We start from the raw sequence: 115,343 nt of genomic DNA on the forward strand, positions 1-115,343 counted from the left end.
AAACCGAAGGTCTGACTCGCAGCCATCGCGAGCCAGACCTTCACGCTTTGGTAGGCCCTCAGCCCAACAGCTCCCGTACCACCGGCACCAGCGCCCTGAACGCCTTCCCCCGGTGGCTGATCGCGTTCTTCTCGTCGGGGGTCAGCTCCGCGCATGTGCGGGTCTCGCCCTCCGGCTGGAGGATCGGGTCGTAGCCGAAGCCGCCCGTGCCGGTGGGCTCGTGGCGCAGGGTGCCCAGGAGGCGGCCCTCCACGACCCGCTCGGTGCCGTCGGGCAGGGCCAGGGCCGCCGCGCAGGCGAAGTGGGCCCCGCGGTGTTCGTCCGCGATGTCGCCGAGCTGGGCCAGGAGCAGGTTCAGGTTGGCCTTGTCGTCGCCGTGGGTGCCGGACCAGCGGGCGGAGAAGATGCCGGGGGCGCCGTTCAGTACGTCCACGCACAGGCCCGAGTCGTCGGCGACGGCGGGCAGGCCGGTCGCCCGGGCGAGCGCGTGGGCCTTGAGGAGCGCGTTCTCGGCGAAGGTGACGCCGGTCTCCTTGACGTCGGGGATCTCGGGGTACGCGTCGGCGCCGACCAGTTCGTGGGGCAGTCCGGCGTCCGCGAGGATCGCGCGGAGTTCGGTGATTTTGCCGGCGTTGCGGGTGGCGAGGATCAGGCGGGTCATGCCCCCAGTATCGCCGGGCGCGCCCGGCGTCACGGTGTGCAGACCTTGCCGACTTCCTTCGCCGCGTCCTTGACGGGGCTGATGTCCGGCGTGCTGTCGCCGTTCTTGATCGCCGAACGGACGTTGGAAACCGCCTTGTTGAGGTTGTCCACCGCCTTGGAGAGATCGGCGTTGTCCGTCTTGCTCTTCAGCGACGTCAGGTTCTTGTCGATGTCGTCGAGCGCCTGGTCCGCCTGCGCCGGGTTGTCGGTGGCGTTCGACACCGCGCGGCCCAGGTCGTCGACGCTGGAGGCGATCGCGTCGGCGGTCTGGACGCAGTCGAGCGCCTTGCTGACCGCGCTGCACCCGACGGCGGCGGGCAGGGCGAGCGTCGCGGTGACGGCGGCGAGTGCGAGGGCGCGGCGGCTGCGGCGCATGGGCGGGTCCTCCCGGGTGTACGGACGGGCGTACGGTTCGGCCCGTACGCCCGTGTCGGTAGGGACGCCGGGAGCGGCCCTCTTGGTTGCCTCTTTGCCTGCCGGTGCCTCGTTACTCGCCGAGCGTGCGGCCGAGTGCCTCCACCTGGAGGGCGGCGAGGTCCGCGCAGCCGCCGGTGGCGAGGTCGAGCAGGGCGTTGAGCTCCTTGCGGTCGAACGGCTCGGCCTCGGCCGTGCCCTGGACCTCGACGAAGCGGCCGTCGCCGGTGCAGACGACGTTCATGTCGGTCTCGGCGCGTACGTCCTCCTCGTAGCAGAGATCGAGGAGCGGGGTGCCGTCGACGATGCCGACGGAGACGGCGGCGACGGTGCCGGTGAGCGGCTGGCGGTTGGCCTTGACCAGCTTCTTGGTCTGGGCCCAGCTGACGGCGTCGGCGAGGGCGACGTACGCGCCGGTGATGGCGGCGGTACGGGTGCCGCCGTCGGCCTGGAGGACGTCGCAGTCGAGGACGATGGTGTTCTCGCCCAGCGCCTTGTAGTCGATGACGGCGCGGAGGCTGCGGCCGATGAGGCGGCTGATCTCGTGGGTGCGTCCGCCGATCTTGCCGCGGACGGACTCGCGGTCGCCGCGGGTGTTGGTGGAGCGCGGCAGCATCGAGTACTCCGCGGTCACCCAGCCCTCGCCGCTGCCCTTGCGCCAGCGGGGGACGCCTTCGGTGACGGAGGCGGTGCAGAAGACTTTGGTGTCGCCGAAGGAGATGAGGACGGAGCCCTCGGCGTGCTTGCTCCATCCGCGTTCGATGGTGACGGGGCGGAGCTGGTCGGGGGTGCGGCCGTCGATACGAGACATGCCCCGAGCGTAGCTCGTGGGCGTCTCGCTCCTGGGGGCATGCCCCCCGGCCCCCCTTCCGGGGCTCCGCCCCCTCGTTCGTCTGCGGACCGTGGGTGGCTGGTCGCGCAGTTCCCCGCGCCCCTTATCAAGGCCGTCGTTCGTCTGCGGACCGTGCCCGCTTCTCGCGCAGTTCCCCGCGCCCCTTGGGTAGTCGGCCGCAGCCGGGGAATCCAGCTCAGCCACAGGCCTTTAGGGGCGCGGGGAACTGCGCGACCAGCCCGCCAGGGTCCGCAGACGAAAAGGGCCCCTCCCTGGGCGGGAAGGGCCCTTTCAGAGCGACACGTCGCTCACATCATGTCTTCGATGTCCGCCGCGATCGGGTCCGCGTCCGTGCCGATGACAACCTGGATCGCCGTGCCCATCTTGACGACGCCGTGCGCGCCCGCGGCCTTCAGCGCGGCCTCGTCGACCTTGCTCGGGTCGATGACCTCGGTGCGGAGGCGGGTGATGCAGCCCTCGACCTCTTCGATGTTCTCGATACCGCCGAGCCCGGCGACGATCTTCTCAGCCTTGCTGGCCATGTCTGTCTCCCTGTTCTTTCCAAAGAACGCTGTGGCGGCACACCGCAGGTCCCGCCGACGGCAGTTCCATGGTTCCGCTTTGTCACCGTAACGCACGTTTGGCCCAGTTACGCGAGCGAGCGTCCGCGCGCTGGCCAAGGATGGCGATCACCGGTACCGCGCCCGTGCGGCCAGGCTCCGGACGATACCGCAACTGGTCTACACCAGTGTGCAACGCATCCCGGAACTGGCTTGTTCCGGCGGGACGTACGGGACGGAGGGTCGCCGATGAGCGCGGACAGCGCGGCAGTGGACCGGCCGAAATGGTGGGGCGGTGCGTTCCAGAACCTCCAGAAGATGGGCCGCAGCCTCCAGCTGCCGATCGCCGTGCTGCCCGCGGCCGGCATCCTCAACCGGCTCGGCCAGCCGGACGTCTTCGGCAAGGACGGTCTGGGCTGGACGGACGTCGCCAAGGTCATGGCCGGTGCGGGCGGCGCGCTGCTCGACGCCAACATCGGCCTGCCGCTGCTGTTCTGCATCGGCGTCGCCATCGGCATGGCCAAGAAGGCGGACGGCTCCACCGCGCTCGCCGCCGTGGCCGGATTCCTCGTCTACTACAACGTGCTGCACCAGTTCCCCAAGGACTGCGCCGCCGGAGCGAAGGTGATCTCGGCGGGGTGCCAGGCCAACGACGGAACGGTCGCGGCCTTCACGTACCAGAATCCCGGGGTCTTCGGCGGCATCGTCATGGGCCTGCTCGCCGCCTGGTTCTGGCAGCGCTACCACCGGGTCAAGCTGGTCGACTGGCTCGGCTTCTTCAACGGCCGCCGGCTCGTCCCGATCATCATGTCGTTCGTGGCCATCGCGTTCGCCGCGCTCTGCCTGTGGGTCTGGCCGCCGATCGGCGACGCGCTGGAGAGCTTCAGCGACTGGCTGGTGGGGCTGGACGCGTGGGGTGCGGGCATCTTCGGCGTCGCCAACCGCGCGCTGCTCGTCATCGGTCTGCACCAGTTCCTGAACGTGCCCATCTGGTTCCAGTTCGGCAGCTTCACCAAGCCGGACGGGACCGTGGTGCACGGTGACATCAGTATGTTCCTGGCGGGCGACAAGGACGCGGGCCAGTTCACCACCGGCTTCTTCCCGATCATGATGTTCGCGCTGCCCGCGGCCGCGCTGGCGATCACGCACTGCGCCAAGCCGCACCGCCGCAAGCAGGTGGGCGGTCTGATGCTGTCGGTCGGCCTGACGTCGTTCGTCACCGGCATCACCGAGCCGATCGAGTACTCGTTCCTCTTCATCGCCCCGCTGCTGTACGCGATCCACGCGGTCCTGACCGGTGTCTCGATGGCGGTGAGCTGGGCGCTGGGCGTCAAGGACGGCTTCAGCTTCTCGGCCGGACTGATCGACTACGTCATCAACTGGAACCTGGCGACGAAACCGTGGCTGATCATTCCGATCGGCCTCGTCTTCGCCGCCGTCTACTACGCGATCTTCCGTTTCGCGATCATCAAGTTCGACCTCCCCACTCCCGGCCGCGAGCCGGAGGAGCTGGAAGAGGAGATCGAGCGGGAGAACACGAAGTAATAACGGCGGGATAACCAAGCGGTTGTACGGCAGAGGCCTCGGACCCCAGGGTCCGGGGCCTTTGTCCGTCATGCCGGAATGCGTGGCTCAGCACACAGAAATTGCAGGTTCCTTATCTAACCCTCACCGTGCTACAACTGGTCTACACCACTCAATGGTGTAGACCACGCGGGCTTCACCGCGTTCCCCCCTTGAGACGCCGCCGTCCCCCCGTACTTTTCCATGTCCCCGGGCGGCGCCTTGCCAACTGGAGGAAGTTGATGAGTACGGCCACCGCTACGGCGGCGCCCGCGAAGAAGCGGGGCTCCGGTGTGTTCCAGGGCTTGCAGAAGATCGGCCGCAGCCTTCAGCTGCCGATCGCGGTGCTGCCGGCTGCGGGCATCATGGTCCGCCTGGGCCAGGACGACGTTTTCGGTAAAGACGGCCTCGGTTGGGACAAGGTGGCCGCCGTCTTCGGCAACGCGGGCGGTGCGATCACCGGTGCCCTGCCCCTGCTGTTCTGCATCGGCGTGGCCATCGGCTTCGCTAAGAAGGCGGACGGTTCGACCGCCCTGGCCGCCCTCGTGGGCTTCCTGGTCTACAGCAAGGTCCTGGAAGCGTTCCCCGTCACCGAAGCGGTGATCAAGGCGGGCAAGGACGATCCGGCGACGTTCAACAACCCGGGTGTCCTCGGCGGCATCATCATGGGTCTGCTGTCGGCCGTCCTCTGGCAGCGTTACCACCGCAAGAAGCTGGTCGACTGGCTCGGCTTCTTCAACGGCCGCCGCCTCGTCCCGATCATCATGGCCTTCGTCGGCGTCATCGTCGGCGTCTTCTTCGGTCTGGTCTGGGAGCCCATCGGTGACGGGATCGCCGACTTCGGCAAGTGGATGACGGGCCTCGGCGCCGGTGGCGCAGGCCTGTTCGGCGCCATCAACCGCGCGCTGATCCCGATCGGCATGCACCAGTTCGTGAACACCGTGGCCTGGTTCCAGCTCGGCGACTTCACCAACTCCGCGGGCGAGGTCGTGCACGGTGACTACGGCCGCTTCCTCGCCGGGGACCCGTCCGCCGGCATGTTCATGTCCGGCTTCTTCCCCATCATGATGTTCGGCCTCCCGGCCGCCGCGCTCGCCATGGCGCACACCGCCCGCCCCGAGCGCCGGAAGGCCGTCCTCGGCATGATGGTGTCGCTGGCGCTCACCTCCTTCGTGACCGGTGTGACCGAGCCGATCGAGTTCTCGTTCATGTTCATCGCACCGCTGCTCTACGTGATCCACGCGGTGCTGACCGCCGTGTCCCTCGCGGTCACCTGGGCCCTCGGCGTCCACGCGGGCTTCAACTTCTCGGCCGGTCTGATCGACTACGCCCTGTACTGGAAGCTCGATACGAAGCCCTGGCTGATCATCCCGATCGGCCTCGTCTTCGCCGCGATCTACTACTTCGTCTTCCGCTTCGCGATCGTCAAGTTCAACCTCACCACCCCGGGCCGTGAGCCCGAGGAGGAGATCGAGGACCTGACGAAGGCGTAAGCCGCACGGGTCATGGATTACGGAAAGGGCCCCCGCACCACTCGGTGCGGGGGCCCTTTCCCGTATGCGCGTACGGGCGCGATCAGACCTCGTACACCGCCCCCGGCACCGCCAGCTCCACCGGACCGGTGTAAGCCCCACGGGCGTCCGTCAGGTTGACGTCGCCGTCCGTCCACGGCGGGATGTGGGTCAGGACCAGGCGGCCGGCCCCGGCGCGGGCGGCGTGTTCGCCGGCCTCGCGGCCGTTGAGGTGGAGGGCCGGGATGTCCTCCTTGCCGTGTGTGAAGGACGCCTCGCACAGGAACAGGTCCGTGCCCTCGGCCAGCTCGTGCAGGGCCTCGCAGACGCCGGTGTCGCCCGAGTACGTGAGGGACGCGCCGCCGTGCTCGATGCGGATGCCGTACGCCTCGACGGGGTGGCAGACCCGCTCGGTGCGGACCGCGAACGGGCCGATGTCGAACGAGCCGGACTTCAGGGTGTGGAAGTCGAACACCTCGCTCATGGAGGAGCTGGACGGCGTGTCCGCGTACGCCGTGGTGAGGCGCTGCTCGGCGCCCTCCGGCGCGTACACCGGCATGGGGGCGCAGCGTCCGCCCTCGTGCCGGTAGTAGCGGGCCACGAAGTAGCCGCACATGTCGATGCAGTGGTCGGCGTGCAGATGGCTGAGGAAGATCGCGTCGAGGTCGTAGAGACCGATGTGGCGCTGCAGCTCGCCCAGGGCGCCGTTGCCCATGTCGAGGAGCAGCCGGAAGCCGTCGGCCTCGACGAGGTAGCTCGAACAGGCCGATTCCGCGGACGGGAACGACCCGGAGCAGCCGACGACGGTGAGCTTCATGGAGCGTGAACCTCCGGGAGCGGCAAGGGAACGGGGAGGGCGGCGGGAGGTCGTGCGGTGCGTCGAGCGTAAGGCGCCGCACTGCCGGTCGCTCCTCAGTGGCGGGCCGTTGTGGGGGAACTCACCTGCGCTGTCACCGGTTCGGGCGGAGTGCGGGCGGAGCGCGCGCGGGGGGCCGGCCGCCGGGTAACGTCTGCGGTATGGACACGTCCTGGTGGCTCGCGGTGATCGCCGTGGTGGTGGTCGCCCTGGGGGCCGCGGTGGTCGACGGGCGGGGGCGCGCCCGCCCGCGCCCGTCCCGTCCCGGGGGGCGCGTCCGGCCGCCGGGCCGGCCGGGGGTGCGGGGGCGCCGGCCGCTGCCGGGTGAGATCTGGTGGGCCGATGTGCCGTACGAGGACGGGCCGGGCTCGAAGGACCGGCCCTGTCTGGTGCTGTCGGTACGGGGGGACAGCGTGCGGGTCGCGAAGATCACCAGCAAGTTCCACGAGGAGCAGGCCGGGGTGATTCCGCTGCCGCCGGGGACGGTGGGGGACGCGCGGGGGCGGCCGAGCTTTCTGGAGACGGATGAGCTGCGGGATGTGGGGGTGTGGGAGTTCCGGCGGCGGGTGGGGGTGGTGGACCCGACGGTGTGGGACCAGGTGCGGTACCTGGCGGGTTGAGCCCGGGGTGAGCTGGGTTTCCCGGGGGCTGCGCCCCGGACCCCGCTTCGTTCGTCTGCGGACCGTAGATGGCTGGTCGCGCAGTTCCCCGCGCCCCTGGAATGCTCGGCTTCGCCATCGCCCGCACCCCCTAGGGGCGCGGGGAACTGCGCGACGAGCCACCCACCGGCCCGCAGACAAAGGCCGGGCCCAAAACCCCTACGCCCAGAGCTGCCCCCGCAGCGTCGCGATCGCTTCCTCCGTCGTCTCCGCCGTGTACACGCCCGTCGACAGGTACTTCCAGCCGCCGTCCGCCACCACGAACACGATGTCGGCGGGGGTGCCCGCCTTGACGGCCTTCCTGCCCACCCCGATCGCCGCGTGCAGCGCCGCCCCCGTGGAGACGCCCGCGAAGATGCCCTCCTCCTTGAGGAGTTCGCGGGTGCGGGTCACCGCGTCCGCCGAGCCGACCGAGAAGCGGCTGGTCAGGACCGACGCGTCGTACAGCTCGGGGACGAAGCCCTCGTCCAGGTTGCGCAGGCCGTACACCAGGTCGTCGTAGCGCGGCTCGGCCGCCACGATCTGGACGCCGGGCACGCGCTCGCGCAGATAGCGGCCCACGCCCATGAGCGTGCCCGTGGTGCCGAGGCCCGCCACGAAGTGGGTGATTGAGGGGAGGTCGGCGAGGATCTCCGGGCCGGTCGTGGCGTAGTGCGCGCCCGCGTTGTCCGGGTTGCCGTACTGGTACAGCATCACCCAGGACGGGTTCTGCGCGGCCAGCTCCTTCGCCACCCGTACCGCCGTGTTGGAGCCGCCCGCCGCCGGGGACGGCACGATCTCCGCGCCCCACATCTTCAGCAGGTCGCGGCGCTCCTGGGAGGTGTTCTCGGGCATCACGCAGACGATGCGGTAGCCCTTGAGCTTCGCCGCCATCGCCAGCGAGATGCCGGTGTTTCCGCTGGTCGGCTCCAGGATGGTGCAGCCGGGCGTCAACCGGCCCGCCTTCTCGGCCTGTTCGATCATGTGGAGCGCGGGGCGGTCCTTGACCGAGCCGGTCGGGTTGCGGTCCTCCAGCTTCGCCCAGATACGGACGTCGTCCGAGGGCGAGAGTCTGGGGAGCCGGACCAGCGGCGTGTTGCCGACGGCGGCCAGCGCGGAGTCGTAGCGCATGACGGCGATCAGCCTCAGACCATGCCGCCGGCCACGGCCGGCAGGATCGTCACGCTGTCGCCGTCGGACAGCTCGGTGGTGATGCCCGCCAGGAAGCGGACGTCCTCGTCGTTGAGGTAGACGTTCACGAAGCGGCGCAGCTCGCCGCCGGCGGCCTCGTCGACCAGGCGCTCGCGGATGCCGCTGTGCCGGGTCTCCAGGTCCTTGAAGAGCTCGTCGATGGTCGCGCCACTGCCCTCGACGGCCTTGGCGCCGCCGGTGTAGGTGCGGAGGATGGTCGGGATGCGGACCTCGATGGCCATGGCGTGGGCTCCAGTCGGAAGGAGAGAAGGAGGGAGAAAAGGCGTCGCGCGCGGCTTCGCGCGGGTACTGCGGAGGTACGGGAGGTACGGAACGTACCGGTCGTTCGCGTGCGGCCGCGGCTCAGACGGCGGTGGGGCGCTGACACATCGCGCTCGCCAGCCGGCACAGGTCGACGTGCAGGCGCGCCACGAGCAGCGGGCTGCTGGGCTTCTCTTCGCTCACGTCGTGGGGAACCATGCGGTCATCGTATCGATTCCCGGTCCGCTTCCCGGAGTGTGATCTCAGCTGGCGGACGCATTCCTCTCAGGATGCGGGCGAACCCGCCGAGTGGGCCGCGTACGGCTCAGTACGCCTCCACCACCTCGACCTCTTCCTCCTCGATCCCGCCGTCCACGATCCGGTACGAGCGGAACTGGAAGTCGCCGAGGCCATCGGTGTCCGCCGTCGAAACCAGGACGTAGTGGGCGCCGGGCTCGTTGGCGTACGTCACGTCGGTGCGGGACGGGTAGGCCTCGGTCGCCGTGTGCGAGTGGTAGACGATCACCGGCTCCTCGTCGCGGTCGTCCATCTCGCGGTAGAGCTTCAGCAGGTCCTGCGAGTCGAACTCGTAGAACGTGGGCGAGCGGGCCGCGTTCAGCATCGGGATGAACCGCTCGGGGCGGCCGGTGCCCGCCGGGCCGGCGACCACGCCGCACGCCTCGTCGGGGTGGTCGGCGCGGGCGTGCGCGACGATCTGGTCGTACAGGGCCTGGGTCAGGGTCAGCATGAGCGCAAGGATAAACAGACGGACCGTCCCGTACCGAGGAGTGGTACGGGACGGCCCGAATGACGAGACGCGGAGGCTCTTGGAGCGTTACGAGCGCTTCGCGAACGCCTTGTTGTCCGGGTTGCGCGCCTTGAGGACCAGGTACGAGACGCCCAGGATCAGGCCCCACAGCGGGGCGCAGTACAGGGAGACCCGCGAGTCCTTGTCGACGCCCATCATCACGATGACCATGAAGATGAACAGCAGCGCGAACCAGCTGGTGAACGGGGCGCCCGGGGCCCGGAAGGTGGACTGGGGCAGCTCGCCGCGGTCGGCCTTGGCGCGGTAGCGGATCTGGCAGACCAGGATCATGATCCAGGCCCACATGCCGGAGATGGTGGCGAAGGAGACGACGTAGTCGAAGGCCTTGCCCGGCGCCTTGTAGTTGATCCAGACGCCCACCAGCATCAGCGCGGCCGAGACCGAGGTGCCGATCAGCGGGGTGCCGCTCTTGGTCAGCTTGGTGAAGACCTTCGGGCCCTGGCCGTTGAGCGCGAGGTCGCGCAGCATCCGGCCGGTGGAGTACATGCCCGAGTTGCAGGAGGACAGGGCCGCCGTCAGGACGACGAAGTTGACGACCGCGGCGCCGACGCCCAGGCCCATCTTCTCGAAGGCCGCGACGAAGGGGCTGACGCCCGGCTGGAACTCGTGCCACGGGACGACCGAGAGGATCATGATCAGGGCGCCGATGTAGAAGACGGCGATGCGCCACGGCACGGTGTTGATGGCCTTGGGGAGCGTCTTCTCGGGGTCCTTGGACTCGCCCGCGGTGACACCGACCAGCTCGACGGCGAGGAAGGCGAACATCACGATCTGCAGGGTCATCAGCGTGCCGCCGATGCCCTTGGGGAAGAACCCGCGGTCGTTCCAGAGGTTGGCGACGGTGGCGGTGTCCGCGGCGTCCGAGAAGCCGACGGTGAGGATGCCGGCGCAGATCAGGATCATGCCGACGATGGCCGTCACCTTGACCATGGAGAACCAGAACTCCAGCTCGCCGAAGAGCTTCACCGAGATCAGGTTCACCGCGTACAGGATGAGCGTGAAGACCAGCGCGTACAGCCATTGCGGGACGTCGTTGTGCGTCCAGAAGGCCATGTACTGGGCGGCCGCGGTGACCTCGGTGATGCCGGTGACGACCCAGAAGAGCCAGTACGTCCAGCCGGTGACGAAGCCCCAGAACGGGCCGACGAACTCACGGGCGTACTCCGAGAAGGAGCCCGAGACCGGGCGGTACATGAGCAGCTCGCCCAGGGCCCGCATGATGAAGAAGATGACCAGGCCCGCGATGGCATAGGCCAGGATGAGGCTGGGGCCGGCCTTCGAGATGGCCTTGCCCGCGCCGAGGAAGAGCCCGGTGCCGATGGCTCCGCCGATCGCGATCATCTGGATCTGGCGGGCGCCGAGGCCCCGCTGGTAACCCTCGCCCTCGGCTGCGCCGTGGGCGGTCCCCACGGCCTCATTGCCGGAGCGGTCGTCCTGCTTGTCGACCTGCGCTGAGGTCATGGTGGTGCGCCTTTCTCCATGCTGACCCGCCCGCTTCGCCGAGCGAAGCCGCGGATCAGGTCCTGATCCCCCCGGATGTGGATGGAGTGCCACCGGCGATCAGCCGGTCCAAGCGCCCCCGGGAACATGGGTGGCGTCCCCGGGTGGTCGTGAAGATTTATCACGTCTTTACGGGTGATCCACTGGGGTGACTGTGGCGCACGCCACAAGGACAACCGGACAAAGCGCACAAGGGACCGCAAACTATGCCGATGCGGTAATCGGATCGTTATGCGGATTTGAGCGTCCGCTGAGCGAACAAGAGGAAAACAGTCGCCTCCGGCCACCATCCGGGCGAGCGATCAGGCCATCAGCGTCTCGACGAGCGTCTCCTGGAGCCCGCCGAGCCAGAGGTACGCCATGACCATCGGCTTGCGCGGGTCGTCGTCCGGCAGCCGGTACAGCTCGCCGCCGTCGTCCTCGTCGGTGACCTCCAGGCGGGTCCCGATGGTGAGGCGCAGGTCGTTGAGCGCACCGAGCCAGCGCCGGGAGTCGTCGGCGGTCAGCTTGAGGACCGCGCCGCCGTCGCCCCGCGGGGTGAGCGCGTCGAGGGCGCGCACCACGGCGAGCGCGTCGTCGCGCTTGCGGGCGCGCAGGTCGTTCTCGGTGAAGCGGCGGAACTCGGCGGCCGAGGCGCGCAGTTCATCGCTCTCGCCGCTGTCGTACGCGTCCGGGAAGAGCCGGGCCAGCGCCGGGTCGGCGGGCGGCTCGCTCGGCCCCTCGGCGAAGAGCGCGGCCAGCGGGTCCTCGCCCTCCATCGGCTCGTCACCGGGACCGATCAGTTCCAGGAGCTGTACGGACAGGGAGCGCAGGATGGCGATCTCGACCTCGTCGAGCGCGACGGCCGCGCCGCCGCCGGGCAGCGCCTCGAAGTACCCGGCCATCAGCCGCGGTCCTGGGTGAGGGTGGCCCACAGCCCGTAGCCGTGCATCGCCTGCACGTCGCGCTCCATCTCCTCGCGGCTGCCGCTGGAGACCACCGCCCGGCCCTTGTGGTGCACATCGAGCATCAGCTTGCGGGCCTTGTCCTTGGGGTAGCCGAAGTAGCTCTGGAAGACGTACTGGACGTAGCTCATCAGGTTGACCGGGTCGTTGTGGACGAGCGTCACCCACGGCACATCGGGTTCGGGGACGGCGAAGGTCTCTTCCGCCGACTCGGGGCGTTCGATCTCGACCGGGGCAACGCTCACGTCTCTGGACGACCTTCGTCTTCTCTGCCGGGGGTCCGGGGTTTGTCCCCCGGATAGCACAGCCTCACTTACCCCATGCTGCCACTCGGGGACCGCGGTCGCACAAACGGACCCCCGAAATCGTCACTCTGACGCGAAGAGGGGTAGCATCCGACCCATGGCTGCTACTCCCGGGGGACAACCCCCGGACCCCCGGCCGACCCGGTCGACAGCCGGAACGGAAAGGCGAGGTAACCGGTTGTGAACGCTGCGGACCTTGGGCTGCCGGTGGACGTGCCGTCGACCGCGCTCTTCACGGACCAGTACGAGCTGACCATGCTCCAGGCGGCACTGCGCGCCGGGACGGCCGACCGGCGGTCGGTCTTCGAGGTCTTCACCCGGAGACTGCCGGACGGCCGCCGCTACGGCGTGGTGGCCGGGACCGGCCGGGTCCTGGACGCCGTGGAGAACTTCCGCTTCGACGCGGGCGTCCTCGGCTTCCTGCGCGAGCGCGGCATCGTCGACGAGCCGACCCTTGAGTGGCTGGCCTCCTACCGCTTCTCGGGCGACATCTGGGGCTACCCCGAGGGCGAGGTCTACTTCCCGGGCTCGCCGATCCTGCGGGTCGAGGGCTCCTTCGCGGAGTGCGTGCTCCTGGAGACCGTGATCCTGTCGATCCTCAACCACGACTCGGCGATCGCCGCCGCCGCGTCCCGGATGTCCGCCGCCGCGGCCGGCCGCCCGCTGATCGAGATGGGCGCCCGGCGCACCCACGAACTGGCCGCGGTGGCCTCGGCCCGCGCCGCGTACGTGGGCGGCTTCACCACCACCTCGGACCTGGCCGCCGGGTTCCGGTACGGCATCCCCACCGTCGGCACCAGCGCGCACGCCTTCACCCTGCTCCACGACAGCGAGCGGGACGCCTTCCGGGCCCAGGTGGACTCGCTGGGCCGGGGCACCACCCTGCTGGTGGACACCTACGACGTGGCCGAGGCGGTCCGTACCGCCGTGGAGATCGCGGGCCCCGAGCTCGGCGCGGTCCGGATCGACTCCGGGGACCTGCTGCTCGTCGCCCACCGGGTGCGCCAGCAGCTCGACGAGCTGGGCGCGACGGACACGAAGATCGTGGTGACCTCGGACCTCGACGAGTACGCCATCGCCTCGCTGGCGGCCGCGCCCGTGGACGCGTACGGGGTCGGCACCCAGCTGGTCACCGGCAGCGGGCACCCCACCTGCTCGATGGTCTACAAGCTGGTCGCCCGCGCGCAGAGCGCGGACCCGAAGGCGCCGCTGGTGCCGGTGGCGAAGAAGTCGACGGGCGGCAAGACGTCGATCGGCGGCCGCAAGTGGGCCGCCCGGCGCACCGACGCCGACGGGATCGCCGAGGCCGAGGTCGTCGGCACCGGCCCGGTCCCGGCCCACCTGGCCGACCGGCAGCTGCTCGCCGAGCTGGTCAAGGGGGGTGTGGTGGTGGCCCGCGAGCCGCTGGACACCGCCCGGGAGCGGCACATCGCGGTGCGCGGCACGCTGCCGATGTCCGCGATCCAGCTCTCGCGGGGCGAGCCCGTGCTGCCCACGGAGTACGCGTGATGCCGCACGTCCGGGCCTTTGCACCCCAATTGCCCCCTGCCGCACCCGGGGCGGAATCTCTACGCTCGTAGAACAGCCCCCTGACCGAAGGACAGCCGACATGCACCGCGCGTTGATCGTCGTGGACGTTCAGAACGACTTCTGCGAGGGCGGCAGCCTCGCGGTCACGGGTGGCTCCGACGTCGCCGCTGCCATCACCGACCTGATCGGGCAGGCCGCCGGGTCCGTGTACCGCCATGTGGTGGCCACCCGCGACCACCACATCGACCCGGGCCCGCACTTCTCGCCACGTCCGGACTTCGTGAACTCCTGGCCGGTGCACTGCGTGGCCGGGACGGAGGGTGTGGGCTTCCACCCGAACTTCGCCCCGGCGGTCGCCTGCGGCGCCATAGACGCGGTGTTCGACAAGGGCGCCCACGCGGCCGCGTACAGCGGCTTCGAGGGGCGCGACGAGAACGGGGTGTGGCTGGCGAACTGGCTGCGCGACCGGGACGTCACCGAGGTCGACGTGGTCGGGATCGCCACCGACCACTGTGTGCGGGCGACGGCGCTGGACGCGGTGCGGGGTGGCTTCGCCACGCATGTGTTGTTGGACCTCACCGCCGGCGTCTCGGAGGAGACGACTGCTCGGGCCATCGAGGAGATGCGGGCCGCCGGCGCGGAGCTGTCCGGCAAGCCCGTCTGCTGACCGGGGACGCTTGTCAGTCGAGTGCGGTCCGGTGGGGGCTGGTAGCGCAGTTCCCCGCGCCCCTGAAGCCCCTACGGCCGCAGCAGCGCCCGTATCGGGTGCCAGAGCTCCTCGGCCTCCGGTTGTGGCGCTGTGCGCCACAGGAGGCCGTCCGGGTGGTGCAGGACCGCCGTGATCTCGTCCGGTGTGGGCGGCTCGGTGTTGCCGCGCAGATAGACCGCGCGCAGGCCCAGGTTCCGCAGCCGGGTCAGGGCGCGGGCCCGGTTGGCCGCATGGACCAGCACGCGCACCTTGCGGCCGTCCCCGGCGGGGCTGGGCAAGGTGAGCGCGACGACGACGCTGCCGTTCGGCAGCTTGCTGAAACCTCCGCCAGGCATGGCGTACCGCTCCCCCGTAAGACGTCGTGTCAATAAGGACTCGTAGGACGCACCTAAACACGATCGGCCGCCGCCCGCTAGAGGGCGACGGCCGATCATGGTTTGACCTGCGGTTTTTAGAACTACTTGGTCGACGGACCAACCTTCACGGTGATCGTCGAGCCGTCCTTGGGCTGCTGGACGATGGAGATCCGGGTGTTGGTGTCAGGAACCTGCACGCTTCCCGTGGGGTTCTCCTTGTACCAGTAGGTGCCCCGGTGGTCGTCGAACATCGGCACACCGGCCTGCGGGCGGATCGTGGTCGCCACGTCGGCCTTGTGCAGGGTGAGCGCGTTCGTCGGGTAGAAGCTGAAGGTCGCGTCGAACGGCGTGATCTTGTTGCGCATCAGCGTGCCGTCCGCCCACTTCAGCGGCTTGGCGTGGGAGTCGATCGGCAGGATCTGGCCCTGGCCCGGGTGGACCGAGACGTTGTTGTCCTTCTGGGACAGGTCCCACAGCCAGATGAGCAGACCCGGCGTGTACGCGTAGTGCTCGACCCAGCTCGGGCGGGACTTGGCGAAGCCGAAGTTGTACGGGCCGACCTTGAGGGTCTCGTCGTACGACACGAACTGGCGGTTCTCCGCGATGTAGTACTGCGGGTAGTCCTTGGTGAAGGACTCGCCGATGCGGGAGAAGTTCTTCGAGGTCCAGCCGTTGTCGTCGCCCTCGGCACCGTCGGTGAAGAGCGCGGCGCCGTCGGCGTTCACGGTGATCGCGTCGGCGGTGAAGCCCTTGCCGCCCGCGCCGCCGTCCGTCTGGTAGCGGAAGCGGACGTCGATCTTCTTGCCCGCGAAGGCGTCCAGGTTGTACGAGAGCTTCTTGTACGCGCCCGACACGTCGGTCAGGGCCGGCTTGTCGCTGGGGTCGCGGCTGATCGGCTTGCCGTCGGCGGTGCCGTCCAGCGCGGTCCAGGTGGCGCCGCCGTCCGTGGAGGCCTCGGCGTACAGGAAGTCGTAGTCCAGCTCGATGTCCCACCAGCCCGACAGGTCCAGGGAGGCCTTGGACTTGCCGGTCAGGTCGACCGGGCGGCTCAGGGTGTTGTTGAGGTTGTCACCCATGCCGGACCACCACTGCTTGGTGCCCTCGGCGGGCTTCACGACCGTGGTGGTGACGGGCTTCTTCGGCAGCTCGACGACGAGCGCCTGCTTGTCCTTGGTGTTGTACTCCGAGACGCCCAGCTTGGTGGTCGACTTCGTCGCGGCCTTGGCCGTGTCGTAGTTGAGCCAGCCCAGCTGGAGCTTGTCCCAGGCGGTCATGTCGCCCGGCATGTCGCCGATCGAGTCCTTGCCGGTGCCCAGCCAGGAGCCGGCTGACATCAGGGACCAGAAGCCGACCGAGTTCTCGGCCTGGTTCGTGGTGTCGTAGAGGTCCGGCAGACCGAGGTCGTGGCCGTACTCGTGGGCGAAGACGCCGAGGCCGCCGTTCTCCGGCTGCATCGTGTAGTCGCCGACCCAGATGCCGGTGTCGCCGATCTGCGTGCCGCCGGCCTTGTTGTTCGACGGGCCGGTCTTGCCCGCGTCCGTGCCGTAGGCGTACGAGCGGTGCGCCCACAGGGCGTTGGTGCCCTGCGCGCCGCCGCCGGCCGACTCGTCCTCGCCCGCGTGGACGATCTGGAAGTGGTCGATGTAGCCGTCGGGCTCGTTGAAGTTGCCGTCGTTGTCGAAGTCGTTGCGGTCCCACTGGTCGTACTGCGCCAGGGTCGCCTTGATCTGCTCGGTGGTCTGGCCCTTGGCCTTCTGGTCCGCGGCCCAGGCGTTGACGCCGTCGCGGACCAGGTCCATCACGTTGGAGCAGTTGGTGGCGCCGCAGTAGTTCGAGCCGTAGCGGGCCTCGTTGGCGGGGACGCGGACCCAGTCCGTGACCGTGCCGTCGACCGAGTAGCGGCCCGAGGAGGTCTTCTCGTAGTACGTCTTCAGGGAGTGCTTCTGGGTGCCGTCGGCGTTCTTGCCGGTCCCGAAGTACAGGTCCTGGAAGTGCTGCCGGCTGTAGTCCTTCTGCCAGGCGGTGGAGTTGTCCTTGGTGCGGTCCGGCTGCTTGATGGTGTTGTGCGCCGGGCCCGGCTCGCCCCCGTACTTCACGACCGCCGGCTTGGGGCCGGCCGGGCCGTCCGGGTCGAACATGGTCGTGTTGTCGACCTGGTCCCCGAAGTCCACCAGGACCGTGAAGATCTTGTCGGTCTTCTCGCGGCCGAGCTCGACGTACTTCTTGTCGTCGAGCTGGACGACCTTGGAGGCGCCGCGCTGCTGCACCTTCTTGTCGCCCGCGATGACCTTCTGCAGCGCCGTCTGGCGCTGGAGCTCCCGCTGCTTGGTGAACGGGCCCGGAATGTCGTCGATGTGCTTGGCCGAGCCGGCGCCCGGGTCCCGCCGCTCGACGGGGGCCGGGGCCTTGCTGTCGGCCTGGGCGGTGGCGAACGCGGAGCCTATCGCGCCGGTCGTGGCCATGGCCACGAGTATGGCGGCAGCTCTGACCGCTCGTCTGTTGCTGGTCACTTGATGATGTCCTCCCCCGCGGCCGCAGGCACGGACCGGGGGTGAGGGGTCTGGTCTCCGGTGCGCGGCACGCGTCTCAAGTGACGACATTGGACCGGAGTTGCCAAAGAAAAGACAGATCTTGACTTAGGTCAGTCAATTACATTATGCAGAGCGGTCGTTCCGGTATCCGAACGCTTCCGATGTGCTACCCAACCCGGACATCGGGTGCGCCTGTCTCGCCTGTCGGAATGCGGAATGACTCCGTGCGCCCCCTGTGCACCGGCACCGTGGGTTAGGTCACGCTTACCGGCGGTTCCGCAAGGGCAAGCACCGTCGTAGAGTCGCTTGACAGTGCGATCCGGTTGCCCGGTCGAGAGACCCGCCCCCATCCGATGCCTGCCCCCGAGGACGGATACCGCCATGCCGCGTCCGACTGCAGCACAGCTCGCCTACGGTTCGGCCACCGTCGTCTTCTCGACCGTGGCCATGATTCTGCTCTCCCAGACCGAGTCGGGCGTCGGGGTGGGAGTGATAGTGCTCGCCGCGCTCCTGCTCGGACTGCTGGTCGCCGTGACGGTCCCCATGCCGAAAGCGGCGCGCACGGTTCGTACGAACCGCGCCGCCGCCGTCGGGGAGAGCGCCGAGCCGGGAGTGCGCGTACCGGCCGATTCGGTACGGAGCTGACGCTCGGCACCGTCCGGCCCGGGGTCAGGGGGCGGTCGAGACCACCACCGTCTTCCCGGCCTTGTCGTGCAGGCCCTGTTTATAGGGCTTGTCCGTGAGGATCGTGATGATGAGGACGATCTGCCACAGACACGGACAGCACAGCAGGGCGGGCAGCCAGAGCACGGCCGTGCGGGCCAGGGCCGCGCTGGTGGTGGGCACGCTGCCGTCGTTGAGCATCGCGACCCGCAGGTTCAGCAGCTTCTTGCCGACCGTCTGACCGTCGCGCTTCAGCATGATCGTGTCGTACGCGAGGTACGCCACGATACCGATGAGGTTCCAGGCGAGACCGCTGCCGCTGTACGCACGGCTGATGACGTCGGAGGTGTCCTCGCCGCTCCTCGTCTCGTACACCCAGCGGTCCGAGGTCGCCCACTCCAGGAGGCCGAGCGGGATCGCGATCAGCAGGGCGTCGATGATCCGGGCGAGCAGCCGCCGCCCGAAGTCGGCGAGCGGCGGCATCCCGCTGAGCGGGTCGGGGCCGCCGTACTGGTTTCCCCCGCCGTACGGGTCGTACGGCGGCGGGGTGCTGCCATAGGGCGAACCAGGGGGCGGCGTGCCGTAGGGGCTTCCGGGGGGAGGGCCTCCGTACGGACCGCCGCCGGGGGGAGGGGTACCGCTGCCCGGAGGTGGGCCGCCTCCGGGGGGCGGGCCCTGGCTCCAGCCGGGGGGCTCGGAGGGCTCGGACGGCTTCTTGAGGAACGGGTCGTCCTCGGGCGGCTGGCCGGGCGGCGGTTCGTTGCTCATGTCCGCAGTGCACCGCGCGGGGTGGCACCCCGCAACGGCACGGGGACCGTTCGGGGTACCCCGCCGCGCGGAGGAGGCGTCAGGTGCCCGCGACGAAGGTCCGGGCCGCCTTGTCGTGCCAGCACTGGCGCCACGGCCGGTCGAACAGGCACCACACGACGTTGACCACGCCGACGGCGAGTACGCCCAGGACGCCGTAGACCAGCCAGCGGCGCAGGGCCGCGCCGAAGGCGGGCGGCTCGTGCGACTCGATGTCGCGCACCTGGACCCGCAGCAGCCGCTTGCCCAGCGTGCGGCCCCACTTGGCGGTGGGCAGCGCCTCGTAGACCACACCGAGGAGCAGGAACGCGCCGAGCACGAGGGCGAGGTAGCCGCCGGTGGTGCCGTCCAGGAGGTAGACCGTCACCGTCTCACCGGACAGCTTCGCGGCGTCGATCTTCTCCTGGATGTGGTCCGCGCCCTTGATCCAGAGCGGCAGGGCGAGACCGCCGACGGCCCCGCCGAGCACCAGGGTGTCCACGAGCCGGGCGGCCAGGCGCCGCCCGAGACCGGCGGGCCGGGCCGCCGCCTGCGCCCGGGCGGCCCGCAGGAACGGGTCCTCCACGGGCGGCTTCCACGGCACCACGGGCTCCCCGGGCCCCGGCCGCTCCTCGGGCCGCGCCAGCTGGTGCACCTGCTGCGCCCAGGACGCGGAGCCCCCGCCGGACCCGGTGGTGACGGGCGAGGAGGGCGCGGCGGCCTGCTGCGGCGCCTGCTGCTGTACGGGGGCGGGCTGCTGCGGTACGGAGTGCTGCTGCGGTACGGGCGCGGACTGCGGGGCGATCGGCGCCGAGGGCAGCGCGGCCCGGGCGGGCGCGGGCTGGACGGCGGCCGGACTTCCCTGCGGCTCGCCCCGGCGCGGGTCGGCCACGCGCGGGTCGCCCCCGACGCGCGGGTCCTCAGGCCGCTGCCGGCCCGGCAACGGCTGAGCGGGCAGCGACTGCACCGGCACCGGCGCCCCCGCCGGAGCCCGCCCGAACCCCTGGCCCGGCGGGACGGGGGCCGGGTCGGCGGGCAACGGCACAGCCGCCCCGGCCCGCTCGGACGCCGACCCGGCGGGCAGCGGCAGCGGCTGCGGCCGCCCGGCCTCGGGCTGGGCGGGAAGCGGCTGGGCGGGAAGCGGCTGGGGCGTCTGCCCCGGCGCCGGATCCCCCGGCTGCCCCCATGACACCCGCCGCGCCGCGTCGTCGCCGAAGCCCGACTGGTGGGAGGCGTCGGCCTGCCAGGCCGGGGCCGGGTCGGGGCGGCTGCCGTGGAGGGGGGCGGGGTCGGGCTCGTCGAGGAAGACGGGGCCCGTCTCCTCCACGGCGGGCGCGGGCGACGGCATCGGCGTCGGCGGGGCCGAGGCGAGGGCGGGCGCCGCCGGGGCCGCGCCGGCCGGCGGCGCGGGCATGGTTTCGCCCTCGGCCGGGGCGGGCCGGCTCGTACCGGGCACCCAGGCGGCGCCGTTCCAATACCGGACATATCCGGGGATGGACGGATCGGGGTAGAAGCCGGCGGCGGGGGTTCCGTCTCCGGTAGCCGGGGTGGGGGCGCTCATCACGGTCCCGTATCTGCTCGTGGGCCTCGTCAATACAGGGGTCCACATCTACCAGACGGGCGACCGCCCCCGGGCGGGTCCGTCGGTACCGACCACTATCCGGTCAACGTTCAGGCACCTCTCACCCGCCCGTGGACCGGGCCCGGAACCCCTCGTCCGGGCCGTTTCCCGGGCCGCCGGAAAAATTTTCCGGAAGTCGCGTCATAGCCGCGCGGTACCCCGCTCTCACCTGGTGCGGCCCGATCACGGGCCCGTACCAGGAGAGGAAAGGCACTGTCATGCACACCGTGGTGGAACGCGAGCTGGAGCTCAAACTCGTGCTGTCGCCGGAGCGCAGCATCCCGGTCCCGGCCCGGCTGACCTATCGCACGGACGACCCGTACGCCGTGCACATCACCTTCCACATCGGCTCCGATCACCCCGTCAACTGGACGTTCGCCCGTGAGCTGCTCGTCGAGGGGGTGTTCCGGCCGTGCGGCCACGGCGACGTCCGGATCTGGCCCACCAAGGTGGACGGGCGCAGCGTGATCCTGATGGCGCTCAGCTCGCCGGACGGCGACGCACTCCTGGAGGCGCCGTCCGCCCAGGTGTCGGCGTGGCTGGAGCGGACGCTGCGGGTGGTCCCCCCGGGTTCTGAGACCGAGCAGCTCGGCATCGACGACGGCCTCGCCGAGCTGCTCGCGCCCACGACCGGCCGCACGCCCGGCCGCACCCGCGCCGAGGAGCTGTACCTGAACGACCCGTGGCCCTCGGACGAGTCGCGGCCGGAGGAAGGTGCGTGACGGGAGGGGAAGCAGACGCACAAGGCACAGGAGTAACGGTTGTTCAGAACAGCTTGCCGGGGTTCAGCAGCCCCAGCGGGTCGAAGGTCCGCTTGACCGCGCGCTGCATCTCCACGCCCACCGGGCCGAGTTCGCGGGCCAGCCACTCCTTCTTCAGCACGCCCACGCCGTGCTCGCCGGTGATCGTGCCGCCCAGCTCCAGACCGAGCGCCATGATCTCGTCGAAGGACTCCCGGGCCCGCCGCGACTCGTCCTCGTCGGCGTGGTCGAAGCAGACCACCGGGTGGGTGTTGCCGTCCCCGGCGTGCGCGCAGACGCCGATGGTCAGGTCGTACTTGGCGGCGATCGCCGAGGTGCCCTCCAGCATCGCGGCGAGCCGCGAGCGCGGGACGCAGACGTCGTCGATCATTGTGGCCGGTTTGATGGTCTCCAGCGCGGTGAGCGACAACCGCCTTGCCTGGAGCAGCAGTTCGGACTCGGCGGCCGACTCGGCCGGGACCACCTGGACGGCTCCCGCGGCGGTGCACAGCTCCCCCACGGCGGCCAGGTCGGAGGCAGGGTCGGGGGTGTCGAAGGCGGCGAGCAGCAGCGCCTCGGTGCTCTCCGGCAGACCCATGTGGGCCATGCGGTTGACGGCCCGTACGGTCGTGCGGTCCATGAGTTCGAGCAGCGACGGCGTGTGGCCGCGCTCCATGATCGCGCAGACTGCCTCGCAGGCGGCGGCCGCGGAGGGGAACTCGGCGGCGAGCACCAGCTGCTCGGGCGGCGCGGGCCGCAGCGCAAGGACGGCCTTGACCACGATGCCGAGGCTGCCCTCGGAGCCGACGAAGAGCCGGGTCAGGTCATATCCGGCGACGCCCTTGGCGGTGCGGCGGCCGGTCTCCAGGAGACGGCCGTCGGCGAGGACGACGTCGAGGCCGAGGACGTACTCGGCGGTCACCCCGTACTTCACACAGCACAGCCCGCCGGACGCGGTGCCGATGTTCCCGCCGATGGTGCACTGCTCCCAACTGGACGGATCCGGCGGGTAGTAGAGCCCGTGTTCCATGACTTTCCGGGAGAGCACGGCGTTGACGACACCGGGCTCGACGACCGCGACCCGGTCGACCGGGCTGATCTCCAGGATCCGGTCCATCCGGACCAGGGACAGCACGACGCAGCCCTCGGTCGCGTTGGCGCCGCCCGACAGACCGGTGCGGGCGCCCTGCGGCACGACCGGGACGCGCAGCTCGGTGGCGGTGCGCATGACGTGCTGGACCTGCTCGACCGTACGCGGCAGGACGACCACGGCCGGGGCCCCGGCCGCGCAGAAGCTCGCCATGTCATGGGCGTACGAGGCGGCGACGTCCGGGTCGGTGATCAGCGCGTCGGCGGGCAGACCCGCGCGCAGCCGTTCGAGGAGGGCGCCCGGCTCGGGGGCGGGCGGGGCGACGGGCTCGGCTCCATCGTTCATGATCCCAGCGTGGCACCCGGGGCCATCGGTGTGAACCCTGCGCGGCCCGGCGGGCGCGGACGGGATGTGCTCTTCGTATGGACGCACAGTGATCGGCATGGAGAGCGAAGACGAATGGCCGCCGCACCGGCAGACCCTGACGCTGCCGCCGCCGGCGCGGCCCACGCCGCTGGAGCCGGCCGGGCCGCCGCCCGCCCGCACCGCGCGCCGCACGATGATCGGCGCGGCCGTGGCCGCGCTGCTGACCGCCGGGGTCCTGGTGGTCCTGCCGACCCGGTTCGGCGGCGGCCAGGACGCGCCGCCGCCCGCGCCGGGGCCGGTCGCGCGGGCGCTGACGGCCGTCGGGGCGGGGGCGCCCGCGGCGGCCGCCGATCTGACCGCGCTGATCGCGGACCGGCGGGCGTGGGTGCGCACGCACCCCTCGGACGACGCGTCCTGGGCGGTGCTCGGCTCGGCCTATCTGGGGCGCGGGCTGCGGGCTGCGGACTCCTCGTACTATCCGCGCGCCGAGTGGGCCCTGCGCCGCTCGCTGGCGGTCCGGCCGGCCGCGCGGGGCAACGCGGACGCGCAGATCGGTCTGGCGGCGCTGGCCAACGCGCGGCACGACTACGGGACCGCGCGGACGCTGGCCGAGGAGGTCCGGCGGCGCGATCCCAAGCGCTGGACGGTGTATCCGGTGCTGATCGACGCGTACGGGGGCCTGGGTGACCTCAAGGGCGCGAGCAGGTCGGTGGAGCAGCTGCTCGATCTGCGCGGCGGCTCGGTGGCGCTGGCGGCGTCGGGGGCGGTGTACCGGGAGCGGGGCTGGCGCGAGGACGCGGCGGCGGCGCTGACCGAGGCGGCCGCGTACGCCACGACGCCGGTCCAGAAGGCCGACTGCCTGCGGCAGTTGGGGGACCTGGCGTGGGACCGGGGCGAGCCCGCCGAGGCGCTCGCCCAGCACTCGGCGGCGCTGCGCACGGATCCGGGCGGGCACGCGGCGCTGGCGGGCAAGGCCCGTGCGGAGCTCGCGCTCGGCCGTACGGCGGCGGCCCGCCACGACTACGCGGCGGCGGTGGCGCGCCTGCCGCGCCCCGAATACCTGCTGGAGCTGGGCGAGTTGTACGAGTCGCTCGGGCTCGGCGCGGACGCCCGCGCCCAGTACGCGCGGCTGCGCGCGCGGGCCGCGTCGGACGACGGGCACGGGGTGAACGACGCACTCGTCCTCGGCCGCTTCGAGGCGGACCACGGCGCGCCGGAGTCGGCGGTGGAGCGGCTGCGCGCGCAGTGGCGGCGGACGCCGAACGCGGCGGTGGCGGATGCGCTGGGGTGGGCGCTGTACCGGGCCGGGGAGCCGGAGGAGGGGCTCGTGTTCCTGAAGCAGGCGGCGGAGAAGGGGGGCCGGAGCGCGTTGTTCTCCTACCACCGGGGGGTGCTGGAGCGGGAGCTCGGGCAGTCCGGTCCGGCTCGGCGCGATCTGGAGGAGGCGCTGCGGACGAATCCGTACTTCTCGCCGCTGCTGGCGCCGAAGGCGCGGGAGGGGTTGGAGGGGTTGGGGGAGCCGGCGGAGGGGGGTCCGAAGGACGTGTACGGCTACGTGCCGGATCCGCCGACGGGGTCGGGGTCGTCGGGGTCGGGGTCTTCGGGCTCGGCCGCGGCCGCGGCCCGCAAGCGGAAGCAATAGCCCCCCGGGGGCTTCGCCCCGGACCCCGTTCGTCTACGGACCGTGGACGGCTGGTCGCGCAGTTCCCCGCGCCCCTTAAGTGCCGCTGCGCGGCAATCCCCTGGGCGGCCCGGAGGGTCGCATTTAGGGGCGCGGGGAACTGCGCGACCAGCCACCCACCGGCCCGCAGACAAAGACCGGGCACAAACGGCCCGCGGCCCCACAGGTCAGGTCCGTGGGGCCGCAGGGTTATGACCGTAACTCAACTACCGTGCTCGCACGGCGAGTTGTAGGTCACAGATTGCCCCGCTTCTCCTGCTCCCGCTCGATCGCCTCGAAGAGCGCCTTGAAGTTGCCCTTGCCGAAACCCATCGAACCGTGCCGCTCGATCATTTCGAAGAAGACCGTCGGCCGGTCCTGCACCGGCTTGGTGAAGATCTGGAGGAGGTAGCCGTCCTCGTCGCGGTCCACGAGGATCTTCAGCTCGCGCAGGGTCTCGACGGGCACCCGGGTCTCGCCCGCCCACTCGCCCAGCGTGTCGTAGTACGAGTCCGGCGTGTCCAGGAACGTGACGCCCGCGGCGCGCATCGCCCGTACCGTGGAGACGATGTCGTTCGTGGCGAGCGCGATGTGCTGGACGCCCGCGCCCCCGTAGAACTCCAGGTACTCGTCGATCTGCGACTTCTTCTTCGCGATCGCGGGCTCGTTGATCGGGAACTTGACCTTGAGCGTGCCGTCCGCGACCACCTTCGACATCAGCGCGCTGTACTCGGTCGCGATGTCGTCGCCCACGAACTCCTTCATGTTCGTGAAGCCCATGACCTTGTTGTAGAACGCGACCCACTCGTTCATCTTGCCGAGCTCGACGTTGCCGACGCAGTGGTCGATCGCCTGGAACGTGCGCTTGGCCGGCGGCTCCACCATCGGGTCGGCGGCGACGAAGCCGGGCAGGTACGGGCCGGAGTAGCCGGACCTGTCGACCAGGGTGTGCCGGGTCTTGCCGTACGTGGCGATCGCCGCCAGCACCACCGTGCCGTGCTCGTCCTTCAGCTCGTACGGCTCGGCGAGGCCGGTCGCGCCGTGCTCGGTGGCGTACTTGTACGCCGCGCGCGCGTCCGGCACCTCGATGGCGAGGTCGACGACGCCGTCGCCGTGCTCGGCCACGTGGTCGGCCAGGAAGCGGCCGTGATCGGTGGACGCCTTGATGACGGAGGTCAACACGAAACGGGCGGACCCGTTGGTCAGGACGTACGAGGCCGTCTCGCGGCTGCCGTTCTCCGGTCCGGAGTACGCGACGAGCTTCATGCCGAAGGCGGTCGAGTAGTAGTGCGCGGCCTGCTTGGCGTTGCCCACGGCGAAGACGACCGCGTCCATTCCCTTCACCGGGAAGGGGTCGGCCTGCCGGGCGGTGTCGGGGGTGTGATCGATGGTCTCAGTCATAGCGGCAGGCTCCCCCCGTCCTGCAAGGTGCGCAATAGTTTGTGTTCGGGGTGGGCAATCTGACCAGTGACAGGGCCGCCCCCACCCGCTTTCTGTACATCGTGACCATCCGGAGAGGCTCATGGCGATCGATCATCTGGACGGGCGGCTCATCGTGCTCCTGGCGCGGGAGCCGCGTATCGGGGTCCTTGAGGCGTCCCGTCGGCTCGGCGTGGCGCGCGGCACCGTACAGGCCCGGCTCGACCGGCTTCAGTCGAACGGAGTCATCCGGGGATTCGGCCCGGACGTCGACCCGGCGGCGCTCGGCTACCCGGTGACCGCCTTCGCGACCCTGGAGATCAAACAGGGCCAGGGCGCCGACGTACGGGCGCACTTGGCCACCGTGCCCGAGGTCCTGGAGCTGCACACCACCACCGGGCACGGCGACATGCTCTGCCGTCTGGTGGCCCGCTCCAACGCCGATCTCCAGCGGGTGATCGACCGGGTCGTCGGTTTTGACGGCATCGTCCGGGCCTCCACGGCGATCGTCATGGAGAACCCCGTCCCCCTGCGGATCATCCCGCTGGTGGAGCAGGCGGCCCAGGACGCACGCTGACGCTGTACGTCGCAAAGACTCCCTTGCAAAGAGTTCGATGCAAAGAAATGCTTGCAACAACTTCTTTGCAGGTCTACGGTTGAGCCATGACCGAGCACGACGACCCGAAGCCCGAGGCCCCGACGACCGAAAGCCCGAAGGGCGGGCCCCGTGAGCGCACGCTCGACGCGCACTCCCTGCGCGGCCTGGCCCATCCCCTGCGGATCCGCCTGCTGGCGGCGCTGCGGCACGACGGCCCGGCCACCGCCTCCCAGCTGGGCGGACGGCTCGGCGAGTCCAGCGGCGCGACCAGCTACCACCTGCGCCAGCTCGCCGCGCACGGCTTCGTCGAGGACGCGCCCGAGCACGGCAAGGGCCGCGAGCGCTGGTGGCGGGCCGCCCACGACGGCACCAGCTTCACCGAGGAGCTGCACCACGACCCCGACCCCGAGGTGCGCGGCGCCGCCGACCTGTTCATGCACGAGATCGCGACCATCCACACCCAGGAGCTCTCGACCTGGCTGGGCACCGCCAGCAACTGGCCCGACGAGTGGGCCACCAGCTCGGACATGAGCGACTTCACGCTCCGGCTGACCGCCGCGCAGCTGCGCGAGCTCAACGAGAAGGCGCACGAGCTGATCGAGAGCTACCGCGGCCTCGCCCACACCGAGGCCGAGGACACCGCCCAGGTCCGCGTCCACCTGCACTCGTTCCCGCGCAAGAGCCACTGACCACACGCCTGACACGCCCGACACGCCTGTACGAGCAGCGAAGGGATCACGCGCCATGCTGCCCTCCACGTACCTCTCCCTGCACGAAGCCCGCGCCGCCGAACTCCGCGAGGAGGCCGCCGACCACGCCCTCATACCGCGCGACCGCCGCCGTATACGCCGCCAAGTAGGCCTGAAGCTCGTGGAGTTGGGCACGCGTCTCGCCCAGCCCCCCGCGCGCCCACGCCACCGCACCCGTATCGCATGAGCGGCGTCGGGGGGCAAGCCGAAGAGCAGATCACGCGCACACGTAGACGTACTCCACTGGCCGCCGTCCTGACGGCCAACACCATCTCCACCGCGGGCAGTTCGCTGACGCTGATCGGCGTCCCGTGGTTCGTCCTGGAGACCACCGGCAGCGCCGGACGGGCCGGGGTGGTGGCCTTCTGCGCCACCCTGCCGATCGTCGTGGCCGCGCTGGTCGGCGGCCCGGTCATCGACCGGCTCGGCAGACGGCAGGTGAGCGTAGCCTCGGACCTGATCTGCGCGCTCGCCGTCGGCGCCATCCCGCTCCTCCACTTCGCGGGCGCGCTCCACTTCTGGCTGCTGTGCGCGCTGATGGCGCTCGAAGGGCTGGCCGCCACCCCCGGCCGGACCGCGCGTTATGTCCTGGTCCCCGACCTCGCCGAGCGCGCCGGTACCACCCTGACCCGCGCGGCCAGCCTGTTCGACGCCGTGCAGCGCGGCGCGAGGATGGCGGGCGCCGCGCTCGCCGGGCTGCTGATCGCGCTGGTCGGCGCGGAGTCCGTGCTGCTCCTGGACGCGGCGACGTTCGGCACGTCCGCGCTCCTGGTCGCCCTCGGGATACGCGGTATCCGCGCGGCCGAGCCGGTACGGGACGCGGCGCCGGTCTCCCTCACCACCTACCGGGCCGAACTCCGCGAGACATACGCCTTCCTGCTCCGTGCCCGGCTGCTGCTCGCCGTCAGCGTGATGGTCATGGTCACCAACGGCCTCGACCAGGGCTGGAACGCCGTCCTGCTGCCCGTGCACGCCGAACGCGAACTCGGCGGCGCCACCCAACTCGGCCTGCTCACGGCCTCGTTCGGGGCGGGCGGACTGCTGGGCGCGCTGCTGTACGGCGCGGTGGGCCACCGGTTCCCCAGGCGCGCGGTGTTCACCGCCGCCTTCGTCCTGGCGGGCGCGCCGCGCTTCGTGGTGGCCGCACTGACCGGCTCGGCGCTGCCGCTCGCCGCCACGATGGCGCTCGGCGGCCTCGCGGGCGGCATGCTCAACCCGATCCTGACGACGGTGACGTACGAGCGTGTCCCCCAGGAGCTGCGCAGCCGGGTTTCCGGCGCACTCACCGCGGGCTGCGAACTGGCGATGCCGCTGGGCGGCCTGGGCGCGGGCCTGCTGGTGGACGCGGCGGGGGCGCGGGGCGCGCTGCTGGCGGTGGGAGCGGTGTACTTGGCGACGACACTGAGCCCGCTGGTGTTCCCGGCGTGGCGGACGATGGATACGGCCGAACTCCCGCAGAAAAGCGAGGAGTTGACGCGGGTGGGTGCGGGAGCCGCGCACTGAGCAACTCAACGAGGTGCGGCGGCCCACGCGCCTTTAGGGGTGCGGGGAACTGCGCGACCAGCCCACCACGGTCCGCAGACGAACAGCCGCCCGCCGGCGGCAGCTAGCAGCTGGGGACGCTACCGCCCTTGTCCAGCGCCTTCAGGGCCGAAACCGCCCCCGACAGCGTGGTGACGGGAATCAGCCGCAACCCACCCGGCAGCTCGGCCTTCGCATCCGAGCACTCCGCCTTCGGCACCAGGAACACGGTCGCCCCGTCCCGCCGGGCCGCGCGGGTCTTGAGCGAGACCCCGCCGACCGCGCCCACGCTGCCGTCCGCCTCGATCGTGCCCGTACCGGCGATCGTCCGGCCGCCCGTGAGCTCGCCGCCGGAGCCGTTGCCGTCGAGCTTGTCGACGATGCCGAGGGAGAAGAGGAGCCCGGCGCTGGGCCCGCCGACGTCGGCCAAGTTGAGGGTGACCTTGACCTGCTTCGAGCCGAGGTGGAGGTAGTTCAGGGCGGCCGCGGTGGCGCTGTCCTGCGACTCCTTCATCTCGGCCTGGTTGTGCTCGGTGATCTCCTTGTCGCTGCCGCCGCTCGGGTAGACCGAGTCGCGGGGCATGACGGCCTGGTCGGTACGGAACCAGGCGCGCACCACGTCCGCGATCCCCACCTCGGCGGACGGCCCGGTCGCCTCGATGGTCGTCATCCGCAGCTGCCCGGTGGTGTGCCGGGTGGGCCTGCCCTCGATGGTGATCACCGGCGTGCCCTTGTCGTCCCCGAGCACGTTCGCGGTCAGCCCCGGCTGCGCCACCGAGAACGGCAGCGGTGCGAAGCCGACGACGGCGAGCAGCGCGACGACGGGGGCGGTGCCGATGGCGAGGTTGCGGAGGCGTGAGTGACGGGGGTGCACGGACCCAATGTATCGGGGCGTGTCCCCCGGCTCGCCGGGGCTCCGCCCCGGCTCGCTCACCGCAGCGCGTCCGCGACCTCCCGCGCCGCGTCCACCACCCGCTGGCCGACCCGCTCGGGCACCGCGTCCGCGAGCATCACGACGCCCACGCTGCCCTCTATCCCGGTGACCCCGACCAGCGGCGCGGCCGCACCGCTCGCCCCGGCCTCCAGTTCGCCGTGGGTGAGGGTGAAGCCCGGGTCGACGAGGCCCCCGGCCTGGCGGGCCGAGAGGATGGCGCGGCCCGCCGCGCCCCGGTCGAGCGGGTGGCGGAACCCGGCCCGGTAGGCCACGTGGTAGTCGGTCCAGGTCGGCTCGACGACGGCGACGGCGAGCGCGTCGGCCCCGTCGACCAGCGTGAGGTGGGCGGTCGCCCCGATGTCCTCGGCGAGCGAGCGCAGTGCGGGCAGGGCCGCCTCCCGTACGAGGGGATGGACCTGCCGGCCCAGGCGCAGCACCCCGAGGCCGACCCGGGCGCGGCCGCCCAGATCACGTCGTACGAGGGCGTGCTGTTCCAGGGTGGCGAGCAGACGGTAGACCACCGTCCGGTTGACGCCGAGTTTGTTGGACAACTCGGTGACGGTCAGTCCGTGGTCGGTGTCGGCGAGCAGCTTGAGGACACGCAGTCCCCGGTCGAGCGTCTGGGAGGTCTCCGCGGTCACGACGCCCACTCCTTATGGTGAGTCGCGGCGGCTCCCCACGGGCTCGCGGCACCGGTCCCATCGGCGACGCGCACAGAGGCCGCCGGCAGGCCATGGCACCGGCTGCGCTCCGCGGCGGCGCTGCCACGGGGCGTTTTGCATGGCGGGACAGTAGCGATCGGTCCCGCTCAGCGGAAGCCCTCGTCCAGAATCCGGGCGCGCAGGTTGACGACCCGGGGCATTGCTCCTGGTTCAGGACCTAAGTCCAGGGTGCCCGGGACCTTGGTCGCCGCGGGCGACTTTGCTTTCCCATTACTGTTGCGGTGGTGCGAGGGACGTCCGTGGGGGGCGGCCCTCGCCGCCGCGTCCCGTCCCCACGGGAGAAGGCGGGGCCCGCCGTCGCACCCGGGCCCCGCCGAGGACGTACGAGAACGTCCGAGGACTCAACTCCCGTACGCACACACGCTATTGACACACGCTACTCACGCACGCGATGGACCGGACCTACTTCATCCGGGTCGCCCACTCCTGCACCTTCTTGATCCGCTCCCGGATCTGCCCGGCGGTGGCCTCGGCGCTCGGCGGCCCGCCGCACACCCGCCGCAGCTCGGTGTGGATGACCCCGTGCGGCTTGCCGCTCTGGTGGACGTACGCCCCGACCATCGTGTTCAGCTGCTTGCGCAGCTCCAGCAGCTCCTTGTGGGAGACGACGGGCCGCCGCTCGGCGGGCATCTCCAGCAGGTCGGCCTGCTCGGCGGGCTTCTGCCGGCTGTGCGCGATCTGCCGGGCCTGCCGCTTCTGGAGCAGCAGCTGCACCTGGTCGGGTTCGAGGAGCCCCGGGATGCCCAGGTAGTCCTGCTCCTCCTCGCTCCCCGGGTGCGCCTGCATGCCGAACTCCGCGCCGTCGTACAGCACCCGGTCGAAGACGGCGTCGGATTCCAGGGCCTCGAAGGGGAGCATGTCCTGCTCCCCGGTGTCCTCGTCCTGCTGCTTCTCGGCCTCGGCGAGGAGCTTGTCCTCCTCGGCGTACGGGTCCTCCTCGCCCTCCTTCTTGGGCTTGTCGAGCACGTGGTCGCGCTCGACCTCCATCTCGGAGGCGAAGCTCAGCAGGGTGGGGATGGTCGGCACGAAGACGGAGGCGGTCTCGCCGCGCCGCCGCGACCGTACGAAACGGCCGACGGCCTGGGCGAAGAAGAGCGGCGTGGAGATGGTGGTCGCGTAGACGCCGACGGCGAGCCGGGGCACGTCGACGCCCTCGGACACCATACGAACGGCGACCATCCACCGATCGGTACTGGCGCTGAACTCGTCGATCTTCTTGGAGGCGCCGTTGTCGTCCGACAGCACGACGGTCGCCTTGTTGCCGGTGATCTCCCGGATCAGCTTGGCGTAGGCGCGGGCGGAGTCCTGGTCGGAGGCGATGACGAGGGCGCCGGCGTCCGGGATGCCCTTGCGGACCTCGGTGAGCCGCTGGTCGGCGGCGCGCAGCACGTTCGGCATCCAGTCGCCGCGCGGGTCGAGCGCGGTACGCCAGGCCTGCGAGATGGCGTCCTTGGTGAGCGGCTCCCCGAGCCGCGCCTCGATCTCGTCCCCGGCCTTGGTGCGCCAGCGCATGTTGCCGCTGTACGAGAGGAAGATGACGGGCCGCACGACGCCGTCGCCCAGCGCGTTCCCGTATCCGTAGGTGTAGTCGGCGGAGGACCGCCGGATCCCGTCGTTGCCCTCCTCGTACGTGACGAAGGGGATGGGATTGGTGTCGGACCGGAAGGGGGTACCGGTGAGGGCGAGCCGCCGAGTGGCCGGATCGAAGGCTTCGAGACACGCCTCGCCCCAGGATTTGCTGTCGCCCGCGTGGTGGATCTCGTCCAGGATGACGAGGGTCTTGCGCTGCTCGCACCGGTTGCGGTGGAGCATGGGCCGCACGCCGACACCGGCGTACGTCACGGCGACCCCGTGGTACTCCTTGCTCAGCGGCCCCGCGCTGTAGTCGGGATCCAGCCGGATGCCTATCCGCGCCGCGGCCTCCGCCCACTGCTTCTTCAGGTGCTCGGTCGGCGCGACGACGGTGATCTGCTGCACGACGTGGTGGTGCAGCAGCCACGACGCGAGCGTCAGCGCGAACGTCGTCTTGCCGGCGCCGGGCGTGGCGACGGCGAGGAAGTCACGCGGCTGCTCCTGGACGTACTTCTCCAGCGCCCCCTGCTGCCAGGCACGCAGCTTGTTGGCGGTACCCCACGGGGCACGGCCGGGAAAGGCGGGTGAGAGGTGGTGGGAGGCGGTAGTAGTCACGGTCTCCGGTTCGTGCGGTCGGGGCGGCGGGGGCTCGTCTGTCTTGGTCGCGTCTTCTGGGTCGCGTCTTCTGGGTCGCGTCTTCTGGGTCGCGGTCTCGTACGTACGACAACCGGGCCACCTTACCGGTGAGGGTGGGGGGATTCGGGGTCGACGGGGCGGGTGGGGGGTGGGGGGTGAGCGGGTTCACAGGGGGTGGGGTCTCCCCCACCCCGCCCCTTCCCTGAAGCCCTCGGGCGGGCGGCCGTGGGTTCGTCTGCGGGTGGGTGGGGGGCTGGTCGCGCAGTTCCCCGCGCCCCTAAAAGTGCCGCTGCGCGGCAATCCCCTGGGCGCCCCGCAGGGGCGCATCTCAGGGGCGCGGGGAACTGCGCGACCAGCCGTCCACGGTCCGCAGACGAACGGGATCCGGGGGGCGAAGCCCCCGGTAGCCCACCCACCCGTGCACGGGGCCCGGGGACGCGGTCCCTCGATCCGCCCACCCCACCGGCCCGGGGCGGAGCCCCGAAGCGGGGTGCAGGGACCGCAGGCCCCGCAAACGGGGTCCGGGGGCGCAGCCCCCGGGAGAGCCACCTCCACCCCCACCCACCCCCGGAGGGTTTAGGGAAGGGGCGGGGAGGGGCAACTCACCGCTCCCCCAGCCGCACCCCCACCCAAGCCCCCACCACCGCAACCCCCGCCATCGGCAGAAACACCACCACGAACGCCCCCGGATGCCCCGCAGAAGCCCCCGCCACCACATCATGCGCGGCCCCCACAGACCCACCCCCCAGCGCCGCGAACGCCGCCCCACCCCCCGCGAGCAGCAGCACGTTCGACAGCCCGTCCGAGATCTGGAGGGCCGCCGAGTTCGCCCCCGCCTCCTCCGGCGCCGAAAGCTTCAGCAGCAGCACGCTGGTCGAGGCGATGACCATGCCCATCCCGAAGCACCCCACGCCCCAGGCCACCGCCACCACCCACACCGGCACCCACGAGACCAGCACGCTCGGCGCCGCCGCGATCGCCGCCGCCACCATGATCATCCCCAGCACCATCAGCCGCTCCCGGTACGGCTCGGCCCACGGACGAGCCTGCACGTACGACCCGAGCGCCCACGTCGCCCCGCCCGCCGCCAGCGAGAACCCGGCCATCGTCGGCGACAGCCCCCGCTGCGTCACCAGCATCAGCGGTACGAACGACTCCGCCGCGATGAACGACCCCGCCGCGATCCCCCGCAGCAGCACCACGGACGGCAGCCCGCGCGCCGCCCGGTAGGTACCTCGCGGCAGCAGCCCGTGCCGCCCCGCGACGGCGGGCACCAGCAGGGCGAAGCCCGCGGCCGCCGGCAGCAGCGACAGCCACCGCAGGTCCTGCCCGGCGTACTGGAGCAGCCCCGCCCCCAGCGAGATCATCAGCGCCAGCCGGATCCGCCGCCGGTCGAAGGCCTCCACGGGCGCGTCCGGGTCGGCGGGCCCGGACGCCATCCGCCGTATGGCGGGCAGGGCGAGCGCCAGCGGAAAGACGACGAGCGCGGGAATCCCCACGAACACCCACCGCCAGCCCAGGTGCTCGGTGATGGTCCCCGCCGCCAGCGGCCCGACCACCGACGGCACCACCCAGCTCGCCGCGAACGCCGCCATGATCGCGGGCCGCATCGACTCGGGATAGGCGCGCCCGACGACGACGTACAGCGCCACGATGACCAGCCCGCCCCCGAGCCCCTGCACGGCACGCCCGGCGATGAACGTCCACATGTTCACCGCCGTACCGGACAGCAGCAGCCCCGCCCCGAACGCCGATATCCCCACCGCGAGCGCCCCCAGCGGCCCCCGCCGGTCCGCCCACTGCCCGGCGACGACCATCCCGAACAGGCTGGTCGTGAAGTACGAGGAGAAGGCGAACGCGTACAGCGACACCCCGTCGAGCTCCCGCGCCGCGACCGGCATCGCGGTCCCGACGGCGGTGGCCTCGAAGGCGATGAGGAGGACGACGGCGATGGTGCCGATGCTGAGAGCGCGGTGGGTTTTACCGAGAACGCCAGGGCTCCCACCGGATGCAACGGAATGATCGGCAAGATCGGGGGCGGACGGGACGACATCCGCGTCGGCGGACTCCAGGGCACTCATGGCCCTCACAGTAAGGGCCTAGACCACGTTTGACCCCTGTCCAGAGAACGGTCCCCAGGTCAGCATTTGGTCGTACGCCCCAGGCCTCACCCCCACCCCACGCCCCACATGAACGCAACATGGCAGTCCCATTGCAGCCCCCGCCCACCTCTTCCCCGCCCCTCCCCCACCCCCTACGGTCAAAGAAGTCACCACCCGGCCGTGTGCCCGAGTGGCTGAGGGGCTCGCCTGCAAAGCGAGTTACGCCGGTTCGATTCCGGTCACGGCCTCCACCGCCTTGACCAGGCAAAAAAGAGGGCGGCACCCCGGATGGGGTGCCGCCCTCTTTGGCCGTCCGTCTCGGTTCCCGTCTCAGTTGACGAAGACGAGCAAGGAAAGCTTGGTGCCCCGCACCGCAAGTGCGAGCGGGACGCCGTCGCGGCTGGGGCTACTCGAAGATGTTCGGGACGGGAATGCGGTTGACGCTACGGTGAGCGTTCCAGGCGCCGGCGACCGCCAGGTGAGCGGCCTTGAGACGGCCCTTGGTGCCGTCGGCGCGAGTGTTGTTATTGGTGGCGATGGTCTGAATCTTGGCCTTGAAGGCAGTCGGGTCGCCCTGGCGCTTGAGCTTTTGCGCCAACTCTGCGGGCTTCAACTCAGGGTGCTTGGACATCACCGTGGCAATGCCTCCGATGGTTACGGCGTGCCAGGTATCGGGGGTGCGACCCCAAGCGTCCTCGGCGATGGTGAGCGACAGGTCCAGAATCTCGGGGCCGTGCTCCTCGACGATGCTGAGGATTCCCTTGATGCCGCGCACGCCGTTGACAGAGCTGCTGCCCACTTTGAGCTGATGCTCCTCCAGGACGGTGTTGGTGTCCTGGAAGAGCGGGTGCCCGGCTAACACACCGATCCTGAACTCATCGTTCGGGCCGACCTTCGAGGACTCCTTGTTCTTGATGATGAAAAGCGACGCCTCGTTGGCCATGGAGAGGCCAGAGTGAACCTCGCAGGTGATCTCCCGAACAGCCTCGCGGACCTTGTTCGATACCGAGACCTCGCCAGCCAGAATGACCTGGCAGGCGTAGACGCGGTGCATGCCGTCCACCGCGTACCGACCGTCCTCACGCTGCGAGAGGATTGGCGTCCCGAGAGCGGTGGGGACCAGCTTCTCAGCGATGGTCCGCGCACGGGCCTTGTTGAGGTTGCGCTGCGCGCGGGGATCGAACTTGATGGTCCTTGGGTCCACCTTCAGGTACTCGATCGGGTGGACCGGGATGTCGTAGCTGTAGTCCTTGCTGGGCAAGGTTTCTCCTTTTTTGTGTCAGCACCCCAGTGGGGGCGACGGCGACACATGTCAGCTCCCGAATGCGGGAGACGGCGACCAAGCGGCGATCAGGTTATCCGCCAACCGGCCTACTAGTACGGCGAGTTCACTACTTCGGAGGGAGTCCGAGTGCTGGAGGTATCGGCTGTACCGCAGATCCCCTGGACGAGATGGCCTGTTGGGGCCCAGCCCTTGCCCTAGCCGTCCCCCGGCCGAAGTGCATCGGACTGCCAGATCAGGCCGTCCACCTGCCGCGCGATGTCCGTCCGTACGGCGTCCACCATGTGCTGATAGCGGGCGGCCATGGCCGTGGTCGACCACCCCATGAGGCCCATGACGGCGCGCTCGGGGACACCAAGGATGAGCAGCACCGTGGCGGCCGTGTGGCGTGCGTCGTGCAGGCGGCCGTCCCGCACCTTCGCCTCAGCGAGAAGAGCCTTCCACTCGGTCCAGCCCCGGCGGTGCGACGGGCTTCGGCCGTGCTCATCCGGGAAGACCAAGCCGTTCTCCTCCCAGCGCTTCCCGGCCTCTGTTCGCTCTGCTTCCTGCGCCTTGAGGTGCGCACGGAGTAGGTCGACGAGCTGTTCGGGGAGGCCGACCGCGCGACGGCCGGCGCGTGACTTGGTGGTGGATAGTTCCGGATTGGTTCGTCGCCTCTGCGGGCAGTACCCGGCGGTCTTGCGTCCGCAGGGCTCCGTGCAGCCGTGGGCGTACTGCGCGCGGTGGCGGCTTCGGCGGACAACGAGGAACCCACCTTCACGTCATCCCACTTCAGCCCAAGCACCTCCCCTTGGCGCAGTCCGAGGGCGAGCGCGACGGCCCACCGCGCGGAGTTGCGATGCTGGGCAGCGGCTTTCAGCAGTCGCTGCACCTCCTGGACGCTGTAGGGCTTGACCTCGTACTCCCCCGTCTTCGGAGCCTTGGCCAACTGGACCGGATTCTTGCCGAGATACCCACGCCGTACGGCCTCATTGAGGGCCGTACGGAGGGTCCGGTGCACCTGGTGCGCGGTCGCGGGCTTGCTGCCGTTGGCCTGCATCTTGGCGTAGAACACCTCGATGTGCTCGGGCTTGAGCCGGTCGAGGCGGTGAGCGCCCAAGCCAGGGATGAGGTGCTTCCGGACCGCAACGCCGTACCCGACCATCGTGTTGTCGTTGACGGCGAGGGGCGCGACGTTCTCGATCCAGTGCGTCAGCCACGTCTTGACCGTCCACGCCTTGCCGGGCTTCTTCACGGTCTTGGCGTCGCGCTGTTTCTCCAGTTCTCGGACACGTTCCGCCACTTCGGTCTTGGTCTTGCGTTCGACATGGCGGCGGTCCGGCTTGCCGTCGTCGCATACGCCGACGGTGACGCGGCCGTGCCATTTACCGTCCTTGCCGAAGTAGATCGAGCTGCGGCCGTTGGGCTGTCGGGTGCGCTTCTTCTTGTCCTCTGCCACGGGCAGGCTCCTGATTCGTTGGTGTCGGGATGGAGCCGGGGCGGCGGGCTGTCCTGTCCGGGAGTGCCGCCGCCCCGGGCGTCGTCAAGCGGCGCGCTGGGCGGTACGGAGACGGGCCGCGTATGCGGTCGGCGCGTCGACCGGAACCCTGCGGAGGCCGCCGACCATGACGGACTCCAGTTCGCCGGTGCGTATGAGGGCGAAGCATCGGGTCCGGCCGATGCGGAGGCGGCGGGCGGCCTCTTCGACCTTGAGGAAAACTAGGGTCGGGTCGTAGTCATTGGGAGTGGTGAGGGTGCTCGGTTCGTCCACGGCTCACTCCGGTGGGGTCGAGTTCACGGGCAGATGCCTCCGCACAAACCGAAAAATCTGCAGAAAAGCCGGGAAGGTTCGCTGACCTGCGGCGATGCAGTGAGCGGGTGGTGGCGTGTGGTGCTCCGCAGAAACCCGCGATATTCCGCAAAAATCAGGGGCGACCGTGGGCCGGTCCCGGGGGGGGCTCGGTTTTTTGCGGAATAACGCGGCGCGAGCGTAGCGCCACGCGCTACCACGCCTCAGCTCGTTGATGCAGATGGGAGTTGCACGGTTGAGCCCTGCCCCGTCTCAGTTTCCGTCTCGTTCATCGCCGTGCGCGGCCGTCCAGAACCGTTCACCCGGTGCCGTTGAGCACACCGTTAGTACGGGTACGAACGGCGATGAACGAGCGCGAATCGCGCCCTGCCCAGCACGGACAAACCTGCAAAGCGAGTTACGCCGGTTCGATTCCGGTCACGGCCTCCAGAACACCCGAGAGCGGGCGCCCCCACGGCGCGGGGGCGCCCGCTTGGTCCGCTCTTCGCCCGTGCGGGACCCACTACCCCCGGCTCGGAACAAGTACGGGCTTCTCCGGCAGCCCGCCGCCGCGTTCACACCCAAGTGCCACGGCCAGGGCCCGGGACGCGGAGTGCAGAACGATGAGACTGGCCTCACGCAGCGGGCGGGAGTCGACGTCCGGCGGATACCGGTCCGACAGCTCGCCGCCGACGAGCGCCGGACGCCCCTTGGAGCCGGGCAGCGCCGGGCTGACGCACTCGAAGTAGAGATAGGACCGCTTGACTCCGGCCAGCGCCCGCTTCCCCATCGCGTACGGGTGCAGGCTCGGCGCGAGATCGCCGCCGAGAAGCTCCTTCTCGTCATACAGCGCAAACCGCAGACGGGCATCCGTGAGATCGCCCCCGCCCTTGGCATACACGGAACACATGGTGCGTTCGCCCGGCGACGGGGCGCTGGGGGCACCTTTCCGGAAGTCATCCGCCAGCGCCGAGGCCGTGCTCGATACCCCTTCGTCTTCCGAGTGAGGGAAGAAGAGTTTCGCCCCCGTCACGGTCTCCAGCGCCGACACCGCCTCCCCCTGGAAAGCCCCGCCGCACAACTGGCCCGCCGCCACGAATCTGTTGTCACCCTCGGCATCGGCGCCGCCGCCGCAGGCAACCAGCACGAGCGCCGCCACTGCGACCAGCGGAACACCTCGCAGCCCACTCCACCGCGCCACAGGCGGCGCCTCCTTCTCGATTCAGTCCGTCTCAGGGTCGTTGCCCTGCTGGTTCTCGCGCGCGTTGCCCTTCGCATACCCCAGGTCCACGGCATCCTGCAGATCCTGTCCGAACTCACTTGTGGACCGGATCCCGTGATAGCTCATGAAGCGCTTCATGGGTGACTCCGCGCTGTACTCCCCCGCCTGGAAGACGGCGGTCTTCTGTTCCCGGGTAAGCTCCTCGATCTTCTTCTTGTGATCGTCGACCCTCTTGTCCGACCAGTCGCCCACCACCTGACCGGCGATCTGTTCCACAGCGCCATGGCTGGTGTCCACGGCCAGCGGCACAAGGACGGCGGCCGCCCCGGCTGCCGCCGCGGTGGCCGGGAGGAAGGCCACACCCGCGGCGATCGCCGAGGTCGTGCCGAACTCCACCCAGGCGGAACGCTTGGCGTGCGCCTTCTCGTACTCCTCGTGCTTCTTCATTCCCTCAGCCTCGACCTGGTCGGCACGGGACTGGTCGAGCATTCCCTGCACCTCGGCGCCGGTCCGGAGAGCCTGCCGCATCGCCCCTTCGTGCATCTTGCCGTCGGGGCCAATCTGCGCCTCGAGCATGCTGGTCGTGTAGATACGCTCGGCAGTCGTCATCGAGGCGTAGGAGTCCGGATGCTGCCCCAGCGTGCTCAGGAATTTGAGAGCGTTGTCGTGGGTGAACTGAGCATGCGACTTCGAATTCGCGCCTGGGGCGAACACACTGTCCGGCTGATTGTCGTCGATGGCCCGATTGATGTCGTCGAGATACCCCGCCCCCATGTTCCCCAGGCTGTCGGCCAGCGCCTCCTGATGCCGCAGCAGCTTGGGGTCTTCCCCGTACTTCGCCACCACATCCTGCATGATCTGGGCTGATGTCTCGTCTCGTCGCAGCTGCGGGTGGGGATCGTCCCAGGCATGCCCGAGCGTCGCCGCCTCCAACGCATGCCCGAACGCATCCGCCGTATAAGCCACGGACCTCTTGACGTCACCGGGATCATGACCGTCAACGTCAGGAAAGGACTTATAGTCCTCGCTGCCGAAATAGTCGAGGTAATTGCCGATCGGGTTACCGGACTTGTCCTTCCCCAAATCCGCCGCCCCGCTCCTGACCGTCCCATCCTCGTTGTACGCGGTCGGATCGGCCGAGAAGAACTGCTTCGACGCCTCCGGGCTGTGGCCGAGTGCCTCCAGCATGGACGTCACCGGGTCGTAGCCGGAACCGTTCAGCCCGGACGGGTTGAACGGGTTCTTCTGCCAGCCCCCGACCGGCTTCGTGTCCGCGAACAGGTACGGGTTCTTCTGGTGCAACTGAACCACATGCTCGGCGATCGGATCGAGGAACCTGGGGTCGTAGTTCCCGTACCGCATGATGCCGCCGAGCAGCTGATACCCGTACGGCGGATTGGGGTCGTACTTCGCCAGCGGAATCCGCTGGGTGCCGAGCTTCCGCAGCTCGCCGCCCCAACTGTCCGGCAGATGCCACTTGTTGTCGGGGTCGGTCGCGGTGGCCAGATTGAGCCCGAGGTTCTTCTGCAGCTCCTGGACGTCCTTGAGCCGCTCCTTGTCCACCTTCGCGTAGGCGTACGTATCGGTCGACAACTGCCCGAAGAACTCCAGCGCGCCCTTCGGCCCCAGCTTCGAGTAGAACGTCGTGGCGAACTCCGCCGACCCGTGATTGTCCCGCAACAACTCATTGAGCTTGTTGAGTTCGGTGTGGCTGAGGGCCCGCCCCTTGGAGGCGAGATCGAGGGCCCGCTGCGCTTCCTCCGCATCCAGGCTGGAGAACCGGGGCACGGTGAAGTTGTGGGCGTCCGTGACGTTCGCCGCCAGCGCCAGCCGCAGCGACTCGTCGGCGTCGCCGCACTCCTCGACCAGCGCATCGACCCGCCGCTGCCACTCCGCGAGGTTGTCGTTCTGCTTCTTCAGTTCGAGGGAGAAGTCCGGGGCGTGGTGGGCCGTGTAGTCGCCCGAGACGGAATAGCGGGCAGTGACCTTGCCGTGGGAATCGACGACGATGCCGGACTTCTCCGAACCGTCGACGATCTTCTGTAACTCGTCCTTCGCCCGCTTGAACGCCGCGTACCCGTCGTTCAGGATCGTGTGGATCCCCTTCGCCTCCGCCGCCGCGTCCTCGAACTCCTTGGCCGTCTTGGCGATGAACGCCTTGGTCACCCCCGCGTTCACCCCGGCCCAGTCAGCCGCGTCGGCGTGCGCCTTCATGCCCTTACGGGCCTCTTCGGCGAGCGTCTTGAGTCTGCCGACCATGTCCGACCAGTCGTCGACCGCCGTCTTCAGCTTGTCGAGCGGCGCGTTCACCACGTCGTCGTACGTGAGCATGTCCTGATACCGACCTTGGGTGGTTCGAAGTCTCGAAGTCGCTCTGTCCGGCGCCTACTTCAGGTACTCGTCGATCCGCGACACCGCGATCAGCTCGCCCCCGACGCGCTCGTCGTCCTTGGCATGGGCGGCCATCGAGTAGTCGAGGTGGTTGGAGATCTGCGCACAGGCGTCGCTGAGAGTGCGCAGCTGGGTGTCCCACTTGGCGCGGACCTTCGCCAGCTCGCCGCCGCTGGTGAAGTTGCGGGCGCTCAGCGCGGTCGCGGCGGCGCCGGTGGATTCGCGTGCGTGATTGCCGTCGCGCCTGAGCCCGTCGTGGAGCTTGAAGGCGTCTCCGCCGACCACGCCGAGGTCGTCGCGCCGGACGCTGAGGTCGGCGGCGCCGGGGCCGTTCGCCCCGCTCGGCCCGTTGTCGGCGCGATTCAGCCGCATGGCCGCGCTGGCGTGTACCTGGCGCCACTCTTCCTCGAACGACATGCGGATCCCCGCCCCCGTACGCCCCCGGACGACTCTTTACCGCTTCCATAACGTACGGACGCCGCGTTCTTCGCGCCAGCACATGGTCCGGCTATGGGGGTACGTGGCCGTTTCATCCCCCCTAAATGGCTGGGATGGGGCGGGTGGGTTGACGGGCCGCTGCCGTGACGCCTGGGGTGTCAGGACGTGCGGCGCCGCGACCGTACGAGCAGTACGGCGACGGCCGCGACGACGATGCCCGCCGCCCCCAGGCCGACCCACAGGCCCGTGTTGCCGTCATCGTCCGACTCGGGCGCGGCCTTGGCGGGTGCGGGCTTGTCCGAGGCGGACGGGGCCGGGGAGGCCGGCGCCTGCGGGGACGGCGTCCCGGCCGCCGCCAGGTCGGGGAGCGGCCACTCGTTCGCCGGGCCCGGGTCGCCGGGGGTCTTCAGAGCGATACGGGGCCGGACGACCCCGTACCCGATGTAGTCACTCCGCTTGTCCCCGTTCTTGGGGCCGCCGGCCGTGTTGAGCAGGACGCGGAGGACCTGGTTGTTGGTCCACTGGGGGTGGGCGGACCAGATGAGGGCGGCGGAGGCGGAGGCGAGGGCGGTGGCGTCGCTGGTGCCGTGGCTGAGGCAGATCTGGGTGCCGCCGCCGCAGGCCTCCGTCATCTCGTCGCCTGGGGCGGCGAGATCGACCTGAGGACCGTGCTGGGACTCCTTGGTCGCTTCGATCTTCTTGTCCACTGCTGCTACGCCTACTACGCCGGGGGTTGCGCCGGGGTACTGAATCGGATTGCCCTTGTCGCCACTGTTGCCGACACCGGCAAAGACCAGAGATCCCTTGCCCAAGGCGTACTTCACCGCGCTGGTGAGCTCATCAGAGCCCTCTGGCGAGGCCTGCGAAATATTGATCACCTTGGCGCCATGGTCCGCCGCATAGCGGATTCCCTGGCTCAGTTTCTCAAGCCACATAGGGAGGTTCACAAACTTCGAACCTTCAGTGTCCTTCGGCAGCCTGACCGGAAGAACCTTCACGCCAGGCGCCAGACCGAAGGCACCGTCCGCCGCCGACCTCTTCCCAGTACCGGCAATCAGTGACGCCATGCCGGTTCCGTGGCCCTTCCAGTCAGTGTGTTCGTCACCCTGTTCACTGGAGAGATTGAGCCCGGGAAGTACCTGCCCATGAAGATCGGCCAGAGTGTCATCGACGCCGGTGTCGATTACGGCGACAGTGACTCCCTTACCCGTGCTGGTCTTCCACATCTCTTCCGCCTGCATGGCGTCCAGATGCCACTGACGCTCGCGGACCGTGTCCGCATGCGCGGGTGCGGCGGCAACGCCCACCAGCAGCGCCCCAAGGACGACGGACACGGCACGGCCGCGCCTCATGACTCGATGGCTCCTGGTGGGCATGCGCTTCCTTCTCAGAGGCTCAGTCGATTACAGGCGGCACAATACGGCGGTCGCTCTGCTGCCAGGTCTCCTCGTCCTCAGTGAGGTAGTCCGGCCGCTCGCCACCGCGCTCGTCCCGCCGCCCGGCGGGACCGTGCGTACCGGGCGGAATCATCCCCCGCCCGGTCTGACCGGCTCGCGAGTTGCCTTCGCCAGCTCCATTGCGTACGAGACCCGAGCCGCCCTCGGTGAACGGGCGACCGCTCCGGGTCCCGGGCTCGGTCGGGCGGCCGCCGACGATGCCGCCGGGCTCGCCCGCCAGTCGGCGTCCGCCGGAGAAACCACCCCGGCTTCCACCGCCGCCCCCGTGGCCACCCGGGCCGTGAGCCATCGGCGGACGTCCCTGAGTCCCCTGCCGGCCCTCATCACCGACGACGGTGCCCCGGGGAATGCCGGTCGTGGGGCGGCCCTCACCGGGCAGTACGGGACGGCCGCCGACGATGCCGGGCGGTCGCGGCAGCGAGCTCGGGGGCAGTCCTCCCACCGTGCTGCGCCCAGGAAGGCCGGGTCCACGGAGACCGCCCGTCGCCTGCCGCCCTCCCGGTACGCCGGGCTCCGGCACTCCCCGCTTCCCGCCTCCGGTGAACGTGGGCGGGATGGTCCCGAGCGGCGGCATCGGCCCGATGTCCGGCCTGCCGACAGGCGACGGGGTGGGGGTGACAACAGGGCTGGTGGGAGTGGTGTGAGTGGGCGGCGGCAGCGTGTCGACGCCATCGATGGTCGTTCCCACAGGCACGTCAGGTACGTGAGTCGGAAGCGTCTCCCCTACCGGAGTCACGGTGTGCGACGTCACCGAAGTGCTGTGCGTCGTCCCCGAAGGGGTAGAGAGGTGGCTGCCGGTCTGCGACGTCGAGGTTCTGGCACGCTGGCTCGACGACGTCCCCCCACCACTGACGTACGTACTGCTATCAATGGCGCGTTCCGGCACAAACACCGCCGGCGGCGGCGGAAACACCGGCGGGCGCAGCGCAGCTATCTGCTCCCCGGAGTGCACGTACGCATCCGCCAACCGCTTGAGCCCCTGCACAGCCTCCTGCCGCTGCCCCTCCAACTTCTCGTTGAGGCCGGTCAGCTTGGCCGAGGCGTCGCGGGCGTCCTGCTGGCCGTCGGGGTCGTGGTGGGCGGCCACGTACAGCTTCTGGGTGTCCGTGGCCTCCTTCTTGAGCGCGGGGTCGTACGCCGGGACCGAGGACTTGACCTGGGCGATGGCGTGCGAGACGGCGTCGAGGGTGGTCGACGCGGCGTTGCTGTACGCGCCCAGGCCCAGCGTGGCCATCGCCGCGTCGTGGCCCCAGTCGGTGAACGCCTTCGCGCCCTCGCCCGTCCAGACGACGCGGCTCATGTGGGCCTTCAGGTCGTCGCCGATCTCGGTGATCGTCTTGGCCGCGTCGGCGAGCTTCTTGGCGAGGTGGGAGGCCGAGTCGGCCTTCATGCCCTGGACCATGGTCCAGAGCTCCTGGTGCGACTTGTGCTCGAAGTCGGTCCGCTCCAACGGCGGGGGCTTCGGCGCCCCCCGCTCCTGCCCGGGCCCGGGCCCCTTCCCCTTGTTCTCAGCCATCTCGCCGCACCGCCATCCCCTGGAATCCGCACTCCATACGGCCCGCGCCCGTCACATCGAGCCGCATCAGATCGACCCGCCCGTCGCGCCCTTGTCCGGCGCCTTCGGCGCGGGCGCGCCGGCGGTGTCGGGCGCGTCCGTCCCGTACAGCTCCTGCTGGCGGTGCAGCTCCCCGCTGATCGCGCGCATCCGGTCCCGGACGTCCGCGTCCACGCCGTCGTACCCGTTCTCCGCCGCCAGGACCGCGATGCACAGGCCCTCGATCTGCATGCCGAGGGCCTTGGAGAGCTGGCCGATCTGGTCGTGCACGACCTCGTACACGCCGTACAGGAACGCGCTCTCCTTCAAGTCGTCCGGGCCCAGCTCGGACTTGGCCAGGCGGTCCGCGCCGATCTTGGCCGACGCCGCCTCCGAGTCGTTGAGCTTGGTGAGCAGCGCGTCGACCCGCTTCTTGAAGGTGAGCATCGACTCGGCCTCGCGGGCCAGGTCCGCCGCCGCCACCACGGCGGCACCCGCCGCCGCCCCGACCACCGGCATCATCCCGAGCACCGGTGCCAGCGTGTTCACCCCGGGGCCTACGCTCCCCCCACCGTCCTGCGCCACAGTCGCCTCCCCGTTCGCCGTTCCCCGTACAGCTCCGTAAGTAACTGTAGTCAGCACCGCTGACAGACTGAACTCCTCCCTCTGCTTTCGGTCTTGACCGCTTGGGCGATCGCTTCCTCGTGCATCGCTTTCTTGTACGAGGACACGCAGGCAACCGTTAGGGTTCCCCGCCTCCGACTGGTAGCAAAGCCATGGTCATGACGAAGGCCATGAGATGAAGATCATGAATCGTCACCGGCACCGTCACCATCACGGGGAGGGAAACCCATGGCAGACGACCTCAACATTCCCGCGAGCGAGCTCAGAGCCTCCGCGGGGGCCGCCGACACACTGGTCACCGACCTGGGTCCGGTACTCAAAAAGGCCATCGACGACACGGCCGCGGCCGCCGCCTCGCTCAGCGCGTGGCCGGTCCGGGCCCGGCTCGATGCCACCGGCACCGGCTGGGGCGACGCGCTCACGACCCTGCGGGGGCGGCTCGGCGAACACGCCGAGGGGCTGCGGCTGCTCGCCGACCACCACAGCATCAACGACTTACACGTCGGCGACTGCTTCAAGGGCTGGTGACGCGGGGATGACGGAACTCTTCGCGCAGTTGCTCCGCCAGGACTTCGCCGAGCTGGAGGCCGCCGCCCGCTCCTGGGCATCACTGGCCAAGAAGCTCGGTGACACACAGGCGGGCTGCGGCAAGTACGTGTCGGGACCGCTGCACAGGGACAAGTGGGCGGGCGTCGGCGCCGACTACGGGTTCGCCGCCCTGGAGGCCACCGAGAGCAAGCTCGGTACGGGCCGGGTCAACGCCCAGCTCATCCACGCCGTACTGGACACGCTCCACACCCGTATGCAGGAATCCCAGCGCAAGTTGCGCAACGCGGTCGCCGACGCCGAGAAGGCCGGGCACACCGTCCGGGCCGACGGGTGGGTGGAGCCGGTCGAGGCCGTGGACCCGAAGTACCACAACGACCCGGACTACCAAGGGGTACAGCAGCGGGCGAACGCCGGCCTGGGCGGCTACCGGGCCCGTATCGAAGCGGCGGTCACCGAGGCCTCGACCGTCTGCACGCAGGCGGCCGAACTCCTCCACCAGATAGATCCGTTCGACCTGGACAAGCGGTACGGCGCGGATCACGCGCGCGAGGACGCGGTGCGGGTCGGGGAGTTCCGCGGGCTCGGCAGGAAGAGCATCCCCGACGGCAAGGACCCTCAGCAGACTGCGGACTGGTGGGCTGGCCTGCATATCGAGGACCGGGAAATGTACCTTGCCGCGTACCCCGAGCAGCTCGGCACCATGGACGGCCTGCCCGCTGGCGCCCGGAACACGGCAAACCGCACCAATTTGGACATGCAGCTCAACGACTACGCACTGCGGGAGGGCAGCCTCGGCTACCACGACCGGTACTTGTACGGCTCGCTGAGCAAGCTCAAGGACAAGCTGGACCAAGCGGATGCGGCACCCCCGGACAGACAGCTCTATTTGCTCAAGTACGGCCTCTCGAAGGACGGAACAGCGGTCGTCTCGGTCGGCAACCCGGACACGGCGAAGCACACAGCCGTCTTCGTACCTGGAACGAGCCACCAACTGGACAGCGTGGGAGGCGATATCGACCGGGCCGGCGATTTGCAGAGCGCGGCCGGGCGGTGGAACGGCACCAGCGGCACCAAAGACGTCGCAGTGGTGTCCTGGCTCGACTACAACGCCCCGGAACTCAACACGGACAGCGTGGGTTCCGCCGATCTGAGCCTGGGCATCGCCAGTGACCACCGGGCCAAGGAGGGAGCCGAGAGGCTGCGGGACTTCACCCACGGCCTGCGCGCCGCGCACCAAGGCGATCAGCCCACCCATCTCACCGTGCTGGGCCACAGCTACGGTTCCACCACCGTGGGGGCCGCCGACGTCGGAGGGGACGGCCTGGGCGCCGACGACGCGGTGGTACTCGGAAGTCCTGGCCTGACCGTCAAACGCGCCGACCAGTTGCACATGGATCCCCGGCACCTGTGGGTGGGCGCCGCGAGCGACGACCTCGTCTCCAACGTGCTGTCGGGTGCGTCTCTTGGCGCCGACCCCAAGGACCCGGGATTCGGGGCACAGCGGATGTACGTCGACACCAGCGGGCACAGCGGGTACTGGGACGGCGGAAGCCAGAGCCTGGAGAATCAGGGCCGCATCATCGCGGGCAAAGAGCCAGAGAACGGAGGCACGGACTGATGCTCCGGACCACACCCCTACTGCGCCGGAGCGCTGCCGCGCTGGCACTGGTACTGCTACTGGGAGGCTGCATGTCCGACAAGAAGGAAGCCAACGCTCCGCTGCCCCGTATGAGCAGGGAGAAGGCGGAGCAGTGGGCCAAGCACTGGACCGACTCCATGGCCCGTACGGCCAAGGCCACGCTGGATCCCAAGACCGCCAAGCCGACTGCGGATTACAGCAACTGCACCGGCAGGAACGGCGAGTCCGCCACCGACGGCCGCTTCAAACTGCACTACTCGGTACGGGCCACACTGCCCCGCGCTCAGCACGCGCAAGCCGTACGGGCGATCCGCGACACCTTGAAGGACCAGGGCTTCAAGATCCAGGGCTACCGGTCCGACCCCAGCAAGGATCCAGCCAATCTGGTCGACGCCACCCACCCCGAGGAGCACCACTTCGTATCGGCGGGGGACGTGGCCGAGAACCTGCTGGTACTCATCGTCGCGACCCCCTGCCTCCTGCCCCCCGGCGTCGACCAGCAGCAGCTATGACGGATGGCCGGGCAGGACGCGTTCGTCCCGCCCGGCCACCCCTCCGGCCGAGGATCGGCCTACGCGTTCACCACCGCCGCCTGCGGCCGAATAGGCAACCGGTTCACCGGGCGCCCCGTGGCCGCCCGTACCGCCGACGCGACCGCCGCCGGGGACGTCACCACCGGGACCGCGCTCGCCGCCTTCGCGCCGAAGGGGGCGACCACGTCGCGCTCCTCGACCAGTTTGACGATGCGGATGTCGGGGGCGTCCAGGGCCGTGGGGAGGGCGTAGCCCGTCAGGTCGGGGTGGCGGATCAGGCCGCGGGCCGTGCGGAGGTTCTCCGTCAGGGCCGCGCCGACGCCCTGCGTCACGCCCGCCTCGATGCGGGCCGCCAGCTGGCCGGGGTTGAGGACCCGGCCCACGTCCTGGGCGACCGCGAGCTCCACCACCCGTACCGAGCCCAGCTCGATGTCCACGTCCACCACCGCGCGGATCGCGCAGAAGGCCAGGCCCACGAACGCGTCGCCCTGGCCCGTCTCGTCCAGGGGCTCGGTGGGGTGCGGGCGGCACTGGGCCGTGGCCCAGAGCTCCTTGCCGTCCATCGCCTCGGTCACCGTCGTGGAGAGGACCCCGTCGTACGACGTGATCTTGCCGTCGGCGATCTGCAGCAGCTCCGTGGACATGCCGAACTTGTGCGCCAGGGGCTGGAGCAGTTGCGTGCGGACCATCTTCGCCGCTCGTTCGACCGCTCCGCCCGACACCCAGGTGTGGCGGCCGTGCGACGCGGGACCGGCCGGAGGCTGGTCCGTGTCGACCGGGGCCACGTGGACCTCCTCGATGCCCAGCGTCTCCTGGACGATCTGGCGGGCCAGCGTCGTGAAGCCCTGGCCCGTGTCGACCGCCGCGCAGATCACCGTGGCCACGCCGTCCTGCACCTTGACCGTGGCCGTCGACACCTCGTCCGTGCCCTCGGCGCCCAGCATGTGCACCATGCCCAGCGCGTAGCCCACGCCCCGGCGCACCGCGCCCGGCTCGCCCGCGCCCTCGGGGCCGCCCGGCAGCAGCCAGTCGTCCTCGGGGTCGTCCTTGGGGAGGGTGGGGAGCGGGAAGTCCCGTACGGCGGTGAGGAGTTCGGCCACGGGGGCCGGGCACGTCACCGTCTGGCCGGTGGGCAGCAGGTCGCCCGTCGCCAGGACGTTGCGCAGCCGCAGCTCCGCCGGGTCCAGGCCCAGTTTGGCCGCCAGTTTGTCCATCTGGCCCTCGTAGGCCGCGCACACCTGCATCGCGCCCTCGCCCCGGACATGGCCGGAGGGCGGGTTGTTCGTACGGACCGCCCAGCCCTCGACGAAGGCGTGCGGGACCACGTACGGGCCGCAGGCGAACGCCACCGCTGCCGCCAGGGATTCGGACGACGCCTCCGCGTACGCGCCCGCGTCCAGCAGGATCTGTGCCTCCACCTTCACCAGACGGCCCTCCGCGTCCGCGTGGTGGCGGTAGCGCAGCAGCGTCGGATGGCGGTGGGCGTGGCCCAGGAACGACTCCTCGCGGGTCGCCGTCAGCTTCACCGGGCAGCCGGTGCGCAACGCCAGCAGGCCCAGCGGGAGCTGGAAGCCGGAGTCCTCGCGGTCGCCGGTGGCGCCGGGGACGCCGGTGACGACCACCTTCACGCGCTCCGGGTCCAGGCCGAAGCACGCCGCCGCGAGGTCGCGGTCGGCGTGCGGGTCGGTGGACGCGGTGTAGATCTCCACGCCGCCGTCGGGGCGCGGCACCGCGAGCCCCGCCTCGGCGCCGATCGGGGCCGGGTCCTGGCGGCCGATCCGGTACAGGCCCTCCACCACGACCTCGCCGGTCACATCCGGGTCGCCGTACTGGAGCGGGATGTGGCGGATCAAGTTGCCGTCGGGGTGCAGGGGTTCGGCCGCGAACGCCTTCTCCGGGTCGGTGACCGGCTCCAGGAGCTCGTACTCGACCGCGATCGCCGCCGCCGCGAGCCGGGCCGTGTCGGGGTGGTCGGCGGCCACCGCCGCGATCGGCTCGCCGTGGTGGCGGACGACGTCGGCGGCGAAGACCGGGCGGTCCGCGACCCCCCGGCCGTGCGCGGCGTCGCCGGGCACGTCGGCGTGGGTCACCACGGCCCGTACGCCCGGCATCTCGGCCGCCGCCGAGGTGTCGATCGAGAGGATGCGGGCCGACGCGTGCGGCGAGCGCAGCACGGCCGCCCACAGCAGGCCCTCGGCCCACAGGTCGGAGGCGTACGGGAAGGTGCCCTCGGTCTTGGCGCGCGCGTCGGCGGGGCGGAGCGAGGCGCCGAGCCCGTGGCCGGGCGCGGGCGGCTGCTCCGGGCCGGTGGTGCCCGTCCCGTCGACCGCCGCGGTCGTCGCGGTGGCTGCGTCGTTGCTCACGCCATGCCTCCGTCGTGCGTGTGCGGGGGCTGGACGCCGCCCGCGCCGGGCCCTGCCTGATGCGGAATGCGGGCCGCTTCCCCGGCGCTCCGGTCCGCCGGGTGCCCGGACGGCTCGTTCGCGGCGGCCGTCTGCGCCTCGCGCCCGGCCACCACCTCGCGTACGGCGTCGAGCACGCCCCGGTAGCCGGAGCAGCGGCAGAGGTTGCCGCAGAGCGCCTGCCGGGTCTCCAGCTCGGTGGGCGCGTGGTTGCCTTCGAGCAGGTCGTGGACGGTCATGGCCATGCCCGGGATGCAGAAACCGCACTGCACGGCCCCGCACTCGGCCAGCGCGCGCTGTACGTCGGAGGGCTCGCCGTCGACCGCGAGGCCCTCGACCGTACGCACCTCGGAGCCCGCGGTGGTGGCCGCGGGCACCAGGCAGGAGGCGACAAGACGGCCGTCGACCTGCACGCTGCACGCGCCGCACTCGCCCTGCGAGCAGCCGTCCTTGGCCCCGGCGAGACCGAGCCGCTCGCGCAGCACGTAGAGCAGCGACTCGCCGACCCACGCCTCGGTGACGGGCCGGTCGGTGCCGTTGACCCGCAGGACGTAGGAGGCACGGGGGTGCTCCAGGTCGGCGGCGGGCGGCAGAACCGGCTCCGGCTCGGGGGCGGGGAGCGGGGTGGGGACGAGCTCGGACTCGGGCTCCGGAGCGGGCTCGGGGTCCGGTGCCGCTTCCTGTACGGGTACGGGTACGGGTTCCGGGGCGGGCTCGGGCTCCGGGAGCGGCTGGGCCTGCTCCGGGTGGACGGGCTCGGGCTCGGGGAGCGGCTGGGCCTGCTCCGGGTGGACGGGCTCGGGCTCGGGGAACGGCTGGGCCTGCTCCGCGTGGACGGGCTCCGGCTCCGGCTCGGGCAGCGGCTCGGCGGCGGGCGCCTGAGCGGCGGCCTCGTCCGCGCCCGGCAGCTCCTCGGCGGCCGCGTCCGCGTCCGTCGGGTCCGCCTCGGCCCGCACGTCGGTCCGTACGTCCTCGCGCGGCTCCTCCGGCGCTTCCTCCCGTACCTCGGTCGCCAGCGCGGCCGACCAGGGCGCGGGGGCGCCGCCGGGCAGGGTCGCGCCGGGGCCGGGCGGGTTCCAGGAAAGGACCGGCTCCGGGCGTACGGGCTCGGGGGCCGGGAAGTCCACGGGCGCCGGGGTGTCGAACCGGTCGGGCGCGGAGAGGCCCGGGGACGCCTGGTGGTGGGCTTCCGCGGTCGCCTGGTGCACCTGGTGCGCCTGCGCGGCGAAGTCCTCCACGCGCGCGTCGGCGACCTCCGGCTCCACAGCGGGCTCGGGGTGCGGCTGCTCCGTCGCCCAGGGCGCGGCCGCGCCGCCGGGCAGGGTCGCCGGAGGCGTCGTACCCCACTGCTCGATGAGCGAGGACGTACTGAATTCGCCCGATTCATCCGGAAGTTCACCGTTGGCGACCGGAATCGTCCACTGGCCGGTCAGCGCGGAGTCGTCCGAAAAGTTCCACTGGCCGGTGGCGTGGCGGTCCTGCAGCGGGTCGCCCAGCGGGTCCGGCTCGGCCTGCGGGGGCGCGGGCACGGCGGACGCGTCGGGCCACTGCACCGACCGCACCTGGCTCTCGCCCCGGTCCGGCTCGGGCAGCGGCGTCGGGATCGCCCAGGTGCCGGTGGCGGCCGGGTCGGTGGTGGCGGCGGGCGTCAACGGCACGATCATCGGCGGCACATAGCCGTGGCCCGGCGCGGCCAGCGGGTCGCCGCCGAGCAGCGCGTCCAGGTCCGCGGGCAGCTGGACGAAGGCGGTCGCGCCGTCGTCGTACTCGCCGCCCTGCGGGACCGGCTGCCAGCCGCCCGTCCCGCGCGCGTGGTTGTCGTTCTCGCTCACGACAGCGCCCTCCCCAGTGCTCGTCGGGCCAGCGCGGCGACCGTGCGCCGCAGGTGCAGTACGGCGGGCGACAGCGCGGGGGGCTCCGTGCCGTCGGCCGCGGGTACCGGGTCCGGGATGCAGGCGGCGGCCACGTACTCGCCGAAGGCGTCGAGCGCCTCCGGGGCCAGCGCCGCCCGCTCGCCGTCCCAGTCGATCAGAGAGGCGATCCAGCGCTCGGCCTCCAGCGGCCGCAGCGGCATCGGCGCGATCGCGCCCACCGCGCAGCGCACCCCGCGCCGGGCCGGGTCCAGGACGACGGCGACCGAGGCGGTGGCGCGGCCGGGGCCGGTGCGGCCGGTCGCCTTGAGGAAGACCTGGGGGGCGTGCAGCAGGGGCACGCGGACATGGCCGATGAGTTCGGCGGGGGCCAGCAGCTCGCGCCCGGCCAGCAGGTGCGAGACCGGGATCTCCCGGCGGGCGCCCTCGGGACCGGCGATGACCAGGGTGGCTTCGAGCGCGGCGAGCACGGGCAGCGCGTCGCCGGTGGGCGCGGCCGAGGCGATGTTGCCGCCGAGGGTGCCCGCGTTGCGGATCTGCGGGGGGCCGGCGGCGCGCGCGGCCGCCGCGAGCGCCGGGATGAGCGCCGCGAAGTCCGGGCGCCCCATCCGCGCGTGCGTGAGCCCCGCGCCGAGGAGTGCGTGGCCGTCCTGGTACTGCCAGCCGCGGATCTCGTTGATCCGGCCGAGTCCGACGAGGCCCGCCGGGCGCAGCAGGCCCCGGTTCACCGCCGCCATCAGATCGGTGCCGCCCGCGACGGGCACGGCGGCGGGCATGGCGGCGAGCGCCGCCACGGCCTCGTCGAGCGAGGCCGGCAGTGTCACCGACTGCGCCGCCTGCGGTGCGTGCGTGGTCAACCCAGCTGCCCCTTCCCGGTGTCCCGGCCGTCCCGACTGTCCCGCCAGTGTGTGGCTGTGCGTGGCCGTACCGTACGTGCTCACAGGCCGGACGTGGCAACTCTGGCACATCTTCCGAGCCGCCCGACGCGAGGGTCCGCGAAGGACAGATCCGTCCCCGACCAGGGGAATGGTCCGGATTCACGGCTGTTGTACGACTTATCCGCGCGGGGGCAGGGCGGGACGGCCACCGATCACCGTTCCAGGATCCCGGCCGCCGGGACCCCGTCTTGCGCCCCGGCTCACACGTTTGGGGGCGACCCGTCGATCGGGCGTCCGAGCACTCCGGGGCGCTGCTGCCAGGGCAACGGGCCGCCGGGAGGCCGGTAGGCGACGCCGAGGGCGTCAAGTCGGGGGTAGTGCGAGCGCATTCGCCGCTCGAAATCGGCGAAGTCGCGCGCGGCGGGGGCGGGCAGCGCCGACCACGCCACCTCCGCGAACGCCGCGAGCCGGGGGAACACCTGGTAGTCCACGCGCGCCTGGTCCTGCATCACCTCGGTCCAGACATTGGCCTGAGTACCCAGCACATGCCGCGCCTCGGCCTCGGTCAGCTGGGGCGGCACGGGCTCGAAGCGGTACACGTCCTCCAGCGTCCGTACGTATCCGATGGGCATCGGCTCGTCGGGCCCGGCCGCCTGCCGGTGGTCCAAGTAGACCTGCTGCTCGGGGCACATGACGACGTCGTGGCCCGCCCGCGCGGCCTCGATGCCGCCCGCGTAGCCGCGCCAGGAGGAGACGGCCGCGCCGGGCGCGAGCCCGCCCTCCAGGATCTCGTCCCAGCCGATGGCGCGGCGGCCCCGGTCGGCCAGCCAGCGGTCGAAGTGCCGGATGAACCACGACTGGAGCCCGTCCTCACCGGAAAGGCCCAGTTCCTTGATACGGGCCTGGGCGGCCGGGGACGCCTTCCACTGGTCCTTGGGGCACTCGTCGCCGCCGATGTGGACGAACGGGGAGGCCTTGGCGGGGAAGAGTTCGAGGATCTCCTCCAGCACTCCCTCGTAGAAGCGGAGGGTGTTGTCAGTGGGGGCGAGTACGTTCGGATTGACGCCCCAGGTGTCCCAGACGGAGAGGCGGGTCGTGTCGATGACGTCGGTGTTGCCCAGTTCCGGGTATGCGGCGATGGCCGCCTGCGAGTGGCCCGGGATGTCGATTTCCGGAACCACGGAGATATGCCGCTCGGCGGCGTACGCGACGATCTCGCGGATGTCGTCCTGGGTGTAGAAACCGCCGTGCGGCTTCTCGTCCCACAACTCCGAGGCGCGGTGGCCGTACTTGGTCCGCGCACGCCAGGCGCCGACCTCCGTCAGCCTCGGGAAGCGCTTGATCTCGACGCGCCAGCCCTGGTCGTCGGTGAGGTGGAAGTGGAAGACGTTGAGCTTGTGCGCGGCGAGCAGGTCGAGGTAGCGGAGCACGCCGTCCTTGGGCATGAAGTGGCGTGAAACGTCCAGCATGAGGCCGCGCCAGGGGAAACGGGGCGCGTCCTCGATGACTTGCTGCGTGATGCCGTGCGGGGCGCCGGGGTCGGGGCACGCCTTGCGGAACGCGTCGGGGCCGAGGAGTTGACGCAATGTCTGCGCGCCCCAGAAGACGCCTGCGGCGCTGCCGCCCACGATCTCGATGCGCTGGGTGACGCTGAGGCGGTACGCCTCGGGGGCGAGGTCCGAGTCGATACGGAGGACGATGGCCTCCTGCGTGCCCGCCTCCCCCGGCGGCAGGGGGCGCCCGAGGGCGACACCGACGGTGTTCCGCAGCCAGCGGGCCACCGCTTCGGTGCCGGGTCCGGCGACGAGCGCCGTGTCGGGGCCGAGGACGAAGGCGCAGCGCCAGGGGCCGTCGATGGAGACCGGGGCGGGTATGAGGTCCGCGGGAGTCATGGCCATGGGGCACACGGTAACCCCGGTCGTACTACGACTGCGGGCCGTCGGTGGCTGGTCGCGCAGTTCCCCGCGCCCCTAAATGCGCCCCTTCGGGGCGCAGGGTGCGGCGCGAGCAGCCACCGACGGCCCGCAGGCACGTCATCGCGCCCCAGCGGAGCGCTCGGCCGGACCTACTTCTTGTCCTTGCCGTCCTTGCCCTTGTCTCCGCCGGCGCCCATGGACTCGTAGATCTCCTTGCACATGGGGCAGACCGGGTACTTCTTCGGGTCGCGGCCCGGCACCCAGACCTTGCCGCAGAGCGCGACGACGGGGGTCCCGTCGAGCGCGCTCGCCATGATCTTGTCCTTCTGGACGTAGTGGGCGAAGCGCTCGTGGTCGCCGTCGCCGTTCGATACCTGCGGTACCGGCTCTACGAGGGTCCCCGTACCTGCCCCGCGCTCGGGCTCAAGAGTGCTCATAAGTTCCTAGCGTACTGAAGCGCGGCGGCATCAGTTCAGCGAAGGGTCGTCCGGGTACGTCGCCACCATCGCCAGTTCGCTGCGCTGGCGGCGCAGCACCGCCCGCCACAGGGACTCCGGCTCCGGGGACGAGACGTCGCCCGGCTCGGACTCCACCACGTACCAGGCCCCGTCGGTCAGCTCCTCCTCCAGCTGGCCCGGGCCCCAGCCCGAGTACCCGGCGAAGATCCGCAGCGAGCCCAGGGCCGCGGCGAGCAGCTCCGGGGGCGCCTCCAGGTCGACGAGGCCGATCGCCCCGTACACCCGGCGCCAGCCGAGGGGGCCCTCGTCGCCGGGGATGACGGCGACGCCGAGCGCGGAGTCCAGCGAGACCGGGCCGCCCTGGAAGACCACCCCGGGCTCACCGGCCAGGGACGCCCACGGCTCCAGGATGTCGCCGACGCCCACCGGGGTCGGACGGTTGAGGACCACACCGAGAGAGCCCTCCTCGTCGTGGTCGAGGAGCAGCACCACCGCGCGGTCGAAGTTCGGATCCGCGAGGGCGGGGGTGGCGACGAGCAGCCGCCCTGTGAGCGAGGACACCTCGGTCATGCGGACATGATCCCGCATCTTCGCCCCCGAGGGGGAGCGCACGGCAGCAATGGGGCGCACCGGCTTCGAGCCGTGGCCTTCGTGGTGACCCTCCGCCGAACTCACCTCAGCGGAGCGTGTTGTGGCGAATTCATTACGGTTGCGAACCCCCCTTGGCCTTACAGGACATGGGTAGAAGCCCCTTACCCTTTTCTCTGGCCCCCTGCCCGACGATTCCGGAACGCGAGATTCATGACCGGCACAGACGATGTACTGCTTGTCCACGGCGGAACCCCGCTGGAGGGCGAGATCCGCGTCCGCGGCGCGAAGAACCTCGTGCCGAAGGCGATGGTCGCCGCCCTGCTCGGCAGCGGTCCGAGCCGGCTGCGCAATGTGCCCGACATCCGCGACGTGCGCGTCGTACGCGGCCTGCTGCAGCTGCACGGGGTGACGGTCCGCCCGGGCGAGGAGCCCGGTGAGCTGATCCTCGACCCGTCGCACGTCGAAAGTGCGAACGTCGCCGACATCGACGCGCACGCAGGTTCGTCGCGCATCCCGATCCTGCTCTGCGGCCCGCTGCTGCACCGCCTCGGCCACGCCTTCATCCCGGGCCTGGGCGGCTGCGACATCGGCGGCCGGCCGATCGACTTCCACTTCGAGGTGCTGCGGCAGTTCGGCGCGACCATCGAGAAGCGCGCCGACGGCCAGTACCTGGAGGCCCCGCAGCGGCTGCGCGGCACCAAGATCCGGCTGCCGTACCCGTCGGTGGGCGCGACCGAGCAGGTCCTGCTGACGGCCGTACTGGCCGAGGGTGTGACCGAGCTCTCCAACGCGGCCGTGGAGCCCGAGATCGAGGACCTCATCTGCGTACTGCAGAAGATGGGCGCGATCATCGCCATGGACACCGACCGGACGATCCGGATCACCGGTGTCGACAAGCTCGGCGGGTACACCCACCGCGCCCTCTCGGACCGGCTGGAGGCCGCCTCCTGGGCGTCCGCCGCGCTGGCGACCGAGGGCAACATCTACGTCCGCGGCGCGCAGCAGCGGTCGATGATGACCTTCCTGAACACGTACCGGAAGGTCGGCGGCGCCTTCGAGATCGACGACGAGGGCATCCGGTTCTGGCACCCCGGCGGCTCGCTCAAGTCGATCGCCCTCGAGACGGACGTGCACCCCGGCTTCCAGACCGACTGGCAGCAGCCGCTGGTCGTGGCGCTGACGCAGGCCACGGGCCTGTCGATCGTCCACGAGACGGTGTACGAGTCGCGGCTCGGCTTCACGTCGGCGCTGAACCAGATGGGTGCGCACATCCAGCTGTACCGGGAGTGCCTGGGCGGCTCCGACTGCCGCTTCGGGCAGCGCAACTTCCTGCACTCGGCGGTGGTGAGCGGGCCCACGAAGCTGCAGGGTGCGGATCTGGTGATTCCGGATCTGCGGGGTGGGTTCTCCTACCTGATCGCTGCGCTGGCGGCGCAGGGGACGTCGCGGGTGCACGGGATCGATCTGATCAACCGGGGGTACGAGAACTTCATGGAGAAGCTGATGGAGCTGGGGGCGAAGGTGGAGCTGCCCAACGGTGCGCTGAGCTGACCCTGGGTCTTGGCCCCTCCCCGCCCCTTCCCTAAACCCTCCGGGGGTGGTGGGAGGGGGCGGAGGTGTTTTCCGGGAGCTTTGCGGGGCCTGCGGCCCCTGCACCCCGCTTCGTTCGTCTGCGGACCGTAGATGGCTGGTCGCGCAGTTCCCCGCGCCCCTAAAAGCCTGTGGCTGAGCTGGGTTCTCCGGCTGCGGCCGACCCCCTAGGAGCGCGCGGAACTGCGCGACCAGCCCCCACCGGCCCGCAGGTAATGAACCACCTAGGGGCGCGGGGAACTGCGCGAGCAACCCACCACACACCCGCAGACGAACCCCGAGCCAAAAAGGGGCGCGGGGAACTGCGCGGTCAGCCATCCACCCAGCCGCAGACAAAGGCCGGGTACACGGCGAAGGGTGGCCACCCCCCTCCACGGGGGTGGCCACCCTTCGTCTTTCAGCTAAGCGGCCTGCAAAGGGGCGCTTACTTGCCCTTCGCGGCTTCCTTGAGCTTCGAGCCCGCGGAGACCTTCACGCTGAAACCGGCCGGGATGTCGATCGGGTCGCCGGTCTGCGGGTTGCGAGCGGTACGAGCGGCACGGTGGGTGCGCTCGAAGGTCAGGAAGCCGGGGATGGTGACCTTCTCGTCGCCCTTGGCGACGACCTCGCCGACCGTCTCGGCGAGAGCGGCCAGAACGGCGTCGGCGTCCTTGCGGGTCACCTCGGCGCGGTCGGCCAGCGCGGCCACCAGCTCACTGCGGTTCATGTTCTTACTCCCGTGTTCTTCTTGCCTGTGGGGCGTGCCACGCGGCGGAAGCCGCATGTTGGGTACAGCGAAGCCGATGCTGCCAGGGCCCTCGGACAGTCCCCGGACCCGGGTCCGTGTCGGACCCTCGCGCCCGGTTACGCATCCTGCCCCCACCTGTGGCGGGAAAGCCAATCCGGCACCCTCCGGAGTCACACGAAAAGCGCCACAGCCCCGTCGTGGTGACGCTCCGTCGACTCCCTGGAGACTCGCTGGAACCGCCGGGGCGGATGCGGGTGCCGCCACCCTACGGGCGGCCCCACAGCCCCGCATCCCGCGACGCGCCGGGCGCCGGGCGGACGTGGGGCCGGTCACAGCCCCGTACGACCCCTCAGAGGGCGGCCTGGGCCGCCGTCCGCACCGCGCCCGCCACCGCGCCCGCGACCTTGTCGTTGAAGACCGACGGGATGATGTAGTTCGGGTTGAGCTCGTCCTCGGTCACCACGTTCGCGAGCGCGGTCGCGGCGGCCAGCATCATGTCGGTGTTGACCGTGCGCGACTGGGCGTCCAGGAGGCCGCGGAAGACGCCCGGGAAGACCAGCACGTTGTTGATCTGGTTCGGGAAGTCCGAGCGGCCGGTGGCCACCACGGCGGCCGTCTCGCGCGCCACGCCCGGGTCGACCTCGGGGTCGGGGTTCGCGAGCGCGAAGACGATGGCGCCCTCGGCCATCGCGGCCACGTCGTCGCCGTTCAGGACGTTGGGGGCGGAGACGCCGATGAAGACGTCCGCGCCGACCACGGCCTCGCGCAGGGAGCCGGTGAGGCCCTCCGGGTTGGTGTTGTCGGCGATCCAGCGGAGCGCCGCCATGTCGGAGCCCGCGTCGGCCCCGGCCAGGTCCGCGCGGCCGGTGTGGACGACGCCCTGGATGTCGGCGACGACCGCGTTCTTGACGCCGGCCGCGAGCAGCAGCTTGAGGATGGCCGTACCGGCCGCGCCCGCGCCGGACATGACGACCCGTACGTCACCGATACCCTTGCCGACCACGCGCAGCGCGTTGGTCAGCGCGGCGAGCACCACGATCGCAGTGCCGTGCTGGTCGTCGTGGAAGACGGGGATGTCCAGGGCCTCGCGCAGGCGCGCCTCGATCTCGAAGCAGCGGGGCGCGGAGATGTCCTCCAGGTTGATGCCCGCGAAGCCGGGGGCGATCGCCTTGACGATCGCGACGATCTCGTCGGTGTCCTGGGTGTCCAGGCAGAGCGGCCAGGCGTCGATGCCCGCGAACCGCTTGAAGAGGGCCGCCTTGCCCTCCATGACCGGCAGCGCGGCCTTCGGGCCGATGTTGCCGAGGCCGAGGACGGCCGAGCCGTCGGTGACGACCGCGACGGAGTTGCGCTTGATGGTGAGGCGGCGGGCGTCCTCGGGGTTCTCGGCGATCGCCATGCACACCCGGGCGACACCCGGGGTGTAGATCATCGAGAGGTCGTCACGGTTGCGGATGGGGTGCTTGGACGCCATCTCGATCTTGCCGCCGAGGTGCATCAGGAACGTACGGTCGGAGACCTTGCCGAGGGTGACGCCCTCGATCCCGCGCAGCTTCTCGACGATCTCGTCGGCGTGCGCGGTGGAGGTCGCCGCGATGGTGACGTCGATCCGCAGCTTCTCGTGGCCGGAGGCGGTCACGTCGAGGCCGGTGACCGAACCGCCGGAGGACTCCACGGCCGTGGTGAGCTGGGAGACCGCCGTTCCGCTGGCGGGCACCTCCAGCCGGACCGTCATCGAGTACGAGACGCTGGGCGCCGTTGCCATGACCGGGTTCCTCTGCTTTCCCTAGCTTCGTTGCTAGCGCGACCCGAGCTGTTGCCGGGCAACGCCATCCGATGTTCGCACCTACCGGCGGGTAGCCGGTAACGCGCCATTCATTCCGGAAAACAGTTTCCACCATACGAGAGATGATCGGCCGGTGGAAGCCCCGAAAAGCACAACAGGCCCACGCCATCCGCAGATGACGTGGGCCTGTCGCTCACGTGAAGACACCGACCCGCCATGCTCGCCTCGCGGCAAGTGGTCGCTCGAAGCGACTAAGGTTGGGCCCGGGGGCTTGGATCGAGCCGGTGCCGTACCCAGGCTAACAAACCACCCCGGGAAGTGATTCAAGCATCGCGAGTTGACTCCGCTGTATTTTCGGCGTTCCGCCGCGCTCAGTCCCGCAGCAGGTCGGGCACCCCGTCCGCATCGGGCTCGTCGCGCTCGCCGGAGACCACCGTGAGCTGCTGGGTCGCCCGGGTGAGCGCCACGTACAGCACGCGCAGCCCGGCGGGCGACTCGTCGGCGATCTCCGCCGGGGAGACCACCACCGTGGCGTCGTACTCCAGGCCCTTGGCCTCCAGGCTGCCGAGCGCCACCACGCGCTCGCCGAGCCCGGCCAGCCAGCGCGCCGCCTGCTCGCGCCGCCGCATGGCGACGACCACGCCGACCGTGCCGTCGACCTGGTCGAGGAGGCGGGCCGCCTCCTCCCGTACGGACTCGGCGAGGTCCTGGCCGGCCACCGTGAAGCGCGGCTCGACGCCCGTGGAGCGGACCGCCCTCGGGGACTTCATGCCCGGCATCGCCAACGTCAGCACCCGCGCGGCCAGTTCGGCGATCTCGGCCGGGTTGCGGTAGTTCACGGTCAGCTCGAAGCGGCGGCGGGGGCGGGAGCCCAGCGCCTCGTCGCGCGCGGCGGCCGCCTCGTCCGGGTCGGACCAGGACGACTGGGCCGGGTCCCCGACGACCGTCCAGGTGGCCGTGCGGCCCCGGCGGCCGACCATGCGCCACTGCATCGGCGTGAGGTCCTGCGCCTCGTCGACGATGACGTGCGCGTACTCGGTGCGCTCCTGCGCCAGGCGCTCCGCGCGCTCGCGCTGGGTCTCCTCGCGGTGCGGCATCAGCTCCTCCAGGCCCGTGAGCGCGTCCAGCGGGTCGTACTCGCGCTTCCTGCGGGGCTTGGCCGGGGTGCCGAGCAGCGTCTCCAGCTCGTCCAGGAGCGCCACGTCGTGCACCGAAAGGGGCCCGTGGCCGGTGGCGTCCAGCCGGGAGAGCGAGCGGGCCAGGCGCCGGGTCTCGCCGGGCGTCAGGACCCGCCGCGCCCAGCGGTTCAGGCGCCGCTCGTCGCCCATCGCCGCGAGCACCCCGCGCGGGGTGAGCTCGGGCCACCAGGCGTCCAGGAACGCGATGAAGCTGTCCTCGGAGGTGATGTCGTCGTCGAACGAGGAGCGCAGCTCGGCGGCGAGCTCCGGGTCCGTGTGCCGCCCGGCCGAGCCGGATCTGCTCCACAGGGCGTCCAGGAGCAGCTTGCGGGCGCGCGGGCGCAGCAGGTTGACCGGTGCGGTGCCGCCGAGCACGGCGTGCCGGATCCGCCGCAGCTCCTCGGCCTCCAGCTCGACGCGCCGGCCGAAGGCGACGACGCGCAGCCGGGTGGGGGTCGCGGCGGCCTGACCGTCCGCCGCCTCGCCCTCCTCCTCGCCGAAGGAGAGCTGGCCGGTGTCCTGCGGCGGCCGGGCCGGGTTGCCCCGCCTGGTCCTGCCGCGCGCCGGGTCCGCCGTCTCCAGGGCTCCGCGCGCCGCCTTGCGCAGCACCTGGAGCATCCGGGAGGAGCCCTTGATCCTGGCGACGGCCGGCTCGTCGTACGCGGTGGCCTCGGCGCCGTCGACCAGGTTGCCGACCGCGCGGATCGCCACCTGCCCCTCCTCGCCGAGCGAGGGCAGCACGCCTTCGGTGTACGACACGAGCAGCGGGGTCGGGGAGACGATCAGGATGCCGCCCGCGTACCGGCGGCGGTCCTGGTAGAGCAGGTACGCGGCGCGGTGCAGCGCGACGGCGGTCTTGCCGGTGCCGGGGCCGCCCTCCACGTAGGTGACGGACGCGGCGGGCGCGCGGATCACCAGGTCCTGCTCGGCCTGGATGGAGGCGACGATGTCCCGCATGGTGTGGCTGCGGGCCTGGCCGAGCGCGGCCATCAGGGCGCCGTCGCCGATCACCGGCAGCTCGGCGCCGTCCAGCGTCGCGGTCAGCTCCGGGCGCATCAGGTCGTCCTCGACCCCGAGCACCTTGCGGCCCTTGGAGCGGATGACGCGGCGGCGCACCACCCGGCCCGGGTCGACCGGCGTGGAGCGGTAGAACGGCGCGGCGGCGGGCGCGCGCCAGTCGATGACCAGCGGCGCGTAGTCCGAGTCCAGAACGCCGATACGGCCGATGTGAAGCGTTTCGGCGATCTCGGCGTACTTGCCGTCCCCGTCCTCGCGCACGGCCCCCTCGGCGGGCTCCACGGCCGTGTAGGCCCCGTCGGGGCCCTTCTTGCCGTCCTTGCCGAGCAGCAGGTCGATCCGGCCGAAGAGGAAGTCCTCGAATTCGTTGTTGAGGCGGTTGAGGTGGATCCCGGCCCGGAAGACCTGGGCGTCCCGTTCCGCCAGCGCTCCGGGCGTTCCCACCTGGCCGCGCTGGGCGGCGTCGTTCATCAGGAACTCCGCCTCGTGGATCTTCTCCTCAAGGCGGCGGTACACCTTGTCCAGGTGTTCCTGTTCGACTCCGATCTCACGGTCTCTGACCGAGTCGACAGCGGCTTCCTGCGCGGCCACCGAGGCCCCCTTCTGACGTGCATTGGGCAGCCGTCAACCGTACGCGAAGGGGGCCGGTCTGTCAGGCGGTGACCGGCCCGTGGCCGGTCACCTTTCAGGCCGGGACGTCCACGAGCGCCTTGCCGTCGAGGGTCCGGACCTCGAAATGATCGATCTGGTCCCGGTTCATGGCGGTACCGCCGTGCACGTACAGCGGGTACTCCGCCTCCTTGTGCGGGCTGTCCGCGATCCCGTACCCCCACTTGGGCACCGCCCAGGTGGTGACGGTCTCCTGCGCGCCGTCCTTGCCGATCGCGATGAGGCTGCACTTGAGCGGCCCCTTCACGTTCTTCAGCTGGAGGACGGTGTGGGTGCCCCAGCCCTTCTTCTCGGTGCCGACGGTCGCGCTGACACCGGTCGTCGCGTCGGTCGCCGCCACCTTCTGGGTCATGTGATGGAAGAAGGCGTCCTCTGCGGGGCTGGTCGAGTGCGGCTCGGCGGGCGCGGCCTGGGTCGTGCCGCCGTCGGAGGTCGCCACCACGGCGATCGCCGGACCGCCGATGATCAGCGCGGCGGCGGCCGCCACCAGGTAGGTGGTGCGGCGCCTGCGCTTGGCGCGCAGCACCGCCACCTCGTCGATGAGCCGTTCGCTCATGCTCGGCGGGGCCGGGCGCAGCGGGCGGTCGGCGGGGCCGGGGAACTCCTTCAAGGTGGCCAGGAGCGGCTCCATGCCGCCGAGCTGGTCGAGCTCGGCCGCGCACAGGTCACAGCCCGCCAGATGCGCCTCGAAGGCGGTGGCCTCGGCATCGTCGAGGACGCCGAGCGCGTACGCCGCGACCGCCTCGTGCTCGGACTGGTACTCCGGCGTGGTCATGCCGTCACCCCCCGTTCCTCCAACGCGAGTTTCATGGACCGCAGGGCGTAGAAGACGCGGGACCTGACGGTCCCGCTCGGCACGCCCAGCACTTCGGCCGCTTCATTGACCGTACGTCCTTTGAAGTACGTTTCGACCAGCGCCTCGCGGTGTGCGGGTGTCAGGTCGTCGAGTGCGTCCGAGAGCGTCATCAGCCACAGCGCCTTGTCGATCTCGTCCTCCGCGGGCATGACCTCCAGCGGCGACGGATCGACCTCCTGCGGCCGGGCCTGCCGGCTGCGGTGGCCGTCGATGACGATGCGCCGTGCGACCGTCACCAGCCAGGGGCGGACCGAACCGGTCGCTCTGTTGAGCTGACCGGCGTTCTTCCAGGCACGGATGAGCGTCTCCTGCACGACGTCCTCGGCCCGCTGGCGGTCGCCGGCGACGAGACGGAGCACATACGCGAGCAGCGGGCCCGCGTGTTCGCGGTAGAGCGCCCGCATCAGCTCCTCGTCGGGAACGGAGCGGTGGCGGGCGCCTTGCGGACGGTCATCGGCCACGGCGGCATCCTTGCGCACCAGAACCTCCCGGTCGAGACCCTGCCGGCGCGCGGGTCGCGTACCGGCTCATCCCTCCATACGGGCGGTTGTCCTGAACCATTCAAATCAGCGCGAGATTTTTGTTTACGGGGTGCCCGCACGGTCTTCACAAGGCGGCGGCCGCCGTACGCCGCCGGTGGCGGGCCACCCGCTCCCGGTTGCCGCACACCTCGCTGGAGCACCAGCGCCGCCGCCGCCCGCGCGAGGTGTCCAGGTACAGCCGGAAGCAGTTGTCGCCCTCGCACTGGCGCAGCCGGGACCGGTCCTGCGGGTCGGTGAGCAGCTCCACCGCGTCCCGGGCGACCACGGCGAGCAGCGCGGTGCAGTCGGGGGCGCCGCTGAGGGTGCGCACGAGCCGTCCGTCGGCGCCCCGGATCGCACGTACGCCCGGGGGTGCGGCCGCGGCCAGGGCATTGACCCGCTCCAGGGCCGCGGCGGCCGCCCCGCCGCGCCCGCCGAGCTCGGCGTGGACCAGTTGTCCGATCTGGTCGCGCAGTTCGGCGAACCGGGCCAGCCACTGGCCGTCGGCCCCCGGCAGCGGGGTGCCGGCCGGCACGAGCCCGGCGCCGACGAGCCACTGCCCGAGCCGCCCCGCGCTGTCCAGCTGATCGCTGTCGTACGCCCCGGTCGCCACCAGATCCAGACAGATCCGCCCGGAGTCGAACCGCAACATGCGCCACCGCCTTGGGGGTTACCGGTGAGTGCCGTGCCTCCAGAGTGCCCGCCCGGGGGCGGCGCCGGAAGCCCTCCTGCCGGGCGCGGGCGGGCGGTTCGGCCGAGGGCCTAGGCCGTCGGCGGGCCGTCGTGCAGGATCCGCTGGAACAGGCGGTGGTCGCGCCAGGCGCCGTCGATGTGGAGGTAGCGGGGGGCGACGCCGATCTCGGTGAAGCCGGCCTTGGCCAGGACGCGCTGGGAGGCGGTGTTGGCGAGGACCGTTCCGGCCTCGACGCGGTGCAGCCCGAGCTCCTCGCGGGCGGCCCGGCACACCTCCTCGACGAGCCGGGTCGCCAGGCCCCGGCCGGTGTGCGCGCCGTCGATCCAGTACCCCAGGCTCGCGCTGCAGAAGGGCCCACGGGCCACGCCGGAGAGCGTGGCCTGGCCGATCACCAGCTCCCCCTCGGTGAGCAGCCAGCGGGGCGCGGCGGCGTCGAGGAGACGTTCCTTCTGCCCGGCCTCGGTGAAGAACGACTCGGGGCGGTGCGGCTCCCAGGGCCGCAGATGGTCCCGGTTGCGGACGTAGGCGGCCGCGAGGGCGGACGCGTCGGCCGGGGACGCGGGGCGCAGTTCGGTCATGCCCGTACGGTAGACGCGGCCGCGGCCTGACCGGCAGGGCCCCGCCCCACCCTCCTCAGCGGTCGGCGTACTTGGCGTCCGCGCCCGGGTCGAGGGCCAGCCGGTAGCCGCGCTTGACCACGGTCTGGATGAGCTTGGGGGCGCCCAGGGCGGTGCGCAGCCGGGTCATCGCGGTCTCCACGGCGTGCTCGTCCGTGCCCGAGCCCGGCAGGGCCCGCAGCAGGTCGGCGCGGGAGACCACCCAGCCGGGGCGGGCGGCGAGGGTGCGCAGGAGCGACATCCCGGCGGGCGGGACGGGCCGCAGCTCGCCGTCGACCAGGACCGCGTGGCCGCGGATCTCCACCCGGCGCCCGGCGATCGGCAACGCCCTTGCCCGGGCGGGCAGTTCGCAGCAGAGCAGCTGGACCAGCGGCCCGAGCCGGAACCGCTCGGGCGCCACCGTCTTGATCCCGCGCGCCTGCAGCGGCAGCGCCGTGACCGGCCCGACGCAGGCGGCCAGCACATCGCGGTCGAGCGCCCGCAGCAGCTCGTCGAGCATCCCGCGCTCCTCGGCGCGGGAGAACAGGGACGCGGCGGCGGGGGCGCTGGTGAAGGTCACCGCGTCCAGTCCGCGCGCCACGGTGAGGTCGAGCAGCCGGTCGAGCGGGCCGAGGTCCTCGGGCGGCAGCCACCGGTAGACGGGCACCCCGACGACCTGGGCGCCGCCGGCCCGCAGCGCCTCCACGAAGCCGGGCAGCGGCTCCCCGTGCAGCTGGACGGCTATCCGGCGGCCCTCGACGCCCTGCTCCAGGAGCCGGTCCAGGACCTCGGCCATCGAGTCGGACGAGGGCGACCACTCCTCGGTGAGCCCCGCCGCCCGTATCGCGCCCTTCGCCTTCGGCCCGCGCGCGAGCAGCTCGGTGTCGCCGAGCCGGGCGAGCAGCGACTCGCCGAGCCCCCAGCCGTCGGCGGCCTCCACCCAGCCCCGGAAGCCGATCGCGGTGGTGGCCACGACGATGTGCGGCGGCTCGTCGATCAGCTCCTTGGTGGCCGAGAGCAGCTCGCTGTCGTTGGCGAGCGGCACGATCCGCAGGGCGGGCCCGTGCACCACCGCGGCGCCGCGGCGCTGAAGGAGCGCCCCCAGCTCCTCGGCGCGGCGCGCGGCGGTGACGCCGACCGTGAAACCGGCGAGGGGTCCGTGCTGTGTGTCGACCATGACTCTCCAACCGGGGTGGTGCGGCGGTTCGCACCGAGCCTGTCAACCCCGCGTGACAGGCCCGGTTCGCGCGCGTGTCCCCGGTGTTACGGCGAGGACGGCCGCGGCGCGCTCCCTGTGTCCTATTAGACCCCGTCAGACCTCGGCGTATACGGGCTCGGACGGTGCGGTCGCGGCGGCCGGACGGCGAAGGTACACCGCCCAAGTGGCCGTGAAGCAGACCGCGTAGAAGAGGAGGAAGGAGACGAAGGCGGCGGTTCCGGTGCCGTTGCTCAGGAACGACTGGCGGAAGGCGAGGTTGATCCCGAGCCCGCCGAGCGCGCCGACGGCGCCGATCAGCCCCATCGCGGCCCCGGAGAGCCGCCGCCCGTACGCGGCCGCGGCTTCTCCCGCCATGCCCTGGGAGACGGCCCTGGCCTGGAAGATCGCCGGGATCATCTTGTACGTGGAGCCGTTGCCGAGCCCGCTGAGCACGAAGAGCGAGATGAACCCGACGAGGAAGACGCCGAGCGACTTCTGTACGGATGTGAAGATCACGACGCCGGTGGCCAGGGACATCGCGGCGAACGTCCACAGCGTGATCCGCGCGCCCCCGAACCGGTCCGCGAACGCCCCGCCCACGGGCCGGATCAGCGAGCCGAGCAGCGGCCCGATGAAGGTGAGGGAGGCGGCCTGGAGCGGGGTGCGCCCGAACTGGGTCTGGAGGACGAGCCCGAAGGCGAAGCTGTACCCGATGAACGACCCGAAGGTCCCGATGTACAGCAGCGCCATGATCCATGTGTGCCGGTCGCGCACGGCCTCCAGGGCGGCCCCGGTGTCGTTCCTCACGGGCGCGAGGTTGTCCATCTTCAGCGCGGCGCCGATGGCGGCGGCGACGATGAGCGGCACGTACACACCGAGCACGATGCGCGGATGGGTGGCCCCGGCGGTCCCGATGACGAGCAGCCCGATGAGCTGCACGACGGGCACCCCGATGTTCCCGCCGCCCGCGTTGAGCCCGAGGGCCCACCCCTTCTTCCGCAACGGGAAGAAGGAGTTGATGTTGGTCATGGAGGAGGCGAAGTTGCCGCCGCCGATGCCGGCGAGGGCGGCGACGAGCATGAAGGTGGAGTACGAGGTGCCGGGCTCCATCACGACGTACGCGGCGATGGTCGGGACGAGCAGCGACAGGGCACTGAAGATGGTCCAGTTCCGGCCACCGAACTTGGCGACCGCGAAGGTGTACGGGATCCGCACGAGCGCCCCGACGAAGGTCGCCGTCGAGATCAGGAAGAACTTCCCCGCCGGGTCGACGTGGTACTTGGGCCCCATGAACAGGACCATCACCGACCACATGGTCCAGATGGAGAACCCGATGTGCTCGGAGAACACGGAGAACCAGAGGTTGCGCCGGGCGATCCGCTCCCCCGTCCGCTCCCAGAAGACCTCGTCCTCGGGATCCCACTCCTCGATCCAACGGCCGTTCATTGACGCCTCCCCGATCGACGGGCCCTGCTGACTGTGTGCTGACTGTTTCCGGACACCGACGGTAGGCAGGCCGGGTTTCACCCCCGTGCCGCCGCGTGACCGCCGGGCAACCTTGTGTTCACGGGGGAACGGATGGTGCGGTGAGGCCCGCCCCCGCGCGGCTGCGGCCGCAACTCTTCATGGCGGGGCGTGCGGGACGGAACAGGGGGGGTCCGCAGTCGCACAGCGGGGAGGGGCGCGGGCCGGGACAACGAGGAGGGGCCCGGACACATGGTCCGGGCCCCTCCTCGTTCTCTCACGCGCTCAGCGCTTCCCCCCTGCGGACCTGCCGTCCGGCCACAGTCTCGGGCTGCGCTTGGCGGCCACGTCCTCGACCCAGCCGAAGCTCAGGACGCACAGGCCGATCAGGGCCCAGGTGAAGGCGAGTACCGGCCAGGGGCTGTCCAGCAGCCACGGCACGCTCTCGCCCAGGGAGCCGACGCCCCACAGCCGGTCCCACATCGTCGCCGCGGCGAGGATGCACACGTTGTGCCACAGGTAGACCGTCACCGCGCGCGAGTTGAGCAGGGTGATCAGCCGGTCCCAACGGCGCAGCTTGGGCGGCCACTGCGACCACGACGGGCTGAAGTGGAGGAGCAGCAGGACGGCGCCGAACGACCAGAGGGCCTGGGCGAGCGGGATGCCGTCGAGCTCGTTCTCGCCGCCGAAGTCGTTCCGCATGGCCCACCAGAGGCCGACGCCCAGGATGAACGGGACCACCGCCGGGACGATGTACCGCGGCATACGGCTCAGGACGCCCTGCTGGTGGGCCATGCCCAGGACCCAGCAGGCGCCGAACGTGGAGAAGTCGGTGATCGCGGAGTCGACTCGCTCCGGCAGGTCGAAGCTGCCGAAGGTCAGGACCGCCGACAGCGCCAGCGGCGCCAGGATCGTCGTCCACGGCACCTTGCGCAGATAGCGCAGGATCAGCGGAGACAGCAGGACGTACCAGAGGTAGGCCCGCAGGTACCAGAGCGGCTCGGCGACGTTGCCCGCCCAGGAGCCGTCCAGGAAGCCGTGGATGCCGGGGAGGTCGGAGGCGTACGGGGGGTCGCTCAGCGGGACGATCCAGAACAGGAGGTGGCCCCACCACCAGCCGGGGTGGCCGTCCGCGTCCGGTCCCCAGCCCTGGGCGATCATGCCGGTGACGCCGATCGCGCCCAGCAGCCACATCGGCGGCAGCAGGCGCCGCATCCGGCTGCGGATGACCTGGGGCGCCGGGCGCTTGAGGGAGCGCCCCATGAGGTTGCCCGCGAGGGCGAACATGACGCCCATGGAGGGGAAGGCCAGCGGCAGCCAGGCCCAGCCCATGAGGTGGTAGAGGACGACACGGAACAGGGCCAGCGCCCTGAGCAGGTCGAAGTACCGGTCGCGGCCGGGCTTGGCGGGCGCGGGCGCCTCGGGCTTGTGGCGCAGGGCCGCCGCCGGCGGCGACAGGTAACGCGGCTCCCCTCCCGCGTGCTCGGCGTGGGGAGGCGCGCCCTGCTCGTTCGTTCCGTACGGGCCGGGCTGCGGCCAGGCGCCCGTGGGCTCGGTGGTGGTCATGCGACGGGCCTCCGGTCGACGTTCTCCTTGCTGCCTCGCTGCGTCGGGATGCCTCCCGGCGCCTCCACCGCACCCGTCCGCCGCAGCTTCTGCCACCGCAGCCGGCCGCCGGTGAGGGCGGTGATCCAGGACTGGAGGAGCACCACGTACATCAGCTGGCGGTAGAGGACCTGCTGGAGCGGGAGCGACACCAGGTGGGTGAGGCGTTCGCGGTCCAGGCGGAACGCGTAGGCCGCGCAGACCAGTTGGATCACCAGCACGCCCAGCCACGCCACCACGGTCTTCTGCGTCGGGCCGAAGACCAGGCCGTACAGGAGGAACACGTCGATCAGCGGGGCGAGGAGGGGGGCCAGGACCATGAAGAGCGAGACCAGGGGGAGGCCCACTCGGCCGAAGCGGCCCGACGGGCCGCGCTCGAAGACCGCGCGGCGGTGCTTCCAGATCGCCTGCATCGTGCCGTACGACCAGCGGTAGCGCTGCGACCAGAGCTGCTGTACGGACTCCGGCGCCTCGGTCCAGGCGCGCGCGTTCTCGGCGTACACGACCCGCCAGCCGTCGCGGTGCATCGCCATGGTGACATCGGTGTCCTCGGCGAGGGTGTCCTCGCTGATGCCGCCGACCCGCTCCAGGGCGGTGCGGCGGAAGGCACCGACCGCGCCCGGGATGGTCGGCATGCAGCCGAGCACGTCGTACATCCGGCGGTCCAGGTTGAAGCCCATCACGTACTCGATGTGCTGCCAGGCGCCGATGAGCGAGTCGCGGTTGCCCACCTTGGCGTTGCCCGCGACCGCGCCGACCCTCGGGTCGCCGAACGGCTGCACCAGCTCGCGTACGGTCGACGGCTCGAAGACGGTGTCGCCGTCCATCATCACGACGATGTCGTAACGGGCGTTCCTGATGCCGTTGTTGAGCGCCGACGGCTTGCCGCCGTTGGGCTGGCGGATCACCCGGACGTTCGGCAGCCGCATCGCCTCGACGATGTCCGCGGTGCCGTCGGTGGAACCGTCGTCGACGACGAGCACCTCGATGGGGTGGTCGCTGGCCATCAGCGAGCGCACGGTGTTGGCGATGCACTCGCGCTCGTTGTACGCGGGGACGATCACCGAGACCGGCTCGATGACCTCGGGGCCCCAGCGGAACCCGCGCGCCCGCACCTTGCGCGCGTGCAGGAACGACAGGATCAGCATCAGCCCGAACCGGGCGAAGACCAGCACGCCGATCACGGCGAGCCCGCCCACCAGGATGTCGGTGGTGTGCTCGGAGACCTGGACGGCGAAGACGAACGCCTTGCCCTTCCACAGGTCCATGCCGGTGACCGGGGTGTGCGCGCTCGGGGCGTTCAGGGCCTCGGTCAGATTCACGAACGTGTAGCCCTTGCCCTGGAGCTCGGGCAGGAAGGTGTCGAGCGCGGCCACCGTCTGCGAGCGGTCGCCGCCGGAGTCGTGCATCAGGACGATGGCGCCCTTGCCGTGCTTGGGCGTGGCGTTCTTGATGATCGTCCGGATGCCCGGGCGCTGCCAGTCCTCACTGTCCGTGGAGTCCAGCGCGGTGATGTACCCGCGGCTGCCCACGTACTTGATCACCGGCCAGTTCTCGTCGTCGATCGCGTCCGCGAACGACGAGTACGGCGGCCGGAAGAGGGAGGTGCGGATGCCGGCGGCGCCTTCGAGGGCCAGCTGGTTCTGCGCGAGCTCCCAGTCGATCCGGGCGTGCGACTGGTAGGAGAGGTCGGGGTGGTTGAAGGTGTGCAGGCCGACCTCGTGGCCCTCGTCGACCATCCGCTTGACCAGATCGGGGTAGCGGGCGGCGTTGGCGCCGGTGACGAAGAAGACGCCGTGCGCGTGGTACTTCTTCAGCTGGTCGAGCACCTTCGGGGTCCAGGTGGGGTCCGGGCCGTCGTCGAAGGTGAGCACCAGTTTGTGCTTGGGGATGTCGAGGCTGGTGGGCTTGCCCGTGCCCCGTGCGTCGATGACCGGGCCGCCGTCCAGGATGTGCTCGGGCACCGTGTCGGTGGAGGCGTCCGGGCGGATGCGGTGGTCGGCGAGTATCTCGTTGTGGACGTACCCGCGCAGCATCAGCATCGCGAAGAGCGCGACGAGGAAGAGCAGCGGCAGCAGATAGCGCATCGGCAGTCTGCGGCGTCTCGGCGTGCGCGGGGTCGTGGCGGAAGTCGTACGACGGATCGTACGGCGAGGGGCTTTCACGTGCTGGCTCCAGAGTGCGGAGTCGGCTTCGTCGACAGGCCCGTCGGGCTGCCGGACGGGCCGGTGGGGAGGCCGGGGCTCGCCGAGCGGCCGCCGGTCGGCTTCGCGCTCTGCGAGATGCCGGGGTGCGGGGTGGCGCCGGTGGGCTTGGCGGAGTTCTTCGTCCTGCCCGGCTTGGGGGTGCCGGTGGCCTTGGGCCGTGCGGAGGCGCCGGCCGAGGGGTGCGCCTTGCCCTTGTGGGCGCCGGGCTTGGTACCCGGGTGCGGGGCGCGGGAGTCGGTGGGGGCCGGAGTGACCTGGACCGTCTCCGTCTTCTTCTCCTTGGCGGCGGGGCCGGGTATGCCGAGCCAGGGCGCGCGGGAGCTGCCGCCGACGAGGCTGCCGACGAGCATCACCGCGTAGCAGGTGCATGCCAGGCCGAAGACCCAGCCGAGCCGGCGCAGGTTCTTGCCGCGGCGGCCGCTCTCGTCCACGAAGACGGGGCCGTCGACGTCGCCGGCGGCGACCGGCGCCTGCGCCAGGTCCTGAGCCGGGACGTGGACCCGGGCCTGGACCTGCGTCCGGTCCTGGCTCGGGAACTGGGGCTGCGCCTGGGTCCGGACGTGGTCCTGGGACCGGTCCGGTGCCTGGGGGCTGCCCGGCAGGCGTCCGGCGACGTTCAGTTCCATCGTGAAGTCGTCGAGCGGCCTACGGGGCTCCTCGAACGGGTTCAGGGGTCGCCCCTGAGGGGCATCTTTTCGCCAATTGTCCACTTTGCGTACGCACTTCCCCACTGGATGATTCGCGGGTTGCGCGCACTCCTCTAGCGGGCACTGCGTTACGGACCGGGTCCCCACCCGTTCCACGCACCCCCACTACCACACCGCACCCGGGGAATGAATGTAGCGCACGCCGCTGTGAGCCGTGTTCACGCGCCAAGTGTTGTTCCTCAACTGGAACACCAGAGGGGTATCAGTGGGACATGAGGGACAGATCCTCCTCCGGAAGCCAGCAATCAGGGGGCAGTTCAAGCCACCCGGCGGCCCGTCCCATCCGCCGGGCGACCTCCTGGAGAACCTCCAGGCCGGGGTGGTGCAGCCCCTTGCGCCACACCAGCGACACCGGTGACAGCGGTACGGGGCCGGTCAGCGGCCGCAGCACCATCCCGGGTATCTCCAGGAAGTCCGTGCTGGCCAGCACCGACCAGCCGCGCCCCAGCACCACCCGGGCGAACTCCTCCTTGCCGGAGATCTCGGGGAACGGGGCGGCCAGTTCCGCACCCCGCCCGGCGAAGAGCCGCACGGCCAGATCCGTCCACTCGGCGGTGGCCGGATTGCCCGCCCCGGCATACAGCGTCTCGCCCGCGAGAGCGTCCACCGGCACCTCCTCCAGACGGGCGAGGCGATGGCGCTCGGGGAGCAGCACCGCCATCCGCTCGTACCGGACGGGCTGGTGCGAGAGGCCCGCGAGCACCGACGGGCCGAGCCCGGCGACCCGGCCGAAGGAGACGTCGAGCCGCCCGGCCAGGATCTCGGCGGCGGCCCCGGTGAGCCCGCTCAGATAGCGCGCCACGAACTCCTGCCCGGCCGCCGCCTCGCGGGCCCCCACCAGCACCCGGTGGCCGGTGCCAACCGGGGCGCTGATGTCGACGAGCAGCGGCCGGGCCTCGGCCGCCCAGCCGTTGCGCAGCTCGTCGTGCGCGGCGAGGACCCGCCGCGCGTACGGCAGCAGCCGCGCGCCGTCGGCGGTGAGCTCCACCGCGCGCGTGGTCCGCACGAACAGCTCGGCGCCCAGGTCGCGTTCGAGCCGCCGCACGTCCCGGCTGAGCGCCTGCTGGGCGACGAAGAGCCGGGCGGCGGCCCGGGTGAAGTGCAGCTCCTCGGCGACGGCGGTGAAGGCGCGCAGCAGCCGGGGGTCGATGTCCTGGGTCACGGACGGCAGTCAACCGCACGGCCGCCGACAACAGAAGCCGCGCCTCGGCACATTGACAACACAAGCGCGTGAATGGCCCCTGATCAGGTGTTGGACGCCCGCGCCCGGCCCGGGCGAAGCTCGGCGCATGCCGCAACTGATGACCGTCTCGGGTACGACCCTGGTGCTCGCCGGGCCCGCTCCGTACGAACGCGAGCCCCGCGCTCCGAAGGTGCGACGGGCCACCCCCTACCGCCGTCTGTTCGCCGTCCCCGGCGCCCGCGCCTTCACCCTGGGCAACCTCATCGCCCGGCTGCCCATGGGCATGTTCAGCGTGAGCGCCGTGATCATGATCGCCGGGTCGCGCGGCTCGTACGCGCTGGCCGGGGCCGTCACCGCCACCGGCCTCGCCGCGACCGCCCTGGTCGCGCCCTGGACGGCCCGCCTCATCGACCGCCACGGCCAGGCCCGGGTCGCCGTGCCCGCCACCGCGCTCGCGGTCCTCGGCTCACTGGCGCTGCTGCTCTGCGTACGCCTGGACGCACCGGACTGGACCCTGTTCGCCGCGTACGCCGCGACCGCCACCACCCCGAACACCGGCGGTATGTCGCGGGCGCGCTGGGCGCACGTCCACCGGGGCGACCCGGCTGCCCTGCACACCGCCAACTCCTTCGAGCAGGCCGTGGACGAACTCTGCTTCATGCTGGGCCCGGTGGCCGCCGCGTTCCTGTGCACGGCCCTGTTCCCGGAGGCGGGCACGCTCACCGGCGCGGTGCTCCTGATGACGGGCGTGCTGATCTTCTCGGCCCAGCGCGCCACGGAACCCCCGGTGGCCCCGCGCACCACCGCCCGCTCCCCCCTGCGCTCCCCCGGCCTCGCCCCGCTGCTCGCCGTCTTCCTCGCCACGGGCGCGGTGTTCGGCTCGATGGAGGTGGTGACCCTGGCGTACGCGTCCGGGCTCGGCCACGGCCCGTCGGGCGGCGCGGTCCTCGCGCTCCAGGCGGCCGGTTCGGGCGCGGCGGGCCTGGTCTACGGCTCGGTGCGGCCCGCGCGTTCCGTCGCCCGGCGGCTGCTGCTGTGCGTCGGCGCGATGACGGCCCTGATGTGCCTGCCGCTACTGGCGGCCCGTACGGGCTCGCTCGCCGTCCTGGCCGGCGCCCTGCTGCTGGCGGGCGCGGCGACCGCGCCGACGATGGTCACCGGGATGACCCTGGTCCAGCGCCTCACCCCCGAGGGCCGACTGAACGAGGGGATGACGCTAGCGGTCACCGCGATCCTGGGCGGCATCGCGGCCGGCTCGGCCACGGGCGGCTGGCTCACCGACCACGCCTCGGCCCCGACGGCCTACCTCGCCCCGGTCTGCGCGGCGGCCCTCGCGCTGGCGGCCTGCGCGGCCGGTCCGGTACGGCGGCGGGCGTGAGCGCGTACGACGAAGGCCCGGCTGCTGATGCAGCCGGGCCTTCGCCTCACATGGGAATTGTGGAGATGGCGGGAATCGAACCCGCGTCCAACGGTGCGGAATCAGGGCTTCTCCGTGTGCAGTTCGCTGCGATTTTCTCAGCCCCGGAGATCACGCGAACAAGTCTCCGACGGGCTCAGTCACTGTTTGATTTCCTTCTGGGCCCCGTGACCGGGCTCAGAAGTTTAGATCCCTTGATGATGCCAGGATCCGGGTCGGGATCACCCCCGGGCTGACACTTCGCAAGTCGCTACTTAGGCAGCGAGGGCGAAGGAATCGCGCTTGGTGTTGGCGATTATTGGTTGCGACATATGGTTTACGAGATCATTGCCGCTTCCTCGACACGCTTCCCCTGCTTCGACATCCGCTGTCGAAACCGATCATCCCCATGTTTTGTTAACAATGTGCTCCACCCCGGGGGGCGGCGCTGAAGCCATGGTACGCGACGCGGACCGCGGCTCGCCAGGACATTTACGCCCGCTGCCGCCGCTTGGCCGCCGCGATCGCCCGGTTCGTCTCCCGGGTGTCCTGCTTCTCCCGCAGCGTCTGGCGCTTGTCGTACTCCTTCTTGCCCTTCGCCAGCGCGATCTCGATCTTCGCCCGGCCCTCCTTGAAGTACAGGACGAGGGGCACGATCGTGTGACCCGACTCCTGCGACTTGGACTCCAGCTTGTCGATCTCGGCGCGGTGCATCAGCAGCTTCCGCTTGCGCCGCGCGCTGTGGTTGGTCCAGGTGCCCTGGGCGTACTCCGGCACGTGGACGTTGTGCAGCCAGGCCTCGCCCCCGTCGATCTGCACGAACCCGTCGACCAGCGACGCCCGCCCCTGGCGCAGCGACTTCACCTCGGTACCGGTGAGCACGAGACCGCACTCGTAGGTGTCGATGATGGTGTAGTCGTGCCGCGCCTTCTTGTTCTGCGCGACGAGCTTGCGCCCGCTGCCCTTGTCCTTGTCTTTTGCCTTAGCCATAGTGCGGCCATTTTCGCACTACGACCGCCCCCCGAGGCCACTCAATACCGCCTGGGCCCGCTCCTGGGCCCGGTCGGTGACCGGTACGTCCGGGGTGATGCCCTTCCCGTCGACGCCGTGGCCCGCCGGGGTGCGGTAGTGGCCGACGGTCAGCTCGGCCACCGAGCCGTCCGGCAGCTCGGTCGGCATCTGGACCGAGCCCTTGCCGAAGGTGCGCGAGCCGACCGTGACGGCCCGGCCCCGGTCCTGGAGGGCGCCGGTCAGCAGCTCGGCCGCGCTCATGGTGCCGCTGTCGACCAGGACGACCAGGGGGCGGGCGGTGTCGCCGGACCGCTCCGCGTAGAGCGCGCGCTGGCGGCCGTGCACGTCGTACGTGGCGACCAGGCCGCCGTCGAGGAAGGCGGAGGCGGCCGAGGCGGCCTCGGTGACCAGGCCGCCGGTGTTGCCCCGAAGGTCGAGGAGGACGCCGGCGCCGCCGGGGGCCGCGCGGACCGCCGTCCGCACCCGCTCGCCCGATCCCTTGGTGAAGGCCGCGACCTTGATCATCACGTCGCCGCCGGGCAGCGCGCTCACCGTCACGGTCTCGGTGGTGAGCTCGGCCCGCCGCAGCGACTCGCTCCAGGTGCGCCCGCCGCGCTCCAGGCCCAGCACGACCCTGCTGCCCGGGGTGGCCCCGTCGCCGCGCAGCAGGGCGACGACCTCGGTGACCGGGAGGGCGTCGAGGGCGCGGCCGTCGATCGTACGGAGCCGGTCGCCCGCCCTGATCCCGGCGCGGGCGGCCGGGCCGCCGGGCTGGAGGCGGGTCACCTCGACGCGGCCGTCGGCGGTGCGCCGGGCCCATAGTCCGACGCCCGTGTACCGGCCGTCGAGGGCGTCCTCGAACTGCTCGTACGCGGTCGGGTCGTACACCGCGCCCCAGCGGTCGCCGCTGCGGCTGACGGCCTCGGCGGCCGCCTGGCTCACCGACTTGCCGTCGGCCACCGCATCGGCGGCGGCCCGGGCCACGTCCGCGCCGCGGTCGCGGGGCCCGGTGGCGGAGGCGGGCAGCGCGTGCAGCGGGGTGCGGCGCTCCTCGGCCTGCGGCAGCGAACCGGTCACCGCGGCGGTCGCCAGGACCGAGACGAAGACCAATGTCAGAGTCGCCCCGCGGCGCACTCCACGGGACCTGGGACAGCTGTCCGGACCTGACATGGCGTCGAGTCTAGGACAACGCGAGGGCGCCGCAGGGGCTGTTGCTCCTACGGCGCCCGGGGCGCATCTCACACGGTGAAGCGCCCGCGTCACACCTTCAGGTACTTGCGCAGCGCGAAGAACGCGGCAAGGGCGGGCATCAGCACACTCGCCGCGAGCACCAGCGGCAGCTTGGCGAGGACCGCGTCCCAGCCGATGAAGTTGATCAGGTTCAGCTTGTGCGACAGGTCGAGGCCGTGGTCGATCATGAAGTAGCGGCCGACGATCAGCATGCCGGAGGCGGCGATTCCGCCGAGCACGCCGGCGAACGCGGCCTCCATGATGAACGGCGCCTGGATGTAGAAGCTCGACGCACCCACTAGGCGCATGATGCCGGTCTCGCGCCGTCTGCTGAACGCGGAGACCCGGACCGTGTTGACGATCAGCATCAGCGCCACGACCAGCATCACCGCCATGACCAGCACCGCGGCCACGTTCATGCCGCCGAGCAGGCTGAACAGGTTCTCCAGGATGCCCTTCTGGTCCTGGACGGACTGCACGCCGTCGCGCCCGGCGAAGGCGGTGGCGACCACCTTGAACTTCTCCGGGTCCTTGAGCTTGACCCGGAACGACTCCTGCATCTGGTCCGGCGTGATCGAACCGGCCATCGGCGAGTCGCCGAACTGCTCCTTGTAGTGCTTGAACGCCTCGTCGGCCGACTCGTAGGTCACCGTCTGGACGATGTCCAGCTTCTTCAGGTCGCCCTCGATGTCCTTCTTCTGCTGGGCGGTGACGGCGCCCTTGGAGCACTTGGCGACGGACTCGGCGTCGGCCTTGTTGCAGAGGAAGATCGAGACGTTGACCTTGTCGTACCAGTAGCCCTTCATGTTGTTGACCTGGTCCCGCATCAGCAGCGAACCGCCGAACAGGGCCAGGGACAGGGCCACGGAGACGATGACGGCGAACGTCATGGTCAGGTTGCGGCGGAGACCGACGCCGATCTCCGAGAGTACGAACTGCGCGCGCATGGCGACTGGTTAAGCCTTTCCGTGCTTTACGGGCTCGATGCTCAGCGCATCAATGCTGGTAGCCGTAGACGCCGCGCGCCTGGTCACGTACGAGACGGCCCTTTTCGAGCTCGATAACACGCTTGCGCATCTGGTCGACGATGTTCTGGTCGTGGGTCGCCATGATCACGGTCGTCCCGGTCCGGTTGATCCGGTCCAGGAGCTTCATGATGCCCACGGAGGTCTGCGGGTCCAGGTTGCCGGTCGGCTCGTCCGCGATCAGCAGCATCGGCCGGTTGACGAAGGCCCGCGCGATGGCGACGCGCTGCTGCTCACCGCCGGAGAGCTCGCCCGGGCGGCGGTCCTCCTTGCCCCCGAGCCCGACGAGGTCGAGCACCTGGGGCACGGCCTTCCTGATCTCCCCGCGCGGCTTGCCGATGACCTCCTGGGCGAAGGCGACGTTCTCGGCCACGGTCTTGTTGGGGAGCAGCCGGAAGTCCTGGAAGACGGTTCCGAGCTGGCGCCGCATGTGCGGCACCTTCCAGTTGGAGAGCCGGGCCAGGTCCTTGCCGAGCACGTGCACCTGCCCTTGGCTGGCGCGCTCCTCGCGCAGGATGAGCCGGAGGAAGGTCGACTTGCCGGAGCCGGACGAACCGACCAGGAAGACGAACTCACCCTTCTCGATGTCGAGGGAGACGTCCCGCAGAGCGGGATGGCTCTGCTTGGGATATGTCTTGGAGACGTTGTCGAATCGGATCACGGTGCACCACGGTCGCCGGGAATAGGTGTGCGTGACACTACGCGAACCGGCCTGGGCCGTGCAGGCACCGTCCGAGGATGTTCCGGGGATGCGCCTTATGTCCCGTTGACGGGGGGCCGTGGACCCCCCACGAGCCCCTGCAAGGGGGCAGAATCCGGCGGGGCGCGCCGAAACGCGCGCGAGCTGGCACAGTGGTAGGGGGAACGGTTGCGTTTCCCTGAGCGTTGTGCGGAGCAGTAGGTGCATACGGCGGCTCCGCCGCGCGGGAGGAGGAAAGCGCATGACCTATGACCGATTGGTGTGCGCGAACTGCGCGGCGCCGGTCAGCGAGGGCCGCTGCCCCGTCTGCCGGGCCAGCCGCGCGCGGCTGCAGCAGGAAGGCCCCTGGGGCGGTCTGAGCCCGGCGGCGCTGGTGACGCTGCTCGTGGTGCTCGTGGCCGCGGTGGCCCTGCTGGCCCACCAGACCGTGTGACGACGTAGAACGACGTGGGGCCCGGGGTGCAGGTGCACCCCGGGCCCCACGTCGTTCTGATCCGCTACTGATCCACTACGGATCCGACCGGCTGTCCGATCAGGCGGCGGTACGGCCGCCGACCAGGCGCGGCATGAACCGGAAGCCGATGCCACCGGCGATCATCGTCGCGGCACCGAGCAGCAGGAACGTGGTCTCGCCCGCACCGGTCTCGGCGAGCTCCTCCTTGGCCTTGCCCTGCTCGACCGGCTTCGAGCTGACGTTGTCCGTGTCGGTGTTGTCCGGGCACTGGGCGCCGTCCAGCGAGACGGTGCAGGTGCCGCCGCCGGTGCTGCCACCGGTGCTGCCGGAGCCGCCCGTGGCGGAGGAGCCGCCGGTCGAGGAGCCCCCGGTGGAGGACCCGCCGGTGGAGCTGCCGCCGGTGGCGGTGGTGCCGCCGGTGCCCGTGGTGCCACCGGTGGACGAGGAACCGCCCGAGGTGGTGGTGGAGCCGCCGGTGGCCGAGCCGCCCGTGGTGCTGGAGCCGCCCGTGGAGGACGAGCCACCGGTGGACGAGGAACCGCCCGAGGTGGTGGTGGAGCCGCCGGTGGCCGAGCCGCCCGTGGTGCTGGAGCCGCCCGTGCTGGACGAACCGCCCGTGGAGGACGAGCCGCCGGTGGACGAGGAGCCGCCCGTGCTGCCGCCGCTGGTGTCGGCACCGCCGATGCCACCGGTCGACGAGGTCGAACCGCCGGTGGACGAGCTGCCACCGGTCGAGCTCGTCTCGCCCGTGGTGCTGGTGCCGCCGGTGGACGAGCTGCCGCCCGTCGACGACGTCTCACCCGTGGTGCTGGTGCCGCCCGTGGAGGACGAACCCCCGGTGGACGAGGAACCGCCCGTGTCGGCGCCGCCGATGCCACCGACCGTGCCGGTGCCGCCGTCGGACTCGCCCTGGACGCCGAGGCCGACGTCCACACCGCTCTTGTCGGCCTCGGCCTTGGCGCTGATGCCGCCGATGTTGACATCGACACCGACGGCCTGAGCCGCCCCCGCGGCGGTCAGGGACGCGCCTGCCGCGATCACCGCGCCCGCGGCTATCCGTGCAACGCGGACCCGCGTCATTTTCGTCATCTGCCTGCTACCCCCAGTAGCTCAATCGTCATGGAGCAGCGCCCAGGGGCCGCGGGACCGGGGAGCCGATTTCCGTCGCCCCCGTCACACGCGCCCCGGAAATACGCATGCCGCGCGTCACCCTTCCGCACTCCTGAGAATCGCGTCAAGGCCGTTGCGCACGGAATGCCGGGATTGCGGCGACTTGCCCGTCGTACGGGGTTGCGACTGTGACGTAAAAAGGGAACTGCCGCTCAATAAACGGCAGTTCCCTTGTCGACAAAGCCCCGAAAGGGCCGTCGGTTACTTCTCCTGCTGCTTGCGCCAGCGAATTCCGGCTTCCAGGAAACCGTCGATCTCGCCGTCAAGGACCGCCTGCGGGTTGCCGACCTCGAACTCGGTGCGCAGATCCTTGACCATCTGGTACGGGTGCAGGACGTAGGAGCGCATCTGGTTGCCCCAGGAGCTGCCGCCGTCCTTGAGGGCGTCCATCCTGGCCTGCTCCTCCTGGCGGCGGCGCTCAAGCAGCTTGGCCTGGAGGACGTTCATGGCGCTGGCCTTGTTCTGGATCTGCGAGCGCTCGTTCTGACAGGAGACCACGATGCCGGTCGGCAGGTGCGTGATGCGCACGGCCGAGTCGGTGGTGTTGACGCCCTGGCCGCCGGGGCCGGAGGCGCGGTACACGTCGACGCGCAGCTCGGACTCGTCGATCTCGACGTGGTCGCTGGTCTCGACGACCGGCAGCACCTCGACGCCCGCGAAGGACGTCTGGCGGCGGCCCTGGTTGTCGAACGGCGAGATGCGCACCAGACGGTGGGTGCCCTGCTCGACGGAGAGCGTTCCGTACGCGTACGGCGCCTTCACCACGAAGGTGGTCGACTTGATGCCGGCCTCTTCCGCGTACGACGTCTCGTAGACCTCGGTCGGGTAGCCGTGGCGCTCGGCCCAGCGCAGGTACATGCGCTGGAGGCGCTCGGCGAAGTCGGAGGCGTCGACGCCGCCGGCCTCGGCACGGATGTTGACCAGCGCCTCGCGCTCGGCGTACTCGCCGGACAGGAGGGTGCGGACCTCCATCTCGTCCAGCGCCTTGCGGACGGAGACGAGCTCGGCCTCGGCCTCGGCCAGGGTGTCCGCGTCGTCCATCTCCTGCGCGAGCTCGAAGAGCACCGCGAGGTCGTCGATACGGCCGCGCAGGGTCTCGGTCTTGCGGACCTCCGCCTGGAGGTGCGAAAGCTTGCTCGTGATCTTCTGAGCCGCCTCCGGGTCGTCCCACAGGGACGGCGCGGCGGCCTGCTCCTCGAGCACGGCGATATCTGCCCTCAGCTTGTCGAGGTCCAGGACGGCCTCGATCGACCCCATGGTCGAGGAGAGGGACTTCAGCTCTTCGGATACATCGACGACTGCCACGGGTCCAGCGTAACGGCTGTGCGCAAGGACGTTTCCCCGGTGCCGTGCCAGGGGCGCCGGGCCCGGGTCTACGGGGGCGTCGGCGCCGAGTGCTTGGAGTCCTGCGGGGGCTTGTCGTCGCCGCCCGAGGCCACCAGCCAGCCGCCGACCGCCACCGCCGCCGTCAGGGCGACCGCCGAGGCGCCCAGGATCACGCGGCGTCTGCGGAGCTGGTCGGCGCGGTGGCGGGCCGAGCCGGGGCGGGGGGTGCCCGACGGGCGGGGGGCGCGGGCCGTGCCGAGGGGGCCGCCCGCCAGTTCGTCGGGGCCGGGGACGCGCATGCTGGTGTGGGTGTCGCGGTTGGAGTCCAGGGGGGCGCCCGGCACCAGCGGCACCGCGCCCCGGCGGGGCCTGACGGAGGGCGAGGCGGGCTCCTCGTACACCGGCTCCTCGGGCTCCTCGGCGTCCGGCTCGTCCACGTCCAGCGGCGGCATCCCCGCCACCAGCGGCAGCAGCTCGCGCAGCCGGACGGAGAGCTCGGAGGCGCGCAGCCGGGAGGCCGGGGCCTTGGCGAGGCACTGGACGACCAGCTGCCAGAGCTCGTCGGGGATGCCCGGCAGCGGCACCACGGTCTCGGTGACATGGCGGCGCAGGACCGCGCCGGGGTGGCCGCCGCCGAACGGCGTGAAGCCCGCCAGGAGCTCGTACAGGACCGTCGCCAGGGCGTAGATGTCCACCGCCGCCCGGGGCGGGAGGCCCTCGACGATCTCGGGGGCCAGATAGTCGGGCGTGCCGATGATGCGGGTGGCCTTGGTGCGGCGCGGGGTGTCGATCAGCTTGGCCACACCGAAGTCGGTGAGGAGGGCCGGGTGCGAGCCGCCGGGGCCGAGCGGGCCCTGCATGTCCAGGAGGATGTTCTCGGGCTTGACGTCGCGGTGCACGACTCCGGCCGCGTGGGCCGCGGCGAGGCCGTCGGCCACGTCCGCGACGATCGCCACCGCCGCCTCGGGGGCGAGCCGGCGCTCGCGGTCGAGCCGGGTGCGTACGTCCGTGCCCCGCACCAGGTCCATGACCAGGGCGAGGTCGTTGCCGTCGACGACGAGGTCGCGCACGCCGACGACGTTGGGGTGGTCGAGGCCGAGCAGCGCGGTGCGCTCCTGGACGAAGCGGCCGACCAGCTCCTGGTCGGCGGCGAGGTCCTCGCGCAGCAGCTTGATGGCGACGGGCCCGTCGGGCCCCTCACCTAGCCACACCGTGCCGGCGCTGCCCCGCCCCAGGATCTGGTGGGCGGTGTACCGGCTGCCGATATTCCGTGCCAAGACTGCTCCCTCAGCGGCTGGCTGTGCACGCCGAGGCTACGCGGCCAGAAGGGCAACCTTCACTTCCGAGGGGGAAATCACCCCCTGGAAGTCGACAAATCCACGAAGTCGGGGTGGCGCGGGCCTCAGTCGCCGCTCACTTGCCGCCCCGTCGCCACTCCGTCGCCGCTCAGTTGCCGTTGAGCTTGCCGAGCCAGCCCGAGACCTTGTCGGCCGCGTCGCCGATGGCCTGCCAGTAGCTCTTGCCCTCGGCCACCCAGTCCTGAAGCGGGGTCAGCTCCCAGATCAGCCAGCCCGCCACGAACAGCAGGACGAGCGTGAACAGGCAGCCCTTGAGGCAGCCGAGCCCCGGGATCCGCATCGGGTTGGCGCTGCGGCGCGGCTCGCGGGGCGCGGGGGCCTGCGGCTGCTGCGGCTGGGGTGCCTGCGGCGGCGCGTACTGCTGACGCTGCTGGTGCTGGGGCGGCGGCGCGTACTGCTGGTGCTGCGGGGGCTGCGCGTACGGCTGGGGCTGCTGCGGCTGCCGGTACTGCTGAGGCTGCTGCGGGGCGTACTGCTGGGGCCGCTGCTGCTGTTGCGGGTGGGGCTGCTGCGCCTGGCGGTGCGGGCGGCGGCGCAGCGGGTCCTGCTCCGGGTCCAGGTACTGGACCTGCGTCTGCTCGTTGCGGTCGCGGGCCGCCTGGAGCTGGGACTGCCAGGGGTGCGGCTGCTCGGGCTGCTGCTGGTCGGGGCCGCCCTGGCCGTACTGGCCCTGCGGCACCGGCGGCAGCACGGCCGTCGGGTCGGCCGCGCCCCGGTTGGGCAGGACGGCGGTCGGGTCGGCGGCGCCGGGCGTGTTCGGCAGGTACGAGGTCGCCGCATTCGGGTCGTACGAGCCCGCGTTGCTCGGCAGCACCTGCGTCGGGTCGGCGGCGCCGGGCGTCTCGGGGACGGGCGCGGGCGCCGGGTCGGGCGCGAGCAGCGCGCCGACGCCGTCGGCCGCCTCGACCTGGGCCGGGCTGGAGTGCACCCCGATGCCGTCGGCCACGACGCGCAGGGCGCGCGCGAGGTTCTCGGCGCTCGGCCGCTCGTCCGGGTTCTTGCGCAGACAGCGCTCGATGACCGTCCACAGCGGGCCGGGCACGGTCGTGGGGCGGCGCGGCTCCTCGCTCAGATGCCGGTGCAGCACCTCCAGAGCCGTCCCGCCCGCGAACGGCGGACGCCCGGTGACCAGCTCGTACATCAGGATTCCGGCGCCGTAGACGTCGACGGCGGAGGTCTGCGGGCGGCCCTCGGCGGACTCCGGCGCCACATACGCGGGCGTGCCCACGAACTCGTGCGTACGGGTCAGGCCCGGGGAGTCCGCCAGGCGCGCGATGCCGAAGTCGGTGAGCATCGGGTGCATGGCGCCGTCACGCTCGTCCAGCAGGACGTTGGCGGGCTTCAGATCGCGGTGGACGACGCCGTCGGCGTGGCTGGCGGCGAGCGCGTCGGCGATCTGGGCGGTGAGCAGGGAGGCGGCGACCGGGGTCAGCGGGCCGTTCTCGCGCAGATAGCGGTGCAGGTCGGGGCCGTCGACCAGGTCCATGACCAGGGCGAGCAGATCGCCCTCGACGACGAGGTCGCGGGTGCGCACGATGTTGGGGTGCGTCAGGCGCAGCAGCACCGACCGCTCGCGCAGGAACCGCATCACGACGTCGGCGTCGTTGGCCAGCTCCTCCTTGAGGACCTTGATCGCGACGGTCTCGCCGGGCTGGCCGGCCACGGCCGCCTCGGCGCCCGCCGCTTCACGCTGGCGGGCGCGCCAGACGGTGCCCGTGGCACCGCGTCCGAGCGGCTCCACGAGCAAGTACTTGCTGCCTACCGGCCGCACGTCATGCGCTCCCTGCTGGTCTGGCTGGATCCGGGTCTCTTCGGGTGTCCCCCGAGCCGCCCACTGTAGTGCCGCCGACTGTCACGACGGCCGCCGCGACGGCGGTGGCGGCGCGGGCCCACACGCTCCGGTTGTTCGAAGGAAAGACGTCACCGTCGTACGGAAGGTTGCCGAACGGCCGTGCCGAACCGGGGTGAGCGATTCCGGCGAGGTGCGCAACCGGCCACTTTGCGGCCACATTTGCGCCTAGAGCCGACCATTCAAGATCACTTGGAGGTGGGGGGCGGGCGTGTTGTCAGTGGCAGGTGCGAGGATGCCCTCAGCACGACATGTGTGCCTGGTGGGGGGAATCACAAGGGCCTTTCCCTCCGTGCCCGGCACCCCCGCGCAGAAGGGACCGCCGAGGCGATGCAGATCCGGCTGACCGTCCTCGCGCCGCGCAGCGGCCACGCTGCGGCGCGCGCCTGCGACGTGCTCGTGACCGCGCCCGCCGGGACCGCCCTCGCGGCCGTCGCCTCGGGCCTCGCCACCGCCGCGTCCGGCTCCGAGGTGTCCAGCACGGTGGTGCTCTACGCGGGCCGGGAGCGCCTCGATCCCCAGCGCCGCGTGCTCGGCGAGCCGCCACTGGTGGACGGGGCGGTGCTGTCCCTCTCCGCCCCGGCCGACTCCTCCTCGTACGCGTACGAGGAGCACGAGGAGGCGGCCCCGGCCCGGCTGTGCGTGGTCGCGGGGCCGGACGCGGGCGGGGTCCATCTGCTGCACGGCGGCCAGATCCGCGTCGGCCGCTCGGCGGACGCGGACGTTCCGCTGGACGACCCGGATGTGTCCCGGCTGCACTGCGCGGTGACGGTCGGCGAGGGCGGCCGGGTCTCGGTGGCCGACCTGGGCTCGACGAACGGCACGCGCGTGGACGGCGCCCCGGTCGGCCCGCACCCGGTGCGCCTGCCGGTGGGCGCGCTGCTGCGCCTCGGTGAGTCCGCCCTGCGGCTGAGCACCGGCACCCCGGCCCCCGAGCCGCTGCCCACCGCGCCGGACGGGGAGGGGCACGTCCGGGTGACCCCGGCCGCCTCGCCCCCGCAGCCGCCGTCGGGACCGGTGGCGTACGGGGAGGGCGCCCCGGCGGCCGCGGAGGCCCCCCGGGTGCCGTCCCCGCGCGCGTCGAGCGACCCGGGCCCCGCCGGACACGGCCCGCCGACCCACGGCCCCACCACGCACGGCACGGGCTTCACCGGGGAGAGCGGCGGGCGGGCGCACGGGCGGGACGGCCAGGAGGGCTTGGAGCCGGGGCGTACGGAGGGCGGGTACGGCACGTACGGCGGCGTGTCCGGGCCGCAGGCCGGGAGCGGCCACGCGCGCGTGCCCGGGGCGCGGCGCACGGACGATGAGAGGGACACCCAGGGCGGCGACGACCAGGCCTACGCCCCCGGCTCCAGCAGGCGGGTCGGGACGCCTCCGCGCGGGACCCGGCTGCCGGAGGACGTCGAGCACGCACGCGTGGACGACGGGGCGCCGTCCCGGCGGCGCGGCGGGATCGGGGCCTGGGCGCGGCGGCTGACCGGAGGCCGCGGCGAGGACGTGCACGAACCGGAGCCCGCCGAGGCCGCGGCCGTGGTGCCGGGCGCGCCGCCCGCCCCGGAGCGGTGGCCCGACCCGGCCGCGCTGCTGCTGACCGCGCTGGGACCCGGGCCGCGGCTGTGGGAGCGCCGCCCCGGGCACCCGGAGGAGCTGGCGATCCGGGTCGGGACGGCGGACCGGGGCGAGCTCGCGGCCGTGCCGGTCACCGTGGGGCTGCGGGAGGCCGGCTCACTCGGGCTCGCCGGACCACGCCCCCGGCTGAACGGCCTGGCCAGGGCGGCCGTGGCCCAGCTCGCGGCGCTGCACGCACCGGCCGACCTGGAGATCGTCCTCATCAGCACGGAGCGCGGCCGCAGCCTCCAGACGCGTACCGCGGAGTGGGGCTGGCTCGGCTGGCTCCCGCATGTGAGGCCCGGGCACGGCCAGGACTGCCGGCTGCTGCTCGCGTACGACCGGGAGCAGGCCACGGCCCGGACGACCGAGCTGGTCCGGCGCCTGGACGACAGCCCGCTGGGTCCTGGCTGGGCGTCCGCCGACCCGGCCGCCGTGGCCGACGCGACCCGCCGCTACTCGGGTCCGTACACGGTGGTGATCGTCGACGGCGACCCCGGCTCGTCCGTGCTGCGCGAGACGACGGCCCGGCTGGCGTGCGCCGGGGGCGCGGCGGGCATCCATCTGCTCTGTCTCGCCGAGACGCCGGCCGCCTCGCCGGTGTCGCCGGTGGAGGCGACGTACGAGTCGGCGTGCGCGGTCTCGCTCCCCTTCCGCGAGTGCGGGGCGGCGGCGCTGCTCAGCGGGGACGTGGCCACGGCGCTGCGGCTGCTGCGCACGGCCGGGGGCCGCCCGGCCGGGCACGGCACGCTGGCGGTGGTGGACGCGGTGTCGGTGGCGTGGGCCGAGCGGTTCGCGCGGGCGCTGGCGCCGCTGCGGGCGGGCGACGGGACCACCGCGCCCGGGCGGCCGCCGGTGGCGCTGCCGCCCTCCTCCCGGCTGCTCGACGAACTGGGCCTGGCCCGGGCCACCCCGGCGTCCCTGATGGCGCGCTGGGAGTCGGCGCCGGACGGCGCGGTGGTGCTCGGCACCGGGCCGCGCGGCCCGGTCGGCGTCGACCTCGCCTCCGACGGGCCGCATCTGATGATCGAGGGACCGGCGGGCAGCGGGCGTACGGAGCTGCTGCGGGCGGTCGCCGCGTCGCTGGCTGCGGGGGCGCGGCCGGACCGGCTGGCGCTCGTGCTGGTCGACGGGGCGGGCGGGGAGCGCGGCGAGGGCCTGCGCCCCTGCACCGAACTCCCCCATGTCTCCACGCACTTGGTGGCCTCCGACCCGGTCCGTATGCGGGAGTTCGCGCAGGCGCTGGGGGCGGAGCTGAAGCGGCGGGCGGAGCTGCTCGGCGAGCTGGGGTTCGCCCAGTGGGTGGCGCGGCAGTCGCAGGAGGTGGCGGCGGAGCGGGCGGCCGGGCCGCGGTCGCCGTCCGCCGGCGAGGGGGACGTGGACGCGCCGTCCACCAGCACGCTGCGGCTGCGGCCCCTCGGGCGTACGCGTACGGAGGCGGGGCCGCCGCCCCTCGCGCGTCTCGTCGTCCTGGTGGACGACCTCGACGCGCTGGTCGCGCCCGCGCTCGGCAGCCCCGGGCGGCCCGCCGCGGGGTCGGTGGTGCGCGCGCTTGAGGCGGTGGCGCGGGACGGGGAGCGGCTGGGGGTCCACCTGGTCGCGACGTCGGCCCGCCCGGAGCGTACGGCGGACACGGAGCTGGCGCGGGGGGTGCGGCATGTGGTGCGGCTCGACGCGCCGCCGGTCGTGCCGTCGCCGGAGGAGCCGTCGCCGGGGCGGGGGCGGCTGCTCCTGTCGGACGGTTCGGTGACGCCGTTCCAGGGCGGGCGGGTCACCGGGCGGATACCCCGGACGGCGACGCTTCGTCCGACGGTGGTGCCGCTGGAGTGGGAGCGGATGGGGGATCCGCCGGCTCGGCGGCCGGTGCGGGAGCTGGGGAACGGGCCTACGGATCTGGCGTTGCTGGCCAGCGCGCTGGAAAGAGCGGGCCGGGTGGTCCACGCGGCGGCGCCGCCGGGCCTCTGAGCCCCCTCCCCAACTGGAGACTCGCTTCCCGGGGGCTACGCCCCCGGCCCCCTTTGCGGGGCCTGCGGCCCCTGCACCCCGCTTCGTTCGTCTGCGGACCGTGGGTGGCTGGTCGCGCAGTTCCCCGCGCCCCTAGGGGGTACGGGCGCGTGCGACGGCGAAGCCGAGCACTTCAGGGGCGCGGGGAACTGTGCGAGCAACCGACCACGGTCCGCAGACGAAGGAGGGGTCAGGGGCGCGGGGAACGGCGCGACCAGCCCACCACCGGCCCGCAGACGGACCCCGGGCCAAAAATGGGGCGCGGGGAACTGGGCGACCAGCCACCCACCGGCCCGCAGACGAATCCCGGGCCCTGACCCCACGTCACGAGCCCATCACGATCCCCCAGTTGGGAGCGATCGCGCTATTGCGGGGTACCCGCACCCGGCGTAGGACTGTCCGGACGGGACGACCTCGGCGGCGGGAGGCGGCAAGTCATGCGTACAGGCATGCGTAGAGGCACGCGTACGGGTCGGAAGCTGGTCGGGATGGCCATCGTCGGGGCGCTCGCCCTCACCGCCACCGCCTGCGGGGACGACAAGAAGGACGACGACGGCGCGAAGCCGGAGAAGAGCAGGTCCGGCAGCCCCGCGGGAGCCGTCGCCCTGCCCCGGCTCGACGGGCAGAAGATCGAGGTCGCCGCCGTCTGGACCGGACCCGAGCAGGCCAACTTCGTCAAGGTGCTGAAGGAGTTCGAGCACCGGACCGGCGCCACCGTCACCTTCGTCCCCGCCCAGGACCCCATCGTCAACTTCCTCGGCACCAAGATCGCCGGTGGCAGTCCGCCCGACGTGGCGATGCTGCCGCAGGTCGGGGCCATCCAGCAGGCCGTGCAGAAGAAGTGGGTCAAGCCCGTCGGGCCGGAGGCCAAGGCCCAGCTCGCCAAGAACTACTCCAAGGTCTGGCAGGACCTCGGCGCGGTCGACGGCACCCAGTACGCCGTGTACTTCAAGGCCGCCAACAAGTCCCTGGTCTGGTACAACAGCAAGGTTTTCGAGACCGCCGGCGCCCAGGTGCCGAAGACCTGGAAGGACTTCCTCGCCACCGCCGACACCGTCTCCGCCTCCGGCGTCACCCCCGTCTCCGTCGGCGGCGCCGACGGCTGGACCCTCACCGACTGGTTCGAGAACGTCTACCTCTCCCAGGCGGGGCCCGAGAAGTACGACCAGCTGGCCAAGCACCAGATCAAGTGGACGGACCCGTCCGTCAAGGACGCCCTGACCACCCTCGGCCAGCTCTTCGGCAAGCCCGACCTCATCGCCGGCGGCGCGACCGGCGCCCTCCAGACCGAGTTCCCCGCTTCCGTCACCCAGACCTTCACCGGCGGCGAGCAGCCCAAGGCAGCGATGGTCTTCGAGGGGGACTTCGTCGGCGTCAACATCGCGCAGGCCGGTGCGAAGGTCGGCACCGACGCCAAGGTCTTCCCCTTCCCGGCCGTCGGCGCCACCGCGCCCGTCGTCACCGGCGGGGACGCCGCCGTCGCCCTCAAGGACACCAAGGGCGCCCAGGCCCTGCTGACCTGGCTCGCCTCCCCGGACGCCGCCAAGGTGTGGGCCGCCGCGGGCGGCTACATCTCGCCCAACAAGGCCGCCGACCTCGCCGCGTACCCCAATGACGTACAGCGTGACATCGCCAAGGCGCTGATCGCGGCCGGGGACGACGTGCGGTTCGACATGTCCGACCAGGCGCCGCAGTCCTTCGGCGGAACACCGGGCAAGGGCGAGTGGAAGGACCTCCAGGACTTCCTGAAGAACCCGAAGGACGTCGCCGGTGCGCAGGCCAGGCTGGAGGCCGACGCGGCCGCGGCGTACAAGAGCTGACCGGGCCGCCCGCCGTGACCGCCGCCCCCGCGCCCGCCCCCCGCGCCCGCAAGAGCGTGACCGGAACGCGCACCTACCTCGCCGCCGGGTTCCTGCTGCCCGCGCTCGTCCTGCTCGGCGCGCTCGTGGTCTATCCGATCGGGTACTCCGTCTACCGCTCGTTCTTCGACCAGTCGGGCGACGGCTTCGCCGGGGTCGACAACTACAAGACCCTCTTCACCGACGACACCATCCTGACCGCCGTCGAGAACAACGCGATCTGGGTGGTCTGCGCCCCGACCGTCGCCACCGTACTCGGGCTGATCTTCGCCGTACTGACCGAACGGGTGCACTGGGGAACGGCGTTCAAGCTGATCGTCTTCATGCCGATGGTGATCTCGATGCTCGCCGCGGGGATCATCTTCCGGCTGGTGTACGAGCAGGACCCGGACCGGGGTGTTGCCAACGCCGTCTGGGTGGGCGTGCACGACACGTTCGCCGAGTCGGCCGGGTTCCCGCGGGCCCATCCGCTGCCCGCCGCCCCGCTCAAGCCGGGCGGCGGCGGCTCCTTCGTGACCAAGGACGCGGTCCGCGCCGGGCAGCCCGCGCTGCTGCCGCTCGTCGGGGTCGCCGCCGACAAGATGCCGTCGTCCGCGAAGGCGGCGAAGGCTCCGGCCGCCGAGCCCGGCGAGATCACCGGCACCGCCTGGCTCGACTTCACCAAAGGGGGCGGCGGCACCCCCAACACCATCGACTCCAAGGAGCTCGGCCTCAAGGGCCTCAAGATCGAAGCGGTACGGGAGGGTCGGGTCGTCGCCACCGCCACCGCGCGCGCCGACGGCACGTTCACCCTGCCCGCCAAGGCCGACGGGGCCCAACTGCGGCTGCCCCGCGGCAACTTCCGCGAGCCCTACAACGGCGTGAACTGGCTCGGCCCGACCCTCGTCACCCCCGCCATCATCGGCTCGTACATCTGGATGTGGGCCGGGTTCGCGATGGTGCTCATCGCGGCCGGGCTCGCGGGGCTGCCGCGCGAACTGCTCGAAGCGGCGCGGGTGGACGGCGCCAACGAGTGGCAGGTCTTCCGGCGGGTGACCGTGCCGCTGCTCGCGCCCGTCCTCGCCGTCGTCCTCGTCACGCTGATGATCAACGTGCTGAAGATCTTCGACCTGATCTTCATCATCGCGCCTGGCTCCAGCCAGGACGACGCCAATGTGCTGGCGCTCCAGCTCTACCGCTCCTCGTTCGGCACGGACGCGGACCTCGGCGTCGGCAGCGCGATCGCGGTCCTGCTGCTGGTCCTGGTCGTACCGGTGATGTTGTTCAACATCCGCAGGATGCGGCGGGAGGCCCGGCGATGACGGCGATGACCACGACGGTGACGGCGTCGGGAGCCGTCAAGGCCAGGCAGTCCCTGCCCGCCCGGATCGCCGCCCGGGCCGGCGGCGGCGCGTTGCGCGTCTTCCTCGTCCTCGTCGGGCTCTTCTGGCTGATGCCCACCGTCGGACTGCTGCTCTCCTCGCTGCGCAGCCCCTCCGACATCGCCTCCACCGGCTGGTGGAAGATCTTCAGCGAGCCGTCCCAGCTCACCTTCCACAACTACTCCAGCCTGCTGGACAACAGCACGATCACCGACTCGCTCCTGTCCACCGTCGTGATCACCGTGCCCGCGACCGTGCTGGTCGTCGTCATCGGCTCGTTCGCCGGATACGCCTTCGCCTGGATGGACTTCCCCGGCCGCGACTGGTGGTTCATGGTCGTGGTCAGCCTGCTGGTCGTCCCGGTCCAGGTCGCCCTGGTACCGGTCGCCAAGCTCTTCGGCAAGATCGGGATCTTCGAGACGACGGTCGGTGTCATCACCTTCCACGTCGCCTTCGGCCTGCCCTTCGCGATCTTCCTGCTGCGGAACTTCTTCGCGGAGATCCCCCGGGAACTCCTGGAGGCCGCGCGGCTCGACGGGGCGGGCGAGATCCGCCTGTTCACCCGGGTCGTACTGCCGCTGGGCGGCCCGGCGATCGCCTCGCTCGGCATCTTCCAGTTCCTCTGGGTCTGGAACGACATGCTGGTGGCGCTGATCTTCGCGGACTCCAAGCACCCGCCGATCACGGTCGCCCTCCAGCAGCAGGTACGGCAGTTCGGCAACAACATCGACGTCCTGGCGCCCGGCGCCTTCGTGTCCATGGTCATTCCGCTGGCCGTCTTCTTCGCCTTCCAGCGCCAGTTCGTGTCGGGGGTGATGGCGGGCGCCGTCAAGTGACCGGCGTCAAGTGACCGACGTCAAACGGGCAAGCGGCCCACGTCAAACGGGCGCCGCGGCTTTACCCCGTCTGCCGCCACCGGCGTAACCCGGTCGCGCCATCCGCCGTTCTACGGGCCATGCCCCGGTTCAGCGTGATCGTTCCCGTGTACAAGGTCCAGGCCTATCTCCACGACTGCCTGGGCTCGGTGCTCAGCCAGTCGTACGACGATCTGGAACTGATCGCGGTGGACGACTGCTCACCGGACGCGTGCGGCGCGATCATCGACGAACACGCCGCCCGCGACCGCCGCGTCACCGCTGTGCACCTGGACACCAACACGGGCCTGGGCCCCGCCCGCAACGCCGGACTGGCCCACGCCACCGGCGACTACGTCGTCTTCCTCGACGGCGACGACACCCTCACCCCGGGCGCCCTCCAGGCCGTCGCGGACCGGCTCAAGGAGACCGGCGACCCGGACGTGCTGCTCTACGACTACGCGCGCACGTTCTGGTCGGGCGAGCGGGTCCGCAACAAGTCGGCCGCCCAGCTCGCCGAGGCCGGGCCCGCCACCTTCCGGCTCGCCGACCGGCCGGGGTTGCTCAAGCTGCTCAGCGTGGTGTGGAACAAGGCGTACCGCCGCGAGTTCATCGAGGAGCAGGGCTTCAGCTTCACGCCCGGCTTCTACGAGGACGCGCCCTGGACGTACCCGGCGCTGATGGCCGCCGACTCGCTCACCACGCTCGACCGGGTCTGCGTCCACTACCGCCAGCGCCGCCAGGGCAGCATCCTGTCGACCACCAGCCGCCGCCACTTCGACCTCTTCGACCAGTACGACCGGGTGTTCGCGTTCATCGACGCGCGCCCCGAACTGGCCCCGCTGCGGCCGCTGATCTTCCGCAAGATGGCCGACCACTTCCTGACCGTGTTCACCACCCGGGTGCGGCTGCCGCGCGGCAGCCGCGCCGAGTTCTTCCGCCGCGCCCGCGCCCAGTACCGCCGCCACCACTCCCCCGGCGGCGGCCCGCGCACCCTCCGCGTCCGGGTGCGGCACGGCCTGGTCCGGCTCGGCGCCCACCGCACCTATCTGGGACTGGGGGCGCTCAGCGCGCTGCGCGCCCGCGCGGGCCGGCCACTGCGCGCGCTCGGCCGGGCGCTGCGCTCCGGAGTGCTCCACGTGCACTACCGGGTCCAGCGGCGGCTGCCGGTGCGGGAGGAGGCGGTCTTCAGCGCGTACGGGAACCGGGGGTACACCTGCAACCCGGCCGCGATCGAGGCGAAGGTGCGCGAGCTGGTGCCCCGGGTGCGCACCACATGGGTGGCGGCGCCCGCGCACCTGCACACCGTGCCGCCCGCCACCCGCAAGGTCGCGCCGGACACCTTCGCGTACTGGACGGCGCTCGCCCGTGCCAAGTACCTGGTCAGCAATGTGGAGTTCGACGGCCGGCTGGTCAAGCGGGACGGCCAGGTGCTGCTCCAGACCCATCACGGCACCCCGCTCAAGACCATGGGCCTGGACCTGATGGACCGCCCGGCCGCCTCCCGCGACACCGACTTCGCGCATCTGGTCGCCCGCAGCGACAAGTGGGACTTCAGCCTCTCCGCCAACCTCCACTCCACGCTCACCTGGGAGCGCACCTACCCCTCGGGCTACACCACGCTCGAATACGGCTACCCCCGCAACGACGTCTTCCACGAGGCGAGCGCCGCGGACGTGGCCCGGTTCCGCGACGCGCTGGGCATCCCCGCCGACGCCACCGCCGTCCTGTACGCGCCGACCCACCGCGACTACCGGCGCGGCCAGCACCGCCCGCTCGACCTGGAGCGCGTGGCCCGCACGCTCGGCCCACAGGTCGTCCTGCTCACCCGCGCGCACTTCGCGTACGGGGCGCCGCTGGCGGACGAGGACGTACACCCCCGGATCATCGACGTGAGCGGCCACCCGTCGGTCGAGCAGCTGTGCCTGGCCGCCGACGCGCTGATCACCGACTACTCGTCGCTGATGTTCGACTACGCCAACCTGGACCGCCCGATCGTCATCCACGCCGACGACTGGGAGGCGTACGAGGCGGCCCGCGGCACCTACTTCGACCTGCGGGCGTTCCCGCCGGGCGCGGTCGCCCGCACCGAGGACGAGCTGATCGACATCTTCACCACCGGCCACTGGCGCGGCTCCCGCTCGGCCCAGCTGAGGTCCGCGTTCCGCTCCCGCTTCTGCCCGTACGACGACGGGCACGCGGCGGAGCGGGTGGTGCGGCGGGTGTTCCTGGACCAGAGCGGCTCCCTGCCCCCGGTGGTCCCGGTCGAGGACCGCCGCCCGGCCCCGTCCGCGGCCCTGCCGGCCAGCGCGGTCCAGCGGGAACTGGCGGGCCTGGTGTAGCACCCGTATCCCTCCGCCGCCGCTGTGGGCAATCGTGCCGCCCACCTCCTCCCCCTCCCCCCCCCGCCGCTGTGGGCAATCGTGCCGCTAAGGGCGGCACGGGTGGGCACAGCGGCACCCCCGTCCCGCCGGGCTGCGCAACCCCCGCCCTGACCTCGCTCCCGCCGGTGGGGCCTTTGTCTGCGGACCGTGCGTGGCTGGTCGCGCAGTTCCCCGCGCCCCTTGTAGGGCCTTCGGCCCCCGAAAAGAGGACCCGTTGCCCCGTTTCACCGTCGTCGTCCCCGTCCACGACGCCCGCGGACTGCTCCGCGACTGCATGGAATCCGTGCTGCGGCAGCGACGCGCCGACATCGAGATCATCGGCATCGACGACGGCTCGGCGGACGGCTCGGGGCGCCTGCTCGACGAGCTGGCCGCCGCCGACCCCCGCGTCCGGGCGGTCCATCTGGCCGCCCCCGTCAGCGCGGGCGAGCGCCGCGACGCCGGGGCCGGGCAGGCCCGCGGGGAGTACCTGCTCTTCCTGGAACCGGGCCTGGTCCAGCTCCCCGGCGCGCTCGACGCGATCGACGCGCGCCTGAAGGCCGCCGGGGACCCGGACGTCCTGCTCTTCGGCCATCTGCGCACCCCCTTCCTCGGCACACCCGAGCCGACCCGCTCCCTCGACGTGCTGCGCGCCGCCGGGGACGCGGTCACCACGGCGTCCGCCCGGCCGGACCTGCTCGGGGTCGCCCCGGTGAGCTGGAACCGGGCGGTGAGGCGGGAGTTCTGGCGCGACGGGGGCCTCCGGTTCGGCCCGGGCGAGCGGGCCGAGGCGATGTGGGCGCTCGGCTCACTCGTCGCGGCCGGATCCGTGGCCGCCCTCGCCACCCCGTGCGTCGACCACCGCCAGCAGCGCCCGCTCCCGGGCGCGCCCCGGGACCGCCGCGAGATCGTCACCGCGTACGACACCCTGCTCAAGGACGTCGCCGCCCGCCCCGGCACCGAGCCCCTGCGCGGGCCCCTGTACGCGTTGGCCGTACGGGAGTTGCTGAAGACATACGCGGGGGTGCGCGGGCACCGGCGGGCGTATGTCCGGGCCGTGGCCGCCTTCAGCCGGGCCCACCGGCCCGCCGGGCACCGGGCGGGCGGCGGCCGGTCCGGGGTGCGCGGGCGGCTGCTCACCGAGGGCCGGGCCCGCACGCTGGCCGCGCTCGACCGCGCCCTCGCGGCCCGCCGCGGACTGCGCTCGCGCGCCCGCGCCCTGCGCAAGTCGGCGCTCCGCACGGCGTTCCGGCACTACTACCGCCTCCAGCGTCTGCTCCCGCTCGATCCCGGGCTCGCGGTGTACGCCTCGTACTGGAACCGGGGCGTGAGCTGCAACCCGGCGGCCGTCCACCGCAAGGCCGCCGAACTCGCCCCGCACATCAAGGGCGTGTGGGTGGTCGGCAAGGCGCAGGCGGCGGACGGGCACGCCTTCGTGCTGCCGGAGACCCTGGCGTACTGGCGGCTGATGGCTCGTGCCACGTACTTCGTCAACAACGTCAACTTCCCCGACCACCTGGTCAAGCGCCCGGGTCAGGTGCACCTCCAGACCCACCACGGCACCCCGCTCAAGCGCATGGGCCTGGACCAGCTCGCGCACCCGGCCGCCGCCAAGGGCTTCAGCTTCCGCCGGTTCCTGGGCCGCGTCGACCGCTGGGACTGGTCGCTGTCCGCCAATCCGCACTCCACCGAGACCTGGTCGCGTGTCTACCCGAGCGCGGTGCGGCACCTGGAGTCCGGCTATCCGCGCAACGACGTGTACGCGACGGCGACCGCCGAGTCCGTCGCCGCCGTCCGCCACTCCCTCGGCATCGCGCCGGGCCGCCGCGCGATCCTGTACGCGCCGACCCACCGCGAGTACGAGCGCGGCTTCTCCGCACCCCTGGACCTGGTCCGCGTCGCCGACGCGCTGGGCCCGGACACCCTGCTGCTGGTGCGCGCCCACTACTTCCACGCCTCGGCCGGGCTGCCGGAGCACCCCGGGCTGCTCGACGTCTCGGCGCACCCCCGGGTCGAGGAGCTGTGCCTGGCGGCGGACGCGCTGGTCACGGACTACTCGTCGGTGATGTTCGACTACGCCAACCTGAACCGTCCGATCGTCGTCCACGCCCCCGACTGGGAGGTGTACCGCACGGTCCGGGGCGTCACCTTCGACCTCCTGTCGGGGCGCCCGGGAGACACCCCGGGCGCGGTCACCACCAGTACGGACGAGCTGATCTCCTGCTTCCGGGAAGGCGGTTGGGACAGCCGCGCGGCCGCCGGGCTGCGGGCGGCGTTCCGGGAGCGGTTCTGCCCGTACGACGACGGGCGCGCCGCCGAGCGCGTGGTGCGCACGGTGTTCCTGGGCGAGCCGGCCGACGCCCTGGCGCCGGTGGAGCCGGCCCGGCGCCCGGTCCCGCCGCAGCCGGGCGCGCGCCGGGTCAGCCCTGCTGGCCGGCCATCACCGTGACCAGCCCGACGACCACGAGCAGCGAGCCCGCCCACGTCCACACCGACGTCCGCTCGTGCAGCACGGTCGAGCTCGCCAGGACGATCAGCAGATACCCCAGGGCGTTGAACGGGTACGCGATGGACAGCGGCACCCGGGCCAGCGTCGACATCCAGGCGACGGCCGAGACGGCGAAGACGACCAGGCCGACCACGATCCACGGACTGGTGGCGGCCCGCAGCGCGATCGAGCCGCCGCCCCGCTCCACGGCCGCGGCAGCGGTGCGCATGCCGTGCTTGAGCATGATCTGACCGCCCGCCGAGGAGAACACCGCGAAGAGCAGCAGGACGAGGCTGGACAGGTTCAACGTCCTTCTCCTGACCGGGACTTCGGCTGATACTTCGGCCGGGACTTCGGCCGGGACCTCAGAGGGGGTCTCAGACACCGACGCGGTCGGCGGGGGTGTACTGACGGTTGAGGATGTCCTGTACATCGACGTGCTCCCCAGCGATGATCGTCTCCGCCGCGTGCGGCGTGAGCAGGGCGATGTGCTGATAGCCGAAGAGGGTCGGCCGCAGCCGCACGAGCAGCCGGGAGAGACCGCCGAGCGCCCCCGCGACCGCGCGCCCCACCGGGCCCGTCCCGCCGAGCAGCGCCCAGAAGGGCGCCCCGGTCGAGGTCGTGTCGAGGATGTCGTACCCGGCGCCCTGGACCGTGCGGCGCAGGCTGGCGCGGGTGAAGAAGCGCAGATGCGTCTCGTCGAGGATGCCGCGCCGGTCGTACCCGAAGGCGCCGAGAACGACGCGCAGCCGGGCGTACCAGTGGCTGAAGTTCGGTACGGAGAGCAGCACATGGCCGCCCGGGCGCAGGACGCGGGCGATCTCGGCGAGGACGCGCTCGGGCCGGGAGAGGTGCTCGATGACGTCCCCGGCGACCACGTAGTCGTACCCCCGTCCGATCTCCTCGGGCAGGCCCTCCTCCAGGTCCGCCAGGTGGAACCGGGTGCACCGCTCGCGCACGCCGGGTACCTCGACGCAGTCGACGCCGGTCACCTCGTGGCCGAGCGCCTCCAGGCGTTCGGCGAAGAGGCCGCCGGAGCAGCCGAGGTCCAGGACGCGGCCGGGCGGCAGGGCGCGCATACGGTCCAGGATGACGGAGTGGGAGGAGCCGTCGCCCTCCTTGAAGGCGTAGCCGTCGGGCTTGGGGATCCACGGGCAGGTGCCGAACCCCTTGGCGGCGAGCCGGTATTCGAGGACGTCCTTCACCACGTCCTTGGCGTATCTGAGGCCGTTGACGTAACAGATCTCGTCGCCGTAGTAGGTGGGGATCGGGATTTCCCTGATGCGCATTCCCGCGTCGATGAGCTGGACGATGATCTGGGTGTCGAAGTCGAAGGCGTCGGTGTTGCGCTCGATGGGCAGCCGGCGCAGGGCGGCGACGCTGTAGGCGCGGTAGCCGGAGTGGAACTCGGTGAGCCGGGAGCCGAGCAGGGCGTTCTCCAGCCGGGTGAGGATACGGTTCCCCAGCCATTTGTAGAGCGGCATTCCGCCGCGCAGGGCGCCGCCCCGGTCCATCATGCGCGAGCCGAACACGGCGTCGGCCTCGCCGTCGACGATCGGCGCGACCATCTCGGGGAGGAGTTCGGGGGCGTACTGCCCGTCGCCGTGCAGCAGGACGACGATGTCGAGCCCGCGCTCGGCCGCCAGCGCGTACCCGGCCTTCTGGTTCCCGCCGTATCCGAGGTTCTTGGTGTGCCGCATGACGACGGTGCGGGGCATGCCCTCGGCCTGGGACCAGCGGCAGCCCGCGGTGAAGGTGCCGTCGTGGCTGGCGTCGTCGAGGATGAGGATCTCGTCGATACGGGAGCGGAAGTCGGCCGGGATGCGGTCGAGGGTCTTCTCCAGCGTCGTCTCGGCGTTGTAGGCGACCACGAGGATGCCGATGCGGGGGTTTCGACCTGAGCGGTCGACGGCTTCGGGCGTACGGACGGGGGTCGGCTGCACGGGCGTCTCCAGGGTTGACGTGGTGGGGTGCGTGTTTGTCCGCGGGTGGTGGTGGGTTGCTCGCGCCCCTTGAATGCGCCCCTGCGGGGCGCCCAGGGGATTGCCGCGGAGCGGCATTTTCAGGGGCGCGGGGAACTGCGCGACCAGTTGGGGACGGCCCGCAGACGAATCACCGCACCTCCAGCGGCGCGCTGGGAGCCGGAACCGTGGTCGCCATGTTCGGAGCGGGCGCGCCCGGGCGCTCGCGCGACCGGAACACCGCCGCGTACCCCGACGCCACCCCCACCAGCAGCGCCGCCCAGGCCCACGCGCCCAGGACCTGCTGGTCGTAGGTCCAGCGGGTGGGCTTCTGGATCGTGTAGACCCAGGAGGCGAGAACTCCGGCGAGCACGCTGTACGCGAGGCCCTCCCAGAACCCGATCGCGAAGAGCGCCGCGACCGGCCAGGCCAGGTACTGGACGCCGGACGCGGTGCTGAGCAGCAGCAGCACGCCCAGCGTGATCGCGACGGCCAGCGGCGCGCGGTCCGGGCGGCGCCAGGCGGGCCAGACGCCCGCCGCCACGCAGACCAGGACCACCACGAAGTGGCCGGGCCCGCGCAGCACGGCGATCGACTCATTGGAGAAGCCCAGCCACTCGGCGAACTTGACGATGCCCCACAGCCGGAAGTTGCCGCCCTTGTACTCCAGGACGTTGGCCCGCAGCGCCCCCGGCACGGTCGCGAGCACGGGCCCCCACACCACGAGGAGCACCGCGCCGAGCGCCGCCGAGAAGCGCGCGAACTCCCGCCGCCCGCCCCGCCAGGCCGCCACCACGAGCACGGGCAGCGCCACCACCGGCACGAACTTGACGCTGATGGACAGCGCGGCGACCACTCCGGCGGCCACCGGCGCCCGCCGGTCCGCGAGCAGCCAGGCGGCGGCGAGCGCCAGCGTCACGGCGACCGAGTCGGTGTTGCCGTGGTAGCCGGAGGCGGGGAAGAGTACGGGCGAGAGCGTCACCCCGATCCCGCAGGCGACGGCCGTCCGCACCGAGCGGCGCCGCCGTACGATCTCGAACACGAGGAGCGCGGCCGCGAAGTCCGCGAGGCAGGCGGGGGTGCGGATCAGCGTGCCGAACTCGACGCCGAGACGGGAGAGGCGGTCGAGCCCGAGCAGCATCCAGCCCGCCAGCGGCGGATGGTTGTAGACCGGCAGCCTCGGCATCGGATGGGCGTAGATCCGTACCGGTCCGACCTTCTCGATGTGCTGGGCGAAGGCCCAGAAGAAGTAGACGTCGGCGGGGCCCCGGGTGCGGGCCGCGAGCACCATCTTCGCGACGAATCCGACGGCGGCGACGGCCCCGACGAGGAGCCTGCCATGCCGTACATACCGGTTCATCCGAAATGTCTGGTCGCTCATGGCGGTCGAACGTACCAACCACCGGCCCGAATCCACCGGAGCGATCAACGCACTTTCCCCCGAGGGCCGTTGTTCCGCCTGCGGATCTTGGCCAAAAGCACCCGCCCGGAAATCACCCGTATGGTTCACCACCGGCCGTAATCCCCGGCTTCAGCTCTCGTTCACTACCTGTCCCTCGCCTCCCAGACTCCGGTGGTCCCCAGTGAAAGCACTCGTCCTCTCCGGCGGCGCCGGCACCCGACTGCGGCCGATCACCCACACCTCGGCCAAACAGCTGGTGCCGGTGGCCAACAAACCGGTGCTGTTCTACGGCCTGGAGGCGATCGCGGCCGCCGGGATCACGGACGTCGGCATCATCGTCGGGGACACGGCCGAGGAGATCCGGGCGGCCGTGGGCGACGGCTCGCGGTTCGGGCTGACCGTCACCTACATCCCGCAGCACGCGCCGCTCGGCCTGGCCCACGCGGTGCTGATCGCCCGCGAGTTCCTCGGCGAGGACGACTTCGTGATGTATCTGGGCGACAACTTCGTGGTCGGCGGGATCACCGACCTGGTCGACGAGTTCCGGGCCGCCCGCCCGGACGCCCAGATCCTGCTGACCAAGGTGCCCGACCCGCGCTCCTTCGGCGTCGCGGAGCTGGACACGGACGGGCGGGTCGCGCGTCTGGAGGAGAAGCCCTCGCACCCCAAGAGCGATCTGGCGCTGGTCGGCGTCTACCTCTTCACCCCGGCCGTGCACGAGGCCGTCCGCGCGATCACCCCTTCGGCGCGCGGCGAGCTGGAGATCACCCACGCCCTGCAGTGGCTGATCGACCGGCGGCTGAAGGTCAGTTCGACGGTGATCTCCGGGTACTGGAAGGACACCGGCAACGTCGAGGACATGCTGGAGGTCAACCGCTCGGTCCTGGAGCTGCTCGCCCCCGGGCACGAGGGCGCGGTCGACGACGCCACGGAGATCATCGGGCGGGTGCGGATCGACCGGGGCGCCACCGTGCGCGGCTCGCGGATCGTGGGCCCGGCGATCATCGGGCCGCGCACGGTCGTGGAGAACTCCTACATCGGCCCGTCCACCTCGATCGCGGAGGACTGCCGGGTGACCGACAGCGAGATCGAGTACTCGATCGTCCTCAGCGGCTCGTCGCTGCACGGCGTCGGCCGCATCGAGGCCTCCCTGATCGGCCGCGACGTGGAGATCACCCCCGCCCCGCCCACTCCGGCCGCCCACCGGCTCGTCCTCGGTGACCACAGCAAGGTACAGATCTCGGCATGACCGCTCGCATCCTCGTCACCGGCGGCGCCGGGTTCATCGGCTCGCACTACGTCCGTACGCTCCTGGGACCCGAGGGCCCCGGCGGCGTCGCGGTGACCGTCCTCGACAACCTCACCTACGCGGGCTGCCCGGCCAGCCTCGACGAGGTGCGCGCCCACCCCGGATTCGCCTTCGTCCAGGGCGACATCTGCGACGCCCGGCTGGTCGACAAGCTGATGGGCGAGAACGACCAGGTGGTGCACTTCGCCGCCGAGTCGCACGTCGACCGCTCGATCCTGGGCGCCGCCGAGTTCGTGAGGACCAATGTGCTCGGCACCCAGACCCTGCTGGACGCGGCGCTGCGGCACCGGATCGGGCCGTTCGTCCACATCTCCACGGACGAGGTGTACGGGTCGATCGCCTCGGGCTCCTGGCCGGAGGAGCACCCGCTGCGGCCCAACTCCCCGTACGCCGCCTCCAAGGCCTCCGCCGACCTGGTCGCGCTCTCCTACCACCGCACCCACGGCCTGGACGTACGGGTGACGCGCTGCTCGAACAACTACGGGCACCACCAGTTCCCGGAGAAGCTGATCCCCCTGTTCATCACCCGGCTCCTGGACGGCGGGACGGTGCCGCTGTACGGGGACGGGCTCAACGTCCGCGACTGGCTGCACATCGACGACCATGTGCGGGCCGTCGAGCTGGTCCGCACCGGCGGGCGCCCCGGCGAGGTCTACAACGTCGGCGGCGGCACCGAGCTCACCAACAAGGAGCTGACCGGGCTGCTGCTGGACGCGTGCGGCGCCGCGTGGGACAAGGTGGTGTACGTCGAGGACCGCAAGGGCCACGACCGGCGCTACTCGGTCGACTGCGCCAAGATCCGCGCCGAGCTCGGCTACGCCCCGCGCAAGGACTTCACCGAGGGCCTCGCGGAGACCGTCGCCTGGTACCGCGAGAACCGGGACTGGTGGGAGCCGCTGCGCCAGAAGGCCGCCCTGTGAGCGGGAGTTGGCTGGTCACCGGCGCGGGCGGGATGCTCGGCCGGGACGTGATGGCCCGGCTCGCGGGCCGCGACGCGCTCGGGCTCGACCGCTCGGCGCTCGATCTGACGGACGCGGCGGCGGTGGCGGCGACGGTGGCGGGCGCCCGCCCGGACGTCGTCGTCAACTGCGCCGCGTGGACGGCCGTCGACGACGCCGAGACCTGCGAGGGCGAGGCGCTGCGGATCAACGGCGGGGGCGCGTCCCATCTGGCACGCGCCTGCGCCCGCGCCGGGGCGGTGCTGCTGCACGTCTCCACCGACTACGTCTTCGCGGGCGACGCCACCGCCCCCTACCCGGAGAACGCCACGCCGGGCCCGCGCACCGCGTACGGCCGCACCAAGCTGGCGGGCGAGCGGGCGGTACGCGTACTGCTGCCACGCACCGGCCATGTGGTGCGGACCGCCTGGCTGTACGGGGCAGGCGGCGCCAATTTCGTACGGACCGTGATCCGCCTGGAGTCGGCGCGCGAGCACTTGGACGTGGTGGACGACCAGCGCGGCCAGCCCACCTGGACCGCCGACCTGGCCGACCGCCTGGTCCGCCTCGGCGAGGCGGCCCTCGCCGGGGCCGCGCCCGCCGGCTACTGGCACGGCACCAGCGCGGGCCACGGCACCTGGTGCGAACTGGCCCGCGAGACGTTCCGGCTGCTCGGCGCGGACCCGGAGCGGGTGCGCCCCACGACCAGCGCGGCCTATGTCCGGCCCGCGCCGCGCCCGGCGTACAGCGTGCTGGGGCACGGCCGGTGGCGCGAGGCGGGGCTGGAGCCGATCAGGGAGTGGCGGGCGGCCCTGGCGGAGGCGCTGCCGCGGCTGGTCGCGGCGGAGCGCCCCACAGGGGCGCGGGGAACTGCGCGACCAGCCCCCACCGGCCCGCAGCCGAATGGCCGTGCACCGAGCGGGACGTAACGTCACGGCTGAGCCGGAACCAGCCTCCGCCGCCGCGCGTACCAGGCCGCACACGCCTCGTACGACGGCAGCAACCCCCGCTCCGCGGCCTCCGCGACCCCCGGCGCCGTCGCGTCCTTCGGCGAGAGCAGCGGCGTGAGGTGCGTCGGCCACTCGATGGCCAGGTCCGGGTCGAGCGGGTGGATGCCGTGCTCGCGGGCGGGCGCGTACCCCTCGGAGCAGAGGTAGACGACCGTCGCGTCCTCGGTGAGCGCCAGGAACGCGTGCCCGAGGCCCTCGGCGATGTGGACGGCCCGGTGGTCGCGGTCGTCGAGCAGGACCTGCTCCCAGCGCTTGAAGGTGGGCGAACCGGTCCGCAGGTCCACCACCACGTCCAGGACCGACCCGCGCACGCACTTGACGTACTTCGCCTGGCCGGGCGGCACGTCCGCGAAGTGGACGCCGCGCAGGGTGCCGCGCGCCGACACCGAGCAGTTGGCCTGCGCGAGGCCGAGGCCGTGGCCGGTGGCGGCCGTGAATCGGTCGCCCTTGAACCACTCGTGGAAGCTGCCCCGGCTGTCCAGGAACACCTGCGGCTCGACGACCCAGGCGCCTTCGATGCTCAACTGCCGCACAGGTCCTCCCCCTTGGCGGGCGCTGCCTCGGCGCCGGGTGCCGCTTTGGAGACGGTGAGGACCAGATGGTCGAGGCCGTGGCGGCGCACGCCGACGTCCCGTCCGGCGATCGTGCGGGGGCCGGGGAGGGCGGGACGGGCGGCGGGCGGGACGCGGACCGGGGCCTCGCCCAGGGACACCTGCCACTCCCCCTCCCCGATCAGCGTCAGCGCCTCGTACGCCGACTCGACGCGGAAGCGGCCGTCCGCGCACCGCACCGGCAGCTCGACCTCTTCCTCCTCGGGCCCGGTACGGCGCAACTGGAGCGGGACGGCCGGGCCGCCTCCGTACAGACCTTGCAGCACCAGCGAGTTGTCGGTCCAGGTCACGCTCTCGGTGTACGCGTGGGGCAGCTGGTCGGTGAGGACGGCGTTGCCCCAGGCGCTCACGGTGAAGGCCAGCTCGCGGCCCCCGGGAACGGCGTGGCGGCCGAGCGGCAGACCGGGGGGCGCGGCGACGGGGAGCCGTTTGCCGTCCGGCTTGACCAGCTGGACGCTGTACGCGTCGGCGGGCCGGGACTCGCCGTGCGGCGCCCTGACCGGGCCCCGGCCGCGAACGGCGGCGAGCTCGTCGAGCGGCACCTCGGCGGTGAACCGCTCGCCGTCGCGGGCGAGGGGGACCTGGATCGCCGCGTCCGAGTGCCAGTGGCCGAGCCGCAGCGCGCTCGCCCGGGTGCGGGTCCCGCCGGTGAGCGTGAGCACGCCGTCGTGGCAGTCGTGGCCGGTCAGCCAGGTCTGGACGCGCTCGGCGTTCAGTTGGAGGCGGCCGCCCGCGAAGACCGGGACGATCCTGGTGTGCTCGTCGAGGTAGTGCACCTCCAGCTGCGCGCCCCCGTCCGCGACGCCGCCCCGGCGCGCGACCCCGTGGCCGAGCACGCCGCGGTGGCCGAGCACACCGAGGACCAGCTTCCAGGTGGTGGTGGCGGACTCGGTGAGCAGCCGGGCCGGGTCGACGGTGATCTCGAAGCCCGCCCAGTCGTAGCCGTGCAGCTGCTGGCCCGAACGGGCGGTGATGGAGGGGTCGTTGACCCGCTTGAGCCGCAGCGGCAGGGCGCGCCGGTCGGGCGTGCGCAGCCAGGCGGCCTTCAGCGCGTGCCGCCGGGCACGGGCCGGGAGGTTGCGGATGTAGCCGTGACCGGTGAGCCGGAGGATGCCCTCACGCCACTCGGCGCCGGTGAGCCGGGCCTCCAGCGGCAGGTCGCCGGGGGCGAGGGCGCGGACCTCGCGCGGGAGGGGCGCGGTGAGCGGCGGATACTCGGCGCTACGGCGGCGCAGGCCGCGCACCCGGTGCGTACGGGGGCTGTGGCGCTCGAACTCCAGCAGGCCGAGGAGCTCTTCGAGGCGCCGCTCGTGGGCCAGGTGCCACTTCACCCGGTGGTGCAGCGGCAGCCCGGCGAGCACCTCGGGGTCCACCTGCGCGGCGAACTCCCCCGCGTGCTCCAGGAACGCCTCCCGGTAGGCCGCGTCGCCCTCCGGCAGGACCTGCATGAAGTACCAGAGGTCCTCGCACAGCACCGACTCGTCGTAACGATTCTTGTGCCCGGGCGTCCCCGCGAGCCCCCGGCTGACGCCCAGCACCGCCGCCGTACGGTCGGCCACACCGCGCACGACCGCCCGCCTGTTGGTGATCGAACTGTCTCTGAAGCGCCAGTAGTAGACGGCGTCCTGGAGGACGTCGACCGAGCGGGCGGCGAAGTGCGCGGGCAGGACGACGGGGATGTCCTCGTAGAGGACTCCCTCGGGGAAGGCGAAGGAGTGCGCGTCCCAGAAGGCGCGCCGGAACACCTTGTTGCAGGCGATCCGGTCCAGGAGCAGCGACCAGTCCTCGGTGACGTGGGTGGCGGGGCGGGTGGAGCGCATCGGCTTGGTGAAGAGCGGGTGCTGCTTGAGGCGGCCGCCGGTCAGCCGCAGGACATTGCCGGAGGCGAAGTCGGAGCCGGACTTGTCGAGCGCGCCGGTCAGCAACTCGAAGGCGCGCGAGGGCAGTACGTCGTCGCTGTCGACGAAGGCGAGGTACTCGCTCCCGGGCGACGTGTGCGTGACGCCGGTGTTGCGGGCCGCGCCTAGTCCGCCGTTCTCCCTGCCGACCACCCTGAACCGGTCGTCCCGCGCGGCGAACTCACGGGCGATGCGGGGGCTGTCGTCGGTCGAGCCGTCGTCGACGAGGACGACGTCGAGGTCCTTGAGGCTCTGCCGGGCCAACGACTCCAGACACGCGCCCAGATGCTCCTCGACGTTGTGGACGGGGACGACGACGCTGAGGCGGGGTGTCGGGGACGTCAGGGGCGTCATACGGGGAGCACCTTCCTGCGGCGGACGGGGGCGCGTCCCGCCCCCACGCGTGCTCAACCCCCGAACGCGGGGGCGGTCACCTCAGCCCGTCCATCCGGGTGACGGGCCCTCGTTCAGGCCGGGTGACGGGCCCTCGTTCAGGAAGAGGCGGCGCACCACCCGTTCCGCCGCGCGCCCGTCGTCGTACGGGCAGAACCGCGCCCGGAACGCCGTGCGCAGCCTCCCGCTCGCCGCCGAGTCCCAGCCGCCGTCCCGGAACAGCCCGATCAGCTCGTCGTCGCTGGTGGAGACGGCCCCCGGGGCGTCGCCGGGACGCCCGGAGAGGAGATCGAAGTACGTGCCACGGGTGGCCCGGTAGTCCTCCCAGTCCGGGGCGTGCACGACGATCGGTCGGTCGAGGCAGGCGTAGTCGAAGAGCAGCGACGAATAGTCGGTGATCAGCGCGTCCGAGGCGAGGCAGAGGTCTTCGACGCGGGGGTGCGCGGTGACGTCGACGACGCGGGGATGGGCAGCGGCGAGCCCCGCGGAGACCCCGTGGAAGTAGTGCGCGCGCACGAGCAGGACGTACTCGTCACCGATCTCGCGGACGAACCGCGCGAGGTCGAGCGGAGGCACGAACCGGCTCGCCCCGTCGTCCCGGTGGGTCGGGGCGTAGAGGAGCACGCGGCTGCCGGACGGGATGCCGAGCGAGGCACGGATGGCGGCGATATCGTCCGAAGTGGCGCTGAAATACCGGTCGTTGCGCGGCTGCCCGAGATGCAGATGCTCGTACGCCCCGCCCGGGTAGACCCGGTCCCAGACCTCGGCCGCGTGGGGGTTGGCGGCGAGGCTGAAGTCCCACTGGCGGACGTGTGCGAGCACCTTGTCGAAGTCCATGCCACGGGCGGATTCCGGATATCGGCGCTGGTCAAGACCCATGGACTTGAGCGGGGTCCCGTGATGGGTCTGCAGATAGACCTGCCCGGCGCGCTTGCTGAACCCTCCGGGAAAGCTGGAGTTGTTGACGAGGTACGTGGCCGTCGCCATCACCCGCCAGTACGCCCGCGACCCGGCGACGACATACTCCACCCCGGAGGGCACCCGGGCGGTGTGCCTGCTCCCCACCACCCACACATGCCGCATCCGGGGCACGAGCTCCAGCGCCTTGGCGTGGATGGCGGCGGGATTACAGGCGACGCCCCGATTCCAGTAGGCCCCATGGACGACGAGGTCGGGGTCGAGGGGGCGGTGGAGGTGGGCGCGGTAGAGGACCGGGAGGAGGCGGGCACGGATGCGCTTCCTGGCCCGCAGACCCCAGTCCCGGCCCATGCTGCCGCCTTCCTGCCGCCGCCGCTGTGGGTGCGGTGATTTCGACTGCGGGCCGTCTGTGGCTGGTCGCGCAGTTCCCCGCGACCCTGAACCCTCGCCGCTGTGGGGCACGCGCCACGCTGCTCCACCCGCCGCTGTGGGGGCTTGGGGGAGGGTGGCACAGCGGCACCCCACCCCCAGGCACCTTCGCACCCCGCCCCGCCCCGCACGCCGCCGCCGTACCCCCGTCACCCGATCGGGGCACCATCGGTAACCAGTACAGACCACCCGTGTTGACCCGGCGTGAACCCACCACACCCCGTTCCCCCGGAAGCGCCGGTCCCGCAGGTGCTCCACCCCCAGGTCCCCCGAAGCTGAGCATCGTCGTCCCCATCCACAACGTCGCCCCCTACCTGGAGGAATGCCTCACCTCCCTGGCCGCCCAGACGATGACCGCCCTCGACGTCGTCCTCGTCGACGACGGTTCGACCGACGACAGCCCCCGTATCGCCCAGGAGTTCACCCGCCACGACCCCCGCTTCCGTTACGTACGACAACCCAACGCCGGCCTGAGCGCCGCCCGCAACACGGGCGTCGCCCACACCTCCCCCGGCACCGAATACCTCGCCTTCGCCGACAGCGACGACGTCCTGGCACCCCACGCCTACGCCCGGCTCACCGCCTCCCTCGACGCCTCCGGCTCCGACTTCGCCTCCGGCAACGTGTGGCGCCTGGAGCCGGGCGGACGGCGCCAGGCCTGGCAGTACCGCTGGCTCACGGCCGACCGGATCGGCACCCACATCACCCGCGACCCGCGCCTGCACACCGACCGCGTCGCCTGGAACAAGGTCTTCCGCCGCTCGTTCTGGGACCGCCACGGATTCACCTATCCGGTGGGCAGGTTGTACGAGGACACCCCGGTGGTGATCCCGGCGCACTACCTCGCCGACGCCGTGGACGTCCTCCACGAGCACGTCTACTACTGGCGGGTGCGCGAGGGCTCGATCACCCGGCTGCGCACCGACGTCCGGGGCGTACGGGACCGGATCGCCGCCTGCGAGGACGTCAGCGCGTTCCTGGCCGGGGCCAGGCCGGATCAGCGGCGGCACTACGACACCTCCTGTCTGCGGGACGACTTCGTCTACTTCCTGGAGGGCCTGCCGATGGGCGGGCCCGCCTACCGGGCGGCGTTCATGACCGGCGCCCGGGCGTTCCTGGAGCGCGCGGGCGCGGACGTCACCCGGGATCTGCCGCCCGACCTGCGGGTCAAGTGGCAGCTGGCGCGGGAAGACCGGCTCGCGGAGCTGGTCGAGCTGCTGGCCTTCGAGCAGGCCAACGGGGTGGGTACCTACGCGGTGCGGGGCGGCCGCGTCTCGTACCCGGGAGTCGGAGCGGTGACGGGCCGCGCCGCCCGGGTGCGACGCGGTGAACTGCCGGTGGTGGCTCGGCTGTCGTCGGTGGAGCGGCAGCCGGACGGAACCCTGCGCCTGACCGGCTTCGCGTACGTACGCAACGCCGGTCCGGGCAGGCTGGTGCTCGCGCTGGCCCAGGAGCACGGCACCCGCCGACTGCGCCGCTTCCCGACCCGCACCATCAGCCTGCCACTCGCCACTGACAACGCCGCCCAGGAGCTCCACGACTACGACCGCTCGGGCTTCGAGACGACCCTCGACCCGGCCCGCCTCGGCGAGGGCGAGTGGACGGTGGGCGTGGTCCTCGCCGGAACGAGCGGCCGCGGCGGCACGATCCGCCGAGCCGCCCTCCGCCCCCTGGGCCGCTCCGAGGACCAGCCCCGGCTGTACGAACTGCCCGACGGGAAACGGCTGGTGGCCGCGTACCGGGAGGGGCGGCTGGTGCTGTCGGTACGCGGATGCGGGGCGCGGGTGGAGGGGTATCGGATCGTCGGGGCGGGCGGGGTGGAGGCGTGCGAGGCGGGGCCGTGCCAGGGCGAGGCGGGTCGGGTCGCGGAGGCGGGCGTGGAGGGGCGCGTGGGAGCGGACGGGGACGCGCGGGCGGACGGGGGCGCGGCAACGCGTGGAGGCTCGGCAGCGGACGGGGACGTGGGAGCTCGTGGGGGCGCGCGGGCGGGCGCGTCCCCCTCCCCCGTCGCCGTCGAGCTCCTGGGCCGCCTTCGCGCCCCCGCCCCGCACCCCACCCACCTCTCCCTGCGCCACCCGCCCTCCGGCACGGAGTTCAGCTTTCCCGTGCGGGAGTGGGAGGACCGGTTCGCCGTGCGGATGCCGCTCGCTGCGCTGACCGGCGTATCGCCCGCCCCTCACGTCGCGCCCCGGGGCGTGGAGCCCCCGGACACGGACCGCTGGGAGGCGCGGTTCCGGTATCCCGACGGCGGTCTCGGCGCGGTCCCGGCCGCTGCGGACCTGACGCCCGGGCCCGGCCTCGGGCGGCTGTGCCTGCGCGCGGACGCGGCCGGGATCCTGGCCGTCGAGCTCACCCGGCGGCCGCTCGTCGACTCGGTCGCCTGGGCCTGCGACGGCAGCCTGACCGTGGCGGGGACCTGGGATGCCGAGGCCCGCGAAACCGCCGCCCGCCTGGTGCTGCGCCACACCGTCCTGCGCGAGGAGGTCGCCGTGCCGGTCGCCAGGGACGGCGCGCGCTTCCGGGCGGCCGTGCCCGCGGAGGCGACGGGCTCACTGGCCGAGGGCCGCTGGTCCACACTTCTGGGTGATGTTCCGGTACGCCTGCTGACGTCGGCCGGGGCCGATCTCCCCCGCCATCACACCCTCGCCGGGCGCCGGTTCACCGCGGCCCGCCGCCACGGCGACCGGCTGGAGCTCGTCGCGGGGTCGCCCCTCGCCGAGGCCGAGCGCGGGGCGTACCGGCAGCGCGGGCTGCGGACGGCGTACTACCCGGACCGGCGCCGCCACGGCCCCCTGCACGACACCGTCCTTTTCGCGGGCGGCGACTCCCCGCGCGCGGTGCTGGCCGAACTAAGCCGTCGGGAGAGCGGGTTGAGCCCGCTGTGGGTCACCGGCGACCGGCGCGCGGCCCCGTCCGGCGCCGAGCCCGTCGAGCCGTACAGCCGTGGCTGGTACGAGGCGCTGGCCACCGCCCGGCACATCGTCACCGACGACCAGCTGCCCGACTGGTTCGAGCGGCGGCCCGGGCAGACCGTCGTCCAGACGTGGCACGGCACCCCGCTCGGCCGGATCGGCACCGATCTGACCGGCACCCCGCACGCCGACCACCGCCGCATCGAGGCACTGCCGCGGCTGGCCCGCCAGTGGTCGCTCCTGGTGTCGCCGAGCCGGTGGGCCACACCGGTGCTGCGCCGGGCCCTCGCGTACGAAGGCGAGGTCCTGGAGGCGGGCAACCCGGCCAACGACCCGCTCCTGGCGCCCGGCCGGGACCGCGCCCGGGAACGGGTGCGCGCCTCCCTCGGCGCCAGCCCCGACGCGCGCGTGGTGCTCTACGCGCCCACCTACCGCACCCACCTCCCCCTCGGCCGACGCCACCCCGCCCTCCACCGGCCCGACCCGGCCGGGCTCGACGTCGTCGAGCTGGAGCGCAAGCTCGGGGAGGACCACATGGTCCTGGTGCGGCGCCACGCACGCGTAGCGGGAGCCGTGCCCGGCGGCCGTGACGTCTCGGCGCACCCCACGACGTCCGGGCTGCTGCTGGCCGCCGACGTCCTGGTCACCGACTACTCCGGGCTGATCTGCGGCTTCGCCCACACCGGCCGCCCGATGCTCTTCCACACGTACGACCTCGCCCACTACCGCGACACCGCGCGCGGCTTCTACGCCGACTTCGAGGCGCTCGCCCCCGGCCCGCTGCTGGCGGACACCGGCGCGGTGGCGGAGGCGCTGCGGGAGCCGGAGGCGGCCGCCGCGGCCCACGCGGACGCGTACGCCGCCTTCCGCACCGCGTTCTGCGACCTGGACGACGGCCGGGCGGCCGCCCGGGTCGTCGACCGGCTGACGGGCTGCTGATCGGGTGATCGACGCGGGATGCCGGGACAGATGCGGACCCCCACGGAACCGATGACCTGTGCGCACGTTTCCTCCCACCGGCCCCGCCCGGCTCCCGGCGCCCCGGCGCGCGGCCGTCCGCCCCGGCGACGCGCCGCCCCCGGGCCCCGTCTGGCGCGTCACGCCGTACTTCGTGGTCGGCGGGGTGTTCTGGCTGGTGATATCGGCGGCGGCCTGGCGGGTGCCGATGTGCTGCGACCTCGGCACGCACGCCGCCGTGGTGGAGCGTCTGAAGGCCGATCTGCTCAACCCCGCCCACCCGATGGCCGACCTGCCGGGCGCGGGCAGCCCGTACTACTCGCCGTACTCGGTGGTCCAGGGCCTGTTCGCGCAGCTCACCGAGGCGCCCGGCCGTCTGGTGGTGCGGCTGTTCGGGCCGGTCAACCTGCTGGTGCTGATCACCGGGCTCGGCCGTTTCACCCGGCTGTTCTCCACGCGCGCGTGGGCGCCGGTGTTCGCGCTGGTCTTCTCGGCGGTGCTGTGGGGCACCTCGGTGACGTGGTGGAGCGGGTTCCTCAGCCTGCTGTCGACGACCGGCACCCTGTCCTACCCGAGCACGTTCGCCATCGGACTCACCTTTCACGTCTGGGCCCTGACGGGCCGTCTGGCGGAACGTTCTTCCCGCACGCCCCGGTGGCGTGCGGCCCCGCTGGAGTACGCCGCGCTCGGCGTGCTCACCGGCGTGGTCGTCCTCGTCCACCCGATCACCGCGATCGGCGCGGTGATCGGCACGGCCGGGCTCGCCGTCGCGCGGAAGGGGGCGTGGAGCCGCGCGGCGGCCGTCCGCTGGGCGCTGGCGGGGGCGGCCGCGCTGGCGGTGACGGTGACCTGGCCGTACTGCGACATCTTCACACTCGTCGGCGACACCGGCATCGATTCCATGCACAGGGCCCTGTATGAAGATCTGACCGGCCGTTACTGGCTGGCGGCCCTGCTCGGCGGCCCCGCCCTGCTGCTGCGGCTGCGCCGCGACCGGCGCGATCCGCTGGTGCTGATGACGCTGCTGTTCTGGCTGGTCGTCCTGTACGGCTGGGTCAGCGGCCACTACACGTACGGCCGGCTGCTCGCGGTCGCCCCGGTCCCCGCGCAGGTCGCGCTCGCCGTCGAGCTGGCCCGGCCGCGCCCCTGGTCCACGGCCCGCCGCGCACTGGCCCCGCTCGCGGCGGCCGGGGCGTGCCTGGGGTTCGTCTCGGCCCAGGCCGGGGCGGTGACGCCGAGCCTGGGGGTGCGGGGCGTCGAGCGCCCGCCGCACTGGGACACGTACGGCTGGGCGGCCCAGCACATCCCGCCCGGCGAGACGGTCCTCGCGGACGACTACTACGTAGTCCGTTCACTGCCCGGGTACGGGCCCTTCCTGGTGGCCCCGGTCTGGCCCGACCCGGCGCTCGCGGAGCCCGAACGGCTGCGCCGCAAGGCAGCAGTGAAGCGCTATCTGTCCCCGTCGACGCCCCGCCACGCGCGCGCGGCCATCGCCCGCCGATACGGCGTCCACTGGCTGCTGCTCACGCCCGAGGAGCACCTCCCCGAGGAGGCCGTGGTGGTCGCGTTCAGCCCGCACAGCGGCGAGGTGCTGGCGAGGGTCGAGTACGGGAGGGGGTGACGGGCGGGGGCTTGGTGCGCTCCTCCGTACGCCGAGAAAGCGCGCGCCCTCACGTACGTAGTACGTAGTGAGCGCCCGGCCTCCCGCCCCCTCAGCCCGTCGCCTTCAGTGCCGCCACCGCCGACGTGGCCAGATCGTCCAGGTACCCCTTCGGCAGGTCGCCCCGGACCACCACCAGCCGCCAGTACAGCGGGCCGACGATCAGGTCGAGGGCCCGGTCCGGGTCGGCGCCCTCGGGGAGCTCGCCGCGCTCCACGGCCTCGCGCACGACGACCGCCGCGACGCCCTTCTGGCCGTCGAGGAGCGCCTTCTTGATGGCGTCGGCGATCTCCGGGTGCCGGACGGACTCGACGAGCAGGTCCGGGATCACCTGGGAGGCGACCGGGTGGCGCAGGGCGAGCGAGGCCACCGCGAGCAGTGCCCGGATGTCCCCGTACAGCGAGCCCGTGTGAGGCACGGGAAGGCCCTGTGCGGCGAAGGCGGACACCAGGTCGAGGACCAGGCTCAGCTTGGACTTCCAGCGGCGGTAGACGGCCGTCTTGCCCACTCCGGCGCGGCGCGCGATGCCCTCGATCGACATCCGGGCGAAGCCGACCGCCGCCAGCTCCTCGAAGACGGCCTTGCGGATGGCCTCGGTCACGTCCGAGCGCAGCACGGCGGCGCCGGCCGGGGCGCGGCGCTGGGGTTCTGCGGGGGCCGGGGCGTCCGAGTTGGTCATGACTTGAGCATAGCGATAGGACGAGACGGTTGCGTTGCGACGTCATCGCGTCCTACTCTCACCGTGACGACGATACGGTCCCGTCCCGTCGTAACCCCAGGTTCACCGCCCGGCCACGTCCCGGCCCCGAACACCGCGTCCCCGCGAAGACCGACCGTCCGCGAAGCCACGTCGAAAGCGATCGTTGTGAGCCAGACCGCAGCCCCGCCGGCCCCGCCGGCCCCCGCGCAGGACACCCGGCCCGTCGA

The 115,343-nt window shown here is 71.8% G+C and carries 94 protein-coding genes, 1 tRNA gene, 1 other RNA gene and 1 pseudogene (1 of these 97 only partly in view); 31 read left to right on the top strand and 66 right to left on the bottom strand.

Annotation, left to right across the window (positions count from 1 at the left end):
* Positions 1-58 precede the first annotated feature (58 nt).
* The 4 genes from rdgB to BX283_RS17265 form a co-directional block, all read right to left on the bottom strand.
* Positions 59-661, bottom strand: a complete 603-nt coding sequence (gene rdgB / locus BX283_RS17250; protein ID WP_101388477.1) for an RdgB/HAM1 family non-canonical purine NTP pyrophosphatase — start codon at positions 659-661, stop codon at positions 59-61.
* 29 nt (positions 662-690) lie between these two features.
* The gene (locus tag BX283_RS17255; protein ID WP_101388478.1) at positions 691-1,077 is read right to left on the bottom strand and encodes a hypothetical protein; all 387 of its coding nucleotides are present in this window, start codon (positions 1,075-1,077) and stop codon (positions 691-693) included.
* A gap of 112 nt (positions 1,078-1,189) precedes the next feature.
* Positions 1,190-1,927, bottom strand: a complete 738-nt coding sequence (gene rph / locus BX283_RS17260) for a ribonuclease PH (protein WP_101388479.1) — start codon at positions 1,925-1,927, stop codon at positions 1,190-1,192.
* 329 nt (positions 1,928-2,256) lie between these two features.
* Entirely contained in the window at positions 2,257-2,490 is a 234-nt protein-coding gene (locus BX283_RS17265; RefSeq protein ID WP_018517946.1) for a glucose PTS transporter subunit EIIB, read from the bottom strand.
* A 267-nt stretch (positions 2,491-2,757) separates the two neighbouring features.
* Here BX283_RS17265 and BX283_RS17270 point away from each other — a divergent pair, with 267 nt between their 5' ends.
* Together BX283_RS17270 and BX283_RS17275 are read left to right on the top strand one after the other, a co-directional pair.
* Complete coding sequence (locus BX283_RS17270; protein WP_101388480.1) at positions 2,758-4,053, top strand: PTS transporter subunit EIIC; 1,296 nt, start codon at positions 2,758-2,760, stop codon at positions 4,051-4,053.
* A 260-nt stretch (positions 4,054-4,313) separates the two neighbouring features.
* Positions 4,314-5,564 (top strand): PTS transporter subunit EIIC, encoded by a 1,251-nt coding sequence (locus tag BX283_RS17275; protein WP_101388481.1) that lies wholly within the window; start codon positions 4,314-4,316, stop codon positions 5,562-5,564.
* 82 nt (positions 5,565-5,646) lie between these two features.
* Here the strand turns inward: BX283_RS17275 and BX283_RS17280 are convergent, their stop codons facing one another.
* Positions 5,647-6,399, bottom strand: a complete 753-nt coding sequence (locus BX283_RS17280; RefSeq protein WP_101388482.1) for an MBL fold metallo-hydrolase — start codon at positions 6,397-6,399, stop codon at positions 5,647-5,649.
* A gap of 200 nt (positions 6,400-6,599) precedes the next feature.
* Here BX283_RS17280 and BX283_RS17285 point away from each other — a divergent pair, with 200 nt between their 5' ends.
* Positions 6,600-7,058, top strand: a complete 459-nt coding sequence (locus BX283_RS17285; protein ID WP_101388483.1) for a type II toxin-antitoxin system PemK/MazF family toxin — start codon at positions 6,600-6,602, stop codon at positions 7,056-7,058.
* 198 nt (positions 7,059-7,256) lie between these two features.
* Here the strand turns inward: BX283_RS17285 and BX283_RS17290 are convergent, their stop codons facing one another.
* From BX283_RS17290 to clpS, 7 genes are all read right to left on the bottom strand, one after another.
* Positions 7,257-8,207: a PLP-dependent cysteine synthase family protein gene (locus BX283_RS17290; protein WP_101388484.1), complete on the bottom strand. Its 951-nt coding sequence runs from the start codon at positions 8,205-8,207 to the stop codon at positions 7,257-7,259.
* A gap of 14 nt (positions 8,208-8,221) precedes the next feature.
* Entirely contained in the window at positions 8,222-8,509 is a 288-nt protein-coding gene (locus BX283_RS17295; RefSeq protein ID WP_101388485.1) for a MoaD/ThiS family protein, read from the bottom strand.
* A gap of 121 nt (positions 8,510-8,630) precedes the next feature.
* Positions 8,631-8,747, bottom strand: a complete 117-nt coding sequence (locus BX283_RS42455; protein WP_329399246.1) for a putative leader peptide — start codon at positions 8,745-8,747, stop codon at positions 8,631-8,633.
* 106 nt (positions 8,748-8,853) lie between these two features.
* On the bottom strand, positions 8,854-9,276 hold the full coding sequence (locus BX283_RS17305) for a Mov34/MPN/PAD-1 family protein (protein WP_101388487.1): 423 nt from the start codon (positions 9,274-9,276) through the stop codon (positions 8,854-8,856).
* A gap of 87 nt (positions 9,277-9,363) precedes the next feature.
* Positions 9,364-10,818: an amino acid permease gene (locus BX283_RS17310; protein WP_101388488.1), complete on the bottom strand. Its 1,455-nt coding sequence runs from the start codon at positions 10,816-10,818 to the stop codon at positions 9,364-9,366.
* 341 nt (positions 10,819-11,159) lie between these two features.
* Complete coding sequence (locus BX283_RS17315) at positions 11,160-11,741, bottom strand: DUF2017 domain-containing protein (RefSeq protein WP_101388489.1); 582 nt, start codon at positions 11,739-11,741, stop codon at positions 11,160-11,162.
* Positions 11,741-12,046: an ATP-dependent Clp protease adapter ClpS gene (gene clpS, locus BX283_RS17320; protein ID WP_067159503.1), complete on the bottom strand. Its 306-nt coding sequence runs from the start codon at positions 12,044-12,046 to the stop codon at positions 11,741-11,743. The genes BX283_RS17315 and clpS overlap by 1 nt, the downstream gene beginning before the upstream one ends.
* 240 nt (positions 12,047-12,286) lie before the next feature.
* Here clpS and BX283_RS17325 point away from each other — a divergent pair, with 240 nt between their 5' ends.
* The gene (locus BX283_RS17325) at positions 12,287-13,615 is read left to right on the top strand and encodes a nicotinate phosphoribosyltransferase (RefSeq protein ID WP_101388490.1); all 1,329 of its coding nucleotides are present in this window, start codon (positions 12,287-12,289) and stop codon (positions 13,613-13,615) included.
* Between the two features lie 100 nt (positions 13,616-13,715).
* Positions 13,716-14,303 (top strand): isochorismatase family protein, encoded by a 588-nt coding sequence (locus tag BX283_RS17330; protein ID WP_101388491.1) that lies wholly within the window; start codon positions 13,716-13,718, stop codon positions 14,301-14,303.
* 71 nt (positions 14,304-14,374) lie between these two features.
* Here the strand turns inward: BX283_RS17330 and BX283_RS17335 are convergent, their stop codons facing one another.
* Both BX283_RS17335 and BX283_RS17340 read right to left on the bottom strand, forming a co-directional pair.
* Positions 14,375-14,680 carry a hypothetical protein gene (locus BX283_RS17335; RefSeq protein ID WP_101388492.1) on the bottom strand — a complete coding sequence of 102 codons (306 nt, stop codon included), beginning with the start codon at positions 14,678-14,680 and terminating at the stop codon, positions 14,375-14,377.
* A 122-nt stretch (positions 14,681-14,802) separates the two neighbouring features.
* Positions 14,803-17,211, bottom strand: coding sequence for an immune inhibitor A domain-containing protein (locus BX283_RS17340; protein WP_101388493.1), 2,409 nt, complete (start codon positions 17,209-17,211; stop codon positions 14,803-14,805).
* Between the two features lie 402 nt (positions 17,212-17,613).
* Here BX283_RS17340 and BX283_RS17345 point away from each other — a divergent pair, with 402 nt between their 5' ends.
* Positions 17,614-17,877, top strand: coding sequence for a hypothetical protein (locus BX283_RS17345; protein ID WP_101388494.1), 264 nt, complete (start codon positions 17,614-17,616; stop codon positions 17,875-17,877).
* A gap of 24 nt (positions 17,878-17,901) precedes the next feature.
* On the opposite strand, the gene BX283_RS17350 is transcribed toward BX283_RS17345, so the two are convergent.
* Positions 17,902-18,663, bottom strand: coding sequence for an RDD family protein (locus BX283_RS17350; RefSeq protein ID WP_101388495.1), 762 nt, complete (start codon positions 18,661-18,663; stop codon positions 17,902-17,904).
* A gap of 79 nt (positions 18,664-18,742) precedes the next feature.
* The gene (locus tag BX283_RS17355) at positions 18,743-20,242 is read right to left on the bottom strand and encodes an RDD family protein (RefSeq protein ID WP_101388496.1); all 1,500 of its coding nucleotides are present in this window, start codon (positions 20,240-20,242) and stop codon (positions 18,743-18,745) included.
* A gap of 278 nt (positions 20,243-20,520) precedes the next feature.
* Between BX283_RS17355 and BX283_RS17360 the strand changes: the two genes are divergently transcribed.
* The gene (locus tag BX283_RS17360) at positions 20,521-21,024 is read left to right on the top strand and encodes an SsgA family sporulation/cell division regulator (protein ID WP_101388497.1); all 504 of its coding nucleotides are present in this window, start codon (positions 20,521-20,523) and stop codon (positions 21,022-21,024) included.
* A 43-nt stretch (positions 21,025-21,067) separates the two neighbouring features.
* On the opposite strand, the gene BX283_RS17365 is transcribed toward BX283_RS17360, so the two are convergent.
* A complete protein-coding gene (locus BX283_RS17365; protein WP_101388498.1) occupies positions 21,068-22,477 on the bottom strand; it encodes an FAD-binding oxidoreductase in 1,410 nt (469 codons plus the stop codon).
* 97 nt (positions 22,478-22,574) lie between these two features.
* Between BX283_RS17365 and BX283_RS17370 the strand changes: the two genes are divergently transcribed.
* The gene (locus BX283_RS17370; RefSeq protein WP_180357181.1) at positions 22,575-24,140 is read left to right on the top strand and encodes a lipopolysaccharide assembly protein LapB; all 1,566 of its coding nucleotides are present in this window, start codon (positions 22,575-22,577) and stop codon (positions 24,138-24,140) included.
* A 273-nt stretch (positions 24,141-24,413) separates the two neighbouring features.
* Here the strand turns inward: BX283_RS17370 and hppD are convergent, their stop codons facing one another.
* Complete coding sequence (gene hppD / locus BX283_RS17375; protein ID WP_101388499.1) at positions 24,414-25,559, bottom strand: 4-hydroxyphenylpyruvate dioxygenase; 1,146 nt, start codon at positions 25,557-25,559, stop codon at positions 24,414-24,416.
* A gap of 121 nt (positions 25,560-25,680) precedes the next feature.
* Between hppD and BX283_RS17380 the strand changes: the two genes are divergently transcribed.
* The 4 genes from BX283_RS17380 to BX283_RS17395 all read left to right on the top strand — a co-directional run bounded on the left by BX283_RS17380 (position 25,681) and on the right by BX283_RS17395 (position 28,427).
* Complete coding sequence (locus tag BX283_RS17380) at positions 25,681-26,154, top strand: Lrp/AsnC family transcriptional regulator (RefSeq protein WP_101388500.1); 474 nt, start codon at positions 25,681-25,683, stop codon at positions 26,152-26,154.
* Positions 26,155-26,240: 86 nt separating this feature from the next.
* Positions 26,241-26,864, top strand: coding sequence for a transcriptional regulator (locus BX283_RS17385; protein WP_101388501.1), 624 nt, complete (start codon positions 26,241-26,243; stop codon positions 26,862-26,864).
* Between the two features lie 55 nt (positions 26,865-26,919).
* Entirely contained in the window at positions 26,920-27,111 is a 192-nt protein-coding gene (locus BX283_RS17390; RefSeq protein WP_101388502.1) for a hypothetical protein, read from the top strand.
* On the top strand, positions 27,108-28,427 hold the full coding sequence (locus tag BX283_RS17395) for an MFS transporter (protein WP_101388503.1): 1,320 nt from the start codon (positions 27,108-27,110) through the stop codon (positions 28,425-28,427). Before BX283_RS17390 ends, BX283_RS17395 begins: the two co-directional genes overlap by 4 nt.
* 103 nt (positions 28,428-28,530) lie before the next feature.
* Here BX283_RS17395 and BX283_RS17400 read toward each other — a convergent pair whose 3' ends face one another.
* The 4 genes from BX283_RS17400 to BX283_RS17415 form a co-directional block, all read right to left on the bottom strand.
* Positions 28,531-29,319, bottom strand: coding sequence for a PDZ domain-containing protein (locus BX283_RS17400; protein WP_101388504.1), 789 nt, complete (start codon positions 29,317-29,319; stop codon positions 28,531-28,533).
* A gap of 56 nt (positions 29,320-29,375) precedes the next feature.
* Positions 29,376-30,020: an IclR family transcriptional regulator gene (locus tag BX283_RS17405; RefSeq protein ID WP_101388505.1), complete on the bottom strand. Its 645-nt coding sequence runs from the start codon at positions 30,018-30,020 to the stop codon at positions 29,376-29,378.
* A 483-nt stretch (positions 30,021-30,503) separates the two neighbouring features.
* The gene (locus tag BX283_RS17410) at positions 30,504-32,288 is read right to left on the bottom strand and encodes a DEAD/DEAH box helicase (protein WP_101388506.1); all 1,785 of its coding nucleotides are present in this window, start codon (positions 32,286-32,288) and stop codon (positions 30,504-30,506) included.
* Positions 32,289-32,911: 623 nt separating this feature from the next.
* Entirely contained in the window at positions 32,912-34,390 is a 1,479-nt protein-coding gene (locus tag BX283_RS17415; protein WP_101392413.1) for an MFS transporter, read from the bottom strand.
* A 197-nt stretch (positions 34,391-34,587) separates the two neighbouring features.
* Here BX283_RS17415 and BX283_RS17420 point away from each other — a divergent pair.
* A tRNA-Cys gene (locus BX283_RS17420) sits at positions 34,588-34,662 on the top strand.
* Positions 34,663-34,817: 155 nt separating this feature from the next.
* On the opposite strand, the gene BX283_RS17425 is transcribed toward BX283_RS17420, so the two are convergent.
* The 9 genes and pseudogenes from BX283_RS17425 to BX283_RS17465 all read right to left on the bottom strand — a co-directional run bounded on the left by BX283_RS17425 (position 34,818) and on the right by BX283_RS17465 (position 45,052).
* Entirely contained in the window at positions 34,818-35,672 is an 855-nt protein-coding gene (locus tag BX283_RS17425; protein ID WP_101388507.1) for a DUF6551 family protein, read from the bottom strand.
* A 218-nt stretch (positions 35,673-35,890) separates the two neighbouring features.
* Positions 35,891-37,131 (bottom strand): annotated as a pseudogene (locus BX283_RS17430) (tyrosine-type recombinase/integrase).
* A gap of 84 nt (positions 37,132-37,215) precedes the next feature.
* Entirely contained in the window at positions 37,216-37,443 is a 228-nt protein-coding gene (locus BX283_RS17435; RefSeq protein WP_101388508.1) for an excisionase family DNA-binding protein, read from the bottom strand.
* Between the two features lie 541 nt (positions 37,444-37,984).
* Positions 37,985-38,620, bottom strand: coding sequence for a hypothetical protein (locus BX283_RS17440; RefSeq protein WP_101388509.1), 636 nt, complete (start codon positions 38,618-38,620; stop codon positions 37,985-37,987).
* A gap of 63 nt (positions 38,621-38,683) precedes the next feature.
* Entirely contained in the window at positions 38,684-41,014 is a 2,331-nt protein-coding gene (locus BX283_RS17445) for a hypothetical protein (RefSeq protein ID WP_101388510.1), read from the bottom strand.
* Between the two features lie 54 nt (positions 41,015-41,068).
* Positions 41,069-41,491, bottom strand: coding sequence for a hypothetical protein (locus BX283_RS17450; RefSeq protein WP_101388511.1), 423 nt, complete (start codon positions 41,489-41,491; stop codon positions 41,069-41,071).
* 179 nt (positions 41,492-41,670) lie between these two features.
* The gene (mycP, locus tag BX283_RS17455) at positions 41,671-42,846 is read right to left on the bottom strand and encodes a type VII secretion-associated serine protease mycosin (RefSeq protein ID WP_373979183.1); all 1,176 of its coding nucleotides are present in this window, start codon (positions 42,844-42,846) and stop codon (positions 41,671-41,673) included.
* Between the two features lie 61 nt (positions 42,847-42,907).
* The gene (locus BX283_RS17460) at positions 42,908-44,485 is read right to left on the bottom strand and encodes a WXG100 family type VII secretion target (RefSeq protein WP_101388513.1); all 1,578 of its coding nucleotides are present in this window, start codon (positions 44,483-44,485) and stop codon (positions 42,908-42,910) included.
* A gap of 66 nt (positions 44,486-44,551) precedes the next feature.
* Positions 44,552-45,052 carry a hypothetical protein gene (locus BX283_RS17465; RefSeq protein WP_101388514.1) on the bottom strand — a complete coding sequence of 167 codons (501 nt, stop codon included), beginning with the start codon at positions 45,050-45,052 and terminating at the stop codon, positions 44,552-44,554.
* A 303-nt stretch (positions 45,053-45,355) separates the two neighbouring features.
* Between BX283_RS17465 and BX283_RS17470 the strand changes: the two genes are divergently transcribed.
* From BX283_RS17470 to BX283_RS17480, 3 genes are all read left to right on the top strand, one after another.
* Positions 45,356-45,655 (top strand): hypothetical protein, encoded by a 300-nt coding sequence (locus BX283_RS17470; RefSeq protein WP_101388515.1) that lies wholly within the window; start codon positions 45,356-45,358, stop codon positions 45,653-45,655.
* Positions 45,656-45,662: 7 nt separating this feature from the next.
* On the top strand, positions 45,663-47,294 hold the full coding sequence (locus tag BX283_RS17475) for an alpha/beta hydrolase (protein ID WP_101388516.1): 1,632 nt from the start codon (positions 45,663-45,665) through the stop codon (positions 47,292-47,294).
* A 71-nt stretch (positions 47,295-47,365) separates the two neighbouring features.
* The gene (locus BX283_RS17480) at positions 47,366-47,827 is read left to right on the top strand and encodes a hypothetical protein (RefSeq protein WP_101392414.1); all 462 of its coding nucleotides are present in this window, start codon (positions 47,366-47,368) and stop codon (positions 47,825-47,827) included.
* A gap of 59 nt (positions 47,828-47,886) precedes the next feature.
* On the opposite strand, the gene BX283_RS17485 is transcribed toward BX283_RS17480, so the two are convergent.
* The 6 genes from BX283_RS17485 to BX283_RS17510 form a co-directional block, all read right to left on the bottom strand.
* Complete coding sequence (locus BX283_RS17485) at positions 47,887-50,211, bottom strand: xanthine dehydrogenase family protein molybdopterin-binding subunit (RefSeq protein ID WP_101388517.1); 2,325 nt, start codon at positions 50,209-50,211, stop codon at positions 47,887-47,889.
* The gene (locus BX283_RS42175; protein WP_306822808.1) at positions 50,208-52,082 is read right to left on the bottom strand and encodes a 2Fe-2S iron-sulfur cluster-binding protein; all 1,875 of its coding nucleotides are present in this window, start codon (positions 52,080-52,082) and stop codon (positions 50,208-50,210) included. Before BX283_RS42175 ends, BX283_RS17485 begins: the two co-directional genes overlap by 4 nt.
* Entirely contained in the window at positions 52,079-52,978 is a 900-nt protein-coding gene (locus BX283_RS17495; RefSeq protein WP_101388518.1) for a xanthine dehydrogenase family protein subunit M, read from the bottom strand. The genes BX283_RS42175 and BX283_RS17495 overlap by 4 nt, the downstream gene beginning before the upstream one ends.
* Before the next feature lie 281 nt (positions 52,979-53,259).
* Positions 53,260-54,897: a beta-N-acetylhexosaminidase gene (locus BX283_RS17500; protein WP_101388519.1), complete on the bottom strand. Its 1,638-nt coding sequence runs from the start codon at positions 54,895-54,897 to the stop codon at positions 53,260-53,262.
* A 167-nt stretch (positions 54,898-55,064) separates the two neighbouring features.
* Complete coding sequence (locus tag BX283_RS17505) at positions 55,065-55,352, bottom strand: DUF3039 domain-containing protein (RefSeq protein WP_067159626.1); 288 nt, start codon at positions 55,350-55,352, stop codon at positions 55,065-55,067.
* A 30-nt stretch (positions 55,353-55,382) separates the two neighbouring features.
* A complete protein-coding gene (locus BX283_RS17510) occupies positions 55,383-55,943 on the bottom strand; it encodes a YqgE/AlgH family protein (protein WP_101388520.1) in 561 nt (186 codons plus the stop codon).
* A 231-nt stretch (positions 55,944-56,174) separates the two neighbouring features.
* Between BX283_RS17510 and murA the strand changes: the two genes are divergently transcribed.
* Positions 56,175-57,515, top strand: coding sequence for a UDP-N-acetylglucosamine 1-carboxyvinyltransferase (gene murA, locus BX283_RS17515; protein ID WP_101388521.1), 1,341 nt, complete (start codon positions 56,175-56,177; stop codon positions 57,513-57,515).
* Positions 57,516-57,978: 463 nt separating this feature from the next.
* Here the strand turns inward: murA and BX283_RS17520 are convergent, their stop codons facing one another.
* The 13 genes from BX283_RS17520 to BX283_RS17580 all read right to left on the bottom strand — a co-directional run bounded on the left by BX283_RS17520 (position 57,979) and on the right by BX283_RS17580 (position 73,941).
* Positions 57,979-58,260 carry an HU family DNA-binding protein gene (locus BX283_RS17520; RefSeq protein WP_067159632.1) on the bottom strand — a complete coding sequence of 94 codons (282 nt, stop codon included), beginning with the start codon at positions 58,258-58,260 and terminating at the stop codon, positions 57,979-57,981.
* Positions 58,261-58,630: 370 nt separating this feature from the next.
* Positions 58,631-60,046 carry an NAD-dependent malic enzyme gene (locus tag BX283_RS17525; RefSeq protein ID WP_101388522.1) on the bottom strand — a complete coding sequence of 472 codons (1,416 nt, stop codon included), beginning with the start codon at positions 60,044-60,046 and terminating at the stop codon, positions 58,631-58,633.
* 392 nt (positions 60,047-60,438) lie between these two features.
* Positions 60,439-62,853, bottom strand: coding sequence for a UvrD-helicase domain-containing protein (locus BX283_RS17530; protein WP_101388523.1), 2,415 nt, complete (start codon positions 62,851-62,853; stop codon positions 60,439-60,441).
* A gap of 94 nt (positions 62,854-62,947) precedes the next feature.
* Positions 62,948-63,706, bottom strand: coding sequence for an anti-sigma factor (locus BX283_RS17535; RefSeq protein ID WP_101388524.1), 759 nt, complete (start codon positions 63,704-63,706; stop codon positions 62,948-62,950).
* Complete coding sequence (locus tag BX283_RS17540) at positions 63,703-64,266, bottom strand: sigma-70 family RNA polymerase sigma factor (protein WP_101388525.1); 564 nt, start codon at positions 64,264-64,266, stop codon at positions 63,703-63,705. Before BX283_RS17540 ends, BX283_RS17535 begins: the two co-directional genes overlap by 4 nt.
* Positions 64,267-64,393: 127 nt before the next feature.
* A complete protein-coding gene (locus tag BX283_RS17545; RefSeq protein ID WP_101388526.1) occupies positions 64,394-64,960 on the bottom strand; it encodes an ABATE domain-containing protein in 567 nt (188 codons plus the stop codon).
* Positions 64,961-65,070: 110 nt separating this feature from the next.
* Complete coding sequence (locus BX283_RS17550) at positions 65,071-65,580, bottom strand: GNAT family N-acetyltransferase (protein ID WP_101388527.1); 510 nt, start codon at positions 65,578-65,580, stop codon at positions 65,071-65,073.
* Between the two features lie 55 nt (positions 65,581-65,635).
* On the bottom strand, positions 65,636-66,775 hold the full coding sequence (locus BX283_RS17555) for a uroporphyrinogen-III synthase (protein WP_101388528.1): 1,140 nt from the start codon (positions 66,773-66,775) through the stop codon (positions 65,636-65,638).
* Between the two features lie 135 nt (positions 66,776-66,910).
* Entirely contained in the window at positions 66,911-68,242 is a 1,332-nt protein-coding gene (locus BX283_RS17560; RefSeq protein ID WP_101388529.1) for a NarK/NasA family nitrate transporter, read from the bottom strand.
* A 303-nt stretch (positions 68,243-68,545) separates the two neighbouring features.
* Entirely contained in the window at positions 68,546-69,826 is a 1,281-nt protein-coding gene (locus BX283_RS17565; RefSeq protein ID WP_101388530.1) for an acyltransferase, read from the bottom strand.
* Positions 69,823-71,952, bottom strand: coding sequence for a bifunctional polysaccharide deacetylase/glycosyltransferase family 2 protein (locus tag BX283_RS17570; protein ID WP_101388531.1), 2,130 nt, complete (start codon positions 71,950-71,952; stop codon positions 69,823-69,825). The genes BX283_RS17565 and BX283_RS17570 overlap by 4 nt, the downstream gene beginning before the upstream one ends.
* A 74-nt stretch (positions 71,953-72,026) precedes the next feature.
* Positions 72,027-72,698 carry a hypothetical protein gene (locus BX283_RS17575; protein ID WP_101388532.1) on the bottom strand — a complete coding sequence of 224 codons (672 nt, stop codon included), beginning with the start codon at positions 72,696-72,698 and terminating at the stop codon, positions 72,027-72,029.
* A gap of 283 nt (positions 72,699-72,981) precedes the next feature.
* Positions 72,982-73,941, bottom strand: a complete 960-nt coding sequence (locus BX283_RS17580) for a LysR family transcriptional regulator (RefSeq protein WP_101388533.1) — start codon at positions 73,939-73,941, stop codon at positions 72,982-72,984.
* Positions 73,942-74,068: 127 nt separating this feature from the next.
* Here BX283_RS17580 and BX283_RS17585 point away from each other — a divergent pair, with 127 nt between their 5' ends.
* A complete protein-coding gene (locus BX283_RS17585) occupies positions 74,069-75,340 on the top strand; it encodes an MFS transporter (protein ID WP_257583025.1) in 1,272 nt (423 codons plus the stop codon).
* 57 nt (positions 75,341-75,397) lie between these two features.
* Here BX283_RS17585 and ssrA read toward each other — a convergent pair.
* The 5 genes from ssrA to ftsE all read right to left on the bottom strand — a co-directional run bounded on the left by ssrA (position 75,398) and on the right by ftsE (position 79,285).
* Positions 75,398-75,767: a transfer-messenger RNA gene (gene ssrA / locus BX283_RS17590) on the bottom strand.
* 83 nt (positions 75,768-75,850) lie between these two features.
* A complete protein-coding gene (smpB, locus tag BX283_RS17595; protein WP_101388534.1) occupies positions 75,851-76,348 on the bottom strand; it encodes an SsrA-binding protein SmpB in 498 nt (165 codons plus the stop codon).
* Between the two features lie 18 nt (positions 76,349-76,366).
* Complete coding sequence (locus tag BX283_RS17600) at positions 76,367-77,539, bottom strand: S41 family peptidase (protein WP_101388535.1); 1,173 nt, start codon at positions 77,537-77,539, stop codon at positions 76,367-76,369.
* Positions 77,540-77,628: 89 nt separating this feature from the next.
* Complete coding sequence (gene ftsX, locus BX283_RS17605; RefSeq protein ID WP_101388536.1) at positions 77,629-78,546, bottom strand: permease-like cell division protein FtsX; 918 nt, start codon at positions 78,544-78,546, stop codon at positions 77,629-77,631.
* A 49-nt stretch (positions 78,547-78,595) separates the two neighbouring features.
* On the bottom strand, positions 78,596-79,285 hold the full coding sequence (gene ftsE / locus BX283_RS17610; RefSeq protein ID WP_101388537.1) for a cell division ATP-binding protein FtsE: 690 nt from the start codon (positions 79,283-79,285) through the stop codon (positions 78,596-78,598).
* A 280-nt stretch (positions 79,286-79,565) separates the two neighbouring features.
* Here ftsE and BX283_RS17615 point away from each other — a divergent pair, with 280 nt between their 5' ends.
* A complete protein-coding gene (locus BX283_RS17615) occupies positions 79,566-79,757 on the top strand; it encodes a hypothetical protein (protein WP_101388538.1) in 192 nt (63 codons plus the stop codon).
* 99 nt (positions 79,758-79,856) lie between these two features.
* On the opposite strand, the gene BX283_RS17620 is transcribed toward BX283_RS17615, so the two are convergent.
* The 4 genes from BX283_RS17620 to BX283_RS17635 all read right to left on the bottom strand — a co-directional run bounded on the left by BX283_RS17620 (position 79,857) and on the right by BX283_RS17635 (position 85,403).
* Positions 79,857-80,867, bottom strand: coding sequence for a hypothetical protein (locus tag BX283_RS17620; RefSeq protein WP_143676433.1), 1,011 nt, complete (start codon positions 80,865-80,867; stop codon positions 79,857-79,859).
* A 282-nt stretch (positions 80,868-81,149) separates the two neighbouring features.
* Positions 81,150-82,253 carry a peptide chain release factor 2 gene (gene prfB, locus BX283_RS17625; protein ID WP_101388540.1) on the bottom strand — a complete coding sequence of 368 codons (1,104 nt, stop codon included), beginning with the start codon at positions 82,251-82,253 and terminating at the stop codon, positions 81,150-81,152.
* 68 nt (positions 82,254-82,321) lie between these two features.
* Positions 82,322-83,551 (bottom strand): serine/threonine-protein kinase, encoded by a 1,230-nt coding sequence (locus BX283_RS17630; protein WP_101388541.1) that lies wholly within the window; start codon positions 83,549-83,551, stop codon positions 82,322-82,324.
* 169 nt (positions 83,552-83,720) lie between these two features.
* Positions 83,721-85,403 carry a serine/threonine-protein kinase gene (locus BX283_RS17635; RefSeq protein ID WP_101388542.1) on the bottom strand — a complete coding sequence of 561 codons (1,683 nt, stop codon included), beginning with the start codon at positions 85,401-85,403 and terminating at the stop codon, positions 83,721-83,723.
* A 408-nt stretch (positions 85,404-85,811) separates the two neighbouring features.
* On the opposite strand from BX283_RS17635, the gene BX283_RS17640 reads away from it, so the two are divergent.
* From BX283_RS17640 to BX283_RS17665, 6 genes are all read left to right on the top strand, one after another.
* Complete coding sequence (locus tag BX283_RS17640; protein ID WP_101388543.1) at positions 85,812-89,054, top strand: FtsK/SpoIIIE domain-containing protein; 3,243 nt, start codon at positions 85,812-85,814, stop codon at positions 89,052-89,054.
* Positions 89,055-89,581: 527 nt separating this feature from the next.
* Positions 89,582-90,913, top strand: coding sequence for an ABC transporter substrate-binding protein (locus BX283_RS17645; RefSeq protein WP_257583031.1), 1,332 nt, complete (start codon positions 89,582-89,584; stop codon positions 90,911-90,913).
* Between the two features lie 14 nt (positions 90,914-90,927).
* On the top strand, positions 90,928-92,253 hold the full coding sequence (locus tag BX283_RS17650; RefSeq protein ID WP_257583033.1) for a carbohydrate ABC transporter permease: 1,326 nt from the start codon (positions 90,928-90,930) through the stop codon (positions 92,251-92,253).
* Positions 92,254-92,258: 5 nt separating this feature from the next.
* Positions 92,259-93,149, top strand: a complete 891-nt coding sequence (locus BX283_RS17655) for a carbohydrate ABC transporter permease (protein ID WP_180357459.1) — start codon at positions 92,259-92,261, stop codon at positions 93,147-93,149.
* Positions 93,150-93,268: 119 nt separating this feature from the next.
* The gene (locus BX283_RS17660; protein ID WP_101388546.1) at positions 93,269-95,509 is read left to right on the top strand and encodes a bifunctional glycosyltransferase family 2 protein/CDP-glycerol:glycerophosphate glycerophosphotransferase; all 2,241 of its coding nucleotides are present in this window, start codon (positions 93,269-93,271) and stop codon (positions 95,507-95,509) included.
* Between the two features lie 256 nt (positions 95,510-95,765).
* Positions 95,766-97,979: a bifunctional glycosyltransferase family 2 protein/CDP-glycerol:glycerophosphate glycerophosphotransferase gene (locus tag BX283_RS17665; protein WP_101388547.1), complete on the top strand. Its 2,214-nt coding sequence runs from the start codon at positions 95,766-95,768 to the stop codon at positions 97,977-97,979.
* Here BX283_RS17665 and BX283_RS39810 read toward each other — a convergent pair.
* The 3 genes from BX283_RS39810 to BX283_RS17680 form a co-directional block, all read right to left on the bottom strand.
* Positions 97,951-98,325, bottom strand: a complete 375-nt coding sequence (locus BX283_RS39810) for an EamA family transporter (RefSeq protein WP_180357182.1) — start codon at positions 98,323-98,325, stop codon at positions 97,951-97,953. The two genes, BX283_RS17665 and BX283_RS39810, sit on opposite strands and share 29 nt — an antisense overlap.
* A 70-nt stretch (positions 98,326-98,395) precedes the next feature.
* Positions 98,396-100,078, bottom strand: coding sequence for a bifunctional glycosyltransferase/class I SAM-dependent methyltransferase (locus BX283_RS17675; RefSeq protein WP_101388548.1), 1,683 nt, complete (start codon positions 100,076-100,078; stop codon positions 98,396-98,398).
* 52 nt (positions 100,079-100,130) lie between these two features.
* Positions 100,131-101,360, bottom strand: a complete 1,230-nt coding sequence (locus tag BX283_RS17680; RefSeq protein WP_257583036.1) for a glycosyltransferase 87 family protein — start codon at positions 101,358-101,360, stop codon at positions 100,131-100,133.
* A gap of 202 nt (positions 101,361-101,562) precedes the next feature.
* On the opposite strand from BX283_RS17680, the gene BX283_RS17685 reads away from it, so the two are divergent.
* The 3 genes from BX283_RS17685 to rfbD are packed head-to-tail and all read left to right on the top strand — an operon-like array spanning position 101,563 to position 104,557.
* Complete coding sequence (locus BX283_RS17685) at positions 101,563-102,630, top strand: glucose-1-phosphate thymidylyltransferase (protein WP_101388550.1); 1,068 nt, start codon at positions 101,563-101,565, stop codon at positions 102,628-102,630.
* A complete protein-coding gene (gene rfbB / locus BX283_RS17690; protein ID WP_101388551.1) occupies positions 102,627-103,610 on the top strand; it encodes a dTDP-glucose 4,6-dehydratase in 984 nt (327 codons plus the stop codon). The genes BX283_RS17685 and rfbB overlap by 4 nt, the downstream gene beginning before the upstream one ends.
* A complete protein-coding gene (gene rfbD / locus BX283_RS17695; protein ID WP_101388552.1) occupies positions 103,607-104,557 on the top strand; it encodes a dTDP-4-dehydrorhamnose reductase in 951 nt (316 codons plus the stop codon). Before rfbB ends, rfbD begins: the two co-directional genes overlap by 4 nt.
* Before the next feature lie 2 nt (positions 104,558-104,559).
* Here the strand turns inward: rfbD and rfbC are convergent, their stop codons facing one another.
* The 3 genes from rfbC to BX283_RS17710 all read right to left on the bottom strand — a co-directional run bounded on the left by rfbC (position 104,560) and on the right by BX283_RS17710 (position 108,809).
* Entirely contained in the window at positions 104,560-105,171 is a 612-nt protein-coding gene (rfbC, locus tag BX283_RS17700) for a dTDP-4-dehydrorhamnose 3,5-epimerase (protein WP_101388553.1), read from the bottom strand.
* Entirely contained in the window at positions 105,159-107,501 is a 2,343-nt protein-coding gene (locus BX283_RS17705; RefSeq protein WP_101388554.1) for a glycosyltransferase, read from the bottom strand. Before BX283_RS17705 ends, rfbC begins: the two co-directional genes overlap by 13 nt.
* 81 nt (positions 107,502-107,582) lie before the next feature.
* Positions 107,583-108,809, bottom strand: coding sequence for a CDP-glycerol glycerophosphotransferase family protein (locus BX283_RS17710; protein ID WP_101388555.1), 1,227 nt, complete (start codon positions 108,807-108,809; stop codon positions 107,583-107,585).
* Between the two features lie 269 nt (positions 108,810-109,078).
* Between BX283_RS17710 and BX283_RS17715 the strand changes: the two genes are divergently transcribed.
* Entirely contained in the window at positions 109,079-112,738 is a 3,660-nt protein-coding gene (locus BX283_RS17715) for a CDP-glycerol glycerophosphotransferase family protein (RefSeq protein WP_257583037.1), read from the top strand.
* Positions 112,739-112,796: 58 nt separating this feature from the next.
* Complete coding sequence (locus BX283_RS17720; protein ID WP_257583038.1) at positions 112,797-114,377, top strand: hypothetical protein; 1,581 nt, start codon at positions 112,797-112,799, stop codon at positions 114,375-114,377.
* Positions 114,378-114,468: 91 nt separating this feature from the next.
* Here the strand turns inward: BX283_RS17720 and BX283_RS17725 are convergent, their stop codons facing one another.
* Complete coding sequence (locus tag BX283_RS17725) at positions 114,469-115,095, bottom strand: TetR/AcrR family transcriptional regulator (protein WP_101388557.1); 627 nt, start codon at positions 115,093-115,095, stop codon at positions 114,469-114,471.
* Positions 115,096-115,281: 186 nt separating this feature from the next.
* Between BX283_RS17725 and BX283_RS17730 the strand changes: the two genes are divergently transcribed.
* A protein-coding gene (locus tag BX283_RS17730; RefSeq protein ID WP_373979184.1) for an ABC transporter permease crosses the window boundary here: on the top strand, positions 115,282-115,343 show its start. The gene runs 880 nt beyond the window's last position; the window shows 62 of its 942 coding nt (coding positions 1-62); the start codon lies at positions 115,282-115,284; the stop codon falls past the right edge of the window.

Origin of the sequence: Streptomyces sp. TLI_146, assembly GCF_002846415.1 — a bacterium.
GTDB lineage: Bacteria > Actinomycetota > Actinomycetes > Streptomycetales > Streptomycetaceae > Streptomyces.

What these genes read in the sequence shown, in the direction of transcription:
- rdgB (WP_101388477.1), bottom strand. Translation starts at nt 661, where the DNA reads ATGACCCGCCTGATCCTCGCCACCCGCAACGCCGGCAAAATCACCGAA.
- BX283_RS17255 (WP_101388478.1), bottom strand. Translation starts at nt 1,077, where the DNA reads ATGCGCCGCAGCCGCCGCGCCCTCGCACTCGCCGCCGTCACCGCGACG.
- rph (WP_101388479.1), bottom strand. Translation starts at nt 1,927, where the DNA reads ATGTCTCGTATCGACGGCCGCACCCCCGACCAGCTCCGCCCCGTCACC.
- BX283_RS17265 (WP_018517946.1), bottom strand. Translation starts at nt 2,490, where the DNA reads ATGGCCAGCAAGGCTGAGAAGATCGTCGCCGGGCTCGGCGGTATCGAG.
- BX283_RS17270 (WP_101388480.1), top strand. Translation starts at nt 2,758, where the DNA reads ATGAGCGCGGACAGCGCGGCAGTGGACCGGCCGAAATGGTGGGGCGGT.
- BX283_RS17275 (WP_101388481.1), top strand. Translation starts at nt 4,314, where the DNA reads ATGAGTACGGCCACCGCTACGGCGGCGCCCGCGAAGAAGCGGGGCTCC.
- BX283_RS17280 (WP_101388482.1), bottom strand. Translation starts at nt 6,399, where the DNA reads ATGAAGCTCACCGTCGTCGGCTGCTCCGGGTCGTTCCCGTCCGCGGAA.
- BX283_RS17285 (WP_101388483.1), top strand. Translation starts at nt 6,600, where the DNA reads ATGGACACGTCCTGGTGGCTCGCGGTGATCGCCGTGGTGGTGGTCGCC.
- BX283_RS17290 (WP_101388484.1), bottom strand. Translation starts at nt 8,207, where the DNA reads ATGCGCTACGACTCCGCGCTGGCCGCCGTCGGCAACACGCCGCTGGTC.
- BX283_RS17295 (WP_101388485.1), bottom strand. Translation starts at nt 8,509, where the DNA reads ATGGCCATCGAGGTCCGCATCCCGACCATCCTCCGCACCTACACCGGC.
- BX283_RS42455 (WP_329399246.1), bottom strand. Translation starts at nt 8,747, where the DNA reads ATGGTTCCCCACGACGTGAGCGAAGAGAAGCCCAGCAGCCCGCTGCTC.
- BX283_RS17305 (WP_101388487.1), bottom strand. Translation starts at nt 9,276, where the DNA reads ATGCTGACCCTGACCCAGGCCCTGTACGACCAGATCGTCGCGCACGCC.
- BX283_RS17310 (WP_101388488.1), bottom strand. Translation starts at nt 10,818, where the DNA reads ATGACCTCAGCGCAGGTCGACAAGCAGGACGACCGCTCCGGCAATGAG.
- BX283_RS17315 (WP_101388489.1), bottom strand. Translation starts at nt 11,741, where the DNA reads ATGGCCGGGTACTTCGAGGCGCTGCCCGGCGGCGGCGCGGCCGTCGCG.
- BX283_RS17330 (WP_101388491.1), top strand. Translation starts at nt 13,716, where the DNA reads ATGCACCGCGCGTTGATCGTCGTGGACGTTCAGAACGACTTCTGCGAG.
- BX283_RS17335 (WP_101388492.1), bottom strand. Translation starts at nt 14,680, where the DNA reads ATGCCTGGCGGAGGTTTCAGCAAGCTGCCGAACGGCAGCGTCGTCGTC.
- BX283_RS17345 (WP_101388494.1), top strand. Translation starts at nt 17,614, where the DNA reads ATGCCGCGTCCGACTGCAGCACAGCTCGCCTACGGTTCGGCCACCGTC.
- BX283_RS17350 (WP_101388495.1), bottom strand. Translation starts at nt 18,663, where the DNA reads ATGAGCAACGAACCGCCGCCCGGCCAGCCGCCCGAGGACGACCCGTTC.
- BX283_RS17355 (WP_101388496.1), bottom strand. Translation starts at nt 20,242, where the DNA reads ATGAGCGCCCCCACCCCGGCTACCGGAGACGGAACCCCCGCCGCCGGC.
- BX283_RS17360 (WP_101388497.1), top strand. Translation starts at nt 20,521, where the DNA reads ATGCACACCGTGGTGGAACGCGAGCTGGAGCTCAAACTCGTGCTGTCG.
- BX283_RS17365 (WP_101388498.1), bottom strand. Translation starts at nt 22,477, where the DNA reads ATGAACGATGGAGCCGAGCCCGTCGCCCCGCCCGCCCCCGAGCCGGGC.
- BX283_RS17370 (WP_180357181.1), top strand. Translation starts at nt 22,575, where the DNA reads ATGGAGAGCGAAGACGAATGGCCGCCGCACCGGCAGACCCTGACGCTG.
- hppD (WP_101388499.1), bottom strand. Translation starts at nt 25,559, where the DNA reads ATGACTGAGACCATCGATCACACCCCCGACACCGCCCGGCAGGCCGAC.
- BX283_RS17380 (WP_101388500.1), top strand. Translation starts at nt 25,681, where the DNA reads ATGGCGATCGATCATCTGGACGGGCGGCTCATCGTGCTCCTGGCGCGG.
- BX283_RS17385 (WP_101388501.1), top strand. Translation starts at nt 26,241, where the DNA reads ATGACCGAGCACGACGACCCGAAGCCCGAGGCCCCGACGACCGAAAGC.
- BX283_RS17390 (WP_101388502.1), top strand. Translation starts at nt 26,920, where the DNA reads ATGCTGCCCTCCACGTACCTCTCCCTGCACGAAGCCCGCGCCGCCGAA.
- BX283_RS17395 (WP_101388503.1), top strand. Translation starts at nt 27,108, where the DNA reads ATGAGCGGCGTCGGGGGGCAAGCCGAAGAGCAGATCACGCGCACACGT.
- BX283_RS17415 (WP_101392413.1), bottom strand. Translation starts at nt 34,390, where the DNA reads ATGAGTGCCCTGGAGTCCGCCGACGCGGATGTCGTCCCGTCCGCCCCC.
- BX283_RS17445 (WP_101388510.1), bottom strand. Translation starts at nt 41,014, where the DNA reads ATGCTCACGTACGACGACGTGGTGAACGCGCCGCTCGACAAGCTGAAG.
- BX283_RS17450 (WP_101388511.1), bottom strand. Translation starts at nt 41,491, where the DNA reads ATGTCGTTCGAGGAAGAGTGGCGCCAGGTACACGCCAGCGCGGCCATG.
- BX283_RS17460 (WP_101388513.1), bottom strand. Translation starts at nt 44,485, where the DNA reads ATGGCTGAGAACAAGGGGAAGGGGCCCGGGCCCGGGCAGGAGCGGGGG.
- BX283_RS17470 (WP_101388515.1), top strand. Translation starts at nt 45,356, where the DNA reads ATGGCAGACGACCTCAACATTCCCGCGAGCGAGCTCAGAGCCTCCGCG.
- BX283_RS17475 (WP_101388516.1), top strand. Translation starts at nt 45,663, where the DNA reads ATGACGGAACTCTTCGCGCAGTTGCTCCGCCAGGACTTCGCCGAGCTG.
- BX283_RS17480 (WP_101392414.1), top strand. Translation starts at nt 47,366, where the DNA reads ATGTCCGACAAGAAGGAAGCCAACGCTCCGCTGCCCCGTATGAGCAGG.
- BX283_RS17500 (WP_101388519.1), bottom strand. Translation starts at nt 54,897, where the DNA reads ATGGCCATGACTCCCGCGGACCTCATACCCGCCCCGGTCTCCATCGAC.
- BX283_RS17505 (WP_067159626.1), bottom strand. Translation starts at nt 55,352, where the DNA reads ATGAGCACTCTTGAGCCCGAGCGCGGGGCAGGTACGGGGACCCTCGTA.
- BX283_RS17510 (WP_101388520.1), bottom strand. Translation starts at nt 55,943, where the DNA reads ATGACCGAGGTGTCCTCGCTCACAGGGCGGCTGCTCGTCGCCACCCCC.
- murA (WP_101388521.1), top strand. Translation starts at nt 56,175, where the DNA reads ATGACCGGCACAGACGATGTACTGCTTGTCCACGGCGGAACCCCGCTG.
- BX283_RS17520 (WP_067159632.1), bottom strand. Translation starts at nt 58,260, where the DNA reads ATGAACCGCAGTGAGCTGGTGGCCGCGCTGGCCGACCGCGCCGAGGTG.
- BX283_RS17525 (WP_101388522.1), bottom strand. Translation starts at nt 60,046, where the DNA reads ATGGCAACGGCGCCCAGCGTCTCGTACTCGATGACGGTCCGGCTGGAG.
- BX283_RS17535 (WP_101388524.1), bottom strand. Translation starts at nt 63,706, where the DNA reads ATGACCACGCCGGAGTACCAGTCCGAGCACGAGGCGGTCGCGGCGTAC.
- BX283_RS17545 (WP_101388526.1), bottom strand. Translation starts at nt 64,960, where the DNA reads ATGTTGCGGTTCGACTCCGGGCGGATCTGTCTGGATCTGGTGGCGACC.
- BX283_RS17550 (WP_101388527.1), bottom strand. Translation starts at nt 65,580, where the DNA reads ATGACCGAACTGCGCCCCGCGTCCCCGGCCGACGCGTCCGCCCTCGCG.
- BX283_RS17555 (WP_101388528.1), bottom strand. Translation starts at nt 66,775, where the DNA reads ATGGTCGACACACAGCACGGACCCCTCGCCGGTTTCACGGTCGGCGTC.
- BX283_RS17560 (WP_101388529.1), bottom strand. Translation starts at nt 68,242, where the DNA reads ATGAACGGCCGTTGGATCGAGGAGTGGGATCCCGAGGACGAGGTCTTC.
- BX283_RS17565 (WP_101388530.1), bottom strand. Translation starts at nt 69,826, where the DNA reads ATGACCACCACCGAGCCCACGGGCGCCTGGCCGCAGCCCGGCCCGTAC.
- BX283_RS17570 (WP_101388531.1), bottom strand. Translation starts at nt 71,952, where the DNA reads ATGCGCTATCTGCTGCCGCTGCTCTTCCTCGTCGCGCTCTTCGCGATG.
- BX283_RS17575 (WP_101388532.1), bottom strand. Translation starts at nt 72,698, where the DNA reads ATGGAACTGAACGTCGCCGGACGCCTGCCGGGCAGCCCCCAGGCACCG.
- BX283_RS17585 (WP_257583025.1), top strand. Translation starts at nt 74,069, where the DNA reads ATGCCGCAACTGATGACCGTCTCGGGTACGACCCTGGTGCTCGCCGGG.
- smpB (WP_101388534.1), bottom strand. Translation starts at nt 76,348, where the DNA reads ATGGCTAAGGCAAAAGACAAGGACAAGGGCAGCGGGCGCAAGCTCGTC.
- BX283_RS17600 (WP_101388535.1), bottom strand. Translation starts at nt 77,539, where the DNA reads ATGTCAGGTCCGGACAGCTGTCCCAGGTCCCGTGGAGTGCGCCGCGGG.
- ftsX (WP_101388536.1), bottom strand. Translation starts at nt 78,546, where the DNA reads ATGCGCGCGCAGTTCGTACTCTCGGAGATCGGCGTCGGTCTCCGCCGC.
- BX283_RS17615 (WP_101388538.1), top strand. Translation starts at nt 79,566, where the DNA reads ATGACCTATGACCGATTGGTGTGCGCGAACTGCGCGGCGCCGGTCAGC.
- BX283_RS17620 (WP_143676433.1), bottom strand. Translation starts at nt 80,867, where the DNA reads ATGACGAAAATGACGCGGGTCCGCGTTGCACGGATAGCCGCGGGCGCG.
- BX283_RS17640 (WP_101388543.1), top strand. Translation starts at nt 85,812, where the DNA reads ATGCAGATCCGGCTGACCGTCCTCGCGCCGCGCAGCGGCCACGCTGCG.
- BX283_RS17645 (WP_257583031.1), top strand. Translation starts at nt 89,582, where the DNA reads ATGGCCATCGTCGGGGCGCTCGCCCTCACCGCCACCGCCTGCGGGGAC.
- BX283_RS17655 (WP_180357459.1), top strand. Translation starts at nt 92,259, where the DNA reads ATGACCACGACGGTGACGGCGTCGGGAGCCGTCAAGGCCAGGCAGTCC.
- BX283_RS17660 (WP_101388546.1), top strand. Translation starts at nt 93,269, where the DNA reads ATGCCCCGGTTCAGCGTGATCGTTCCCGTGTACAAGGTCCAGGCCTAT.
- BX283_RS17675 (WP_101388548.1), bottom strand. Translation starts at nt 100,078, where the DNA reads ATGCCGCTCCGCGGCAATCCCCTGGGCGCCCCGCAGGGGCGCATTCAA.
- BX283_RS17680 (WP_257583036.1), bottom strand. Translation starts at nt 101,360, where the DNA reads ATGAGCGACCAGACATTTCGGATGAACCGGTATGTACGGCATGGCAGG.
- rfbB (WP_101388551.1), top strand. Translation starts at nt 102,627, where the DNA reads ATGACCGCTCGCATCCTCGTCACCGGCGGCGCCGGGTTCATCGGCTCG.
- BX283_RS17705 (WP_101388554.1), bottom strand. Translation starts at nt 107,501, where the DNA reads ATGACGCCCCTGACGTCCCCGACACCCCGCCTCAGCGTCGTCGTCCCC.
- BX283_RS17710 (WP_101388555.1), bottom strand. Translation starts at nt 108,809, where the DNA reads ATGGGCCGGGACTGGGGTCTGCGGGCCAGGAAGCGCATCCGTGCCCGC.
- BX283_RS17725 (WP_101388557.1), bottom strand. Translation starts at nt 115,095, where the DNA reads ATGACCAACTCGGACGCCCCGGCCCCCGCAGAACCCCAGCGCCGCGCC.